105 protein-coding genes, 2 tRNA genes and 6 pseudogenes (1 of these 113 only partly in view) are annotated in these 112848 nt (G+C 60.2%); 61 read left to right on the top strand and 52 right to left on the bottom strand.

The features are described 5' to 3' along the window. A protein-coding gene (locus tag H097_RS05370; protein ID WP_032858071.1) for an EAL domain-containing protein crosses the window boundary here: on the bottom strand, positions 1-361 show its start. 1865 nt of this gene lie to the left of the window's left edge; 361 of the gene's 2226 nt are visible here — the first part of the coding sequence; the start codon lies at positions 359-361; the stop codon falls past the left edge of the window. Between the two features lie 143 nt (positions 362-504). Next, a complete protein-coding gene (locus tag H097_RS05365; protein WP_032858069.1) occupies positions 505-873 on the bottom strand; it encodes a YkgJ family cysteine cluster protein in 369 nt (122 codons plus the stop codon). Positions 874-1121: 248 nt separating this feature from the next. On the opposite strand from H097_RS05365, the gene H097_RS05360 reads away from it, so the two are divergent. Further along, the gene (locus H097_RS05360) at positions 1122-2462 is read left to right on the top strand and encodes an MFS transporter (protein ID WP_032858067.1); all 1341 of its coding nucleotides are present in this window, start codon (positions 1122-1124) and stop codon (positions 2460-2462) included. Between the two features lie 175 nt (positions 2463-2637). On the opposite strand, the gene rapA is transcribed toward H097_RS05360, so the two are convergent. Beyond that, positions 2638-5484 carry an RNA polymerase-associated protein RapA gene (gene rapA, locus H097_RS05355; RefSeq protein ID WP_032858064.1) on the bottom strand — a complete coding sequence of 949 codons (2847 nt, stop codon included), beginning with the start codon at positions 5482-5484 and terminating at the stop codon, positions 2638-2640. A gap of 218 nt (positions 5485-5702) precedes the next feature. On the opposite strand from rapA, the gene H097_RS05350 reads away from it, so the two are divergent. From H097_RS05350 to ccoM, 3 genes are all read left to right on the top strand, one after another. Next, positions 5703-6044: a hypothetical protein gene (locus H097_RS05350; RefSeq protein WP_029297088.1), complete on the top strand. Its 342-nt coding sequence runs from the start codon at positions 5703-5705 to the stop codon at positions 6042-6044. Between the two features lie 58 nt (positions 6045-6102). Continuing rightward, positions 6103-6261: a hypothetical protein gene (locus tag H097_RS28390; RefSeq protein WP_175403900.1), complete on the top strand. Its 159-nt coding sequence runs from the start codon at positions 6103-6105 to the stop codon at positions 6259-6261. Between the two features lie 143 nt (positions 6262-6404). After that, positions 6405-6521, top strand: a complete 117-nt coding sequence (gene ccoM / locus H097_RS28995) for a cytochrome c oxidase subunit CcoM (RefSeq protein ID WP_029297086.1) — start codon at positions 6405-6407, stop codon at positions 6519-6521. A 258-nt stretch (positions 6522-6779) separates the two neighbouring features. Here ccoM and H097_RS05340 read toward each other — a convergent pair whose 3' ends face one another. Both H097_RS05340 and H097_RS05335 read right to left on the bottom strand, forming a co-directional pair. Beyond that, complete coding sequence (locus H097_RS05340; RefSeq protein WP_032858061.1) at positions 6780-8255, bottom strand: inorganic phosphate transporter; 1476 nt, start codon at positions 8253-8255, stop codon at positions 6780-6782. Positions 8256-8586: 331 nt separating this feature from the next. Next, positions 8587-8787 (bottom strand): hypothetical protein, encoded by a 201-nt coding sequence (locus tag H097_RS05335; RefSeq protein ID WP_029297082.1) that lies wholly within the window; start codon positions 8785-8787, stop codon positions 8587-8589. 608 nt (positions 8788-9395) lie between these two features. Here H097_RS05335 and pcaR point away from each other — a divergent pair. From pcaR to pcaC, 11 genes are all read left to right on the top strand, one after another. Continuing rightward, entirely contained in the window at positions 9396-10238 is an 843-nt protein-coding gene (gene pcaR, locus H097_RS05330; RefSeq protein ID WP_032858059.1) for a pca regulon transcriptional regulator PcaR, read from the top strand. 178 nt (positions 10239-10416) lie between these two features. Further along, positions 10417-11763, top strand: a complete 1347-nt coding sequence (locus H097_RS05325; RefSeq protein ID WP_032858057.1) for an MFS transporter — start codon at positions 10417-10419, stop codon at positions 11761-11763. 216 nt (positions 11764-11979) lie between these two features. After that, positions 11980-12837: a CoA transferase subunit A gene (locus H097_RS05320; protein WP_029297076.1), complete on the top strand. Its 858-nt coding sequence runs from the start codon at positions 11980-11982 to the stop codon at positions 12835-12837. Further along, positions 12837-13616: a CoA-transferase subunit beta gene (locus tag H097_RS05315; protein WP_032858050.1), complete on the top strand. Its 780-nt coding sequence runs from the start codon at positions 12837-12839 to the stop codon at positions 13614-13616. Before H097_RS05320 ends, H097_RS05315 begins: the two co-directional genes overlap by 1 nt. Further along, positions 13613-14818, top strand: coding sequence for a 3-oxoadipyl-CoA thiolase (gene pcaF, locus H097_RS05310; RefSeq protein ID WP_175403902.1), 1206 nt, complete (start codon positions 13613-13615; stop codon positions 14816-14818). The genes H097_RS05315 and pcaF overlap by 4 nt, the downstream gene beginning before the upstream one ends. A 28-nt stretch (positions 14819-14846) precedes the next feature. Continuing rightward, complete coding sequence (gene pcaH / locus H097_RS05305; protein WP_032858047.1) at positions 14847-15551, top strand: protocatechuate 3,4-dioxygenase subunit beta; 705 nt, start codon at positions 14847-14849, stop codon at positions 15549-15551. A gap of 1 nt (position 15552) precedes the next feature. Beyond that, complete coding sequence (gene pcaG, locus H097_RS05300) at positions 15553-16119, top strand: protocatechuate 3,4-dioxygenase subunit alpha (protein ID WP_032858045.1); 567 nt, start codon at positions 15553-15555, stop codon at positions 16117-16119. Positions 16120-16319: 200 nt separating this feature from the next. Further along, positions 16320-17615 carry an MFS family transporter gene (locus H097_RS05295; protein ID WP_032858043.1) on the top strand — a complete coding sequence of 432 codons (1296 nt, stop codon included), beginning with the start codon at positions 16320-16322 and terminating at the stop codon, positions 17613-17615. 10 nt (positions 17616-17625) lie between these two features. Then, complete coding sequence (locus tag H097_RS05290; RefSeq protein WP_032858042.1) at positions 17626-18990, top strand: 3-carboxy-cis,cis-muconate cycloisomerase; 1365 nt, start codon at positions 17626-17628, stop codon at positions 18988-18990. Positions 18991-19000: 10 nt separating this feature from the next. After that, entirely contained in the window at positions 19001-19792 is a 792-nt protein-coding gene (gene pcaD, locus H097_RS05285; RefSeq protein WP_032858041.1) for a 3-oxoadipate enol-lactonase, read from the top strand. A gap of 10 nt (positions 19793-19802) precedes the next feature. After that, complete coding sequence (gene pcaC / locus H097_RS05280; protein WP_032858038.1) at positions 19803-20195, top strand: 4-carboxymuconolactone decarboxylase; 393 nt, start codon at positions 19803-19805, stop codon at positions 20193-20195. Positions 20196-20227: 32 nt separating this feature from the next. Here the strand turns inward: pcaC and H097_RS27545 are convergent. Continuing rightward, positions 20228-20440, bottom strand: a pseudogene (locus H097_RS27545) (M91 family zinc metallopeptidase); the annotation flags it as partial. Between the two features lie 24 nt (positions 20441-20464). Continuing rightward, positions 20465-21364 (bottom strand): polysaccharide deacetylase family protein, encoded by a 900-nt coding sequence (locus H097_RS05275; protein ID WP_032858036.1) that lies wholly within the window; start codon positions 21362-21364, stop codon positions 20465-20467. On the opposite strand from H097_RS05275, the pseudogene H097_RS29090 reads away from it, so the two are divergent. Beyond that, a pseudogene (locus tag H097_RS29090) lies at positions 21291-23156 on the top strand (M91 family zinc metallopeptidase). The gene H097_RS05275 and the pseudogene H097_RS29090 overlap by 74 nt on opposite strands. Positions 23157-23283: 127 nt before the next feature. Here the strand turns inward: H097_RS29090 and H097_RS05265 are convergent. The 4 genes from H097_RS05265 to H097_RS05250 all read right to left on the bottom strand — a co-directional run bounded on the left by H097_RS05265 (position 23284) and on the right by H097_RS05250 (position 30468). After that, the gene (locus H097_RS05265; RefSeq protein ID WP_032858034.1) at positions 23284-24534 is read right to left on the bottom strand and encodes an OprD family porin; all 1251 of its coding nucleotides are present in this window, start codon (positions 24532-24534) and stop codon (positions 23284-23286) included. A 166-nt stretch (positions 24535-24700) separates the two neighbouring features. Next, a complete protein-coding gene (gene adeC, locus H097_RS05260) occupies positions 24701-26158 on the bottom strand; it encodes an AdeC/AdeK/OprM family multidrug efflux complex outer membrane factor (protein ID WP_032858031.1) in 1458 nt (485 codons plus the stop codon). Beyond that, a complete protein-coding gene (locus tag H097_RS05255; RefSeq protein WP_032858028.1) occupies positions 26158-29325 on the bottom strand; it encodes an efflux RND transporter permease subunit in 3168 nt (1055 codons plus the stop codon). The genes adeC and H097_RS05255 overlap by 1 nt, the downstream gene beginning before the upstream one ends. Positions 29326-29328: 3 nt before the next feature. Continuing rightward, entirely contained in the window at positions 29329-30468 is a 1140-nt protein-coding gene (locus tag H097_RS05250) for an efflux RND transporter periplasmic adaptor subunit (protein WP_032858026.1), read from the bottom strand. Between the two features lie 265 nt (positions 30469-30733). On the opposite strand from H097_RS05250, the gene H097_RS05245 reads away from it, so the two are divergent. Then, positions 30734-31366, top strand: coding sequence for a TetR family transcriptional regulator (locus tag H097_RS05245; protein WP_032858025.1), 633 nt, complete (start codon positions 30734-30736; stop codon positions 31364-31366). A 262-nt stretch (positions 31367-31628) separates the two neighbouring features. Here the strand turns inward: H097_RS05245 and H097_RS28125 are convergent. From H097_RS28125 to H097_RS05230, 4 genes and pseudogenes are all read right to left on the bottom strand, one after another. Continuing rightward, positions 31629-31715, bottom strand: a pseudogene (locus tag H097_RS28125) (outer membrane lipoprotein carrier protein LolA); the annotation flags it as partial. Positions 31716-31737: 22 nt separating this feature from the next. After that, the gene (locus tag H097_RS05240) at positions 31738-32793 is read right to left on the bottom strand and encodes an alkene reductase (protein WP_032858335.1); all 1056 of its coding nucleotides are present in this window, start codon (positions 32791-32793) and stop codon (positions 31738-31740) included. A 26-nt stretch (positions 32794-32819) separates the two neighbouring features. After that, positions 32820-33986, bottom strand: coding sequence for an MFS transporter (locus H097_RS05235; RefSeq protein WP_032858023.1), 1167 nt, complete (start codon positions 33984-33986; stop codon positions 32820-32822). Positions 33987-33997: 11 nt separating this feature from the next. Then, entirely contained in the window at positions 33998-34312 is a 315-nt protein-coding gene (locus tag H097_RS05230) for a helix-turn-helix transcriptional regulator (protein ID WP_032858020.1), read from the bottom strand. 154 nt (positions 34313-34466) lie between these two features. Between H097_RS05230 and H097_RS05225 the strand changes: the two genes are divergently transcribed. Next, positions 34467-35048, top strand: a complete 582-nt coding sequence (locus tag H097_RS05225; RefSeq protein ID WP_032858018.1) for an ACP phosphodiesterase — start codon at positions 34467-34469, stop codon at positions 35046-35048. A gap of 132 nt (positions 35049-35180) precedes the next feature. Here H097_RS05225 and H097_RS05220 read toward each other — a convergent pair whose 3' ends face one another. Next, positions 35181-35975 (bottom strand): lysophospholipid acyltransferase family protein, encoded by a 795-nt coding sequence (locus H097_RS05220; protein ID WP_032858015.1) that lies wholly within the window; start codon positions 35973-35975, stop codon positions 35181-35183. Continuing rightward, positions 35975-36730 carry an L-ornithine N(alpha)-acyltransferase gene (gene olsB, locus H097_RS05215; RefSeq protein WP_032858013.1) on the bottom strand — a complete coding sequence of 252 codons (756 nt, stop codon included), beginning with the start codon at positions 36728-36730 and terminating at the stop codon, positions 35975-35977. Before olsB ends, H097_RS05220 begins: the two co-directional genes overlap by 1 nt. A gap of 130 nt (positions 36731-36860) precedes the next feature. On the opposite strand from olsB, the gene H097_RS05210 reads away from it, so the two are divergent. The 9 genes from H097_RS05210 to H097_RS05170 all read left to right on the top strand — a co-directional run bounded on the left by H097_RS05210 (position 36861) and on the right by H097_RS05170 (position 46067). Further along, positions 36861-37751: an acyl-CoA dehydrogenase family protein gene (locus tag H097_RS05210; RefSeq protein WP_032858012.1), complete on the top strand. Its 891-nt coding sequence runs from the start codon at positions 36861-36863 to the stop codon at positions 37749-37751. Positions 37752-37834: 83 nt separating this feature from the next. Then, positions 37835-38917, top strand: a complete 1083-nt coding sequence (locus tag H097_RS05205) for a serine hydrolase (RefSeq protein WP_032858009.1) — start codon at positions 37835-37837, stop codon at positions 38915-38917. Then, a complete protein-coding gene (locus tag H097_RS05200) occupies positions 38914-39228 on the top strand; it encodes a hypothetical protein (protein ID WP_032858007.1) in 315 nt (104 codons plus the stop codon). The genes H097_RS05205 and H097_RS05200 overlap by 4 nt, the downstream gene beginning before the upstream one ends. 108 nt (positions 39229-39336) lie before the next feature. Then, complete coding sequence (locus tag H097_RS05195; protein ID WP_032858004.1) at positions 39337-40512, top strand: M20 aminoacylase family protein; 1176 nt, start codon at positions 39337-39339, stop codon at positions 40510-40512. 58 nt (positions 40513-40570) lie between these two features. Next, the gene (locus tag H097_RS05190; protein WP_032858001.1) at positions 40571-41881 is read left to right on the top strand and encodes a citrate-proton symporter; all 1311 of its coding nucleotides are present in this window, start codon (positions 40571-40573) and stop codon (positions 41879-41881) included. Further along, a complete protein-coding gene (locus H097_RS05185) occupies positions 41878-43320 on the top strand; it encodes an amidase (protein ID WP_032857999.1) in 1443 nt (480 codons plus the stop codon). The genes H097_RS05190 and H097_RS05185 overlap by 4 nt, the downstream gene beginning before the upstream one ends. 63 nt (positions 43321-43383) lie before the next feature. Beyond that, a complete protein-coding gene (locus H097_RS05180; protein ID WP_032857997.1) occupies positions 43384-44154 on the top strand; it encodes an IclR family transcriptional regulator in 771 nt (256 codons plus the stop codon). 163 nt (positions 44155-44317) lie between these two features. Then, positions 44318-44908, top strand: coding sequence for a YceI family protein (locus H097_RS05175; RefSeq protein WP_032857995.1), 591 nt, complete (start codon positions 44318-44320; stop codon positions 44906-44908). A gap of 1 nt (position 44909) precedes the next feature. Then, positions 44910-46067 (top strand): phosphatidylserine/phosphatidylglycerophosphate/cardiolipin synthase family protein, encoded by a 1158-nt coding sequence (locus H097_RS05170; RefSeq protein ID WP_032857992.1) that lies wholly within the window; start codon positions 44910-44912, stop codon positions 46065-46067. Positions 46068-46186: 119 nt separating this feature from the next. Here H097_RS05170 and bglX read toward each other — a convergent pair whose 3' ends face one another. Then, positions 46187-48478: a beta-glucosidase BglX gene (gene bglX / locus H097_RS05165; protein WP_032857989.1), complete on the bottom strand. Its 2292-nt coding sequence runs from the start codon at positions 48476-48478 to the stop codon at positions 46187-46189. Positions 48479-48727: 249 nt separating this feature from the next. Here bglX and H097_RS05160 point away from each other — a divergent pair, with 249 nt between their 5' ends. From H097_RS05160 to H097_RS05145, 4 genes are all read left to right on the top strand, one after another. Then, positions 48728-49336 (top strand): LemA family protein, encoded by a 609-nt coding sequence (locus tag H097_RS05160; protein ID WP_032857987.1) that lies wholly within the window; start codon positions 48728-48730, stop codon positions 49334-49336. Beyond that, on the top strand, positions 49336-50064 hold the full coding sequence (locus H097_RS05155) for a TPM domain-containing protein (RefSeq protein ID WP_032857986.1): 729 nt from the start codon (positions 49336-49338) through the stop codon (positions 50062-50064). Before H097_RS05160 ends, H097_RS05155 begins: the two co-directional genes overlap by 1 nt. 28 nt (positions 50065-50092) lie before the next feature. Beyond that, a complete protein-coding gene (locus tag H097_RS05150; protein ID WP_032857984.1) occupies positions 50093-50710 on the top strand; it encodes a TPM domain-containing protein in 618 nt (205 codons plus the stop codon). A 159-nt stretch (positions 50711-50869) separates the two neighbouring features. Next, a complete protein-coding gene (locus H097_RS05145; RefSeq protein WP_032857981.1) occupies positions 50870-52087 on the top strand; it encodes an SAM-dependent methyltransferase in 1218 nt (405 codons plus the stop codon). A gap of 49 nt (positions 52088-52136) precedes the next feature. Here H097_RS05145 and H097_RS05140 read toward each other — a convergent pair whose 3' ends face one another. The 6 genes from H097_RS05140 to H097_RS05115 form a co-directional block, all read right to left on the bottom strand. Then, on the bottom strand, positions 52137-53036 hold the full coding sequence (locus tag H097_RS05140; protein ID WP_032857979.1) for a DMT family transporter: 900 nt from the start codon (positions 53034-53036) through the stop codon (positions 52137-52139). Between the two features lie 117 nt (positions 53037-53153). Then, positions 53154-55721, bottom strand: coding sequence for a TonB-dependent receptor (locus H097_RS05135; protein WP_032857976.1), 2568 nt, complete (start codon positions 55719-55721; stop codon positions 53154-53156). A 118-nt stretch (positions 55722-55839) separates the two neighbouring features. Next, positions 55840-56808 (bottom strand): FecR domain-containing protein, encoded by a 969-nt coding sequence (locus tag H097_RS05130; protein ID WP_032857974.1) that lies wholly within the window; start codon positions 56806-56808, stop codon positions 55840-55842. Then, entirely contained in the window at positions 56805-57344 is a 540-nt protein-coding gene (locus tag H097_RS05125) for an RNA polymerase sigma factor (protein WP_032857972.1), read from the bottom strand. Before H097_RS05125 ends, H097_RS05130 begins: the two co-directional genes overlap by 4 nt. Positions 57345-57524: 180 nt before the next feature. Then, on the bottom strand, positions 57525-58412 hold the full coding sequence (locus tag H097_RS05120; protein ID WP_032857970.1) for a dihydrodipicolinate synthase family protein: 888 nt from the start codon (positions 58410-58412) through the stop codon (positions 57525-57527). 25 nt (positions 58413-58437) lie between these two features. Continuing rightward, complete coding sequence (locus tag H097_RS05115; protein WP_032857967.1) at positions 58438-59220, bottom strand: aldolase; 783 nt, start codon at positions 59218-59220, stop codon at positions 58438-58440. A gap of 157 nt (positions 59221-59377) precedes the next feature. On the opposite strand from H097_RS05115, the gene H097_RS05110 reads away from it, so the two are divergent. Further along, a complete protein-coding gene (locus H097_RS05110) occupies positions 59378-59905 on the top strand; it encodes an XRE family transcriptional regulator (protein ID WP_032857965.1) in 528 nt (175 codons plus the stop codon). Positions 59906-59968: 63 nt separating this feature from the next. Here H097_RS05110 and H097_RS05105 read toward each other — a convergent pair whose 3' ends face one another. Continuing rightward, positions 59969-60985 (bottom strand): DUF4917 family protein, encoded by a 1017-nt coding sequence (locus tag H097_RS05105; protein ID WP_032857962.1) that lies wholly within the window; start codon positions 60983-60985, stop codon positions 59969-59971. Between the two features lie 126 nt (positions 60986-61111). On the opposite strand from H097_RS05105, the gene yiaY reads away from it, so the two are divergent. Next, complete coding sequence (yiaY, locus tag H097_RS05100; protein WP_032857960.1) at positions 61112-62260, top strand: L-threonine dehydrogenase; 1149 nt, start codon at positions 61112-61114, stop codon at positions 62258-62260. Here yiaY and H097_RS05095 read toward each other — a convergent pair. Next, positions 62257-63414: an MFS transporter gene (locus H097_RS05095; protein ID WP_032857957.1), complete on the bottom strand. Its 1158-nt coding sequence runs from the start codon at positions 63412-63414 to the stop codon at positions 62257-62259. The genes yiaY and H097_RS05095 overlap by 4 nt on opposite strands. A gap of 70 nt (positions 63415-63484) precedes the next feature. Next, positions 63485-64709 (bottom strand): annotated as a pseudogene (locus tag H097_RS05090) (aminotransferase class I/II-fold pyridoxal phosphate-dependent enzyme). 298 nt (positions 64710-65007) lie between these two features. On the opposite strand from H097_RS05090, the gene H097_RS05085 reads away from it, so the two are divergent. Then, positions 65008-65682 carry an NAD-dependent epimerase/dehydratase family protein gene (locus H097_RS05085; protein ID WP_032857955.1) on the top strand — a complete coding sequence of 225 codons (675 nt, stop codon included), beginning with the start codon at positions 65008-65010 and terminating at the stop codon, positions 65680-65682. A 10-nt stretch (positions 65683-65692) separates the two neighbouring features. On the opposite strand, the gene H097_RS05080 is transcribed toward H097_RS05085, so the two are convergent. After that, positions 65693-66181 carry a DMT family transporter gene (locus tag H097_RS05080; RefSeq protein WP_032857953.1) on the bottom strand — a complete coding sequence of 163 codons (489 nt, stop codon included), beginning with the start codon at positions 66179-66181 and terminating at the stop codon, positions 65693-65695. Positions 66182-66249: 68 nt separating this feature from the next. On the opposite strand from H097_RS05080, the gene H097_RS05075 reads away from it, so the two are divergent. From H097_RS05075 to H097_RS05060, 4 genes are all read left to right on the top strand, one after another. Beyond that, positions 66250-67176 carry a LysR family transcriptional regulator gene (locus tag H097_RS05075; protein WP_032857950.1) on the top strand — a complete coding sequence of 309 codons (927 nt, stop codon included), beginning with the start codon at positions 66250-66252 and terminating at the stop codon, positions 67174-67176. A gap of 69 nt (positions 67177-67245) precedes the next feature. Continuing rightward, entirely contained in the window at positions 67246-67887 is a 642-nt protein-coding gene (locus tag H097_RS05070; protein ID WP_032857947.1) for a LysE family translocator, read from the top strand. Positions 67888-68006: 119 nt separating this feature from the next. Beyond that, positions 68007-68534, top strand: coding sequence for a DUF4142 domain-containing protein (locus H097_RS05065; RefSeq protein WP_032857945.1), 528 nt, complete (start codon positions 68007-68009; stop codon positions 68532-68534). A 166-nt stretch (positions 68535-68700) separates the two neighbouring features. Next, positions 68701-69477: a GNAT family N-acetyltransferase gene (locus H097_RS05060; protein WP_032858334.1), complete on the top strand. Its 777-nt coding sequence runs from the start codon at positions 68701-68703 to the stop codon at positions 69475-69477. A gap of 24 nt (positions 69478-69501) precedes the next feature. Here the strand turns inward: H097_RS05060 and H097_RS05055 are convergent, their stop codons facing one another. The 9 genes from H097_RS05055 to H097_RS05015 form a co-directional block, all read right to left on the bottom strand. Then, complete coding sequence (locus tag H097_RS05055) at positions 69502-70002, bottom strand: methylated-DNA--[protein]-cysteine S-methyltransferase (RefSeq protein ID WP_032857942.1); 501 nt, start codon at positions 70000-70002, stop codon at positions 69502-69504. A 101-nt stretch (positions 70003-70103) separates the two neighbouring features. Beyond that, complete coding sequence (locus H097_RS05050) at positions 70104-70514, bottom strand: type II toxin-antitoxin system HicB family antitoxin (RefSeq protein ID WP_032857941.1); 411 nt, start codon at positions 70512-70514, stop codon at positions 70104-70106. A gap of 23 nt (positions 70515-70537) precedes the next feature. Beyond that, positions 70538-70720: a type II toxin-antitoxin system HicA family toxin gene (locus tag H097_RS05045; RefSeq protein ID WP_032857937.1), complete on the bottom strand. Its 183-nt coding sequence runs from the start codon at positions 70718-70720 to the stop codon at positions 70538-70540. A 358-nt stretch (positions 70721-71078) separates the two neighbouring features. Further along, positions 71079-71939 (bottom strand): DUF6216 family protein, encoded by an 861-nt coding sequence (locus tag H097_RS05040; protein WP_032857935.1) that lies wholly within the window; start codon positions 71937-71939, stop codon positions 71079-71081. 172 nt (positions 71940-72111) lie between these two features. Continuing rightward, entirely contained in the window at positions 72112-73698 is a 1587-nt protein-coding gene (locus tag H097_RS05035) for a DUF4041 domain-containing protein (RefSeq protein ID WP_032857932.1), read from the bottom strand. Between the two features lie 460 nt (positions 73699-74158). Further along, positions 74159-74232: transfer RNA gene (locus H097_RS05030), tRNA-Gly, on the bottom strand. A 140-nt stretch (positions 74233-74372) separates the two neighbouring features. Beyond that, on the bottom strand, positions 74373-75257 hold the full coding sequence (locus H097_RS05025) for an alpha/beta hydrolase (protein ID WP_032857929.1): 885 nt from the start codon (positions 75255-75257) through the stop codon (positions 74373-74375). Positions 75258-75556: 299 nt separating this feature from the next. Beyond that, positions 75557-76249, bottom strand: a complete 693-nt coding sequence (locus H097_RS05020; RefSeq protein ID WP_032857927.1) for a pseudouridine synthase — start codon at positions 76247-76249, stop codon at positions 75557-75559. Next, positions 76249-76458 (bottom strand): cysteine-rich CWC family protein, encoded by a 210-nt coding sequence (locus H097_RS05015; RefSeq protein WP_032857925.1) that lies wholly within the window; start codon positions 76456-76458, stop codon positions 76249-76251. The genes H097_RS05020 and H097_RS05015 overlap by 1 nt, the downstream gene beginning before the upstream one ends. Positions 76459-76676: 218 nt before the next feature. On the opposite strand from H097_RS05015, the gene H097_RS28615 reads away from it, so the two are divergent. Together H097_RS28615 and H097_RS05010 are read left to right on the top strand one after the other, a co-directional pair. Continuing rightward, positions 76677-77036, top strand: a complete 360-nt coding sequence (locus H097_RS28615) for a hypothetical protein (protein ID WP_082445528.1) — start codon at positions 76677-76679, stop codon at positions 77034-77036. Between the two features lie 157 nt (positions 77037-77193). Next, the gene (locus H097_RS05010; protein WP_162237633.1) at positions 77194-77622 is read left to right on the top strand and encodes a DUF3757 domain-containing protein; all 429 of its coding nucleotides are present in this window, start codon (positions 77194-77196) and stop codon (positions 77620-77622) included. A 10-nt stretch (positions 77623-77632) separates the two neighbouring features. Here H097_RS05010 and H097_RS05005 read toward each other — a convergent pair whose 3' ends face one another. Continuing rightward, positions 77633-78745 carry an enoyl-CoA hydratase/isomerase family protein gene (locus H097_RS05005; RefSeq protein ID WP_032857920.1) on the bottom strand — a complete coding sequence of 371 codons (1113 nt, stop codon included), beginning with the start codon at positions 78743-78745 and terminating at the stop codon, positions 77633-77635. A gap of 131 nt (positions 78746-78876) precedes the next feature. Here H097_RS05005 and ung point away from each other — a divergent pair, with 131 nt between their 5' ends. Beyond that, on the top strand, positions 78877-79572 hold the full coding sequence (ung, locus tag H097_RS05000) for a uracil-DNA glycosylase (RefSeq protein WP_167360827.1): 696 nt from the start codon (positions 78877-78879) through the stop codon (positions 79570-79572). Between the two features lie 58 nt (positions 79573-79630). On the opposite strand, the gene H097_RS04995 is transcribed toward ung, so the two are convergent. The 5 genes from H097_RS04995 to H097_RS04975 all read right to left on the bottom strand — a co-directional run bounded on the left by H097_RS04995 (position 79631) and on the right by H097_RS04975 (position 85102). After that, positions 79631-80668 (bottom strand): AbrB family transcriptional regulator, encoded by a 1038-nt coding sequence (locus tag H097_RS04995; protein ID WP_032857914.1) that lies wholly within the window; start codon positions 80666-80668, stop codon positions 79631-79633. Continuing rightward, a complete protein-coding gene (locus H097_RS04990; RefSeq protein ID WP_032857913.1) occupies positions 80661-82175 on the bottom strand; it encodes a tripartite tricarboxylate transporter permease in 1515 nt (504 codons plus the stop codon). Before H097_RS04990 ends, H097_RS04995 begins: the two co-directional genes overlap by 8 nt. Before the next feature lies 1 nt (position 82176). Continuing rightward, the gene (locus H097_RS04985) at positions 82177-82635 is read right to left on the bottom strand and encodes a tripartite tricarboxylate transporter TctB family protein (protein ID WP_032857911.1); all 459 of its coding nucleotides are present in this window, start codon (positions 82633-82635) and stop codon (positions 82177-82179) included. A gap of 145 nt (positions 82636-82780) precedes the next feature. Next, positions 82781-83722, bottom strand: coding sequence for a tripartite tricarboxylate transporter substrate binding protein (locus tag H097_RS04980; protein WP_223232742.1), 942 nt, complete (start codon positions 83720-83722; stop codon positions 82781-82783). 87 nt (positions 83723-83809) lie between these two features. Continuing rightward, entirely contained in the window at positions 83810-85102 is a 1293-nt protein-coding gene (locus tag H097_RS04975) for an OprD family porin (RefSeq protein ID WP_032857906.1), read from the bottom strand. A 246-nt stretch (positions 85103-85348) separates the two neighbouring features. Between H097_RS04975 and H097_RS04970 the strand changes: the two genes are divergently transcribed. Then, positions 85349-86020 carry a response regulator gene (locus tag H097_RS04970; RefSeq protein ID WP_029299087.1) on the top strand — a complete coding sequence of 224 codons (672 nt, stop codon included), beginning with the start codon at positions 85349-85351 and terminating at the stop codon, positions 86018-86020. After that, positions 86013-87398, top strand: a complete 1386-nt coding sequence (locus tag H097_RS04965; RefSeq protein WP_032857903.1) for a sensor histidine kinase — start codon at positions 86013-86015, stop codon at positions 87396-87398. The genes H097_RS04970 and H097_RS04965 overlap by 8 nt, the downstream gene beginning before the upstream one ends. 16 nt (positions 87399-87414) lie before the next feature. Here the strand turns inward: H097_RS04965 and H097_RS04960 are convergent, their stop codons facing one another. Continuing rightward, positions 87415-88236: an HDOD domain-containing protein gene (locus tag H097_RS04960; RefSeq protein ID WP_032857900.1), complete on the bottom strand. Its 822-nt coding sequence runs from the start codon at positions 88234-88236 to the stop codon at positions 87415-87417. 36 nt (positions 88237-88272) lie between these two features. After that, a complete protein-coding gene (locus H097_RS04955) occupies positions 88273-89214 on the bottom strand; it encodes a folate-binding protein YgfZ (protein ID WP_032857897.1) in 942 nt (313 codons plus the stop codon). 137 nt (positions 89215-89351) lie between these two features. Between H097_RS04955 and H097_RS04950 the strand changes: the two genes are divergently transcribed. Both H097_RS04950 and H097_RS04945 read left to right on the top strand, forming a co-directional pair. Beyond that, positions 89352-89606 (top strand): succinate dehydrogenase assembly factor 2, encoded by a 255-nt coding sequence (locus tag H097_RS04950; protein ID WP_017736358.1) that lies wholly within the window; start codon positions 89352-89354, stop codon positions 89604-89606. Beyond that, a complete protein-coding gene (locus H097_RS04945) occupies positions 89590-90042 on the top strand; it encodes a protein YgfX (protein WP_032857894.1) in 453 nt (150 codons plus the stop codon). The genes H097_RS04950 and H097_RS04945 overlap by 17 nt, the downstream gene beginning before the upstream one ends. Here the strand turns inward: H097_RS04945 and nadB are convergent. After that, a complete protein-coding gene (nadB, locus tag H097_RS04940; RefSeq protein ID WP_032857891.1) occupies positions 90011-91627 on the bottom strand; it encodes an L-aspartate oxidase in 1617 nt (538 codons plus the stop codon). The genes H097_RS04945 and nadB overlap by 32 nt on opposite strands. A gap of 471 nt (positions 91628-92098) precedes the next feature. Between nadB and rpoE the strand changes: the two genes are divergently transcribed. The 4 genes from rpoE to H097_RS04920 all read left to right on the top strand — a co-directional run bounded on the left by rpoE (position 92099) and on the right by H097_RS04920 (position 95957). Next, on the top strand, positions 92099-92680 hold the full coding sequence (gene rpoE, locus H097_RS04935) for an RNA polymerase sigma factor RpoE (RefSeq protein ID WP_003172477.1): 582 nt from the start codon (positions 92099-92101) through the stop codon (positions 92678-92680). Positions 92681-92712: 32 nt separating this feature from the next. After that, positions 92713-93300, top strand: coding sequence for an RseA family anti-sigma factor (locus H097_RS04930; protein ID WP_032857888.1), 588 nt, complete (start codon positions 92713-92715; stop codon positions 93298-93300). 16 nt (positions 93301-93316) lie between these two features. Beyond that, positions 93317-94273, top strand: a complete 957-nt coding sequence (locus H097_RS04925; RefSeq protein ID WP_032857886.1) for a MucB/RseB C-terminal domain-containing protein — start codon at positions 93317-93319, stop codon at positions 94271-94273. Positions 94274-94529: 256 nt separating this feature from the next. Further along, positions 94530-95957, top strand: coding sequence for a DegQ family serine endoprotease (locus H097_RS04920; protein ID WP_174553303.1), 1428 nt, complete (start codon positions 94530-94532; stop codon positions 95955-95957). A gap of 73 nt (positions 95958-96030) precedes the next feature. Here H097_RS04920 and H097_RS04915 read toward each other — a convergent pair whose 3' ends face one another. Further along, positions 96031-97464 carry a M48 family metalloprotease gene (locus H097_RS04915; protein WP_032857881.1) on the bottom strand — a complete coding sequence of 478 codons (1434 nt, stop codon included), beginning with the start codon at positions 97462-97464 and terminating at the stop codon, positions 96031-96033. A 95-nt stretch (positions 97465-97559) separates the two neighbouring features. Between H097_RS04915 and H097_RS04910 the strand changes: the two genes are divergently transcribed. Then, entirely contained in the window at positions 97560-97799 is a 240-nt protein-coding gene (locus H097_RS04910; RefSeq protein ID WP_029299077.1) for a sulfurtransferase TusA family protein, read from the top strand. A 143-nt stretch (positions 97800-97942) separates the two neighbouring features. Here H097_RS04910 and H097_RS04905 read toward each other — a convergent pair whose 3' ends face one another. Beyond that, positions 97943-98416 carry a peroxiredoxin gene (locus tag H097_RS04905; RefSeq protein ID WP_032857879.1) on the bottom strand — a complete coding sequence of 158 codons (474 nt, stop codon included), beginning with the start codon at positions 98414-98416 and terminating at the stop codon, positions 97943-97945. Between the two features lie 10 nt (positions 98417-98426). Continuing rightward, positions 98427-98987, bottom strand: coding sequence for a glycine cleavage system protein R (locus H097_RS04900; protein WP_032857877.1), 561 nt, complete (start codon positions 98985-98987; stop codon positions 98427-98429). Between the two features lie 260 nt (positions 98988-99247). Between H097_RS04900 and dapA the strand changes: the two genes are divergently transcribed. The 5 genes from dapA to H097_RS04875 all read left to right on the top strand — a co-directional run bounded on the left by dapA (position 99248) and on the right by H097_RS04875 (position 102937). After that, positions 99248-100126: a 4-hydroxy-tetrahydrodipicolinate synthase gene (gene dapA / locus H097_RS04895; RefSeq protein ID WP_032857876.1), complete on the top strand. Its 879-nt coding sequence runs from the start codon at positions 99248-99250 to the stop codon at positions 100124-100126. A 17-nt stretch (positions 100127-100143) separates the two neighbouring features. Continuing rightward, a complete protein-coding gene (gene bamC / locus H097_RS04890; protein ID WP_032857874.1) occupies positions 100144-101259 on the top strand; it encodes an outer membrane protein assembly factor BamC in 1116 nt (371 codons plus the stop codon). Between the two features lie 4 nt (positions 101260-101263). Further along, positions 101264-102022, top strand: a complete 759-nt coding sequence (locus H097_RS04885) for an MBL fold metallo-hydrolase (protein ID WP_032857872.1) — start codon at positions 101264-101266, stop codon at positions 102020-102022. Between the two features lie 28 nt (positions 102023-102050). Beyond that, on the top strand, positions 102051-102764 hold the full coding sequence (gene purC, locus H097_RS04880) for a phosphoribosylaminoimidazolesuccinocarboxamide synthase (protein ID WP_003211975.1): 714 nt from the start codon (positions 102051-102053) through the stop codon (positions 102762-102764). Positions 102765-102847: 83 nt separating this feature from the next. After that, positions 102848-102937: transfer RNA gene (locus H097_RS04875), tRNA-Ser, on the top strand. Positions 102938-103085: 148 nt separating this feature from the next. Here the strand turns inward: H097_RS04875 and H097_RS27525 are convergent. The 3 genes and pseudogenes from H097_RS27525 to H097_RS04865 form a co-directional block, all read right to left on the bottom strand. Further along, positions 103086-103808, bottom strand: a complete 723-nt coding sequence (locus H097_RS27525) for an HNH endonuclease signature motif containing protein (RefSeq protein ID WP_082445527.1) — start codon at positions 103806-103808, stop codon at positions 103086-103088. A gap of 101 nt (positions 103809-103909) precedes the next feature. Next, positions 103910-104058, bottom strand: a pseudogene (locus H097_RS28610) (integrase); the annotation flags it as partial. Between the two features lie 80 nt (positions 104059-104138). Further along, a complete protein-coding gene (locus tag H097_RS04865) occupies positions 104139-104588 on the bottom strand; it encodes a DUF2846 domain-containing protein (protein ID WP_050593312.1) in 450 nt (149 codons plus the stop codon). A gap of 644 nt (positions 104589-105232) precedes the next feature. Here H097_RS04865 and H097_RS04860 point away from each other — a divergent pair. From H097_RS04860 to H097_RS04835, 6 genes and pseudogenes are all read left to right on the top strand, one after another. Then, on the top strand, positions 105233-106498 hold the full coding sequence (locus H097_RS04860) for an OprD family porin (protein ID WP_050593308.1): 1266 nt from the start codon (positions 105233-105235) through the stop codon (positions 106496-106498). A 57-nt stretch (positions 106499-106555) separates the two neighbouring features. Then, a complete protein-coding gene (locus H097_RS04855) occupies positions 106556-107920 on the top strand; it encodes an MFS transporter (RefSeq protein WP_050593307.1) in 1365 nt (454 codons plus the stop codon). 171 nt (positions 107921-108091) lie between these two features. After that, positions 108092-110197, top strand: a complete 2106-nt coding sequence (locus H097_RS04850; protein ID WP_032857866.1) for a 3-hydroxyacyl-CoA dehydrogenase NAD-binding domain-containing protein — start codon at positions 108092-108094, stop codon at positions 110195-110197. Between the two features lie 40 nt (positions 110198-110237). Next, entirely contained in the window at positions 110238-111434 is a 1197-nt protein-coding gene (locus H097_RS04845) for an acyl-CoA dehydrogenase family protein (RefSeq protein WP_032857863.1), read from the top strand. Positions 111435-111446: 12 nt separating this feature from the next. Beyond that, the gene (locus tag H097_RS04840) at positions 111447-112586 is read left to right on the top strand and encodes an acyl-CoA dehydrogenase (RefSeq protein WP_032857860.1); all 1140 of its coding nucleotides are present in this window, start codon (positions 111447-111449) and stop codon (positions 112584-112586) included. Positions 112587-112617: 31 nt separating this feature from the next. Further along, a pseudogene (locus tag H097_RS04835) lies at positions 112618-112848 on the top strand (electron transfer flavoprotein subunit beta/FixA family protein); the annotation flags it as partial.

Genomic DNA, 112848 nt, shown 5'->3' with positions numbered 1-112848 from the left:
GTTGGGCATGACTGAGGGTTTGCATGGCAAACAACGACGCGATCATTGCGATCAGCAATGACGCAAAGGTCATGAACAGTTCGTAATGGATGGCGATGGGCGCCTGGAACGCCAGCATGCTGATGAAGTGAGTCGACCAGATTCCGCCAGCCAGGCAACCGGCGCCGATCCAGCGCCAGCGGCGTTGTGCTGTCAGGTTGTCAACGTGGCCGACACGCTCGGCCATGTCCAGGGTACCGAAGCCCGCAGCGCAGGCGACCAAGTAGGCCAGTAGCACCAGGAAAGGGTTATGGGTGCAATTGAGTATTAGCTGCCCGCTCTCGGGAAGGGGGGTAAAAAAATGCAGACCCAGCCATTCCATAGCATGTCCCGTTACAGAGTCATCTCGTGTCACTGCGCGCGGCGATGACCTATGGAATCGAGTATAGAAGGCTCAACGGAATCGCAAGCAGTAATGGCATTTTGATTGCTTCGATTTTGGCATGCCAATCATAGCCAATGGTGCTAAGCGCTGATGGGCAGCTCAAACTCGTAAGGCGGCTGCTCCAGTGGCGCCAGGCCAAACGCGGCGCGTGCGGCGTCGCAATCGACGTTCACTTCCCCCTGGCTCCACGACGACTCGAAGTCTCGGCACACGCTTGACCGTTGCTCGTAGATTGAACAGCGTGTGCCGCTGCCCACTTCACCTTCCAGGCTGCAGCAACGGGCGGGTTTTTGGTCGGTGCCGATCATCGCCACCCGACTGGGGTTGATCTGTACTACAAGGTCATCGGGCACGGTGCCGCCTGATGAAGCGCATTCGCCCCAAAAGAAAGACACGCGAAAGTATGAACAACAGGCACCGCAACTCAGACACGGACTGGCATCGGACATGGCACGTCATCAATAAGAGGTAAGGGGGGGAACTGCGGAAGGCTCGCTATTCTATTCCTGCCAAGGCGCTTGGGAAGGGGGGCCAGTGCTTATTTTTTTGTCGGCGCGAAACGCTGTTGTTGCAGATGGAATTACGCCCTATCAGCTTTACGAATCATTACAGACAACTGGGTCGCGCCTGACTAGATTGCAGGTTCCGGGCAGGATGCGTCGGCATCGAGCCTCTATAACAATAAAGAGACGGACCCATGCAGAACTCGACCCAAGCGGCGAATGCCTGGCGCATTCTGTTCCTGCTGTTCCTGGCCAACCTGTTCAACTTCTTTGATCGCACCATCCCGGCGATCATCATCGAACCGATCCGCATGGAATGGCACCTCAGTGACTTCCAGCTCGGCATCATCGGTACCGCGTTCACCATCGTCTATGCCATTGCCGGCTTGCCCCTGGGGCGCCTGGCCGATACCGGCTCGCGCAGCAAACTGATGGGCTGGGGCCTGGCGAGCTGGAGTGCGCTGACGGCGGTCAACGGCATGGTTGGCAGTTTCTGGACTTTCCTGCTGGTGCGCATGGGCATCGGCATTGGCGAAGCCAGTTATGCACCCGCCGCCAACTCGCTGATCGGCGACCTGTTCCCGGCACACCGCCGCGCCCGAGCCATGGGGATTTTCATGCTGGGCCTGCCCTTGGGCCTGTTGCTGGCGTTCTTTACCATCGGCGCGATGGTCCAGGCGTTCGACAGTTGGCGTGCACCGTTCTTTATCGCGGCCATCCCGGGGCTGATCCTCGCGGTGTTCATGTTCTACATCAAGGAGCCCAAGCGCGGCGCCGCCGAGACCGTGCAAGTCTCCCAGGAGAAAGTCGACCGGCCGATCCGGCGTGTGCTGGCGGTGCCGACTTTCCTGTGGTTGGTGCTTGCCGGGCTGTGTTTCAATTTTGCCACCTATGCCTGCAACTCGTTCCTGGTGCCGATGCTGCAACGCTACTTCCTGATGCCGCTGCAAGAAGCTGCGGTGGCAACCGGGGTGATTGTCGGTGTGACCGGCTTGTTTGGCCTGACCCTGGGCGGGCTGGTGGCCGACAAGATTCACCAACGTATCCCCAACGGCCGGCTGCTGTTTGCCGCGTTCAGCCTGATTATTTCCACGGTCTGCACCGCCTGGGCCCTGCACGCGGGGCGTATCGAGATTGGCGTGTTTGTCGCGGTGTTCAGTGTGGGCTGGCTGTTTGCCTATAACTTCTATACCTGTGTGTACACGGCGATTCAGGACGTGGTGGAGCCCCGCCTGCGGGCTACGGCCATGGCGTTGTTCTTTGCCGGCCTGTATCTGCTGGGTGGCGGTATGGGGCCAGTGGTGGTGGGGGCGTTGTCCGATCACTTTGCCCATGCGGCGATGTACGCGGCGGGTGCCGAACAAATGACCGAAGCGTTCAAGGCCGTGGGTTTGCATGACGCCATGTACCTGATTCCGGTAGCGCTGTTCCTGACCATGCTGTTTCTGTTCCAGGCTTCGCGGTGTTTTGTGCGCGATGCCAAGCGGATGAAGGATGGCTTGGGGGGGGGGTGGAGGTGCCGGGCCCAGCGGTGACTGCTTGAGGCTGAGGTGACTGCATCGCTGGCAAGCCAGCTCCCACATTTGAAATGCATTCCCCTGTGGGAGCGGGCTTGCTCGCGATGAGGCCCTGACTCACAGCACACATCCAACATGAATAAAAAAGGCCCGCATTGCGCGGGCCTTCTTGTTCAACAGGGCCGTGCGCGGATCAACCCGCGACCAACACCCGAATCGCTTCCAACCGCAGCGCCGCCTTGTCGAGCATGGCCAGGCCTTGCTCGCGTTGTTGGCGCAGGGCAACCAGTTCGCTGTCGCGTACGGTCGGGTTGACCGCTTGCAGGGCGGTCAGGCGTGCCAGCTCTTCGTCGGTGTCTGCCGCGAGGCGACGTTGTGCCTCGGCCACACGCTCGGCGTGGCGCGGGGCGATTTTCTCTTCGCCGGCGTTGATCCGTGGCGTCAGTTGGTCACGCTGGGCCTGCACGAATTTGTTGGCGCTGGCCCGTGGCACGCTTTCCAACTGATCGTTCAGGGTGGTGAACGACACTCGGCCCGACAAGTCATTGCCGTTGGCATCCAGCAGGCAGCGCAAGGCTGCCGGTGGCAGGTAGCGGCCCAGTTGCAGCGAGCGCGGCGCCACGACTTCACTGACGTAGAGCAGTTCGAGCAATACCGTGCCCGGCTTGAGCGCCTTGTTCTTGATCAGGGCCACGGCGGTGTTGCCCATGGAGCCGGACAGCACCAGGTCCATGCCGCCCTGGACCATCGGGTGCTCCCAGGTGATGAACTGCATGTCTTCGCGAGACAGCGCCTGGTTGCGGTCGTAAGTGATGGTCACGCCTTCGTCGTCGCCGAGGGGGAAGCTGGCATCGAGCATTTTTTCGCTGGGCTTGAGGATCAGCGCGTTTTCCGAATGGTCTTCGCTGTCGATGCCAAATGCATCGAACAGGGTTTCCATGTAGATCGGCAGGGTGAACTGATCGTCTTGCTCCAGGATGTCCTCGACCAGCGCATCACCTTCGCCAGCGCCGCCGGAGTTGAGTTCCAGCAAGCGGTCGCGGCCGGTGTGCAGCTCGGCTTCCAGGCGCTCGCGCTCGGCGCGGGCTTGGTCGATCAGGCCTTGCCATTCGCCATCGTCGGCGTTTTCCAGCAACGGCAGCAGGCGCGGGCCGAACTGATGCTGCAAGGCGTTGCCGGTCGGGCAGGTATTAAGGAAGGCGTTCAGCGCTTCGTGGTACCACTGGAACAGCCGCTCTTGCGGGCTGGTTTCCAGGTACGGCACGTGCAGCTCGATCACATGCTTCTGGCCGATCCGGTCCAGGCGGCCGATGCGCTGTTCCAGCAAGTCCGGGTGCGACGGCAGATCGAACAGCACCAGGTGGTGGGCGAACTGGAAGTTGCGGCCTTCACTGCCGATTTCCGAACAGATCAGCACCTGGGCGCCAAACTCTTCATCGGCGAAGTAGGCGGCGGCGCGGTCTCGCTCAAGGATGTTCATGCCCTCGTGGAACACCGTGGCCGGAATGCCGGAACGCACGCGCAGGGCGTCTTCCAGGTCCATGGCGGTTTCCGCGTGGGCACAGATCACCAGGACCTTGGTGCGCTTGAGCATTTTCAACTGGTCGATCAGCCACTCGACGCGCGGGTCGAAGCGCCACCAGCGGTTTTCTTCTTCGATGTCCGGCTGCGACTGGAAGCTGACTTCCGGGTACAACTCGGCGTGCTCGCCCAGCGGCAGCTCCAGGTACTCGTCCGGGCACGGCAGCGGGTAGGCGTGCAGCTTGCGCTCGGGGAAGCCTTGCACCGCGGCGCGGGTGTTACGGAACAGCACGCGGCCGGTGCCGTGGCGGTCCAGCAGCTCACGCACCAGGCGCGCGCTGGCTTCGGTGTCGCCATCGTTGACGGCGGCCAGCAGGGCTTCGCCTTCGTCGCCGAGGAACCCCAGGATGGTCTTGTGCGCGGCTGGCGAGAGGCGGCCCTTGTCCATCAGTTCCTGCACGGCTTCGGCTACCGGGCGATAGTTTTCGCTCTCGGCGCGGAAGGCTTTGACGTCGTGGAAACGGTTCGGGTCCAGCAGGCGCAGGCGCGCAAAGTGGCTGTCCTGGCCCAGTTGCTCCGGGGTTGCGGTCAGCAGCAGCACGCCGGGAATGGTCTCGGCCAATTGCTCAACCAACTGGTATTGCGCGCTGGCTTTTTCTTCGTGCCAGACCAGGTGGTGCGCTTCGTCGACCACCATCAAGTCCCAGCCGGCGGCGAACAGCGCATCCTGGGCTTTCTCGTCGTCCACCAGCCATTCCAGGGCCACCAGCGCAAGCTGGGTGTCTTCGAACGGGTTGCTGGCATCGCTTTCGATAAAACGTTCTTCGTCGAACAGCGCAACCTGCAGGTTGAAGCGCCGGCGCATCTCCACCAGCCATTGGTGCTGCAGGTTTTCCGGGACCAGGATCAACACGCGATTGGCGCGCCCGGACAGCAACTGGCGATGGATCACCAGGCCGGCTTCGATGGTCTTGCCCAGGCCTACTTCGTCGGCCAGCAGAACCCGTGGTGCGATACGGTCAGCCACTTCACGGGCGATGTGCAATTGGTGCGCAATTGGCTGCGCACGCACACCACCCAGGCCCCAGAGCGAGGACTGCAATTGGCGGCTGGTGTGTTCCAGGGTGTGGTAGCGCAGGGAGAACCAGGCCAGCGGGTCGATCTGCCCGGCGAACAGACGGTCGCTGGCGAGGCGGAACTGGATGAAATTCGACAGTTGGGTTTCCGGCAGGGTGACCTGCTCGTTCTGCCCATTGAGGCCGTGGTAGACCAGCAGGCCGTCGACATCGTCGACTTCGCGCACGGTCATTTTCCAGCCTTCGAAATGGGTGATGGTGTCACCCGGCGAGAACCTCACGCGAGTGAGGGGCGCATTCCGTAGCGCGTACTGGCGGGTGTCGCCAGTGGCCGGATAGAGCACGGTCAACAAGCGCCCGTCCTGTGCCAGAACGGTGCCTAACCCCAGCTCTGCTTCGCTGTCACTAATCCAGCGTTGCCCCGGTTGATACTGCTGCGCCATGCTGCCTGACTCCCGCCGTGAAAAAGCCGACTATTCTAACGGAACAAGGCCCCCAGCCAAAGGACTCTGACAAAAACTACTCCGCTTGCAGGGATGAAAGCGGACGATTCGACGGGTGGCAGGGCACGGCTGACTGACGACTGGGTCACAAGTTGGCGGCCCCAGCCTCAAGTCGTTGGTGCAGCAGCCGACAGCCTGCTGACAGGAGACCCATAATTATGCTGCCACCGATCTTGCCCTTGAGTGTTGTGCCGGTCACGTCGCAACTCGACCCCGTGCGCCCAAAACCCGATATTCCACCGGTGGTCCCCGCGCAACCGAGCTCCAACGAAAGCACCATCGACCTCAAGCACCGTGACGCCGAACAATCGACCTTAATGCTGCGCGAAGAACAACGGCGCCAACAGGAACAGCAGAAACGCCGGCGTGAGGCCGATGAAGATCCCGAGCAGCACTTGGCCATTCCCGGTGATGAGCTCAACGCCGATAACACGGTGCCTGTGGCGCCGCTGATCGAGGACGCGCCCCGCCAGGGGTTGTGGGTGGACGTCGAGGTTTGACCCTTGGGCGGGCCAGGCCGCATTATTGAGCCATTCCAGCCACCACGTAAGCCATGCCATGAGTGATGACAAGCTGATCGACCTGAATGCCGAACGGGCCAAACGGGTCCATGACCTCAATGACAAGCGCCTTAATGAAGTGCGCCAGGCGTTCGAGCAGGCCATGCCCTTGGGCAAAGCGAAGAAAAAGTCGAAAAACAAACCGAAAAAGCGCTGAACTGACCTGAATCTGTTGATTCAGGTCAGTTATTCCCCTTCTTTACGCCCCGTTGCGGGCGACATTGATCCCCGTCAATTTCTCCTTCCGACTTCTTGGTTAACTTAGCCCCATCGCAACAGGGCAAGAGCAGGAGGCCGGTCATGTTTTTCGATAATGTGGTTTTCGCCGGGGTGCTGACTGTCGGCCTCATGGTGCTGTTTTTTGTAGGGTTTGGTTTTTTTATCTGGAAAGACGCGAACAAGCGTAAAAAACCATAGGTTTTTCCAGGTTATATGAGCACGCAAGGCATTTTGGGCGACTTCGGTCGCCCTTTTTTTTTGCCCGGATTTTGAAGCCATTCCTGTAGGAGCCGGCTTGCCGGCGAAAATCGTCAACGATAACGCGGTGTGTCCGGTGGCCCGCGTTGCTTTCCAGTTTTTCGCCGGCAAGCCGGCTTCTACAAGGGGGGTCGATAAATCGGCGCATAAAAAAGGCGCGACCCTCGCAGGTCACGCCTTTTTCAATTGCGCGGGCTGTTAACTGCCCAGCGCCTTGGAGGCCAGCCAGAACAAGCCGGCCGACAGGCTCACCGTCGCAGGCAGGGTCAGTACCCAAGCCATCAGGATGGTTTTCACCGTACCGCCTTGCAGGCCGCTTTTGTTGGCAACCATGGTCCCCGCCACGCCCGAAGACAGAACGTGGGTGGTGGATACCGGCAGGGCGAAGATATTGGCAAAGCCAATCATGGTGGCCGTGGTGATTTGCGCCGACATGCCCTGGGCATAGGTCATGCCCTGTTTGCCGATCTTCTCACCGATGGTCAGTACCACACGTTTCCAACCCACCATGGTGCCCAGGCCAAGGGCCAGGGCCACGGCGAGGATCACCCAGAATGGAGCGTATTCGGTGGTGGCGGTCAGGTCTTTGCGCAGTTTTTCCAGGTCTGACTTCTCGCGGGCTTCAAGGCCGGGCAGCTTGCCGACTTTCTTCGCGGTGTCGTCCAGGCACAGCAGGTAGCGACGTACTTCAATACGCTGGTCGGAAGTCAGTGAACGGTAGTCGGAGACACCCTTCAATGTGCCGAGAAGGGCGTTGATGGTCGGCTCGGTCTGTTGCGGGTTGCAGCGGAACTTGCCAGGCAGGTCGTCTTTGACACTTTTGCCCAGGGCGAGGAATTCACCGAGGGTTTCGTGGTTGCGCTGGTAGAACTGGTTGAGGTGCAGGGTGGCGTCGCGGGTACGCTCGATCTGGTAGGTAGTGCTGCCCAGATCGAGTACGAACTGTGCGGGCACGATACCAATCAGCACCAGCATGATCAGGCCGATACCTTTCTGACCGTCGTTGGAGCCATGCACGAAACTCACGGCCATCGCGGAAATCACCAGTACCAGGCGGTTCCAGAATGGCGGGTGTTTCTTGTCGTCGAGCTTGCGGCGCTGGTCCGGCGTCTTGTGCATCTTGGACAGTGGACGCCACCATTTAAGGCCAATCAACACCAGGGCTGCGACCAGGAAGCCGGCCATGGGCGAGAACACCAACGAGGCGCCGATATCGATCGCCTTCTGCCAGTTGACCCCGTCAGCCAGTGGAATGTCGTTGATCAAGGCATTGGCCAGGCCGACACCGAGGATCGAACCGATCAGGGTGTGGGAGCTGGATGCCGGGATCCCGAAATACCAGGTGCCAAGGTTCCAGGTGATGGCGGCGGCTAATAATGAAAACACCATGGCCAGACCATGGCCGGTATTCACATTGATCAGCAACTCCACCGGCAGCAGATGCACGATGGCATAGGCAACGCCTACCCCGCCGAGCAACACGCCAAGGAAGTTGAACACCCCGGAAAAGAATACGGCCAGGTGCGGCGGCATCGCTTTGGTATAGATGACTGTGGCCACCGCGTTAGCGGTGTCATGAAAGCCATTGATGAACTCGAAGGCGAGGACAAAGGCGAGGGCGAGCAGCAGGCTCACAAGAACCCAAGCATCTAGTCCGCTGAATAAATCGATCATGAAGGTTTTATGACCCGGTCGTAAGGGGGCGCGATTATGCCAGAAAACCTCAGTAATCTATGCACTAGCTGCTCGCCGGTAACATTCTTCAACGAATTAGTTTGGAGGAGGGGTGTGGCTACCAGATATTTCGGTGGTTTGGCAACTCATTGATTTATAAAGAATAGGCGTGTCGATGGAGGGTGCGACAATTGGGAGGAGCGGTCTGAAACGGCTGTATGAAATTTCGTGATGGTACGAAAGGTGCCGATTGGCGGGCATAGCCAAGGCGCCCCTGCCAGGAGGTGCTGGCAGGGCGATGACTTGTCAGGAAGGCTCAGTCCGACAGCGCTTATGGCTCTTCGGCCTTGAGGTCCTTTTCGATCTTTTGGATTTCCTGGGCAAAAGCCTGGTCGAGCAGACTGGCCCGTTTGCGCCACGGTTTGCGCTCAGGTTCTGGTTGGGCGGCGTAGGTGGTGACTTCCCCGCCGTAAACATCCTTGTAACGTTGTTCCTGGCGCTCAAGTTCCGCGCGCAGTTCGTCTTTCGTCACATTGTTACCTAAATGAGTTGAGTTGATTGCAGTGAAACGCGATGCCACTTTGTTACCGCACACGGCCACGGTACGAGGCAAGAACAGCTGTCGTAGCAACAGTTTTCTGTTATTTCACAATAATGGGCTGACAGTGGAACTGAGCACCCTTTAATTGCGACCAAGGCCAGGACAAGGCAACAGCGAGGTTCGCTGGCGTCACGGATCGTTCTCGGTGCCGACTCGACCTTATCGTACGGTGCATTATAGCGGCGTATTTGAATAAGACTATCGCCAACAAGTTAAAAATCGTCAACTTTGTTTGTGTGTTGTGACCCAATAGTGTCGAGAACTTGACGCCACACTTGCCTAATAGTCTGTGTGTGACAGTTGAATGTAAATGGGCATTAATTAAATCAACGCCGTTGCGCCTAATACCCATCAGTTAATCGGGCACCTTGAAAACTCTGGAGGGCTGTCGATACCCGGCAGGGCTCAACAGCCCTACAGGAGTAAATTGCGATTATCGAATGACCGTCCGATAATCGCCCAATGTTGGCGGCCTTGCCTTGTGTATCCGTTGCCGGCCAGCTTGTAATGGTGATCGACAATAAGAGAAAGGACCTGAAATGAACGATCAATTGCGCAACTCTTTCGCCTCAGTGGCGCCGCCGATCGTTGCATCACCGGCCAAGCGTATCCAGGCATTTACCGGCGACCCCGACTTCATGACCTCCCTGGCCCGTGGGTTGGCTGTGGTGCAGGCGTTCCAGGAACGCAAGCGTCACCTGACCATCGCACAGATCAGCCATCGCACGGAAATCCCCCGCGCTGCCGTCAGGCGTTGCCTGCATACCTTGATCAAGCTCGGCTACGCCACCACGGACGGGCGCACCTACTCCCTGCTACCCAAGGTCCTGACCCTGGGGCACGCCTATCTGTCTTCCACGCCCCTGGCGGTTTCTGCCCAGCCCTATCTGGATCGCATGAGCGAGCAACTGCACGAAGCCTGCAACATGGCGACCCTGGAAGGCGACGACATTCTCTATATCGCCCGTTCCGCCACGACCCAGCGCCTGATCTCGGTGGACCTCTCGGTGGGTGGACGGCTGCCGGCCTATTGCACATCCATGGGCCGGATCCTGCTGGCCGCCCTGGATGATGCGTCGTTGCAGGACTACCTCGATCATGCCGAGCTGCAAACCAAGACCAGCCGCACCCTGACCACCCCCGCAGAATTGCTGGAGTGTCTGCAACAAGTGCGGCAACAGGGCTGGTGCATCGTCGATCAGGAGTTGGAGCAGGGCCTGCGCTCCATCGCCGTACCGGTGTACGACGCGTCGGGCCAGGTATTGGCCGCACTCAATGTCAGCACTCACGCCGGCCGGGTCAGTCGCAGCGAGTTGGAGCAGCGCTTCCTGCCGAGCATGTTGAGCGCCAGCCAGGAACTGAGCGCCCAGTTGTTTGCGTAAGCTGTTCGGTGACCGCACAGATCCCAGCCTGGGCAATTGACGGTGTTTCCCCTGGCTCATTAATGTCGCGGCAGCGTCATTGACCGCGACGACGCCTACCGTCGCGGCATCGGTTTCGCCCCAATAATAATGACGACTCGCCGTCGTTCGCCCGCCCATCGGTGTGGAAATAAAAATAATGAATCAGCCTTCACCTTCTGTTGGTACGTGTCTGGACGTGCAGTCCTTTATCAATGCACAACCGTTGTCCCGCTATCAGTGGCGGGTGGTGATCCTGTGCTTCCTGATTGTCTTCCTCGACGGGCTGGACACCGCGGCCATGGGCTTCATTGCGCCGGCGCTGTCCCAGGATTGGGGGATTGACCGTGCCAGCCTCGGCCCGGTGATGAGTGCCGCGCTGATCGGCATGGTGTTTGGCGCCCTGGGCTCCGGTCCCTTGGCTGACCGTTTTGGTCGTAAGATGGTGCTGGTGGGCGCCGTGCTGGTGTTCGGCGCCTTCAGCCTGGCCTCGGCCTACAGCACCAATGTTGATCAGTTATTGGTGTTGCGTTTCCTGACCGGCCTGGGCCTGGGTGCCGGTATGCCGAACGCCACGACATTGCTGTCCGAATACACGCCGGAGCGTCACAAGTCGTTGCTGGTGACCAGCATGTTCTGCGGTTTCAACCTGGGCATGGCCGGTGGCGGATTTATCTCGGCCAAGCTGATTCCGATGTTCGGCTGGCACAGCCTGCTGCTGATCGGCGGCATCCTGCCATTGATTCTGGTCGGCGTGCTGGTGCTGTGGTTGCCGGAGTCGGCGCGCTACCTGGTGGTGCGCAATCGCGGCACGGACAAGGTGCGCAAGGCCCTGGCGCCCATCGACCCGGCCATCGTCGCCCAGGCCTCAAGCTTCAGTGTCCCGGAACAGAAAACCGTCAAGGCGCGCAACGTGTTCGCGGTGATCTTTTCCGGCACCTACAGCGCCGGCACCCTGTTGCTGTGGCTGACGTACTTCATGGGCTTGGTGATTGTGTACCTGCTGACCAGTTGGCTGCCAACCCTGATGCGCGACAGCGGCGCCAGCATGGAGCAGGCGGCTTTCATTGGCGCGTTGTTCCAGTTCGGCGGCGTACTCAGTGCCGTGGGTGTGGGCTGGGCCATGGACCGGTTCAATCCGCACAAGGTCATCGGAGCGTTCTACCTATTGGCCGGGGTATTTGCCTACGCCGTGGGCCAGAGCCTGGGCAACATCACCCTCTTGGCGACCCTGGTGTTGATTGCCGGGATGTGCGTCAACGGTGCGCAATCGGCGATGCCTTCGTTGGCTGCGCGGTTTTACCCGACCCAGGGACGTGCCACAGGTGTCTCGTGGATGCTGGGGATCGGGCGCTTTGGCGCGATCCTCGGTGCGTGGATGGGCGCCACCTTGCTGGGGTTGGGCTGGAACTTCGAGCAGGTGCTGACGGCGCTGGTGATTCCGGCGGCACTCGCTACCACGGCGGTGGTGATCAAGGGCATCGTCAGCCACGCCGACGCTACCTGAGACTTAAAGCGGACACGGTTCAAAAATGTGGGAGCGAGCAAGCCCGCTCCCACATTTGACCGTGTTCGTCTTGAAAGATAGCTAGGCAACAATCTGTTCGATTATCGAACGGATAGTCGATTATCGGATTGTTTGGCCCATTGCCCCGGCTTACTCTTCAAGCACTTCGGCGCTGCCTCCAGCGTCTTTTTCGACCTATATCGGGAGCCCAACCCCATGGCTGAAATCCTTTCGCTGGCTGATGCGGTAAAGCAGTTCGTCAATGACGGCGATACCGTCGCGCTCGAAGGCTTTACCCACCTGATCCCTACAGCGGCAGGTCATGAAATCATTCGTCAGGGCAAGAAAGACCTGACGCTGGTACGCATGACGCCTGACCTGATCTACGACCAACTGATCGGGGCCGGCTGTGCGCGCAAGCTGATTTTCTCCTGGGGTGGCAACCCTGGCGTGGGCTCCCTGCATCGCCTGCGGGACGCGGTCGAGAAGCAATGGCCGCAACCGTTGGAGATCGAAGAACACAGCCATGCCGACCTGGCCAACGCCTACGTGGCCGGCGCTTCCGGCCTGCCGTTCGCGGTACTGCGGGCGTATGCCGGCTCCGACCTGCCCAAGGTCAACCCGTTGATCAAGACCGTGACCTGCCCCTTCACTGGTGAAGTGCTGGCGGCGGTACCGTCGGTGCGCCCGGACATTACGGTGATCCATGCACAAAAGGCCGACCGCAAGGGCAACGTGCTGTTGTGGGGGATTCTCGGGGTGCAGAAAGAGGCGGCGTTGGCGGCCAAGCGTTGCATCGTCACCGTCGAAGAAATCGTCGATGACCTTAACGCGCCAATGAACGCCTGCGTGCTACCGACCTGGGCCCTGACCGCCGTGTGCCATGTGCCGGGTGGTGCGCATCCGTCCTACGCCCACGGTTACACCGAACGCGACAATCGCTTCTATCAAGCCTGGGACCCGATCGCTCGGGATCGTGGGACATTTACCGCCTGGATCGATGAATACATCCACGGCACTGCTGACTTCAGTCAATTCCAGGCCAAACTGGCTGCCGCGCAGGAGGCCAAGTAATGGCTTACTCGACCAATGAAATGATGACCGTCGCCGCCGCGCGCCGCCTGAAGAACGGTTCGGTGTGCTTCGTCGGCATCGGCTTGCCGTCCAAGGCCGCCAACCTGGCACGCCTGACATCTTCCCCCGATGTGGTGCTGATCTACGAGTCCGGCCCGATTGGCGCCAAGCCGTCGGTATTGCCGTTGTCCATTGGTGACGGCGAGTTGGCGGAAACCGCCGACACCGTCGTACCCACCGGTGAGATTTTTCGCTACTGGTTGCAGGGCGGGCGCATTGACGTCGGTTTTCTTGGGGCGGCCCAGGTCGACCGTTTCGGCAATATCAACACCACCGTGGTCGGTGACTATCACCAACCCAAGGTCCGCTTGCCGGGCGCCGGTGGCGCGCCGGAAATAGCCGGCTCCGCCAAGAGCGTACTGATCATCCTCAAGCAGTCGTCCCGTTCGTTCGTCGACAAACTGGACTTCATCACCTCGGTAGGCCATGGCGAAGGCGGCGACTCGCGCAAGCGCCTCGGCCTGCCAGGCGCAGGCCCGGTGGGGATCATCACCGACCTGTGCATCATGGAGCCGGAGGAGGGCACCCATGAATTCGTGGTCACGGCTTTGCACCCTGGCGTGACCCGCGAACAAGTAATCGCCGCCACCGGTTGGGCGGTGCGTTTTGCCGATCAACTCGGTACCAGCGCCGAACCGACCGAGGTCGAACTGAACGCCTTGCGCGACCTTGAAGCCCGTACCGCCGCCGCCCATGGCCAAACCCCGGGAGAAGCCTGATGCGCGACGTGTTTATTTGTGATGCCATCCGCACCCCCATCGGCCGCTTCGGCGGTGGCCTGTCCACCGTGCGCGCCGATGACCTGGCGGCCTTGCCGATCAAGGCGCTGATGGCGCGCAACCCGTCGGTGGACTGGAACGCGGTGGACGAGGTGTTCCTCGGCTGTGCCAACCAGGCCGGCGAAGACAACCGCAACGTGGCCCGCATGGCTTCGCTGCTGGCCGGCTTGCCATCGAGCATCCCTGGCGTGACCCTCAACCGTCTGTGTGCCTCGGGCATGGACGCCATCGGCACCGCGTTCCGCGCCATCGCCAGTGGCGAAATGGAGCTGGCGATTGCCGGTGGCGTCGAGTCGATGTCCCGTGCGCCATTCGTGATGGGCAAGGCCGACGCTGCGTTCTCGCGCAATATGAAGCTGGAAGACACCACCATCGGCTGGCGTTTTATCAACCCGGTGATGAAGGCCCAGTACGGCGTCGATGCCATGCCGCAGACCGCCGACAACGTGGCGGATGACTATAAAGTCTCGCGCGCCGACCAGGACGCCTTCGCCTTGCGCAGCCAGCAACGCACGGCCGCTGCCCAGGCCGCCGGGTTCTTCGCTGAAGAAATCGTGCCGGTACGGGTCGCCCACAAAAAAGGCGAGACCCTGGTTGAACACGACGAGCATCCACGCGCCGACACCACCCTCGAAGCCCTGGCCAGGCTCAAGCCGGTCAATGGCCCGGACAAGACCGTCACCGCCGGCAACGCCTCCGGGGTCAACGATGGGGCTGCGGCCTTGATCCTGGCCAGCGCCGAAGCCGTGAAAAAGCATGGTTTGACTGCCCGCGCCCGCGTGCTGGGCATGGCCAGTGCCGGGGTCGAGCCCCGTGTGATGGGCATCGGCCCGGTGCCTGCGGTGCGCAAGTTGGTCGAGCGCCTGGGCCTGGCCGTCAGCGACTTTGATGTGATCGAGCTCAACGAAGCCTTTGCCAGCCAAGGCCTGGCGGTGCTGCGTGAGTTGGGCCTGGCGGACGACGCGGCGCAGGTCAACCCGAACGGTGGCGCGATTGCCTTGGGCCATCCGCTGGGCATGAGTGGTGCGCGCCTGGTCTTGACCGCGCTGCATCAACTGGAAAAAACCGGTGGCAGCAAAGGCTTGGCGACTATGTGTGTCGGTGTTGGCCAAGGCCTGGCCCTGGCGATCGAACGCGTTTGAGACTGACAAGAATAAAGAGGATTGCTCCATGAGTGACAAGCCCGGATATCGGCGCCCGCAAGCGGGTACTCAGCCTGATTACCTGCACCCGGCCTACCAGTCGACGAACCTGCGTTCGCCGTCCAAGCCGTTGGTGTTTCTGCCCCATTCGCTGTCGGAAATCACCGGCCCGACCATCGGCGCCGAACGCATTGCCGAGAAAGACAACGACCTGACCGCCCAGCACGATGGCGAGCCGCAAGGCGAGCGCATCATCATTCACGGTCGGGTCCTGGACGAAAACGGCCTGCCGGTGCCGGGCATCCTGGTCGAGATCTGGCAGGCCAACGCCGCCGGTCGCTACAACCACAAGCGCGATTTGCACGACGCGCCCCTGGACCCGAATTTTACCGGCACTGGCCGCACCGTCACCGATGCCGATGGCTGGTACCAGTTCCAGACCATCAAGCCCGGCGCTTATCCGTGGGGTAACCACCATAACGCCTGGCGCCCCGCGCACATCCACTTCTCGCTGTTCGGCCCCAGCGTGCTGACGCGCTTGGTGACCCAGATGTACTTCCCCGGCGACCCGCTGCTGGCCTATGACCCGATCTACAACTGCGTGCCGGACACCTCGGCCAAGGAACGCCTGATCGCCCGTTTCGACCTGGAAAAGACCGTGCCGCACTACGCCCTCGGCTACCGCTGGGACATCGTCCTGCGCGGCCGCGACGCCACGCCGATGGAGAAATGACATGACCCTTAATGCGACCACGTCCCACACCGTCGGGCCGTACTACCACATCGGCCTGACCTGGCTGAACCGCGAAGACCTGGCCAATGCGGGCACCCTCGGCGAGCGCGTGGCAATCACCGGGCAAGTGGTGGATGGCAATGGCGATGTGGTCAACGATGCCATGCTGGAAGTCTGGCAGGCCAACGCCGCCGGCAAATATGACCACCCCGAGGATGACCAGGACAAAGCCCTGGACCCCAATTTTGAAGGTTTTGGCCGGGTGCCGGTGGATGCGCAGGGGCGGTTTCGCTTCAGCACCATCAAGCCCGGTAGCGTGCCGGGCCTCAAGGGCACGACCCAGGCGCCGCATCTGGTGGTGCTGGTGTTTGCCCGTGGTTTGGTGAAGCACTTGCTGACGCGGATTTATTTCGACGGTGAGGCAGCGAATGGCGATGACCCGTTGCTGGCGTGTGTGCCGGCAGAGCGGCGGCATACATTGGTGGCCAAGACGGATGCGTCGGGGGTGTATCAGTGGAATGTGATTCTTCAAGGGACAGATGAAGAAACGGTGTTTTTCGATTACTGATGCCCCCGTGTAGGAGCGAGCTTGCTCGCGAAAATCTTCAACGATAACGCAGGTTTCCTGGATAAACGCGGTGTCCTTGGGTCTTTCGCGAGCAAGCTCGCTCCTACAGGGGCAACCCACCCCCCAAAGGTCTGCTTGCGGAACGAGGTTGTTGCAAAGTATGTCTAGACTCTAACCCGTTCCCCACGAGTGAAAACAACATGACAACAACTACCAGTCACTACACCGGAGAAGAGCGCAGCAAACGGATTTTTGCGATTGTCGGGGCCTCTTCCGGCAACCTGGTCGAATGGTTCGACTTCTACGTCTACGCGTTCTGTGCCATCTACTTCGCCCCAGCGTTTTTCCCCTCTGACGACCCCACGGTGCAACTGCTCAACACCGCTGGCGTGTTCGCCGCAGGCTTCCTGATGCGTCCCATCGGCGGCTGGCTGTTTGGCCGGGTCGCCGACAAGCACGGGCGCAAGAATTCGATGATGATCTCGGTGCTGATGATGTGCGCCGGCTCCCTGGTCATCGCTTTTCTGCCCACCTATAAAGACATTGGCGCCTGGGCCCCGGCCCTGCTGCTGATGGCGCGGCTGTTCCAGGGGCTGTCGGTGGGTGGCGAGTACGGCACCACGGCGACCTATATGAGTGAAGTCGCGCTCAAGGGCCAGCGCGGCTTCTTCGCTTCGTTCCAGTACGTGACCCTGATCGGCGGGCAACTGCTGGCGGTGTCGGTGGTGGTGATCCTGCAACAACTGCTCACCGAAGAAGAGCTACGGGCCTGGGGCTGGCGCATTCCGTTTGTGATCGGCGCTGTCGCGGCGGTGATCTCGCTGCTGCTGCGTCGCTCCCTGAAAGAAACCACCAGCCAGGAAATGCGTGAAAACAAAGACGCCGGCAGCATCAGGGCGCTGTTTCGCGATCACAAGGCCGCGTTTATCACCGTGCTCGGCTACACCGCTGGCGGCTCGCTGATTTTCTACACCTTTACCACCTACATGCAGAAGTACCTGGTGAACACCGCCGGGATGCACGCCAAGACCGCCAGCTACATCATGACCGGCGCGCTGTTCCTCTACATGTGCATGCAACCGCTGTTCGGCATGCTCTCGGACAAGATCGGCCGGCGTAACTCGATGCTCTGGTTCGGCGCCCTCGGCACCCTGTGCACGGTGCCGATCCTGATGACCCTGAAAACCGTAACCAGCCCGTTCCTGGCCTTTGTGCTGATTACCCTGGCGCTGGTGATTGTCAGTTTCTACACCTCCATCAGCGGCCTGGTGAAAGCGGAAATGTTCCCGCCACAAGTGCGCGCCCTCGGTGTGGGCCTGGCCTATGCGGTGGCCAACGCGATCTTCGGTGGTTCGGCGGAATACGTGGCACTGGGCCTGAAGTCCATCGGCCTGGAAAACACCTTCTACTGGTACGTGACTGGCATGATGGCTATTGCGTTCCTGTTCAGCCTGCGCCTGCCGAAACAGGCTGAGTACTTGCACCACGATCTGTAAGGGAAGAGTTATGACGCTGCGCACGAGCAACCAATTGTTCGACGCTTATTTCACCGCTGACAGCATGGCCGAGGTGTTCTGTGACCAGGGACGCTTGCAGGGCATGCTGGATTTCGAAGCCGGATTGGCCCGGGCCCAGGCCCGGGTTGGGCTGATCCCGACGGCCGCTGTCGCACCGATTGCCCAGGCGTGCCTGGCCTCGTTGTACGACGTGGATGCCCTCGGTGTAGCGATTGCCACTGCGGGTAATTCGGCGATTCCATTGGTGAAAGCGCTGGGCAAGTTGATTGCCAGTGAAGACGCCGGCGCCGAACGCTATGTGCATCTGGGTGCGACCAGCCAGGATGTGATGGATACGGGCCTGGTGCTGCAACTGCGGCGGGCGCTGGAGTTGATCGAGACAGACCTGGCCCGGCTGGGCGCGGTGCTCGCCGCCCAGGCGCAGCGCTATGCCGATGTGCCATTGGCCGGGCGCACCTGGTTACAGCACGCCACGCCGGTGACCCTGGGGATGAAAATCGCCGGTTGGCTGGGGGCGGTGACGCGCAGTCGCCAACGGCTGGTGGAGTTGAAGCCGCGCCTGCTGGTCCTGCAATTCGGCGGGGCGTCCGGTACCTTGGCGGCGTTGGGCGAACAGGCAATACCGGTGGCGCAAGTCCTGGCGACGGAGTTGCAACTGGCGCTGCCGGAACAACCCTGGCACACCCAGCGTGATCGTCTGGTGGAGTTCGCCAGCGTTCTTGGCCTGATCGCTGGCAGCCTCGGCAAGCTCGGTCGGGATATCAGCCTGCTGATGCAGACCGAAGCGGCGGAAGTGTTCGAACCCTCGGCACCGGGCAAGGGCGGTTCTTCCACCATGCCGCACAAACGCAACCCGGTGGGCGCCGCTGTACTGATCAGTGCTGCCACCCGTGTACCTGGCCTGGTGTCGACGATGTTCAGCGCCATGCCCCAGGAGCACGAACGCAGCCTGGGCCTGTGGCATGCCGAGTGGGAGACCTTGCCTGAAATCTGCCGCCTGGTGTCCGGTGCCTTGCATCAGGCGTTGCTAGTGAGCGAGGGCCTGGAAGTCGACGCGCAACGCATGGGCAACAATCTTGACCTGACCCAGGGGCTGGTGCTGGCCGAAGCCGTCAGTATCGTGCTCGCCCAGCGCCTGGGCCGCGAAACCGCCCATCACTTATTGGAGCAATGCTGCAAACGCGCCGTCGCCGAGCAGCGCCATTTGCGCGCCGTACTGGCCGATGAGGCACAAGTCACGGCTCAGCTGTCGGCGGCTGAACTGGATCGTCTGCTCGACCCGGCCCACTACCTGGGGCAGGCCCAAACCTGGGTCAGCCGCGCAGTGACCGAACACGTTGCATTTTCTGCCTGAGGAGGCTGCTGTGGGATCTGTACAACTCGCCGATGGCGAACTGAATTACCAACTGGAAGGCCCCGAAGGTGCACCGGTATTGGTGTTGTCCAACTCACTGGGCACTGACCTGCGGATGTGGGACACACAGATGCCGGCGTTCACCGAACATTTTCGGGTGTTGCGCCTGGACACCCGTGGCCACGGCAAATCCCTGGTCACCGCAGGCCCCTACAGCATCGAACAGCTGGGGCGGGATGTGCTGGCGCTGCTGGATGCGCTGAACATCGAACGCGCGCATTTCTGCGGCTTGTCCATGGGTGGCCTGATTGGCCAGTGGCTGGGCATCAATGCGGGCGAACGCTTGCTCAAACTGGTGGTGTGCAACACCGCAGCGAAAATCGGCACCCCGGACATCTGGAACCCTCGCATCGAAATGGTCTTGCGCGATGGCCCTGCGGCCATGGTGGCATTGCGTGATGCGTCGATTGCGCGCTGGTTCACGGCTGATTTTGCCCAGGCTCATCCCGAACAGGCCAAGCGGATTACCGACATGCTCGCCGCGACAGATCCGGCAGGTTATGCCGCCAACTGTGGCGCGGTGCGCGATGCTGATTTGCGTGAGCAAGTATCGTCGATCACCGTGCCGACCCTGGTGATTGCCGGAACCGAAGATGCGGTAACGCCGCCGTCTGGCAGCCGTTTTATCCAGGAACAGGTGAGCGGCGCCGAATACGCCGAGTTCCACGCAGCGCACCTGTCCAACGTACAAGCCGGTGCTGCGTTCAGCGATCGGGTACTGACTTTCCTGCTGGCTCGCTGAGGACGCTCTTGTGGACGAAAAACAACGTTACGCCGATGGCCTCAAGGTGCGTCGTGAAGTGCTGGGCGATGCGCATGTCGACCGCAGCCTCAATGCCTTGACCGAGTTCAACAGCGAGTTCCAGGAAATGATCACCCGCCATGCCTGGGGGGATATCTGGACTCGGCCGGGCTTGCCACGGCACACCCGCAGCCTGATCACCATCGCCATGCTGATCGGCATGAACCGCAATGAAGAGCTCAAGTTGCACCTGCGCGCCGCCGCCAGTAATGGCGTGAGCCGCGCCGAGATCAAGGAAGTGCTGATGCAGAGCGCGATCTACTGTGGGATCCCGGCGGCTAACGCGACGTTTCACCTGGCGGAGTCGGTGTGGGATGAACTGGGTGTCGAGTCCCGCAGCTAATCTTCTGTTCTAAAGCAGGCCATGGGTGAGCGTCAGCTATAGCTATTGCGCTGGACAAGCCCCATTTCTTTACGCAAAGCGTTCTCTGTGAACGGTTCGGGATTGGTTGAGGTCGGCGGGGTGAGGGGGTCATCGTTAAAGTCGAACGGCTCGGCATCGGTCGGCAGACCGACAGCCTGCCGTTCGAAATAGGGTGTGTCTGTGTCATCGGCAGGTTCGCCAGCGACCGGCTCTTTAGTCGTCCCAGGCAGCACGGGGAAGTATCACTATCAGTGGGCGTCGGCGTCCCACACCCAGCTCCACACTCCCGGCAGGTACACCCTCTCGCTGGCATCTTTTACCGTCCGCGCCAGGGCGCCGCGCTCCAGTGCTGCACGGTCGGTGTAGAACGGCTCGGTCGCCGTCTTCAGGCCATTGGCCTGGGCGCTCTCCATCAGGATTTGCAGGTACTCCTGCAGGTGCCGGGCGGTGTAGCGGTTGATGTCGTGAAAGGTCACCACCACGGGGATCACCCCGTCTACGGTCGGCAACTCGCCCAGGGCAATGCGCTCGCGCACCAGTGACAGCTGCCGCAGCAGGTTGGCCCGTCGCCGGGGGCTGGCGTTGAACCCCCAGATTTTGCCGTCATTGGCGCTCAAGTCGGTCAACAAGATGTGCATGCCGTGGCGCTGATAGGCGGCGAAGGTGCGCTTGTCGTAATTCCAGAAGGGCGGGCGCACCAGGCTGGGCGCGACGCCGGTGACCGAGGCAATGCTGGCAGCGCCCAGATTCAGGGTGCGCTCCAACTCCTGATCGTTCAGCAGACGATGATTACTATGCCAGCGCGTGGCGGTGTGAAAGGCCAGGATGTGCCCAGCGGCATGCTCGCGTTGCATGGTTTTGCGCCCACGCGGGCTGCCGCCGGCGCGCCAGGCGTCGGTCTGCAAAAAGAAAATCGCTTTGATCCCTGGCTGCACTGGGTTGTGGGCCAGGTCCTGGATCACCGAGCGGCTCGGATTGGCATAACCCGAGGCGCTGGGGCCGTCATCGAAGGTCAGCAGAAAGCGAATCGGCGCCTGTGCGATCAGGCGTTGCTCGGTGCGCTCGGTCAGGGCGATGGGCGCGCTGATGCAACCGCTGAGGCTCAGGGTCGTCAGCAAACTCGATAAGACGATGGTGATGAGTTTCATGAAGGCCGGGTTCCAGGGATGTCGTCCTTGCCATCGTGATACGAGCAGTGGCGCTGAGTCGGTGCAACATACAGCAAAAAGCCCACGACTCAATGGGCACGGGGCTTGCGTAGGCGAGGAACTCAATGCTTCGTTGCAGTTAGGGGGGGGCTGGCAGGAACCTTTTCACACGGGAGACCAAAGAAACAACACCTCTGCGAGGGTGCGAAAACCGTCAGGAACAGCGCTGCCAACAGGGGCAATCGACGACCCACTCTCCCGGAGAAACTCCATGATACAGCCCTTTACATTGCCTCCCTTTACGGGGAATACCTCGACTCAGCCCGAGACACCAGTGTTTCAGGCCAGCGCCTATGAACCCGAGACTGAACCTCATCTTAAATACGGTCCAGACAATCGCTTCGAGACCCGTATCCAGCCGTTTTTCAATGATGGCAATCTCAAAGCAAGTTCACGGCTGACGTGGGAGTTGGACCCTGTGTCCAACCCATACCGACTCGGCAGTAGCCTGGTCCTGGAAACCGCTGATGCGGCAGATAATGTGCATGTACGCCAGGGTGCCGATGGTCAATTGAGTATTCGGGTCAATGGCCGGGATTACCTCTTCGCCAGCCATGACAAACACGGCAACGCCATGGAATTACTGATCCGGACAAACGGTGGCGATGACAAGGTGCTGATTGATGCCAATGTCACCCAGGCCGTGCGCATCGAAGCCGGTGATGGCGATGATCGAGTCCAGGCCGGAGGTGGCAGCACCCGGTTGTTCGGCGGCAAGGGCAATGACACCTTGAACCTTTGCAGCGCAAATGGTTACGTCGAAGGTAATGAAGGGGATGACATACTCATCGGCGGTACGGGTAACAACGTCATGTATGGTGGCCCGGGCCGCGACCGGTTGTACGCCGGCGCCGGCAGTAAGCGCAGCTATCTGGATGGCGGCAGCGGGGATGACCATCTGTATGCGGGTAATGGTCATACGGTCTTGAGCGGTGGGGCCGGGGATGACGTCATGGTGGGGCACGATCGCAGCACGTTTTATACGGGCGCGGGCCGCGATAGCATTCGGCGCAATGGTCTGGGAGATCTTGTCTATGGCAAGCACAGTGATTTGATCAATCCTTCACGCGGCTCGGTTTTCTGCGCCGTGACGTCTAAGGATGTTGGCTCACAAGCCTTTGCTGTGCGTGGTTCTGTCGAGTTCAAACAGCGGGTCGAGGATGACCTGGAGTTATTGCGCAGTTCTCCCCAAGGCCAGGCCATGCTCGCGCACATGGATGCCATGGCGAGAAGCAATGGTGCCCCGGTCACGCTCATCGAAGATATCCACGATGAGGGCAGTCACTACCTCTTTGGTAGCCAGGAGCTCAAGCAGCTCTTTAACAACGAAAGGGCGCCTGTCATCGGTGACGATCCGAGATGGGGCTTCATGAAGGATGGCCTTGCGGGTTCCCGTGCAGATCGTGCCGTCATCGCCTATAACCGAGCGCAAATAGCTGAGTTAAACGGGGTGGCCTACTCGCCGATTGTCAGCCTTTACCATGAGATGGCTCACGCCTGGAACGGTGCCAATGGCACGTTTATTCCCGGTTTTACGCTGGAGTTCCCTCGTGGACGCTCAGCAATGATCCCCAACAGTGAGCGGTAGGCGATGGGGCTCGAAAACACGGGACGCCCCTTTGATTTTGATGGTGACCCTTCGACCGAACCTACGACCAGCAACCCCAAGCCATTGACTGAAAATACGCTGAACGAAGAAATGGGTGTCCCGTTGCGCATGACCTATTCCTGAGCCTGAAAGTGTATGCCTGGCTGCTGCTCAGCAACGGCCTTGTTTCTGCTCTTTGGCGCAATGTCAGCAACAGCGGGACCGTAAGGGGCGGCCCATTTCTTCGTGCAAGGCAGGCAGCGTGCAGGTTCTACAACAGGGTTAATGGATAGCTGACAATCAATCGATTCTCATCGAACTCATTGTTGCTGTAGTCCCGGCGCATGCTGGAATTGCGCCAGCGCAGGGTCAGGTTTTTCAGGCTGCCGCTTTGCACGGTGTAGCCCACTTCGCTTTCCCGACCCCATTCCTTGCCGTCACTGACGGTGGCAGTGTGCACGTTGCTGCCGCTGATGTAGCGGTTCATCAGGGTCAGGCCCGGTACGCCTAGCGCGGCGAAGTTGTAGTCGTGGCGCAGTTGCCAGGATTTTTCCTCGGCGTTGTCATAGCTGGCGTTGTAGCTGTCGTTGGCCAGGGTGCCGCCACTGGTGCCGTTGACCCGCATCCAGGCGCTGTTGCCGGTGAGTTTTTGCAGGCCGACGTAGAAGGTGTGGCCGCCGTATTTGGCTGAGAACAGGCCGGACCAGGTCTTGTTGTCCAGGTTGCCTGCGCGGGCGCTGCCGTCGTCCTTGCCGTAGAAAAAGCCCAGGTTGGCGCCCAGGGTCCAGTCGCCAATCGGCTGGCTGTGGATCAGGTTGAGGTACTGCTGGCGGTAGATGTCCTTGAGCTGGGCATTCCATACACCGACTTGGGTGCGCTTGTCGTTGAACGCATATTCGGCGCCCTGGAAGTTGAAGCGATCCGAGGTGAAGGCGGTTTTACCGAACATCGACAGGTCCGTCATGCTGCTGTCGTCACGTGGGCTGTTGGCGCGGAACTGGCCGCCATACAGGGTCAGGCCGTCGATCTCTTTGGAGGTGATCTGCCCGCCGCGCAAGGTTTGCGGCAGGGAGCGGCCGTCGTCCGAGCGCAGGATCGGCAATACCGGCATCCATTCCCCGACTTTCAATTCGGTCTTGGAGAGCCGCGCCTTGAACGCGACACCCAGGCGCCCGAAATTGTCGGCCGGCTTGCCATCATAGTCCAGCGGTAGCAACTGAGTGCCGCCGGAACCGCCGCCGCCATCGAGTTTCTGCGAGTACATGCCCAGTACATCCAGGCCAAAACCGACGGTGCCCTGGGTGAAGCCGGACTTGGCATCGAGAATGAAACTCTGCGTCCACTCCTGCGCGCCGCCCTGGGCCTTGGTCGGGTTGGTGAAGTTGCGGTTGATGAAGAAGTTGCGCAGGTTGAGGCTGGCGCTGGCGTCTTCGAGAAAGCCGTGTTCTTGGGCGATGGCTGGCAAGGCAAGGCTGGCAACAGCGGTAGCCAGCAATAGCCGGCAAGGATGAAAAGTGCTCATGGCGTGGGACCTGTTGTTATTGGGGTTATGCAGGTGCGGGCCATGGTGCGGGGCGTTGCGGGGGCGGTTCAATCGGGGGAGGGCGGGTTCTGGGCGGTGATCGAACGGAACTGTATGCCCATGAAAAAGCCCACCAAAAGGTGGGCTTCCTGTGTCGCTACGCCGATCAGAACAACTTGAGCTTCGGCGCTTCTTCTTTCAGCGGTTCATTCTTCGCCGTTTGCTCATTCCAACCGCCGCCAAGGGCCTTGTACAAGGTCACTTCGCTGGTCAGTTGGGCCAGGCGGTCGGTGATCAGCGTTTGCTGGGCACTGAACAACTGGCGCTGGGCATCGAGGAAGGTCAGGTTGCTGTCGACCCCGATACGGTAGCGACGCTCGGCCAGGCGGTAGTAGTCCTGGTTGGCCGCGACGAAATCACGTTGGGCCTGCAACTGTTGGTTGTAGGTCGCACGTGCTGCCAGGCCGTCGGAGACTTCCTGGAATGCCGTCTGGATCGACTTCTCGTAGGTCGCGACGTTGATCTCTTTCTGGATCTTCGAGTAGTCCAGGCTTGCGCGCAGGCTACCGGCGTTGAAGATCGGGATGTTGATCTGCGGGGCGAACGACCAGGTGCCCGAACCACCCTTGAACAGACCACCGAGGTCCGGGCTCAGGGTGCCGGCATTGGCTGTCAGGCTGATGCTCGGGAAGAACGCAGCCCGTGCCGCGCCGATGTTGGCGTTGGCAGCCTTGAGGTTGTACTCGGCCTGCAGGATGTCGGGACGGCGTTGCAGCAGGTCAGATGGCAGGCCTGGTGGAACTTCGCTCAACAGGTCATCGGACAGCGGCTGGGTGGCGAGATTCGCCGGCAGGCCGGTGCCCAGCAGCAGGGTCAGGTTGTTCTCGTCCTGGGCCACCTGGCGGGTGTAGCGGGCCAGTTGGACGCGGGCGCTTTCAACCGAGGTCCGCGCCTGGCTCAAGTCCAGGGCCGAGGCCACGCCGACTTCGTTGCTGCGCGAGGTGAGCTTGAAGCTCTGCTCGTAGGCCGCCAGGGTGTCCTGGGTCAGCTTGAGCAGCTCTTTGTCGGCCTGCCAGGTCAGGTAGGCATTGGCCACGCTGGCCACCAGGCTGATCTGTGTGCTGCGGCGTGCTTCTTCGGTCGCGAAGTACTTTTGCAGCGCTTCTTCACTCAGGCTGCGCACCCGGCCGAACAGGTCCAGCTCATACGAGCTGACCCCGAGGGTGGCCGAGTAGGAGCTGGAAATGTTCGATTCGCCGGTTTGCGAAGCCCGTGCCGGAGTGCGCTGGCGGCTGCCGCTGCCATTGGCCGAGACGGCCGGGAACAGGTCGGCGCGCTGGATGCGGTACTGCGCGGCAAAGGCGTCGATGTTCAGCGCCGCGACACGCAGGTCGCGGTTGTTCTCCAGTGCAACCTGGATCAGCTGTTGCAGGGCCGGGTCGTGGAAAAACTGCTTCCAGCCTTGCTCGGCAGCGGCCTGGCTCGGCGCCTGGGCCGCCGAATACGCCGGCCCCTGTGGGAACTGGGCGGCAACCGGCGCTTCAGGCTGCTGATAATCAGGAATCAGCGAGCAGCCACTGAGCACGAATGCCGTGACTGCCAGGGAAAGTAGCGACTTGCGCATTAGCCAGCCTCTTTAGATGTGTGCGGTGTATCGGACTTGTCAGTTTTTTTGCGGCTGCCAATGGCAGACACGGTCACAAAGAACAGTGGCACCCAGAAGATCGCCAGGACGGTGGCGGTGATCATACCGCCAATTACCCCGGTACCGATTGCGTGCTGGCTGCCTGAACCTGCGCCCGAGGAGATCGCCAGCGGCAGTACGCCGAGGATGAACGCCATGGACGTCATGATGATCGGTCGCAGACGCATGCGGGAGGCCTCCACGGCCGCCTCGACGAGGCCCTTGCCCTGTTCATGCAGTTCTTTGGCGAACTCCACGATCAGGATCGCGTTCTTCGAGGCCAGGCCCACGGTCACCAACAAGCCCACCTGGAAGAACACGTCGTTGGACAAACCTCGCAGGCTGGTAGCCATCAATGCCCCGATGACACCCAGCGGTACAACCAGTACCACCGCAATCGGGATCGACCAGCTTTCGTACAGTGCTGCCAGGCAGAGGAACACGACCAGCAACGACAGGGCATACAGCGCAGGTGCCTGGGAGCCGGACAAGCGTTCTTCATATGACAGGCCGGTCCAGGCATAGCCCACACCTGCAGGCAGTTGCTTGGCGATGCGCTCGACTTCCGCCATCGCATCACCGGTGCTGTAGCCCGGCGCCGGCGTACCGAGGATTTCCATCGCCGGTACACCGTTGTACCGCGACAGTTTCGGCGAGCCGTAGATCCAGTTACCAGAGGCAATTGCTGATAGTGGCACCATTTTTCCGTCGTCGGCGCGCACGAACCATTTGTTCAGGTCTTCAGGGGACATACGGCTTGAGGCGTCGCCCTGGATATAGACCTTCTTCACCCGACCACGGTCGATGAAGTCGTTGATGTAGCTACCCCCCAGGGCAATTGCCAGGGTCTGGTTGATGCTCGACAGGCTGATGCCCTGGGCACTGGCCTTCTCGTCATCGATGGTCAGTTCGTACTGCGGCTCGTCGTTCACGCCGTTGGGACGAACGCCAGCCAGGATCTTGCTTTGCGCGGCCATACCGAGGAACTGGTTACGTGCGTTCATCAACGCTTCGTGACCTACACCGCCCTGGTCCTGCAGGAACACGTCGAAGCCGGTGGCGTTACCCAGCTCCAGTACCGAAGGCGGCACGATGGCAAATACCATGGCGTCCTTGAAGGTCTGGAAGAAGTAACCCTGGGCGCGCTTGGCCACCTCGAATACCGACGTCGAGGCATCGCGCTCATCCCATGGCTTGAGCATGACGAACGCCAGGCCCGAGCTTTGGCCACGACCGGCGAAGTTGAAGCCGTTCACGGTAAATACCGACTTCACAGCCTTGCCTTCGCCTGGCTCGCCTTCCTTGTCGTTCAACAGGAACGCGCGCATGTCGTCGATGACCACCTGGGTGCGTTCTGCCGAAGAACCGACCGGCGTCTGCACCTGGGCGAAGATCACACCCTGGTCTTCCTCGGGCAGGAATGCACTTGGAATACGGGTGAACAGCCAGATCATGCCGGCGAAGATGATCAGGTACACCAGGAACGAAGGCGCCTTGTGCTTGATCATGTTGCCCACGCCGCGCTCGTAGCTCAGTACGCCACGGTCGAAGGTGCGGTTGAACCAGCCGAAGAAACCACGCTTGGGTTGGCCGTGCTTCTCAGGGTCGATCGGCTTGAGCATGGTGGCGCACAAGGCCGGGGTGAAGATCAGGGCAACCAGTACCGAGAGGGCCATCGCTGACACAATGGTGATGGAGAACTGTTTATAGATCACCCCCGTGGAGCCGCCGAAGAATGCCATTGGCAGCAGTACCGCCGACAGAACCAGGGCAATACCTACCAGGGCGCCCTGGATCTGGTCCATGGACTTGATCGTCGCCTCTTTGGGCGACAGGTGCTCCTCGGCCATCACCCGTTCGACGTTCTCCACCACCACGATCGCATCGTCCACCAGCAAGCCGATGGCCAGGATCATGCCGAACATGGTCAGGGTGTTGATGGTGAAACCGAAGGCCGCAAGAATGCCGAACGTACCCAGCAATACCACCGGTACGGTCATGGTGGTGATGATGGTGGCGCGGAAGTTCTGCAAGAACAGGTACATCACCAGGAACACCAGGATGATCGCCTCGACGAGGGTATCGACTACCCCGGAAATCGATTCGGTCACCACCGGGGTGGTGTCATACGGAACCACGGCTTTCATGCCAGGCGGGAAGAACGGCTCCAGGGACGCGACCGTGGCGCGAATCGCCTTGGCAGTGTCCAGGGCGTTGGCGCCCGATGCCAGCTTGATCGCCATGCCGGAAGCCGGCTTGCCGTTGAACTGCGCGCTGATGCTGTAGTTCTGGCCGCCCAACTCGACACGGGCGACATCGCCCAGGCGCACCTGGGAGCCGTCGGTGTTCACGCGCAGCAGGATATTTTCAAACTGCTCGGCGGTTTGCAGACGGGTCTTGCCGATGATCGTGGCGTTCAGCTGAGTGCCGGGCAGGGCTGGCAGGCCACCCAGTTGGCCAGTGGCCACTTGGACGTTCTGAGCCTGCACGGCGGTGCTGACATCCACCGGGGTCATTTTGAAGTTGTTCAACTTGGCCGGGTCCAGCCAGATACGCATAGCGTACTGGGAACCGAAGACCTGGAAGTCGCCCACGCCAGCCGTCCGCGAGATCGGGTCCTGGATGTTGGAGGCGATGTAGTTGGACAGGTCATCCTTGGTCATGGTGCCGTCTTCGGACACCAGGCCGATCACCATCAGGAAGTTCTTCACCGACTTGGTCACACGGATCCCTTGTTGCTGCACTTCTTGCGGCAGCAATGGGGTCGCCAGGTTCAGCTTGTTCTGCACCTGCACCTGGGCGATGTCCGGGTTGGTACCCTGGTTGAACGTCGCGGTGATGGTCATGCTGCCGTCGGAGTTACTGTCCGAGGCGGTATAACGCAGGTTGTCGATACCGTTGAGCTGTTGCTCGATGACCTGCACCACGGTGTCCTGCACGGTTTGTGCGGACGCGCCTGGGTAGGTCACCTGGATATCAATGGCGGTGGGTGCGATCGCCGGGTATTGGTTGATGGGCAACTTCAGGATCGACAAGGCCCCGACCAGCATGATCACCAGGGCAATTACCCAGGCGAAAATGGGGCGGTTGATAAAAAACTTCGACATGAATTACTCCCCTTTGCCAGCGGCGGCAGGAGCAGTACCGGCAGGCTTGGCGTTGCTGGCCTCAACCGCTTTGACCTCAATGCCCGGCTTGATGAACTGCAAGCCTTCGGTGATCACGCGGTCACCGGCATTCAGACCCTTTTCCACCAGCCAGTAGGCGCCGGCGGTACGGTTGGCGACCAGCACGCGCTGTTCGACCTTGTTATCGGCGGTGACAACCAGCGCAGTCGGGATGCCCTTGATGTCGCGGGTCACGCCTTGCTGAGGTGCGAGGATCGCCTTGCTGTTCACACCGGCCTGCAATTGGGCGTGGACAAACATGCCTGGCAGCAGGGTGTGATCAGGGTTGGGGAACACGGCGCGCAGGGTGACCGAACCGGTGGTCTGGTCGACCGACACTTCGGAGAACTCCAGGCGGCCTTGCTGGGTGTACTCGCTGCCGTCTTCCAGGGTCAGCTTGACCATGGCTGCGTTTTCGCCGGCTTTCTGCAGTTGGCCGCTTTCCAGGTCGCGACGCAGTTTCAGCATCTCGGCGGAGGATTGCGTAACGTCGACGTAGATCGGGTCCAGTTGCTGGATCACCGCCATGGCGTCGGTCTGGCCGTTGCTGACCAGTGCGCCTTCGGTGACCGAAGAACGACCGATACGCCCGGAGATCGGCGCGAACACCTTGGTGTAGCGCACGTTGATCTGGGCGGTCTGCAGGTTGGCTTCCGAGGTCATGCGGTTGGAGACGGCGGTGTCGTATTCCTGGCGGCTGACCGCCTGCTCGTTGACCAACTGCTTGTAGCGGTCGGCAATCGACTTGGTCTGTTGCAGGTTGGCCTGGGCGCTTTTCAGGGTGGCGTCATAGACCGACGGGTCGATCTGGTAGAGCTGCTGGCCTTCCTTGACGTCGCCGCCTTCCTTGAACAGGCGCTTGAGAATGATGCCATTGACCTGGGGACGTACTTCCGCGATGCGGAATGCAGTGGTGCGGCCCGGCAAGTCGGAGGTCAGGGTATAGGCTTGGGGTTGAAGGGTGACCACGCCGACCTGAGGGGTTTGAGCGGGCGGCGCCGCTTCTTCCTTTTTACATCCGCTGAGCAGCGATGCCAGGGCGACGGCAGTGACCAGAGCGGTAACAGCTGGCTTAAGTTGCATGAAGATCCTCGGGTCAGGCGCGCTCAATGCGCACAAGAAGTGTGGAAGGGTAAAAAACAGGCATTGAGTAGATAAGTAGCTTGCTAGGCAATATACTTACGTTCATGGTTGTTTGTAAACTCTTGACAGGCTTCGCGGATTCCTTACAAAGCAACGCTGTAAGCCTCGATTCTAGTACGTTCGATGCCCATGAAGGCGTCGTCCCATAATTATTCAGATGGTGGTTATCAACCACCGCTCGTGTCCTGATTGAGGTGTTACTGCCATGGTTCGTCGTACCAAAGAGGAAGCTCAGGAGACGCGTAGCCAGATCCTTGAAGCTGCCGAGCAAGCCTTTTATGAGCGCGGCGTTGCGCGCACTACGCTGGCGGATATCGCGGCGCGGGCGGGTGTGACGCGGGGCGCGATCTATTGGCACTTCAGCAACAAATCGGACCTGTTGCAGGCACTGCTCGACACGCTGCACGAACCCCTGGACGAATTGGCCAGGGCCAGTGAAAGCGAGGATGAGGTAGATCCGCTGGGCTGCATGCGCAAGCTGCTGATCCATCTTTTTCATCAGGTGGCCCTGGACCCGAAAACTCGGCGCATCAATGAGATCCTGTTTCATAAGTGCGAATTTACTGACGAAATGTGCGACATGCGCCGTCAGCGCCAGACCCACAGCCTTGAGTGCAACCTGCGTATCGGCCTGACACTGCGCAATGCAGTCCACCGCGGGCAACTCCCGGAAAACCTCGACACCGCGCGCGGGGCGGTGTGCATTCATGCCTACATCAACGGGCTTGTTGGCCAGTGGCTACTGGTGCCTGACAGCTTTGAGCTGTATCAGCAGGCCGAGCGTCTGGTTGATATAGGGCTGGACATGCTGCGTTTGAGCCCCAGCCTGCGCAATTGATACAAAATGCGTAATTGTGCCCGCTTGTGTCAACAGTAAAGCCCAATGACGGTCAATCGTCCTTGCGGCTTATTTGTGGGGTGACTTTATATACGCGCTGGCGCTGGGTTGAAAGGTAGCCGGCTAAGTATTTTGTAGCAATATTGTTGCATTGCTGTGAAGGAATGTTTCCCACAGGACCGCACGCATAAAAAAGCCCCGGCTCTCGCGAGCCGGGGCTTTTGCTTTTCTGCTTTTCTGCTTTTCTGCTTTTCTGCTTTTCTGTAGGAGCGAGCTTGCTCGCGAAGAACCTGAGAGCGCCGCAATTAACCAGATGCACGGCGTTATCGTTTACGTTCTTCGCGAGCAAGCTCGCTCCTACAGGGGCTGGGTCAGAGCGCCAGGGTCGGGTAGTCGATGTAACCGACCGGGCCTTTACCGTAGAACGTCTGCGGGTTGGCTTCATTCAGCGGCGCATCGGCCTTCAGGCGCGCCGGCAAGTCCGGGTTGGCGATAAACGGCACGCCAAAGGCCACTGCATCGGCCTTGCCCGAGGCCAGCCAGGTATTGGCGCTGTCCTTGGTGAAGCGTTCGTTGGCGATGTACGGTCCACCGAACGCGGCTTTCAATTGCGGGCCAAGGCTGTCACCGGCTTCTTTCTCGCGTGCGCAGATAAACGCGATGCCACGCTTGCCCAGTTCGCTGGCCACGTAGGTGAACGTTTCTGCCAGGTTGTCATCGCCCATGTCATGGGCGTCAGCCCGGGGTGACAAGTGCACACCGACACGACCGGCGCCCCAGACTTCGATCGCGGCGTCAGTCACTTCCAGCAACAGTCGTGCACGGTTTTCCAGGGAACCGCCGTACTGGTCGGTGCGCTGGTTGGTGCTGCTTTGCAGGAACTGGTCGAGCAGGTAGCCGTTGGCACCATGCACTTCCACGCCGTCAAAACCGGCAGCCTTGGCGTTCTCGGCGCCCACGCGGTAGGCGTCGACGATATCGGCGATTTCCGCCGTTTCCAGGGCGCGCGGGGTCGGGTATTCGGCCAACGGACGCACCAGGCTGACATGGCCTGCCGGCTGGATGGCGCTCGGTGCCACCGGGCTCTCGCCATCGAGGTAGGACGTGTGGGAGACACGCCCCACATGCCACAGTTGCAGGAAAATCTTGCCGCCTGCGCCATGCACGGCCTTGGTGATGTTGGCCCAGCCGCGCACCTGGTCGTTGGACCAGATGCCCGGTGTGTCCGGGTAACCCACGCCCATCGGCGTCACCGAGGTGGCTTCGCTGAGGATCAGCCCGGCTGACGCCCGCTGCACATAGTATTCAGCCATCAGCGCATTGGGCACGCGGCCGGCGTCGGCACGGCAGCGGGTCAGCGGGGCCATGATGATGCGGTTCGACAGCTGCACATCACCCAGTTTGATCGGATCGAAAATAGTCGTCATCGCAAACACTCGTCTGTTCTAAGTGATTAGTTAGTGGCCGGGGCCAGGTCGGCATCGCCGCTCTGGCGGAACGTGATCAGCGTGACCACCAGCGCCAGGATCGCCAGGGCCGCAGCCGCCAACGGCACGCTGGTCAGGCCGAAGCCGTGGGCAATCACGCTGCCGCCGACCCAGGCGCCCAGGGCATTGCCGATGTTGAAAGCGCCGATATTCAGGGTCGACACCAGGTTGGGCGCGGCCTTGCCGAAGGTCACCACGTTGATCTGCAATGCCGGGACGGCAGCAAACGAAGCGGTGGCCCAGAGGAACAGGGTGATTTCGGTGGGGATAATGGCGACGCTGGTCCAGGTCAAGGCAGTGGACACCACGGCCATGCTGATGAATACGCCGATCAGGGTGGCCGCCAGGCGTTTGTCCGCCAGCTTGCCGCCGATGATGTTGCCCACGGTCAGGCCCAGGCCGATCAGCAGCAGGGTCCAGGTCACGCCTTTGGGCGAGATGCCGGTGACATCGCCCAGCAGCGGCGCGACGTAGGTGAAGAGGGTGAACATCGACGCGGCAAACAGTGCGGTCATGCTCAACGACAACCAGATCCCGGCACCCTTGAGGGCCGCCAGTTCGGCGCGCATGTCGAGTTTTTCTTCATCGCGCTTGGCCGGCAGGAAGCGGATCAGGCCGATCAACGCAATCACGCCAATCACCGTCACGGCCCAGAAGGTCGAACGCCAACCGGCTTCCTGGCCCAGTGCGGTGCCCAAGGGCACACCGAGCACATTGGCCAGGGTCAATCCGGTAAACATCAGAGCCACCGCCGAGGCGCGCTTGTTGGCCGGCACCAGGTTGGCGGCCACCACCGAACCGATCCCGAAGAACGCACCGTGGCACAACGCGGTGACTACCCGGGCAAACATCAGCACGTTGTAGTCACTGGCCAGGGCGCAGAGCAGGTTGCCGATGATGAAAATGCCCATCAACGCTACCAGGGCCGCCTTGCGCGGCAGCTTGGCGGTGGCCAGTGCCATGAAGGGGGCACCAATGGCCACGCCCAGGGCGTAGCCGGTCACCAGCCAGCCAGCGCCAGGGATCGACACACCGAGGTCGGCCGCCACATCGGGCAACAGGCCCATGATGACGAATTCGGTGGTGCCGATGGCGAAGGCGCTTAAGGCCAGTATGAGTAGCGAGAGAGGCATTGTGGGATCCTTTACTGCGGTGGGCTGAGTTCTTGGGTGATGGCTTGGATAACGTCGTGGATCACATCTTCATTGCGCCGGAAAAAGTGCCACTGGCCAACTTTCTGGCTGCTGATCAATCCCGCCCGTTGCAGGGTGGCCAGGTGCGCCGACACGGTGGACTGCGACAGGCCGCAGCGCTGGTCGATCTGGCCGGCGCAGATGCCGTACTCGTGGTTGTGGACTTGCTCGGGGAACTGCACTTTCGGGTCTTTCAGCCAGTTGAGAATGTCTCGCCGTACTGGGTGTGCCAGGGCTTTTATTATTTCGTCGAGGTCAATGGACATGGCAGGGCTCGGTGTGGGTAAAACGTTATATCGCGATGAGGCGAACTTTAAATCGCTATATCCCGATATACCAATACGATTTTGATCTTGTTACCAGATAAATCGGTATATCGGGTTATAACGATACGATGTGGGCAGTGCTAGACTGCGCACTATGAATTATCTCGCACATCTGCACCTCGGCGGCCAACTTCCTGCACAACTGCTGGGTAGCCTCTATGGCGATTTCGTCAAAGGCCGCCTGCAGGGCCAGTACCGCCCGCAAATCGAGGCGGCCATTCAACTGCATCGCTCAATCGACCGATTTACCGACAGCCATCCACGGGTCGGGCAGGCGTTGTCGCGCTTTAGCCTGACGCGGCGGCGTTACGCGGGGATCGTTCTCGACGTGTTTTTTGACCATTGCCTGGCGCGGGATTGGGCGCTGTATGCCGATCAACCGCTGGAGCGCTTTACTTCCCAGGTTTATCAGGTACTGGCGGCCGAACCGCAGCTGCCGGGGCGCCTGGCGCAGATTGCGCCGTACATGGCGGCTGATGACTGGCTGGGCTCCTACCGCGAGTTTGCGGTGATGGAGCAAGTGCTGCGGGGGATTTCCCGGCGCCTGAGCCAACCCGAGGAACTGGGCCAGGCGATGCAGGAATTGCGGGTGCTGTATGAGCCGTTGAGCGAGGATTTCCGGGTGTTCTACCCCCAGTTGCAGGTATTTGCCGCCCAACACACTGCCTCTATGTAGGAGCGAGCTTGGCTCCGGGCGGCGTTCCGACGAAGAACGTCAACGATAACGCAGCACATCTGGTTTATCGCGGCGCTCTCAGGTTCTTCGTCGGAACGCCGCCCGGAGCCAAGCTCGCTCCTACAGGGAGGCTCATGCAGCTGCCAATGTTCCTATTTGCCTTGGTTCTGCTGGCAGGGCCACCTCGCCGAACAACGCCTTCTGCACCGCCTGCTGCGCCTGATACGCCAGCGCCGCACGCTCCTGCCCGGCGCAGGCAATCGGCTTGAGCAGGTGAATCTCCACATCGCCCTGATCATTGGCAAACAGGCGCATCAGGTGCGAGAGCAAATCATCGTCGCCAATAAACGGCGCCAGCGGGTCAACCTGCCCAGCGCGCAAATAACGGATAGCCACCGGTTGCAGGGCTACGTCGGCATCTATCGCACTGGCCAGCAGCCGGCCATGGAAAGTACGCAGGCTGCGGCCATCCGTGGTGGTGCCTTCCGGGAACATCAGCAGCGGATGTTTTTGCAGCAGGTGACGGGTCATCTGCTTGCGGATCAATTGGCTGTCACCCGAGCCGCGACGGATAAACAGGCTACCGGCCTTGGCCGCCAGCCAACCGGCCACCGGCCAGGTGCGCACTTCGGCCTTGGACAGGAAGGACAGCGGCGCGACCATACCCAGCAACGGGATATCGGTCCACGACACATGGTTGCTGACCCACAGCATCGGCTGTTGCGGCAGTTCACCGTGCACCGTGACGCGAAAGGGCAGGGCATTGCCAAGGCGCGCCATGAAAAACCGCGACCAGCGCTGGCGCCGCACCATGGAATTGGCCACGCCCAGGCGTTCGAACAGGCCAAACACACCGGCCATGCTCAAGCCCAGGCCGACCACCAGCAGCACGCGGGCGATCCGCCCGTAGACCCGCAGGCGGCCCATCACATGGCCGCCTTGAAGTGGCGGGCATAACGCGGGCACAACTCGTCGCGCTTGAGCAGGATGAACACGTCGGCCACCTGGAAGTCCTCGTCCCAGCATGGCTCGCCGCAGATCTTCGCGCCCAGGCGCATATAAGCCTTGAGCAGCGGCGGCATTTCGGCGATGACGTTGGACGGCAGGTCCAGGTACGGCAGGGGTTTTTTCGGCTCGGCACGCAAGTGTTCGTTGCACAGATAGCGTTCGCGCAGGCGCTGCATGATCGCGTGGGCCTGGATGCCACCGTCGTGCATCGGGATGCTCGCGCAGCCCATCAGGTAGCTGTAGCCACCCTGATTGAGGACTTCAGCCAACTCGCCCCACAACACGGCGATGGTGCCGCCGTTGCGGTAGGCCGGGTCGACGCAGGTACGGCCAATCTCCAGGATCGGCCCCTGCAGGTGCAGCAGGCCATGCAGGCTGAACTCTTCTTCGCTATAGAACCGGCCCAAGGTGCTGGCCGCCTGGTGATCCAGCAGCCGGGTGGTGGCAACCAGTCGCCCAGTGTTCAAGTCCCGTACGCCAATGTGGCTGCAGTGAACATCATAGTCATCCATGTCCAGGCCCAGCTCCGCACCTTTCAGCTTGGCATTGAACTCGCCACTGAAAACGGTGAAACGCAGGGCCTGGGCTTCCTGCAAGGCCTGGGCGCCGATCAGGCGTTCGGCTTGCAGACGGCGTTCATTGCCGGTGTCACTGATGCGGGCGATCTGAGTCATGGCGAGTCTCCAGGTGCCGGCCAGGGTTGCGGCCAGTCGACTTTGTTGTGCAAAGTCAGGCTATGTACCCCCGGTGTCATCTCCATGAATCTACGGTGACGCTTAGATGACAGCCCCCAAGGAGCCTTCCATGCCCTGGCACGCTTTGCTCGATCGACCTGCCCGACTGCCCGTCCACGCCAACCTGGCCGAGGGCTACAGCGTTTTATTACAGCGTCTGGGGCCGGTGGCGCCCTTTGAGCTGGCAACACAGGGCGCGCGCCTGATGGCCACGCCTGGCCTGGCGTTTCTGGTGGGCTATCAAGCCGCTTTGCGCGCGTTATGGCCCAGCGCGCCCCACAGCCTGGGTGCTTTATGTGCGACCGAACAGCGCAGCCTGCGCCCGCTGGACATGCAGACACGCCTGGACGACCTGCGCCTGAGTGGGCGCAAGGACTTCGTCACCGCCGGCGATGCGGCCGACTGGCTGCTGATCGCCGCGCGCTGCGAGGCCGCTGGTGAAAAACCGCGCCTGAGCCTGGCGGTGGTCCTGGCCGGTGAGCCCGGCGTACGTGTGGAGCCCTTGCCTGCGATCCCGTTGATGCCCGACATCAGTCACGGGCGCGTCCACCTCGACCATGCCGCCTGCGAGCGTTTGCCGGGGGATGGTTGGGACGATTACGTCAAACCCTTCCGCACGCTGGAGGACACCTATGTATTGAGCGCGATGACCGCCTGGCTGCATGGCATCGGCCAGGAGTGTGATTGGCCCCAGGCCCTGCGCTTGCAACTGTTGGCGTTGCTGGCCAGCTGCGCCGAGGTCATTCGCCAGCCCACGGCCTCGGCGGCGGGGCATGTGTTGCTGGGGGGCTTGTTTGCACAGTTCGAGGCGCTGAAGCCGCAGGTTAATGACGCGATGGCTGCTGGGCAGTGGGCCGCTATGTGGCAGCGCGACCAGGCCGTGCTGGACCTCGCCGCCAGCGCCCGGGCCAAACGCCTGGAAAAAGCCCTGAACCCACCCCCCCCGCTGACTGTGGGATGAGCGTGTGTGGGAGCGGGCTTGTCGCCAAACCGTCATTTATCTGCATTAGGCTCGCCGGTTTGAATGCCCCCGAGTGCTTGCCCATGGTCAAAGGCCTGCTGTGCGTCGCCTTACTGCTGTTCACTGCTAACGCACATGCCCAGGCCTGGCCGGCGAAGGATTGGCCCCAGGGCGCGCAATTGGCCGGCCCTGCCGTCAAGGCGCTGGAGGACTATGCGTTCCCGGCACGCAATGACATCACCCGCGCAGGCATCCGCACCGACGCGCTGTTGGTGATTCGGGACGGCGAAGTCATTTATGAACACTACGCCGCCCCCACTACCGCCACCACGCCGCACTTGACCTGGTCCATCAGCAAAAGCCTGATGGCCACGGTGTTGGGCGTTGCCTACGGCGAGAACCGCTTCAAACTGAGCGACCCTGCCGCGCGTTTTTATCCGCCGATGAAACAGCACCCGAACATCACCCTGGCACACCTGCTGAACTGGACCTCAGGCCTGGACTGGCAGGAAGACTACGAATACGCACCGCTGAAATCCTCGGTAGTGGCCATGCTCTACACCCGTGGCCGCGCCGATATGGCGCAGTTTGCCGCTGATACCACCCCCTTCGCCGCGCCGGGCCAGGCGTTTCGCTACTCCAGCGGTGACAGCAACCTGCTGTCCGCCGCCCTCAAGGGCATGCTCGGGCACAAGGCCTATGTCGATTACCCGTGGACCGCGCTGTTCACGCCCCTGGGGATTCGCAGTGCGACCTGGGAAAGTGACGCCAATGAAACCTTTGTCGCCTCGTCCTATGCCTATATGACCGCCCGCGACTTGGCGCGGATTGGCTTGTTGATGGCACGGGATGGGCGGTGGGGCGAGCGGCAGTTGCTGCCCAAGGACTGGGTCGCGTTCAACCGGCAACCTGTCGCGCAATACCAGGCCGGGCAGGACAGTGCTGTGCCGGGTGGCCATTGGTGGCTCAACCGCGAGGCACAAGGCACCCCACGGCCCTGGCCAGATGCGCCCGACGATACCTTCGCGGCGCTGGGGCATTGGGGCCAGGCGTTATATGTGTTGCCCGAGGCAAAGCTGGTGATCGTGCGCTACGGCGATGACCGTGACGGCAGCTATCGCCACAACGAACTGCTCAAGCGCGTGCTCGCGGCGGTGCAACCATGATCCGTCGGCGTCCGTTTATCAGCCTGTTTCTCTTGCTGTTGCTCGCCTTGCTGGGGTGGATCTGGCATGAGCGCGTCAACCTGCAAGCCTTCCCCGACATCATCGCTGCCTACACCGCCAAGGAGTATTGCTCCTGCCGTTACGTGGCGGGCAACCCGGCGGACTATTGCCTGGGCTACGTGAAGCAATATGTCCCCACCAGCGCCTTTGCCGATCATCCGGATTCGCGCCTGGTCACCGCCAGCGGACTGGGCCGCACCCACAGCGCCCAATGGCTGGGCGAACGCCAGGGCTGTCGCCTGTTGCCCTGAGGTTCCACAGGGTGGAACCACCTTTGATTGTCCTCGCACGCCCATCGCGGTTATCTGTGGCAATGCCACAAAAAAGAACGGGAATACCCGCCTGCGAGGAGAATCACCATGAGCCCACACCAGCACATCCTGGATTGGCTGAGCGATGTCGCCAGCGACCTGCACGCCGTGCGCCAGGATATCCACGCCCACCCCGAACTGGGGTTTGAAGAAAACCGCACCTCGGCCCTGGTCGCCCAATCCCTGCGCAGTTGGGGTTATGAAGTGCATACCGGCATCGGCCACACCGGCGTGGTCGGCGTGCTGCGCAATGGCAGCAGCTCGCGCACCTTGGGGATTCGGGCCGACATGGACGCCTTGCCGATCATCGAAAACACCGGCGTCGCCTACAGCAGCCAACACGCCGGCTGCATGCATGCCTGCGGTCACGACGGTCACACCACCATGTTGCTGGGCGCCGCGCGTTACCTGGCGGCGACGCGTCAGTTCGACGGCACCCTCAACCTGATTTTCCAGCCGGCCGAAGAAGGCCAGGGTGGCGCCGAAGCGATGCTCGCCGATGGCTTACTGGAGCGCTTCCCCTGTGACGCGCTGTTCGGCATGCACAACATGCCCGGCTTGCCCGCCGGCCACCTGGGCCTGCGGACCGGGCCGATGATGGCTTCCCAGGACCTGCTCACCGTAACCCTCGAAGGCGTCGGTGGCCATGGCTCCATGCCGCACCTGACCGTCGACCCGCTGGTAGCCGCCGCCAGTACGGTGATGGCCTTGCAGACGGTGGTGGCGCGCAACATCAATGCCCAGGAAGCGGCGGTGGTCACTGTCGGCGCCCTGCAAGCGGGGCAAGCGGCCAACGTGATCCCCCAGCAAGCGGTGTTGCGCCTGAGCCTGCGCGCCCTCAACGCACCGGTGCGCGAGCAGATGCTGGAGCGGGTCAAGGCGATCATCCTGACCCAGGCCGAGAGCTTTGGCTGTAGCGCGCAGATCGAACATCGCCCGGCCTATCCGGTGCTGGTCAACCATGCCGCAGAAACCGAGTTCGCCCGTCAGGTCGGCATTGCCTTGCTCGGCGAAGCGGCGGTCGACGCCAATACGCCCAAGTTGATGGGCAGCGAAGACTTCGCCTGGATGCTCCAGCGCTGCCCCGGTAGCTACCTGTTTATCGGCAACGGTGTTTCGCGGCCGATGGTCCACAACCCCGCCTATGACTTCAACGACGACATCCTGCTGACCGGTGCCGCCTACTGGGGCGCCATGACCGAGAGCTGGCTCAAACCGGCCTGACTCCCTGCCTTTTTCCTGCCGCTGGACCTTTCCTCAACAGGTTGAATGGAGTGTTCTCATGCAGACTTCAATAAAAGGTGTGTCCCGCACCCGGCAAGTGGTTGCGGCGGTGGTGGGTAACGCGTTGGAGTGGTACGACTTCATCGTCTACGGTTTTCTGGCCAGCATCATCGCCCGGCAGTTTTTCCCTTCGGACGATGAGTATTCGTCGCTGCTGATGGCCCTGGCCACCTTCGGCGTCGGCTTCTTCATGCGCCCGGTGGGCGGCATTCTGCTCGGCATGTACGCCGACCGCAAAGGCCGCAAGGCGGCGATGCAGTTGATTATTCGCTTGATGACCGTGTCCATCGCGCTGATCGTGTTTGCCCCCAACTACGCCGCCATCGGCATGGGCGCGCCGCTGTTGATCGTGGTGGCGCGCATGCTCCAAGGCTTTGCCACGGGCGGTGAATATGCCAGCGCCACGGCCTTCCTGGTAGAAAGCGCACCGGCCCACCGCAAGGGTTTGTACGGCTCCTGGCAATTGGTCGGGCAGTGCCTGGCAGTGTTTGGCGGCGCGGCGATGGTGGCATTGGTCACGCACTTCTTTACCCCCGAAACCCTCGACCTGTGGGGCTGGCGCCTGCCGTTTGTGTTCGGCCTGTTGATCGGCCCGGTGGGCTTGTGGATTCGCCGGCACATGGAAGACCCGGAGGAGTTTATCGAAGCGCGCAAACAGGCCACCGGCCCGGCGCCAAGCCTGATGGATGTATTGCGCAACCATCGGCGCAGCATCCTGGTGAGCATGGGCCTGGCCTGCGGGGCGACGGTGTCGTTCTACGTGGTGCTGGTGAATATGCCGACCTTCGCCCACAAGAACCTCGGCCTGCCCCTGGACCAGGTATTGATGGTGCAGATGTTCGCCGTGGCGCTGATGACCGTGGTGATTCCGCTGTCTGGCCTGTTGTCCGACCGCCTGGGACGGCGGCCGGTGTTGATGGGTTTCACCCTGGCGTTTTTCGTGATGGTTTACCCGTTGTACGTGTGGGTCGCGGCGGCGCCGTCCATCGAGCGGCTGCTGGTGATGCAAGTGATGTTGTGCATCGCCATCGGCGGCTTCTTTGGCCCGGCGCCGACGGCCCTGGCCGAGCAGTTTCCCATCGAGGTGCGCTCCACCGGGGTGTCGGTGGCCTACAACGTGGCGGTGATGGTGTTCGGCGGCTTTGCCCCGCTGATCGTCACCTGGCTGAGCAAGGAGCTGGGTACACCAGTGGCTCCGGCGTTTTATGTGCTGTTCGCTTGCGTCCTGACGCTGCTGGGCACTTACTGCATGCATGAAGCGCCGAGGGCTGCAGCGCCGGCGCGCTTTACCAAGGGAGTGAAGCCTTGAAGATTGTTGAGCTCGATGCAATTGCGTTGTCCCAGGCGATCCACGCCCGGCAGGTGTCCTGCCATGAGGTGATGCAGGCCTATCTGGCGCAGATCGCGCGTTTCAACCCGTCGGTCAATGCCCTGGTGTCATTGCGCGACGAAGAGCACGTGCTGGCCGAGGCCCGGGCCTGTGACCGGGAGCTGGATCAGGGCCGCTCTCGTGGCTGGATGCATGGCATGCCCCAGGCGATCAAGGATCTGGCGGCGACCAAGGGGTTGCGCACGACCATGGGCTCGCCGCTGTTCGCCGAACAGATTCCCGCTGAAGACGCCATCGCCGTGGCGCGGGTGCGGACCAGTGGCGCGATTATCATCGGCAAGAGCAACGTGCCCGAATTCGGCCTGGGCTCGCAGACCTACAACAGCGTGTTCGGCACCACTGGCAATGCCTATGATCCGGCCTTGGTGGCCGGCGGCAGCAGCGGCGGGGCGGCGGTGGCGCTGGCGTTGCGCATGCTGCCGGTGGCCGATGGCAGCGATATGATGGGTTCGCTGCGCAACCCGGCGGCGTTCAACAACGTGTTCGGCCTGCGCCCGTCCCAGGGCCGCGTGCCCCATGGGCCGGCGCCGGAGGTGTTTGTCCAGCAACTGGCCACCGAAGGCCCGATGGGCCGCAGCGTAGCGGATGTGGCGCGGTTATTGAGCATCCAGGCGGGCTTTGACGCACGGGTGCCGTTGTCGCTCAAGGATGATCCCAGCGTATTCGGCGCGCCGTTGGCCCGTGACTTCAAGGGCGCGCGCCTGGGGTGGCTGGGAGACTACAACGGCTATCTGCCAATGGACGACGGCGTGCTGGGCCTGTGTGAATCAGCCCTCGGCGATTTCAGCGCGTTGGGCTGCGCAGTGGAAAGCTGCCAGCCGGACTTTTCCATGGCGCGCCTGTGGCACACCTGGCTGGTGCATCGCCATTGGCTGGTGCAGGGCGCGCTGGGGGCGGCGTATGCCGACCCGCAAAAACGTGGGTTGCTCAAGCCTGAAGCGCAGTGGGAAGTGGAGGGCGGCCTGGACCTGAGTGCGGCGGATGTGTATCAAGCCTCCTTGGCGCGCAGCGATTGGTACCGCGCCTTGGCCAAGTTGTTCGAACGTTACGATTTTCTGCTATTGCCCAGTGCCCAAGTGTTCCCTTTCGATGCACAGCAGCCCTGGCCGCGCGTCGTTGGAGGGCAAACCATGGACACCTATCACCGCTGGATGGAGGTGGTCATCGGCCCGACATTGGCGGGGCTGCCGAGCATGAGTGTGCCGGTGGGCTTCAACCCCCGGGGACTGCCCATGGGCCTGCAAATCATTGGCCCGGTCCAGGCCGATCGCGCCGTGCTGCAACTGGCGTATGCCCATGAACAACTGACGCACTGGGTGCAGCGCCGGCCTCCAGAATGCTTGAAGGCGAACGCCTGAGCGGGCACGGCCTGTATCTTGCTGTGAAATTCGATCATCCATCAGCCACCGGGAGATCAAGCCATGGGCAGCAACGCCGACACAGGGACTGTACGTTCAGTGGAGCGGGCACTGGCGATCATCGAGCTGCTGGGTGAACACCAGGCGCTGGGGCTGGAGGAGCTGCATTACCTGACCTGCCTGCCCAAGGCCACGGTGTCGCGGATGTTGCTGACCTTGCAGGAGCAGGGCTGGATCTATCGCGGCCTGAGTGACCGGCGTTATCGCATCAGCGCCCAGCGCTTGTTCGGCGATACCCAGCAACGCTTCAAGCGCCGCCTGGTGGAATGCGCGGCGCCCTGGTTGCTGGAACTCAGCGAGCGCACGGGGCTAGTGGCGGACTTGTCGAACTTCGACGGCGAGCGCCTGGAAGTCATGGAAAGTGCAATCCCCACGGTGCTGCGCAAGCTGTACCCGAACAACTGCCAGATCGTCGGCCAGCACGCCAGCCTGTTCCACTCGGCCATGGGCAAGGCGTGCCTGGCCGAGCTGGCGCCCGACGAAGTGCAGCGCCTGGCCAGTCGCGAGCACGTGGCGGCCGACGATCAGTACCGTGCTTGCGAACAATCCCAGCACCAGGGGTTTGGCCAGCGTACCGAAGGGTATTGGGAGTATCCGGTGCGCTTGCCGTTCCTGATCCGCGCGGTGGCGCTGCCGATACGGGCCAATGGACGATTGGTGGGGAGCATGGCGTTGCATTGGCCGATGCACCAGGCGCCGGTGGAGCGGGTGTTGAATTTGCACCTGGCGAGCCTGGAGGCGACCGTGCAAGGCGTGCAGCATGCACTGGCCTGAAGCGGCACCCTCCTTGTAGGAGCGAGCGTGCTCGCGAAAAACCTGAGCACACCGCGAGCATCCAGGATGCACGCGTTAGCGTTGACGATTTTCGCGAGCACGCTCGCTCCTACAAAGGGTCTTTGCTACTGTTCGAGCAGGTTTTTCTCCGCGCGAGTGTTTAATGTTCAACGTATCCGTCTTCAAACCCCTGGCCTTCCTGCTACTGGCCGCCATCGCCGTGCCTGCGCAGGCCGCCTGGTACCTGGATAACGAATCCTCACGGCTGTCGTTCGTCACCACTAAAAACACCGACCTGTCCGAAGTCCATCGCTTCCTGGTGCTGCACGGCAAGGTCGATGACAAAGGCGCGGCGCAATTGGAAGTCGAGCTGGAGTCGGTCAACAGCGGCATCCCGCTGCGCGATGAACGCATGCGCAACGACCTGTTCCAGATCAAGACCCATCCCGATGCGCTGATCAACGCGCAAATCAACCTGCAACCAATCAATGACCTGGCCACCGGCGCACAGCTGGAGTTGCGCCTGCCGCTGTCGGTCACCCTGCACGGCAAGACCCAGGTCTACAACGCCGAATTGCTCGCCACGCGCCTGGATGACCGACGTTTCCAGGTGGTGACCCTGGAGCCGCTGGTGCTGCATGCCAAGGATTTTGATTTGCTTGCCGGTGTGGAAACCCTGCGCAAAGTCGCCGGCCTTGACGCGATCAGCCTGTCGGTGCCGGTGGGTGCGGTGCTGATTTTCACGGCGCGCTGACATGGGCGGCGCGGTGTTCCCCTGGCGCAGCGCGAACCGCTTCGAATTACTCATCGACGGGCCGAACTTCTTCCCGCAGATGCTGGTGGGCATTGCCCGCGCCGAACAGCAGGTGGAACTTGAGCTGTATCTGGTGGAGGCGGGCGCCTGTGCCGAGGCGATGGTCCAGGCGCTGGTGCAAGCGGCCGAGCGCGGGGTCCGGGTGCGTTGCCTGTTCGATGACTACGGCAGCCTGGCCTTTACCCTGGGCCTGCGCCGACGCTTGACCGATGCCGGCGTCGAGTTGCGTTTCTACAATCGCCTGCGCTGGCGGCGCTGGATGCGCAACCTCTACCGTGACCACCGCAAGTTGCTGTTGATCGATCAGAACGTTGCCGTTGTCGGTGGCACCGGTGTCACCGATGAGTTCTGGACCCCAGGCCAGGACACCTGCGATTGGCACGAGGTCATGGTGCAAATCAGCGGCCCGCTGGTGCAGGACTGGCAAGCCCTGTTCGACCGCCAATGGCTGGTCAACGATCACCGCCGCGCCTGGAAACCGGCCCGGCACTTTGGCCTGCCGCGCCTGCCCAAAGTGCCGGCGACCGGGCCGGGCCTGGGCCGGGTGGCCTATGCCGACGCCGGCCAGCACCGCGATATCTTGCAGTCACTGATCCGCGCCTTGAACAACAGCCAGCAACGTATCTGGCTGGCCACGCCGTATTTCCTGCCGACCTGGGGCGTGCGCCGAGCCCTGCGCCGGGCGGCCGGGCGCGGTGTGGATGTGCGCCTGCTACTGACCGGGCCGCGCACCGACCATCCTTCGGTGCGCTATGCCGGGCATCGTTACTACCCGCGCCTGCTCAAGTCCGGGGTGCAGATCTTCGAATACCAGCCGTGCTTCCTGCACCTGAAGATGGTACTGGTGGACGATTGGGTCAGCGTCGGCTCGTGCAATTTCGATCACTGGAACCTGCGCTTCAACCTGGAGGCCAACCTGGAAGCTTTGGACCCTGAGTTGACGCTGGCGGTGGCGGGCAGTTTCGAGCGCGATTTTGCCCAGAGCCAGGCGGTCAGCCTGCAGGCATGGAAGGCTCGGCCATTGTGGCGTCGGGTGAAGCAGCGGGTGTGGGGCTGGATTGATCGGTTGGTAGTTAACCTGCTGGATCGAAGAGGTTAGGGAGCACACCACCAATCCAATGTGGGAGCTGGCTTGCCCGCGCTTGCAGCACCTCGGTGTAACTGATAGACCGAGGTGTCTGCATCGCAGGCAAGCCAACTCCTACATACAGCTTCGAATCAGAGCAGTTCAAAGCTCTGCTGCTGCACATCCTGGGAATCCAACCCGATCTGCACATTGAACTCACCCGGTTCGGCGGCGAACTTGAGCTGGGTGTTGTAGAACTTCAAGTCATCCTCGCTAATGCTGAAGTGCACCACCTTTGATTCGCCGGCCTTGAGCAGGATCTTCTGGAAGTTCTTCAACTCCTTGATCGGGCGGATCATCGAGCCGGCCACGTCCTGGATATACAACTGCACCACGGTTTCGCCATCCACCTTGCCGGTGTTTTTCAGGGTGACACTGGCGTCGAGCTTGCCGGTCTTGTTCAGGGTGGTGGACGACAGCGCCATGTCCGACAGGCTGAACGTGGTGTAGCTCAGGCCATAACCGAACGGGTACAGGGGGCCTGTGGTGTCGTCGAAGTACTGCGAGGTGTAGTTGCCCGGTTTGCCCGGCGTGAACGGCCGGCCAATGGTCAGGTGGTTGTAGTAGGTCGGAATCTGCCCCACCGAGCGTGGGAAGGTGATCGGCAGCTTGCCCGACGGGTTGTAGTCACCGAACAGCACGTCGGCAATCGCGTTGCCGCCTTCGGTACCGGAGAACCAGGTTTCGAGGATCGCATCGGCCTGCTGGTTCTCTTCGAGAATCGACAATGGTCGACCGTTCATCAGCACCAGCACCAGCGGCTTGCCCGTGGCCTTGAGGGCCTTGATCAGGTCACGCTGGCTTTGCGGGATGTTCAGGTCGGTACGGCTGGAGGACTCGTGGGACATGCCACGGGACTCGCCTACGGCAGCCACCACCACATCGGCATTTTTCGCGGCCTTGACCGCTTCGTCGATCAGCACCTGGGCTGGACGTGGGTCATCCACCACTTCCGGGGCATCGAAGTTGAGGAAGTTGAGGTAATCGAGCACGGCTTTGTCGCTGGTGATGTTGGCGCCACGGGCATAGATCACTTTGCCTTTTTCGCCGATCACCGCGTTCATGCCATCGAGCAGGGTCACCGATTGCGCGGGTTTGCCGGCGGCGGCCCAACTGCCCATCATGTCGATGGGGGCCTTGGCCAACGGGCCGACCAGGGCGATGGTCGCGGATTTCTTCAGCGGCAGGGTATCGTTCTGGTTCTTCAACAACACCTGGCTGCGCCGCGCGATATCGCGGGCTTCGCTGCGGTGCAGGCGGCTGTCGGCATAGGTGTCGACCGGATCATCCTCGGCCTTGCCGATACGCAGGTACGGGTCGGCGAACAGGCCCATGTCGTACTTGGCGCCGAGCACTTCACGTACGGCGTTGTCGATATCTTTTTGCTCGATCTCGCCGGACTTCAGCAGCCCCGGCAGTTCCTTGTCGTAGAGCTGGTCGTTCATGCTCATGTCGATGCCGGCCTTGATCGCCAGCTTGGCCGCTTCACGCCCGTCCTTGGCCACGCCGTGCTTGATCAGCTCGAAGATCGCGCCGTGGTCGCTCACGGTCAGGCCCTTGAAGCCCCACTCCTTGCGCAGCAGGTCGTTCATCAGCCAGGTGTTGGCGGTGGCCGGTATGCCATTGATCGAGTTCAACGCCACCATCACGCCGCCGGCGCCGGCCTTGATTGCCGCGTGGTACGGTGGCAGGTAGTCCTGGTACATCTTGACCGGGCTCATGTCGACCACGTTGTAGTCGCGGCCGCCTTCCACCGCGCCGTACAGGGCGAAGTGTTTGACGCTGGCCATGATGCTGTCGGCCTGGGCCGGGCTTGGGCCCTGGAAGGCCTTGACCATCACTTCGCTGATCCGTGACACCAGGTAGGTGTCTTCACCGAAACCTTCGGAGGTACGGCCCCAACGGGCATCGCGGGAAATATCGACCATCGGTGCGAAGGTGATGTCGAGGCTGTCTGCCGCCGCTTCCTTGGCGGCAATGCGCCCGGAGCGGCCGATGGCGTCCATGTCCCAGCTAGAGGCCAGGGCGAGGCTGATCGGGAAAATGGTGCGGTGGCCGTGGATCACGTCATAGGCGAAGAACATCGGGATCTTCAGGCGGCTGCGCATGGCCGCGTCCTGCATCGGACGGTTTTCCGGGCGGGTGATGGAGTTGAAGGTACCGCCAATGCGGCCGGCGGCGATTTCCTTGCGGATCATCTCGCGCGGCATTTCCGGGCCGATGCTGATCAGGCGCAACTGGCCGATCTTTTCATCCAGGGTCATCTGCTTGAGCAGGTCGCTGACGAAGGCGTCCTTGTCCTTAAGCGCAGCGGGCTTGGTCTCGGCAACGACAGGGTGACTGGCCAGAGTGGCAACAAGGCCCAGCAAACACAGCTTTTTCATGAATATCCTTTTTCGGCTCACTGCACCGTGTTCAAGGTAAACGCGGTTCGGCCAAAATGTGGGGAACGTCTATTGTTGTTCGGGTGTTGTTCAGATAAATAACGCACACTTCTGAACTCTGATTCGCGTTGGGCATCTTTTTAGCTGATTGATTCGATGCAATCCAGTTACGGTGGCCGATTATGCCCCAAGCGCGTGATGTATAGGGTGAGTCGTCACATTCCATTAAGGTTGGCCAGGAGAAACACCATGCAAGCAGCACAAACTATTCGATGGGGCTGGAAAGCCGCGGCCCTGCTACTGATCAGCAGCGTGCTGAGCGGTTGCGGCATCAACAAGATCCCGACCCTGGACGAACAGGTCAAGGCGGCCTGGGCCCAGGTGCAGAACCAATATCAACGGCGCGCCGACCTGATCCCCAACCTGGTGGAAGTGGTCAAAGGCTACGCGGCCCATGAGCAGGACACCCTCACCGCCGTGATCGAAGCGCGCGCCAAGGCAACCTCGATCCAGGTCGATGCCAGCACCCTCGACAACCCGGAAAAACTCAAGCAGTTCCAGCAGGCCCAGGAAGGCTTGAGTGGTGCCCTCAGCCGCCTGATGGTGGTGTCCGAGCGCTATCCGGACCTGAAGGCCAACCAGAACTTCCTGGCCCTGCAATCGCAGCTGGAAGGCACTGAAAACCGTATCAGCGTGGCCCGTCGCGACTTTATCGCCGCCGTGCAGGCCTTCAACACCGAGATCCGTACCTTCCCAGGCCGCCTGTGGCACAGCGTGATGTACAGCGACTTGCCAATGCGCGCCAACTTCGAGGCCACCAGTGCCGATGCCGATAAAGCGCCGCAAGTGAAGTTCTGATGGGCCAGCGCGTTTGGTGGCTGGCGGCGTGGCTGCTGTCTTTTTGCCTGACGGCCCAGGCAGCACCGGACTTTCCGGCGCTGACCGGGCGGGTGGTCGATAACGCACAAATGATCGACCCGCCGGTGCGTGCGCAACTGAGCCAGCAATTGCAGACGCTGGAGCAGACCACCGGCGCCCAGGTCGTGGTGGTCACCGTGCCCGACCTGCAAGGCCTGCCCATTGAAGACTTCGGTTTTCAACTGGGCCGGCACTGGGGCATCGGGCAAAAGGGCAAGGACAACGGCGCGCTGCTGATCGTCGCCCGGGACGAGCGCCAGTTGCGCATCGAAGTGGGTTATGGCCTGGAAGGCGTGCTCACCGATGCGCAGTCGTGGGTGATCATCAACCAGGTGATTGCGCCGGCGTTCAAGGCCGGCAACTTCACCAAGGGCATCAGCGACGGCGTGGCGGCGATGGTGCAAGTGGTTGGCGGTGAACCGCTGGCGGTGCCGGCCCATGTGGCCGACCCCAACTTTGCCAAGGACAACCCGGCGTTCTCCATCGGTCTGTTTATTTTGCTGCTGGTGGTGTTGTGGCTGTGCAACCGCATGGGGCTGCCGGTAGGCGCCATTCTGCTGGCCATTCTCAGCAGCAGTGGGCGTGGCGGCGGTGGAGGCGGGGGCGGCGGCGGTTTCAGGGGCGGCGGCGGTGGTTTTGGCGGCGGCGGGGCTTCAGGTGGCTGGTAATGACAATAACTAAAGAGCATCTACAACCATGGCTTTACTGACTGAACACGAGCAGCGCCAGGTCGCCGAAGCGATCGCCAGGGTCGAGCAACAGACCGACGCTGAACTGGTGACCGTACTTGCCGCCCGCGCCGATGACTACGCCTACATCCCGCTGTTGTGGGCCAGTGTGGTGGCATTGGTGGTGCCGGGGATCGTGCATTACCTGTCGGGTTGGCTGACCATGCACACCTTGCTGCTGGCGCAGTGGGCGACGTTTGTCGTGCTGTGCCTGGTGTTCCGCCTGCCAAAGATCACCACCCATTTGATCCCGCGTTCGGTGCGGCATTGGCGTGCGTCGAACCTGGCGCGCCGGCAGTTCCTGGAACAGAACCTGCACCACACGCTGGGCAGCACCGGGGTGCTGATTTTTGTCAGCGAAGCCGAGCGTTACGTGGAGATCCTGGTGGATGACGGGATTTCCCAGCGCCTGGATGACAGCAGTTGGGATGCCATCGTCAAGACGTTTACCCAGCAGGTGAAACAGGGGCAGACGTTGGCTGGGTTTATCGCCTGCATCGAGGCCTGTGGCGAGTTGTTGAAAGTGCATGTGCCGGTGACGCACACGCGTAATGAACTGCCCAATCGCCTGATCGTCCTCAAATAGTCCAGCTCACACAGATCCCAATGTGGGAGGGAGCAAGCCCCTTCCCACATTGGGATCTGCGGTGGCCGTCTAATCCTACCGTTGGGCAAATAACTCCGTGCCCTGGCGCCCCATCCCCCCTAAAATGCCCGGCATTCCCTGCCCGAGGCGTTTTTGTTCATGTCTGTCACCGCTAAACCCGCCAGCCCTGCGCCGGATCATCACGCCCAGTTCATCGAACTGTTGGGCGCAAGCCTTGGGCAAAACGCCTTTATCAAGCTGGTGCTGGCCAAGTACGTGGGTGAAGAAGCCGAGTTGCAACGGCTGATCATCAAGCCGGTGACGGTCAAGGAGCAGCCATGCCTGTCCTTCGTCTATCGCTACAAGACCCGTGACATCACCAAGAACTTCTCCGTGGACGACGGGGTGGCGGCGATTGCCGCGCTGCTGCCTGCCTCGTTCAAGAACGCGCACCTGCTGTCGTTGACCGACGAGGCGCAGCTCGAATACAGCAAGAAGAACAAAAGCTCGCTGTTCAAGAGCAAACCCCAGCAACTGCGGGAAGCGCCGTCGGCCGAGCACAACCGCGAGAAGCATCGCTTCCTCGACCTGAATCGGCCGTTCCTCGCCGACCTGGGCGTGACCAACGCCAGGCACGAGCTGATCCCGGCGATGTCGCGTAAGTGGAAGCAGATCAACAAGTTCATCGAAGTGTTCAGCCATGCGCTGACCTCGTCCCCCTTGCAACTGGACCGGCCAGTGCGGGTCGCGGATTTTGGTTCGGGCAAGGGCTACCTGACATTCGCCATCCACGACTACCTGCGCAACACCCTCAAGGCCGAAGGCCAGGTGACGGGTGTCGAGTTGCGCGAAGACATGGTGACCCTGTGCAACAACGCCGCCGCCCGCCTGGAGCATCCGGGGCTGGTGTTCAAGTGCGGTGACGTGCGCAGCGTGGCGCCCAGCGAGCTGGACGTGATGATCGCCCTGCATGCCTGCGACATCGCCACCGACTATGCGATCCACACTGGCATCCGTTCCGGCGCGTCGATCATCATGTGCTCGCCGTGCTGCCACAAACAGATCCGCTTGCAGATCCAGAGCCCGGCGCTGCTCAAGCCGATGCTGCAATACGGCCTGCACCTGGGCCAGCAGGCGGAAATGGTCACCGACAGCTTGCGCGCGTTGTTCCTGGAGGCTTGTGGGTATGAAACCAAGGTGTTCGAGTTCATCTCGCTGGACCACACCAACAAGAACAAGATGATTTTGGCGGTCAAGCGTGCCGAGCCTTCGGATAATGCGCAGTTGCTGGAGAAGATCCGCGAGTTGAAGGCGTTCTACCAGATCAGCGAGCACTGCCTGGAAACCCTGCTGCGCGCCGATAACTACCTGCCCTGAGCCGCACGCAGAACCAAAAATGTGGGAGCGAGCAAGCCCGCTCCCACAATTAGATTGTATGCGGCTTGGGAGCGGGCGCAGGCTGCACGGCCGTCTTGCGCCCCAGCATCACCGTCACAATCACCCCGCAGGCAAACAGCCAGGTAATCGGCTCGATGTGCTCGCCAAAAAACAACGCGGAAAAGGCGATGGTGAAAAAGATCTGCAGCAGTTGGATCTGGCTGACCCGGGCGATCCCACCCATGGCCAACCCGGCGTACCAGGCAAAGAACCCCAGGAACTGCGAGAACAGCGAGACGTAGCCAAACGCCCACCAGGTGCGGGCCGAAATCGCGCCTTCGTGTTGCAGCGCCAGGTACGCCACCGGCCCGATCAACAGTGGCGTCGACAGCACCAGTGCCCAGCAGATCACTTGCCAGCCCCCCATTTCCTTGGCCAGCCGGCCGCCTTCGGCATAGCCCAGGCCACCCACGGCAATCGCTCCGAGCATCAGCAAGTCCCCGGCCTGGATGCTACCGGCGCCGCTGATCAGCGCATAACCAAGCACCAACGCACTGCCCAACGCCGCGCAGGCCCAGAAGGCTTTTGACGGTCGTTCATGGGACAACCACGCCGCATACAGCGCCACGCACAGGGGTTGCAGGCCGTTGACCAGGGCGCCGTGGGAGGCGGGCAGGGTTTGCATGGCCCAGGCCGACAGCACCGGGAAACCGAGGATCACTCCGGCAATCACCAGGCTCAGGCCGCGTACCTGGCGCCAGGTCGGCCAGGCTTCGCGACGCCACAGCAACAGCAAGGCTGCCGGCACCGCCGCGAACAACGCGCGGCCCAGGCCATTGAGCAACGGATGGATTTCCTGCACCACGATGCGGGTGAAGGGCAGGGTCAGGCTGAAGATAATCACGCCGAGCAGGCCGAGGGCCATGCCGGTGTTTTCGCGCGAATTCATGGGAGAACCGGATCGAATGGGCTGGAAGAGATTGCCCATCTAGCCACAAAGCCCGCAGGACGCGGGCTTACAGCTGGGTGCAGATTGAACCGTACAGTTTCTGAAGGTGTGGGTGGGTTAGAAGAAGCGGGTCACGCTGATCTTGGCATTGCGTCCGACGCTGGTGGCGCTGTCGCCACTCAAGGCCGGCATGTAGCTGCGGTTGAACAGGTTGTCGACGGTGAAGTTGACTTCGGTGCCCTTGAGGTACGCCTGTTGCGGGGTCCATTTGGCAAACAGGCCCTGGGTGTCGTAGCTGTCGTTGGCGTACTGGTCATAAAAACTGTCGCCAAAACCGCTGTTCAGGCCACTTGAATATTTGTCGCTGGGCAGGCGGTCGGTCTTGCGCACGAACTGGCCTTGCCAGCCCACTTGTGCGTCCCAGGCAGGAATCTTGGTGCCCAGCATCGCGACCCATTTGGCCGGTGGAATGTCACGGGCCCAGACGTGGATGTCGGTCGCCCATGGGTTGGTGTAAGGGTTTTCGCGTTTGCCGGTGGCCCACGAGTAGCTTAGGGAGCCGAACAGGTAGGTCGAGTCGTAGTAGCCTTCGAGTTCGAAGCCCTTGATGGTCATGCTGCCGATGTTGCGGTAGTTGGTCTTCGACGCCATGTCGGTGCAGACCTTGGCGATGGAGCCTTCCATGTAGTTCTGTTGCTGGCAGCCGAGGCCAGTGGCCTTGAAAATCTCGTCTTCGATCGTGTTGTGGAACAGCGTCGTGCGCAGTTGCAGGCTGTCGCCGCTGGCAATCACGTTGGCGAAGCTGGTGACATTACCCACGGTAATGGCGGTGATGCGCTCCGGATCGAGGTTGCGGCTGGTGGAGGTGCGGCTGCCCAGGCCCTGGACTTCGTACTGTTCGTCGATCACCGGCGCGCGCCAGGTGCGGCTCCAGTTGGCAAACAGCGCCACGTCCGGGGTGACCTTCCAGAACGCCGCCAGGCGCGGCGACCAGCCGGCATAGGTGCGGTCGCCGTAATCGTGGCCGTAGGCCGGGTCGGGGTTGCTGTAGTACGGCGCGTCGTTGGCTTTGCCACGGTTGACCACATGGTCATAACGCAGGGACGGGGTGATGGTCACGTCGCCCAGGGTTACCGCGTCCTGGATGTAGAACGCGTTGGTGTCGACCTTGCCGTGGGGCATGAACGCCGGCTGGAAATGCCCGTAGTTGTACTCAGGCGTGTCGTACTTTGCGCCGGGCATCCAGCTTTCGGTGTCGCGGATGTGCTTGCGGATCTGCACGCCTGTGGTCAGGGCATGGTCCAGCGGTCCGGTGTTGAAGCGGCTGATGTTGCGCAGCTCAAGAATCTTGTCGGTGTAGGCGGTGTCCATCTTGCGCCCGCCGGTGGACAAACCGATGACGGCAGTGGCGTCGCGTTCGTCGGTCTGGTCGGTGTTGGACTCCGAGTAGCTGAGCTTCATGTCGATCAGCGGGTTGTCCAGGGGTTGGTATTGGTACTTGCCCGACCACGTGGTATCGACGGTGTGGCGATTGGCCAGGAACCGTCTGACGGCCGCATCGTAGCCATAGCGGTCGATATCGCTCTTGCGCGGTGGCGATGGATAGCTTCTGGCCGAGAAGGGCGTCCAACGTTCGCTGTTGGCCCGGGAGTAAGAGAAACCGAGGCTGTGCTCATCGGTGAGGTACATGTTCAGTTTGAACAGCTGACCGTCCACATCCTGGGCGCTGTTGGGCAGGCGCTGCGGGTTGATCGGGTAGTCCTTGCTGTCGTAGTCGCGCTTGTCGGCCAGCTTCATGTCGCCGCCGTCGCGCTTGGTCAGGTAGGCCAGGGCGTCGATGCGGCCGTCGTCGGTGCGGCCATACACGGCACCGCTGTAGACCTGCTCGTGGTCATTGCTGGAGTAGCCGTACTTGAGCATCGCACCGCTGTTGCGTCCGTCCTTGAGCAGGTCCGGTGCATCCTTGGTGACCATGTTGACCGTACCACCGAACCCACCGTTACCGGTGAAAGCCGAGTGCGGGCCTTTTTCCACCTCGACGCTCTTGATCATCTCGGGCTCGATAAACACGGTGCCCTGTTGATAACGCTCGAAACCGCTTTTGGTCGCGCCATCGACAGTCATCGGCACGTCTTCAGCTTCGCCCATCCCGCGAATGTTGATGATCTGCCCACCCGGTTTCATCGAGCCGCCCATGGTCACGCCCGGCAGCGTCTGTACCAGGCTGGCGATGTTGTTGGGCTGCAGGCGGTCGATATCGGCCTGGGACAGGGTCGAGCGGCCGACGGTGCTGGCATCGACTTGGTTGCCGGTGCCGATCACGCTCAAGGCGTCCAACTGGACGCTGGCGCTGTTGGTGGTGCGGCTTTCTTCGGGGCGCACGACATAGGTGCTGCCCACTTTGATCAGGGTGAATTCGCCGGTCTTGAGCAGGGTGCGGATCGCCACTTCGGGGGTGAAATCGCCGTTGATCGCTGGCGCCTGGATATTCTTCAGCAGGTCCTCATCGAACAGCAGCTGGATTTTTGCCTGTTGCGCCACCTGGCTCAGGGACGTGGCCAACGGTTGGGCCGGCAGTTGCAGTTTGAGCGACTCGGCCTGGGCGGTCAGGCTGACGGTCAGGCAGGCGGCGATCAGGGTCGGTCGAAGAAACAGGTGCTGGGCAAGGCAAGGCGCGCGAAACATGAAATCCCCCAAGGCGGCTAAATAGCCAAAAAAGGCATGCGTATCAAACGCAGACCGGAGGAAGACGCGGCAGGAAAAAAAATCCTCACATGCGAATGCAAAATATTCTCATATGGTGTTACTTGCGGGCCTCGATACGGATATTGCCGTCACCCAGGGCCACGGTTTTCACCGGCAACAGAGCCGGCAGGGCATTGAGCAGCGCATCCGGGTCATTCACGTCGAGATTGCCGGAAACTTTCAGGTGCGCCACCGGGCCATCGGCCAAGACCACGGCCTTGGGCCGGTACAGGCTCAACTCATCGAGCAGGCTGGCCAGTTCGCGGTTGCGAAAGGACAAGTGGCCACTGCGCCAGTCGGCGACTTCGCCAGCGGCCAGGTTTTGTTGCTGCACGGAGCCCTTGGCATAGCTGTAGGTCGCCCGTTGCTGGGCGCCGAGCATCACGGCGCTGGCTTTCGGGTCGGGGGCGAAGGCGACCATTCCGTGGGCCACGCTGACCACCAGTTGCTGCTGGCTGCGGCGCACATCAAAAGCGGTGCCTACCACCCGCACGTCGGCTTCGCCGGCACGTACGAACAGTGGTCGTTCCTTGTCGGGCGCCACCTCCAGGTACAACTGGCCCTGGTCCAGGTGGATCACGCGGCGCTGGGCATCGAAGTCCACCCGCAATCGTGTGCTGGCGTTGACGTACAAGGTGCTGCCATCCGGCAGGTCCAGGGTGCGCATGCCTTTGTCCTGCGCCGCGACCTCGGTGTGATAGAGCCCGCGCGGGGCGCCGAGGTTGCTCGCGAGCAAGGCGCAGACCAGCGCGGCAGCCACGGCCAGCGCCGGGCGCCAAGGCGCTGGTTTGCGTGTGGGCAAGGGCACGGGTTTGTTCAGTTGCTGCAGCTCGCCAAGGTCGGCCCACAGTTGTTCGAATTCGGCGTAGGCACGCGCATGGGCCGGCACGGCCTGCCAGGCGACGAAGGCCTTGCGATCGAGGCTGCCGCCTTCGTTGCGATTGCGCGCAAACCAACTGGCAGCCTGTGCATCGATGTTGTCGTGCTCATCAATTGCGTGGCCGTCGCGGTTGCTCAAGCGGGTCATTCTGGCTGCTCCTTGCCCGGATCTTTTTGAAGTCGCTGCTTGCAGTGCAGCAGGGCAAAGGCGATGTGCTTTTCCACCATGCTGATCGAAATACCCATGCGCTCGGCGATCTGCGCCTGGCTCAAGCCTTCGAAGCGGTGCAGCATAAGGGCTTCTCGCCTGCGGGGCGAGAGTTCGGCGAGGACTTCTTTCAACTGTTCCAGGCGTTGGGTGCGTTGAGCGGCAGCCATGGGGTCGTTTTGCTCGTCGGTGACAGGCTCGGCATCCCATTCGGCCTGCTCGTTGTGGACGATGTGCCGCACCTTCTGTTTGCGCCAGTGATCACGCAACAGATTGCGTGCCATCTGAAACAGAAAGGCCCGTGGCTGCTCGACCTTGGCCCGGTCGCGGTAGTCCAGCCATTGGGTAAAGACATCCTGGGTCATGTCCGCCGCGTCGCTGGCGTTGTCCGTGCGTTTGCGCAGGTAATGCAGGATATCTGCATAAAACCCGCGAAAGGCGTCGGCCGACAACGGGTCGGGCTTGAAACGAGACATGGATATCCTTCTTGACGCAGCACGCTGCAGAAAAGTCGCGAATGATATCGAGAATTATTGCTATTTGTCTCCGTAAATTTAAAGGACCATGCGATCCAATGTGGGAGCGGGCTTGCCCGCGATTGCGGTGTGTCTGACCCACCGCTATCGCGGGCAAGCCCGCTCCCACAGGGTTGTGTTTTAGCTCAACGAGGTCAGCAGCTTCTGCAACTGCGCCTGGCCCGCCATGTCCAGCGGGAACACCGGCAATCGTGGATCACCGACTTCCAGCCCGGTCATGCGCAAGCCAGCCTTGATCGTCGCCGGCAAGCCACCCTTGAGGATGAAGTCGAGCAACGGCAACTGTCGATAGAACAGTGCGCGTGCCTGGTTCAGGTCGTTGGCCAATACGGCCTGGTACAGGTCCAGGTTGAGTTGCGGGATCAGGTTCGCCGCAGCGGTGCACCAACCCTTGGCTCCGGCGGCGAAGGCTTCCAGGGCCAGTGGGTTGCAGCCGTTGTAGAACGGCACCTGGCCTTCGCTTTGGCGGTACAACTGGTGCATGCGCTGGATATCGCCGGTGCTCTCCTTGACCATCGTCACGTTATCGACGCTGTTGACGATGCGCAGGATCAACTCCACCGACATGTCCGTGCCGCTGGTGGCCGGGTTGTTGTAGAGCATGATCGGCACGCCGACGCTGTCGCCGATGGCCGCGTAGTGCGCAAGGATCTGCGCCTCGCTGAGCTTCCAGTAGGAGGTCGGCAGCACCATCACCACATCGGCGCCCTCGGCTTCGGCAAAGCGCGCGCGGCGCACGGCCTTGGCGGTGGTCAGGTCGGACACGCTGACGATGGTCGGGACGCGTTTGGCGACTTTTCGGATGCTGTAGGCGCTGACTTCATCCCACTCTGCATCGCTCAGGTACGCGCCTTCACCGGTGCTGCCCAACGGCGAGATGGCGTGGACGCCGCTGTCGATCAAGCGGTCGATGGACTGGCCCAGGGCGTCGAGGTCTAGGCGGCTGCCGTCGGCGCTGAACGGGGTGATGGTGTAGCCGATGATGCCGTGAATAGTAGGGCTGGACATGGAATATCTCCGGTCGAAAAAGGCTTCAGTTCAGGCAATCGGCGTGTTGGCGCAGGTTCTGCCGAGCGTAGTAGTTGAACGCGGCGCCGTGGCGCTTGGGCTTGGAGATCCAGTCATGGGCCTCGCGTCCCAGGGCCGGCAGAATCGGCTTGACGGTACCGGCACTCATGGCCAGCAGTTGCAGTTTGGCCGCCCGTTCGATCAATTGCGCGATCACGCAGGCTTCTTCGATGGTGCCGCCAGTGGACAGCTGACCGTGGTGGGACAGCAGGATTGCGCGCTTGTCGCCCAGGGCCTGGGTGATGATTTCGCCTTCTTCGTTACCCACTGGCACACCCGGCCAGGCTTCGAGGAATGCACAGTCTTCATACAGCGGGCACAGGTCCATGTGTGACACCTCCAACGGCACTTCCAGCATCGACAGGGCGGCGATGTGCGTCGGGTGGGTGTGGATGATGCAGTTCACATCCGGCCGGCCACGATAGACCCAGCTGTGAAAGCGGTTGGCCGGGTTGGGCATGCCGTGACCTTCCAACACTTCCAGGTCTTCGTTGACCAGCAGCAGGTTGCTGGCGGTGATTTCATCGAAACCCAGGCCCAGTTGCTGGGTGTAGTAGGTGCCAGGCGTCGGGCCACGGGCAGTGATCTGCCCGGCCAGGCCGGAGTCGTGGCCGTTCTCGAACAGAATCCGGCAGGTCAGGGCCAGCTTTTGCCGGTCGGTCCACGTATTATCTGCCAGGCTGCTTTGCATCTGGGTCAGCGCTTGCTTGACCAGTTGGTCTTTGGGGAGTGCTAATGTCTTGGCCATATCGGTGTCCTTTGGGTGGTTCAATGGACGTCGATTTGCTGGTTCCCGCAGCTCGCAAGGTCGTTGGGTTCTGCAAATGACACTAAAGAGGCTATATGACACAATGTGTCATTGGCAAGTAAAAATCATCATCCTCTGGCTGGATTAATCGCTGCGCATGTCTATCCGTTTGAAATTATTGAGAAAAAAACTCGGTGTTACCTTGGAGGCACTGGCCGAGAAATCCGGGATGACCAAGAGTTATCTGTCGAAAGTCGAGCGCGGGCTGAACACGCCGTCGATTGCCGCCGCGCTGAAACTGGCCAAGGCGTTGAACGTCAAGGTCGAAGAACTGTTCAGCGAAGACAACGTCAGCCTCGACAGCTACAGCCTGGTGCGCAGCCATGAGCGGCCCGACACGTCGCCGGGTTATGCGGTGCTGGCCCATCAGGTCAGCGAGCGCAGCCTGCTGCCGTTCATCATCTATCCGCCAGCGGAGTTCAGCGACAAGACCTTCAAGGAGCACTTGGGGGAGGAGTTTCTGTTTGTGCATGAAGGCCGGGTGGAAGTGGACTTCATGAACGAACGAGTGCTGCTGGAGCGCGGCGACGCATTGCACTTCAATGCGCAAAAACCGCACCGCATTCGTTCGGTGGGAGAAGTGCAGGCGCAGTTACTGGTGGTGGTACACAGCGCCGAAGAATGACAGAGATCTAATGTGGGAGCGGGCTTGTGTGGGAGCAAGCCCGGGTCTCCAGTGAGGCTGGGATCAGTGCTCGACCGGCACCGACAGTGCCGCTTTGCCCAGGGCATGGCTGCGTGCCGCAAAGAACCGCAGCTCCACCTCCATCCCTTCAAACAGCCCCGCATACCGCCGCTTCTGCTGCTGGATAAATCCTTCGCTGCGGCCAAATACCGAAATCGCCAGGGTCTTGATCTTCGAGCGGCGAATCGCCTCCACCAAGTGTTGATCCTGCTCGCCCAGGTGATGGCCGAAGATACACAGCGCACCTTCCTGGCCCAGCAACTGTTCATAGCAGAACGACAGATAATCCGAACTGCGGATGGTCTTGAGCTTTTCGCCGGTGGGCCCTTCGTTGATGAACAGCGGCACATCGTCGAGGGTCTTGATGGTGTTGTTGATCGCAAAACTGCTGAGTAACGTACTGTCGGTGGACGGCAATTTACGCGCCGAGCCATCCAGGTTACGCACCAGGTGCAGGCCGCCGTGCAGGTACAGAATGCGCGTCGCGGCGGTGGCGGTATCGCGCAGGTCAAAGCGTGATTCGGCACCGCGAAACAGGTCGTCAATGCCTGGCGTGTGCAGGATCGACCAGTAGTTGAGCAGGTCGTAATTGCTGGTGAACACCGTCTTGTAGCTCGCCAGTTCCTGATTGATCGTCACTAGCGTCGAAGGCTGCACCAGGCGCCAGGGGATGTGCACGGCGTGGATGGTGTTGATCAGCGCTTCCTTGATCGCGTAGTAGCGATTGCGCGGCGCAGCGGAGCTGACGGCCAGGGCCTTGTTGACGCGGCTGGTGGTTTTCAGGGCACCCAGCACTTGTTCGAAACTGCGGGTCTGCATCGCATCAAACACGCTCAGTTCGGAAGCGCTCAAGGGCTTTTCTTCCACGGTGCGTGCGTTTTCAAACAGTGAGTCGTAGGCAAAGTCTTCCCACACCGCGCGACTGGCACCGTTGCCGATCAGGATCGCGGCGAAGGCGGTGCTGCTGCGCAGTGCGCTCCAGTCTTCAAGGGCGGCGTCGATATCCTGGAAATCCTTCATTGCGGCGGGTCTACTCAAAAACGGCTGGGTGGTGACTTTATCACGGGCGGGCGTTGATCTTGGTCAAGATGCCGCAGCCCGCTGCGGTCGATGCTGTAGGCATCAACGTATCCCCGAGGGTTCACCATGAGCAGCACGTTCTTCATTCCCGCCGTCAACATCATGGGCATCGACTGCCTCGACGAAGCCATGAGCGCGATCCGCAACTACGGTTTTCGCAAGGCGCTGATTGTCACCGACGCCGGCCTGGCCAAGGCGGGCGTGGCCAGCATGATTGCCGAGAAACTGGCGATGCAGGACATCGACTCGGTGCTCTACGATGGCGCCAAACCCAACCCCAACGTGGAGAATGTCGAGAACGGCCTGGCGTTGCTTCAGGCCAGTGGCTGCGATTTTGTGGTGTCGCTGGGCGGTGGTTCGCCCCATGACTGCGCCAAGGGTATCGCCCTGTGTGCCACCAATGGCGGGCATATCGGCGACTACGAAGGGGTCGACCAATCGAGCAAGCCGCAGTTGCCGCTGGTGGCGATCAACACCACCGCCGGTACCGCCAGCGAAATGACGCGTTTTTGCATCATCACCGACGAAACCCGTCACGTGAAAATGGCCATCGTCGACCGCAACGTCACACCGTTGCTGTCGGTCAACGACCCGGCGCTGATGGTCGCCATGCCCAAGGGCCTGACCGCCGCCACCGGCATGGACGCACTGACCCACGCTATCGAAGCCTATGTTTCCACCGCCGCCAACCCGATCACCGATGCATGCGCGATCAAGGCGATCGAACTGATCAGCGCCAACCTGCGCCTGGCCGTGCGCGACGGCAGCGATATGGCGGCCCGGGAAAACATGGCCTATGCGCAATTTCTTGCGGGCATGGCCTTCAACAACGCCTCCCTGGGTTTTGTCCACGCCATGGCCCACCAGTTGGGCGGCCTCTACGACTTGCCCCACGGCGTGTGCAACGCGGTGCTGCTGCCCCACGTGCAAAGCTTCAACGCCAGCGTCAGCGCCGCGCGCCTGAGCGACGTCGGCCGCGCCCTGGGCGTGACCGATAAACACCTCAGCCCCGAAGAAGGCGCACAAGCGGCCATCGCGGCGATTCGCTGCCTGTCCCAGGATGTCGACATCCCGGCCGGCCTGCGTGAGTTGGGTGCCAAGCTGCAAGACATCCCGCTGCTGGCAAGCAATGCCCTCAAGGATGCGTGCGGCCTGACCAACCCACGGCGGGCGGATCAGCGGCAGATCGAGGAAATTTTCCGCAGCGCGTTTTAGTCTGTCCTGGCCCGGACGACGCACCACAGTGCGCCGCTCGCCAGCGCTACACATAACGCCGCCAACGGCCAGACCTGCTGACTGACCAGCAAGCTGGCCATGCCACCAATCAGCGCCGCCATCAACTGGTGCAAAAAGCCACTTAGGGCCATGGCGTAGGAGCCGCCTACCGGAGAGTGGTCGTTGGCCAGGGACAGGCTGATGGGGTAACTCATCGACTGCCCGAACACCGCCACGCAATAAGGCAACCACAGCAGCAAGGCCCAATCACTGGCGAACCAGCCAGCGAGCAACATCACCGAACTGCCGCCCACTACCAATGTCACTCCCCATGTCATCATCGACAGGCGCCCGCTGCGGGCAACCCAACGATTGACCGTCAATGCCCCCGCCAGATAGGCCGCGCTGATCGGCCAACCCAGCAGCCCATACTGCGTGGCAGTCCACTCGAAGCGGCCCTGCAGAATCAGCGGAGCGCAGGTATTGAACGCGATGATCACGCCATACCCCAACCCGCCCGCCAACGCTGCCCGTAGAAACGCCGGGTGTTGCAAAATCATGCTGTAGATACGCCATGCAGAAACTTGCCCATCGGCTTTCACCCGTGCCGGGAACGCCACCGCTTGCAGTACGCAAATCAGCCCGATTGCCGCCAATGCCAAGCCGTAGAAGATCGCCTCCCAACCCAACGCTACCTGCAATACCGAGCCAATGAACTGGCCGATACCCAGGGCGATCACGAAGGTCATGCCCAGCCACGACAGGCCTTTGGCCAACAATGCACCGCTGAAACTATCGCGCACCAACACCCGTGCCATCACCGAAACGCCACCAGCCCCCAGGCCCTGGACGAACCGTAGCGAGAGAAACGTCTCGATGTTGTGAGCCATGGGGATGGCCGCGCTGGCCAGGGCATACAGGGCCAATGCCGCCAGCAGCACCGGTTTCCTGCCCAGGCGTTCACCCAGGCTGCCCCATAGCAGCATGGGCAACGCCATGCCCACCAGATACACCGCCAAGGCCAGCGAGGCCTGGGACTCGGCGGCCTGCAGTGCCTGGGAAATGGCCGGCACTGCGGGCAGGTAAATGCTGATGCCGACTTGGGACAGGAAGGCGGTGCAGCAGGCTATGGCAAGGGTTGTGGTGTTTTTCAAAGGGTAAGGATTTTCTTTTTTGGGCGGTGGCGTCGCGTTGGCGAGAGTTGTGTTGTGTCAACGCAGACCATTAAAGCTTTCCGTGCTCCTTTAGCAAGTCTTTGAGATGTTCACAAAAAGAATGGATCAAGGCAGGTGGCATGTCCGCACGAAGTGTAATACGTATGGCTGCTTTGTTTTGCGGTACAACTGGGAAGAACACCGCAGATGTAAAAAAACCAATGTCAGCAAGTCTTCGTGAAATTTGAGTGGCCAGTGTTGCTTCGCCACAAGCTACTAAGCGTATCGCGGAGAATGATCTCTTTTGCTCTGTTTCTACTAAACTATCGAATAATCGAATATTTTTCTGAAGCTTTTCCTGAAGGACAGTTAATTCATCTGAAAGGTGGATTTTGATTGATGCCAAGCCCGCGCCGATGGCAGCTGAATTCAGGCTTTGGGACCAGTTGCTAGGGCCGCCGTAGCGATGCACTAAACTCTTTTGGCGTTCGCTCCCAAACATTACCAAACCACCACCTGCCGCGAATGACTTTCCGAGGGAAGCCACCAGCAGAATTTGGTCGTCTAATGCCGATAAGTGCGGGCGTACAAATCCTGCTCCATTCTTCCCTACTGCGGACAGCGCGTGAGAATCATCCAAGTAGAGAAAAAGTCCGTAGCGTGCCTTCAAATATAATAAGCTTTCTATGTCGGCAATGCCTCCCATGCTGTAAACGCCATCAGCGACATAAGCAACTTTTTTATGTTTTTTGCATAGATCTTCTATAAAGGAAATGTCGTTGTGGGGGGGCTGTGATTACCTCTGTTTCGTCAGCGCACGCAGCTTTCAGATGATTCATTGAATAGTGGGATAACTTGTCGAAGATCATGACGGGAGGCGTGTCATTTGTAAAAGCACCGCTGGCGAGCAAAGGTAATATTCCAGAGCTGGCGGCACTACACGAAAGTGTACTCAGGCAGTTTGCACCGAATAACTCGGATAGCGCGGTTTCAAATTGCTCTAGTAATACCAGTTTGCAGCGGTTTTTTGAATTGGCTATACGCAGTGTTCCCGCATCTTTTAATCCATCAATAGCTCCATTAAGGATGCTGGGGTGGTAGTCGAGGCCTAAATAAGACGTGGTGCAGAAGTGATGGATGTTTCGGTTATACTGATCGGTTAGGAAGTTGTTGCTGTTTACCGTTACATTTAATTCACTGATTCGTCCGGCTTTTGCACTTTGCCAGTCTGGGTCAGCGAGTGCTATGAGCTTTTTGTAGTTTGAATAGTTATTGATGTTGACGTTTGTAGTCATGGTTTACTGTCCTTGTAAAAGTGGTCCTGACTTTCGGAGTCGTAAGCTATCGGAATGAAATCTCTATGAAAAGTCAGCTGTTTCCTATGCCCATGGTTCTAAGTTGAGTTTTTGTCGTGGGTAATCGGCTACAGATTTTTAGTGCAAGGTTTGGGATGAGTTACACTATCCCTGTGTTCGACATTTTCGCCTCTGCGATTCGCTCGTCGCGTCTGATGACAAGCTGTTAATCTGGGCACCTCGTACTGCTCTTAACTTGAAGCTTGCAGCTAAAAGCTTGCCACTGAGGCCCCCCCTTATGAGAGTTCTGCTATTCGGCGCCACCGGCATGGTCGGCCAGGGCGTGTTGCGTGAGTGTCTGCTGGCCGCTGATGTGCAGGAAGTGGTGGCGGTGGGGCGCACGGCGTTGACCCAGGAGCACGGCAAGCTGCATCAGGTGTTGCACGCGGATATGTTCGACTTCCAACCCCTGGAGCATTTGCTGCAAGGGTTTGATGCCTGCTTGTTTTGTCTGGGGGTGTCGTCGGTGGGGATGGATGAGGCGACTTACACCCGTCAGACCTATGACCTGACGCTGGTCGCTGCCAGTACCCTGGCGCGGCTCAACCCGCAGATGACGTTTGTCTATGTGTCCGGCACGGGCACCGACAGTTCCGAGCAGGGCAAGGTGATGTGGGCACGGGTCAAGGGCAAGACCGAGAATGCCTTGCTGCGCCTGCCGTTCAAGGCGGTTTACCTGTTCCGTCCGGGGATCATCCAGCCGCTGCATGGCGTGCGTTCGAAAACCCGGCTCTACCAGGCGTTCTACACCTTGCTCGGCCCATTGCTGTCATTGGTTCGCCGTGTACGGCCGGCCTGGATCGTGAGTACCGAGAGCGTGGGTCGGGCGATGCTGGCGGTGGTCCGGCAAGGCGCCCCGCAAGCGGTGATCGAACCCGCCGACATCCACCGTCTGGCCGCCGAACGTATGTGATAGCAACGGATCAGCCCGCAGCAGCCAATGCCTTGGCTGGCGCGGCACTGAACTGAATCAACGCCACACCGCCGATCAACATCAGTACTCCGAGTAAACGGGGGGCGGTGAGGTGCCGTTCCACCAGGCCGAACAGGCCAAAGTGGTCGAGCAGCAACGAGGCGAGAATCTGTCCAGTCATGGCCAGGGCGATAAATCCCGAAGCCCCCAACTTCGGCAGCAAGATCAGGGCCAAGGCAATAAAGCACACCCCAAATGCGCCACCCGCCCACATCCACATTGGGGCCTGGGTGATAAAGGCCATGCTTGGCAGCGGCAGTCGCAACGCCAGAATGACAGGCAATAACACCAGGATGCTCACCGTTAGCGAAGCCAGGGTCGCCCACAGGGGATGCCCCAGGCCACGCCCGAGGTTGGCGTTAATCGCGCTTTGAAACGGCACCACCGCACCGGCAAACACCGCTAACAGCAACAAGCCCAGCCAATGCCACGTCGTCATATTCGTTCTCCCAAAGGTTTTACTGGACTCTACGGTATTCGTCGCGCAGATTTAAATTCCAAGTTCTTATGCTGAATATGCACGCTATGAATGATTTGCGGCGCATCGACCTCAACCTGCTGGTGATCCTTGACGCACTGCTCAGCGAGCAACACGTCACCCGCGCCGCCGAGCGCCTGCACCTGAGCCAACCGGCGGTGAGCCATGCGCTGGCGCGGTTGCGAGATCTGCTCGGCGACCCGTTGCTGGTGCGCCAGGGCGGGGGGCTGGTCGCTACCGCCCGCGCGCTGGAGTTGGCGGCACCACTGGCCGATGCGCTGGCCCAGGTGCAGTCATTGTTGGCGCCGAACCGTTTCGACCCGGCATCGGCCAGGCGGACCTTTCGCCTGGCCATGTCCGATTACGGCGCGGCGCTGCTGTTGCCTGGGTTGGTGCGGGCACTGCGTGAGCAGGCACCGGGGATTGATCTGGCCATCACCCATGCCAGTCGCGAAGGCATGCAAGAAGGGGTGCTCAGTGGCGAGATCGACCTGGCGGCCGGCGTGTTTCCCGACCTGCCGGGCGAATTGCGCAGCACGCCGTTGTTTGAAGAGCACTACGCTTGCCTGGTCGACCGCGACAGCTTGCCTGCCGGTGGTGCGCTCGACTTGCCCACTTACCTGGCGCGGCCCCATGTGCTACTGGAAATGCGCGGCAGTGGTACCCCGGAAATCGAACGGGCGCTGACCGCGATCCGTGAGCGGCGCCATGTGGCAATCAGCCTGCCGCATTGGGGGATTGCCCCGCAGCTGATCCAGGGCACCGATCTGATTCTTACTGTTTCTTCGCAGGGGTTGCTGAACATCGATCCCCGGCACCTGCTGGTGGTGCCACCGCCGTTTCATATCCCGTCTTTCGGTTTTGTACTGGCCTGGCATAAACGCCGTGGTGGGGATGGCGCCTTGCACTGGCTGATCGCTCAAGTGCAGGACGTGCTGGCCAAACGCGCGGCCTAGCATTGCAGTGCCGAGTGGATTGTGCACAATCGACGCGGCCCTCCTATTTTCTGTCAGAGCGTGTAACCCATGACTTCATCATTGCTGTTTGCCGTCATTGCCTCGGGCTTTATTTATGGCATCACGCCGGGCCCCGGTGTGCTGGCGGTATTTGGCATTGGTGCGGCCCGTGGCCGCCGGGCCGGCGCAGGTTTTCTGTGCGGGCACCTGTTGGGCGATGTGGTGTGGTGCAGCACCGCCCTGGTCGCGATTGTCGGCGCGCGGGAGATCGGCAGCAGCGCATTTGATGTGCTGGGTGTGCTCAGTGCTCTCTACCTGTTTTGGCTGGGCATCCGTGCAATCCGCACCCGCAACCGCAGCAGTGAAGCGCCCCAGGGCGCGGCGCGCCAGCCGTTCTGGCATGGCATCCTGTTTGGCCTGACCAATCCCAAGGCGTATCCGGTGGCTGTGGCCACTTTCACGGCGTTGCTGTCCAGCCGTGCCGAATTGCTGACCTGGGCCATGCTGCCGTGGTTGATTGTCTTGAGCTTTATCGGTGGTCTGGTGGCCTATGCCATCCTGATCGGCATCGTTGGTGCCCGGCAAGTGCGTACGGTGTATCAGCGTCATGAAGTGTTGATCACCAAACTGTGCGGCGTGATGTTTATCGGCTTCGCCATCAATGCCCTGGCGCATGCGTTGCCGGGCTTGATGGGCAGTAAAACGTCATGAGTCTGTGACGACCGTTCGTCGCGCCAACAAGTTTTTTCTAAACCTTTGCCGCCCTGAAAATTCAGATTCAGGGCGGGGTTCTTTCCCCGGCATGTATTTATTACCTGGAGGAACCCATCATGAGCCGCATGGCTAGCCGGTTACGCACCGCCACTTTCGCGATGCTGCTGGGCCTCGGCGCCAGCAATGCCTTGGCCCAAGGGCCTGCCGAGTTTATCGAGCAAGCCTCGGCCAAAGGCATGGCCGATATCGAAACCAGCCGCATGGCCCACGCCAAGACCTCGTCCCAGGAAATCAAGGACTACACCATCGAGGTCATCAACGAACGCACCCTGGCCAATCAACATTTGGCGGCCATTGCGAAAAAACTCGACTTGCCAGTGGCACCTCGCGAGCAGATCGCCGACAAGGCCGAAACCCTGATGCCTGAACTGACTGATGGCGACTCCTTTGACGCCGCCTACACGGCCCAGCAGGTCAAGGCCAACGAAGATGCCATCGCGCTGTTCAAGCAGGAAGGCGCGGCGTCGCAGATTCCCGAAATAAAGGCACTGGTCGACGAAACCCTGCCCAAACTGGAAACCCGTCTGGAAAAAGCCCGGGCGCTGGCTTCGTCCTATGGCAAGAGCCGTAACGGCGACGGTTGATTGCGAGGGCTGTGGTATTGAAACGGTGGTTGGACTACTCCAGCCGCCGTTTTTTTGCGTCGTAATTCCCATCACCCGTGGCAGCTTTCTACTGTCGCTTTCGGAAACAGCCGACAGTGACCCTCAGACGTTGAAGCAAGACTGGCTTTTTTGCCTGGACTTGCCGATGCCTACGACCGTCAATTCGCTTTACCACCGGACCGAAGCCCATTTTTTTTCCGCGACCTGCCCGTTGCACCGCAGCTTCAACGCCTGTGTGAGCGCCTATTTTGCTGACGAAGTCGTCAATGAATGGAACCTGTTGTTTGTCCGGGTCGGCAGTGAGCCGTTGGGTGTTGGGATGGCCGCCTGTGAGCAATTGATCCGCAGCGTGGTTTTGCCCGTACGGATAGTGATTCATCAGGAAAAGGTCGAGGAGTTGGCGCAAAGCCTACAGGCGATGGGCTTTATCTTCGTGCAAAAGACCAGCGCAATGGTCCTTGACCTGAAGAGCTTCACCGCTGCCGTCCGAACACCTGTCAGCGATACCATCAGTTTGACCCAGAGCCTCGACGATTGGGCGGCTCCCCTGGGCAGTGCGTTTGGCCTGACAGCCGAGGGCGTTGCGCGTTATCAGGCCAGGCATCAGGTTGCAATTGATCGCGGCGAAGGCTTTTATCATTTTGCGCTGTCAGTGGAGGGGCGGCCGGTGAGTGCCATAACCTTGTCCATGTGTGACGGGCTGGCGCGGCTCAATGATATGGGCACTCACATTGAGTTTCGCGGTAGAGGCTACGCAACTCGGTTGATCCAGGTCGCGTTGGCGCACGCCGTGAGCCTGGGTGCGCAAACGTGTTTTCTTGAGGCATCGAACGATGGGTTCTTACTTTATCGCTCGTTTGGCTTTCAAGCGCTGTTCGATTATCAGGCATTTGTACGTGGCCCATTGGTGAACGGGCGGTAGCTTCAGCCTGTTGCGCAATAGCCATCAAAACAGCGACCTTGTGGCCTCGCCATCCTCCAATGTCAGCAAGTACTGTTTGGCTACAAGCCCACCGGCAAACCCGGTCAGCCCGCCCGACGCACCAATTACCCGATGGCAGGGTGCGACGATCGAAATGGGATTGCGCCCGTTGGCCGCACCCACCGCCCGTACGGCTTTCGGGTTGCCGATCTGCTGGGCGATCTGGCTATAGCTGCGGGTTTCACCGAAGGGAATGGTCAATAGCGCGCCCCAGACTTTTTTCTGGAACTCGGTGCCATCAAAGTCCAGCTCCAGCTCGAAACGGTCGCGGGTGCCGGCAAAATACTCTTTCAACTGCCGCTCGGCTTCCAGCAGCACCGGGCTGTGGTTGACCTCCACCAACTCGCCCAGGCGCACGCGGTTGGCGCGCTCGGTTTCCCACAGGATCGCGGCGAGCTTGCCGTTGCGGGCTACCAGGGTCAACTGGCCGACGGGAGAGGGCATGAGTTTGTATTCACATGGCATGAGCGGGCTCCTTGTTGAGTGGGTCATTGACCGACAGGCCTGCACTTTAACGCTCATCGCTGATGGCCGAACTACGTTTCTTGCGGTCAAATTCGGTGGTGTTATCGCTCTTGTTGCAGCACCTTCAGCGCTGCCGAAGCGAGAAACCCCGAGCGGCTTTTTTCTTCCGGGTGATGCAGCACGTATTCATCAATACGGTTGAGCAAATAGCCAGGCAGCGTGATGTTGAGTTTCTGCGCCTTGCCCAGGTACTTGGTGACATCGATATCGACCACGGCCCAGGTGCAGCCGGCGTACTGCGGGTTGGCCGCATGCAGGGTGACCTTTTGCGCACTGGGAATCGGTGCTCCGTCTTCTGCCAGCAGCTCAAAATGACCCTCTATGGCTTCCCGTGCCATGGCCATGGCGTCGTCCAGATCATCACCAGCAGAGAAACAGCCAGGGATGTCAGGGACTTCTACACCCCAGGCGTGGTTGTCGTCACCGGTTGAAATTGCAATCGGATACAGCATGTTCGTTGTCCTCCAGGGACGGTTTAACCGAGCAGGGCCTGTTTCAAAATGCTTTTGGCGGTCTTGTCCAGCAGGTCTTTCTTGGGATGGGGAATAGTCACCAGCCCAGGCTTGGTTGGGTGCTTGAAATGATGATGGCTGCCCCTGACGCGCGCCAGGTACCAGCCATCTGCAACGATATGGCCTATTAAATATCGGCTATCCACATCACCTCCTTGTGGTGTGTTGGTGGTGACTATAACCACTAAATAAAAATTATCAACACTCTACCCACCAATAAAAACGGCAGGGGTGCAAGAAGTGTATGGGCGTGGGGCGCGGCTGCAGAACGGAGGTATTACGGAGTTTTACTGGCAAATCCCAGGCATAAAAAAACCGGCCTCATGAGCCTAATGCCGATCAGTTAAGCGAACGCAATGCTCAAAGCAGGGGATCTGCGCTTAACTGATATGAACCTACTCGTAGTCTAGAAAAGGCATTAGATAGGTTTTGTGGTGTGATCAATCAGGTGAAACGACTCTAACGGTGTAATGTTAGAGTCGCAAAGCTATTCAGTTGGATGGGTTATTTTTTGAAAATTTTTCTTTTGGGTGGATGAATTTTTTCATGGAGTTTTTTTGCAATACTTGATCTGGATATTCGCACTAATATACAGAATACGGAGAAAATCGAAGTTGCGATGATCGTCAGAAGAAGCCCTCGTTGCCCCTTGAGCCCATTGTTTACATGCTCGCGGTATTTCTTGTCGTCAAAGAGCGAGCAGATGATGTTGATGTTTTTTTCTGTAAATTTTTTATTGAAAATTTCTTTAAGTGATTCCGGTGACTGGCACTCTTTTTCTGTCAGCGTTGGAGTGGATCTGAAAAAGCTAAATTTAGCATCACCCTCGGATAGGTAAAATGATGGCGCTTCCGGAGCGTCTCTCAATGAAACCATCAGGTATTTTGCGTTCGTAAGTGGTGCTGAGATGCTGATAATTAAGAAGAAAATGAAGAGTAGCCCAAAAAACATATATTGAGCATATTTAGAAAATAGAGCTTCTTTAAATGTGAGGCTGTTAAAGTCTTTCCAGTCTATATATTTTCTTACCCTTGCAACATCTCTATGACAGAAGCCATTTTTCTTGATCCATTCCTCAGCGAGTTTGGTGTCAGCCAAGTTCTGTGCAGGTATGTTGAACTCGAATCGGTAGTATTCAACTTCTCTCAGATTTTTTCGTATGTTTTCGTAGTCTTCGGTTTCAAATTTTGTGGAACCTCCGAAAAAGCGCCACATTAAATCGCGTAGAAATATCAGTGAGCCGGAGCGTGAATAAATGTAAAAAACTAACAAGCAGATAGCGATGCCGCTAACCAAGCTTGCCAGTGTTGCGTAGTTTTCAAATGTCCAGTTTACGATGTTGTCGTTGAAATTTTGCTGTGACACAAAGTCATCCTTGGTTTAATTCTAATGGAGGGTTTTATTGGTTCTTTAGCTTCGTTAGCCATTAAGAAATAGGCATTTTTGACTCATTCTTGACCTGGCGACTATGCAATTCAAGGTGCTGAGCATTATGTGCGAGCAACAAGCTATGCCCACGACATACCTGACAGTGTTGCTATACCGCCTCTTGCGCCTCCTCAAGTTCTTCCTGAGGTTCAAACTCAAGCTGATGCCGCGTCCACTGCTGCGCAATGACCGGGTTTTCTAGAATCTGCTGTTCAAGTCGGATAGTTTCCCGGAACTCATGTGCATCGGCTGCCATGGTCCAATGGGTTTCGACACCCAGGCTTTCCAATTCGGCGCGAATTTCTGTGAGCACCAAGCGGAAAAACTCTTTCCGTGGATTAACCTTGTTCATCTGGCGACGCAGGAAGTGGCGATGTAAGGTCTTTTCAAGGCCTGGAGCATCGTCACTGAAGATCATTGCATGCACGTCAAACTCAAACGGTACGCTGGCATCGCCGAGTTCGCGGATGCGGTCCTTGGGTTCCAAGCGTCGGGTCATGCCAATTTTGAACACCTCCTCACCGAAAGATCCAATATTAGAAATCACATACACATGGCCTGCTCTCGTCTGCTGAGCCATGGATAGCGCACGCTGGTTCTTTTCCTCGGCAACTTGGAGTTTGGCTTCAAGTTCTCGAAGTTTTACCTCGTACTCGGCACGTTGAGCATCGTTGGCGGTAGCGACTTGCTGGAGAACTTTATCCATCGCCTTTTTGATGGTTTCTTCTTCTTTCGCGGCGTCTTTTATTGCGCGTTCAAATTCTCGACGCGCTTTTTCTTCTTCTCGAATTTGTTCGCGCAGCTGTCGTTGTTCTTCTCGTTCCTGGTCTTTCAGTGCTTGTGCAGTGGCTGCCCACTTGAGTTCTTCAAGCCGGGAGGCAAGGTATTCGTCAGTAATTCGAGCGTTTCTGAAGGCTGTACCGTTATGGTTGACCAGCGCGAACGCATCCCGGATTTCCTGTTCCAGTTTGCCGTGGTTGTCAGCTTTGTTTCTTGAGAGGATCGAGTCGACTTTGCCGTTGAAGGCATCGATAACAAAACGGATCGCGGTTCCCTTTCGATTGGCTTCAGCATAATCACAGGTTGCAGCTCTGCCTGATTTGACCATCGAGCGAGTTGCATCGCGGGCAGCTTTAAGCCTTTTCCCGGCGTCAGTAAAGGCGAACTCTTCAGCCAGGTCATCCAGCAGGTTATAGGTCGGTACGATATACGCATCACCATAACCCTCGACGATGTTTTTCATTGCTTTGGCGGTTTCTGCAAACTCCTTGGCACGGTTCATCGCTGCATAGGCTTCGCCTGCAATTTCTTCGGCTCGCTTGTTGGCCAACTCGATAATACGTTCAGCAGCCAACCTAGCTTGCTCCAGCTTTTCTTCGGACTGCTCGATTCTGGTTTTTGCAGAGAGATTGGCGCTTTGGCGTTCCAGGGCGGCGTCTTGTTTGGCTTTTGCCAATTCGAGCTCTGCTTCGGAAATGAGTTTCTTGGCCCATTCTTCGGCATCGATAATAGTTTGATACTTTGACAGGGCTGCGACTCGACTTAGCAGATCGAGGTTTTCCTGCTGCTGCCGGGCGATCACTTCTTCCCGTTGACGCAGGTCTCCTGTCAGCTTGGCAATAATCTTTGCGGCTTTGAATCGAAGAATCAAAAGCGCAAGGATGCAAGCGGCAGCAATGATGAGCAGTAGCTCCATGTGATCCCTCACAGATGGTCTGATTGAATATCGGAGCTGGACGCTATCCTTTAGCCAGTACGGTGTCCACACTCATTCTGATTCGGATTTTTTCTGTGGTGGGATTTGTACCTTCGAGAGATGGGTACGAAATGTAAGGAGAGCGGTTAGCCCGGATGTAGCAACATCCCGACTGACCGCCAAACCCGCAGACTGCCCCATTTCCCATTGGGCTTCTTGTACCGCAGCACCGTATCGGCCAAGGGCAGGCACTTGATATCGGAGCGTTTCATGGCATTTGTATAGCGTGGTTCGATCTAACTCCACTATACAAACCGCTATACAAGAAATTCCAGGCTGAAAAAACAAACGGCGGAATGCGAGGGAACGTGTTGGGTCGCTGAAAGCCCCGTTTTTACTGGGCTGGTCGCTGATGTTGAAACGTGGGGGATGATACGGAAAAACGAGGGAAAAGCAGAAGTGGAGCGGGTAGAGGGAATCGAACCCTCAACTAAAGCTTGGGAAGCTTTCGTTTTGCCACTAAACTATACCCGCTCAAAGCGGCTGACTTTGTACCAGATGTGCGCGGCAATTTGAAGTTTTTCTTTGGAAAATGTGCAAGTTGCGAGCGTCAGCCGAATTTTTCAGGCAACCCTGGGCAGTCTTTGTGCATCGTGCCCACCCAGGGTTCGCTTTCAAATCGCAAGTGCGTGCAGGGTCTGCCCCTGCTGATACCGCAGTCGACTCACTGACTGTTCCGGTTTCAAAAAGCTCATCAATGCCTGCCGACTGTCATTGCACGCGGCCTTGTGCTCCATGTCCAGGAAGTGCCCGGTGGCCTGGATGGTGCCAAAGCTGCTGTTTGCCACATGTTGCCCAAATATCCGGGCATCCTCGGCGCTGGTGTATTCGTCCCACTCGCCATTCAAGAACAGTACTGGAATGGCGATCTGCCGTGCGGCCTTGAGGTAGCACTGGCGGTCGCTATTGAGGACCTGGCTGATGTGGTAGTGCATCTGCCCGTATTCATGTTCGGCCAAAGTGCTGACATGCCGATAGTTGAAGCGCTTGAACAGCGGCGGCAGGTGTTTGCCGATGGTGCTGTTGACCAGATTCCCAACGCTGTGGCGGTCGAGGTTGCCGAGGTAGTCAACACCGCGTTCCAGGTAGTCGCGCATGGGCGTATTGATCACTGGGGAGAATGAGCTGATCACGGCTTTCTCCACGCGCCGCGGCCGCTGGGACAAGGCGACGAGGGTGGCGACGCCGCCCCAGGAAAAGGACAGCACATGCTCGGCGGCGAAGTGGTCGATGAGTTCCAGGAGGATCTGGCCTTCAATGTCCTTCGTCAGCATTTGTTCATGGCGGTTGTGGGCTTTGGAGCGACCGGCGTAGGGCTGGTCGTACAAAACCACATTGAATTGCGGGTACAGGCTTTTCACGGTCTGGGCGAAAGACGCAGTGGTGGCCATGGAGCCGTTGACCAGGATGATGGTCTTTTGAGCAGCGTCCGCGCGATAGAACTCCGTGTAAACCCGATACTGACCCTGTATATCCAGCACAGCGATTTCTGGCCTCATGTCATAAGACTCCTGGCAAGCGGGTGGTGCGCGCAGATCACTCTGCACGAGCTTTGTGACAGGTAGGCATACGCCTGGAAGGGAGGCCCATGTCGGTCCGTTGAAGCTGGCCGACGGGTGTTGTTATGGCGGGCAACTTGCCTGTAAGGCCCACACGTCAAGCAGTGCGGGCAGGCAATGTGTTTCTTGGAAGGTTGGGTGACTCACCAGTCAGATTGCGGCTGGCGTTTTGATTCAAGCAGGAGGCGGGCCAGGTCGCAAGTTTCACCCAAAAGTTTTGCTGGTCATCGGCTGAACGGTCATATCTGACGGATTTCAGCCTCGGTCAGCGGTCGATATTGGCCGGGCGCCAGGTGTTCATCCAGCGCCAGCGGCCCCATGCGTTCGCGATGCAGGCGCGTCACTTTGTTATCGAAGTGCCCGAACATGCGCTTGACCTGGTGATAACGCCCTTCAATGATGCCCAGGCGCGCCGTTCTGGGGCCAAGGACTACCAGCTCTGCCGGTTGCGTGGTGAGGTTTTCGAAAGCGAAATACAGACCTTGCGCAAAAGTTGTCGCGTACTGCGGGCCGATCTCCTGCTCGGTCTCGACATAGTAGACCTTGGGCAGTTTGGTCAGGGGCTGGGTCAGGCGCCGCGACCACTGACCGTCATTGGTGATCAGCAGCAGGCCGGTGGTGTTGAAGTCCAGGCGGCCGGCGATATGCAGGTCGCCCTTGTCCGGTTCATCCAGCAGGTCAAGGACGGTACGGTGCTGCGGGTCCGAGGTGGCGCTGACACAGCCCTGAGGCTTGTGCAGCATAAAGTAGCGTGCCGGTTTCCCTGCTTGCAGGACGTCGTTGTCCACCATGACGTGGCTGAATTCGCGCACCTCATGATGCGGGTCGCTGACCACTTGGCCGTCGACCTTGACCCGCCGTTCCACCAGCAGCAGGCGCACTTGCTGGCGATTGAAGCGGGGCAGGTTGCTGAGGAAGCGGTCGACGCGCATTACGGCTGGGCCCTGCGCAATTGTTCATCGACCTGGGCACAGCGTGGGCACAGGCAAGCCTTGTTGCGCAGTGCCTCGGGCAACGCTTCAAGCACCGCCGGGTCGATACTGACGCTGTAGCACCAGCAGGCCTGGTCGACGGTACGTGGGTCGGCCAGGGTGCAGTCGTTGCGGGCGCCACAGGCCGGGCAAAGTGTGGGAGTGGTCATCGGTCGGTTCAGGCGTCATTCAGTCGAGGTTCCGGTGAAAACCGGTGTTCCTGGCACGATACAGACCTGGGCGATTTATTGCGCCACAGATGTATCAATCTATGTCGGGGTCGCACCAGATTCGGTTTTTGAGGTCTGATCCTTTGTCAGTCAGTGAAAGCTGTCTGGCGCCTCCCAGCGTCGCTGGTGTGTGCTCTTCCGCGGTCCAGGAGGCCGCCATGTATCGTCGATTGCTCATCACAGCTGTGCTCGGCTTGACCCTTTCTGCCTGCGTGCCTTATTACGGTGGAGGCTCCAGCTACTATCGATCCGAAGTCTATACCACGCCCGCGCCGGTCTATTACTACGGTGGCGGCCCGTCTTACCAGTACCGGCGCGGCTATTACGCACCGCCACCACGGTATTACCCGGCGCCGCGTTATTACCAGCCGGCACCCCGTTACTATCAGGCCGGGCCAAGGGCAGGCTACCGGCCATATCCCAATCAGGGCTGGGGTGATCACCGGGGCTATAGGGGACATGGCCGGGGAGACGGCCGGGGTGGCGATCATGGCTCAGGTCGTGGCGGGCACCGTTAAATCAGCTTTTCCTTGAAACGGCGCGTAATGCGCCGTTTTTTTGTGGGAGACCGTCTGTCCAGGCTGTCATATTTAACAGCTATATTAAGTGCCTTTCTAGGACTCTACTGAGTGGCAATTGCTCAGTAGCTCAACGGAATGACACATGATTAGCCGGATGCTTATCGTTTTTATCTTCGGGCTTTTCCCACTCGCTCACGCCAGCGTAGAGTTCGGTTGCCCATACCCCTCGGCGATCAAGCGCAAGGCCGACCATTTTCAAAGTGACAATGGCTATTGGAAAAGCCCCAAGGTCGAGTTTCCAGGCTTTTTGGACACGTTTGTCGGCGCGGTCTTCATCCCTGCCGAGGACGGGGAGCGCAAGCGAGGCCATTTGGAGTACTGCACCTACAAGGCAGCCAACAACCAGTGGGTCAACCTCAGGTTCCAGGCACCCGAGCCCCTGGCCAGCATGTCACTGACCGACTCCACCCATTGGGTGCTGGCCCACGGGCCTTTTGACCAGGAAATCTACGTGTGTACGGACAGCCAGCCCGACAACTGTTCGTTCACCCTCGTCCCCCCAAAATCCTGGCCCGCCGGTTGACTCACGTCTGTCATAAATCAGAGAGATCTGCCAGCGGATGCCGTCCTTCCCAAGCCTTGTGAAAGTGCGCCTCGACCACGGCTTCGGGAATGCGGTTGATATCCGGCCAATGCCAGTGCGGCTGCTGATCCTTGTCGATCAGGCGTGCCCGAACCCCTTCACTGAACTCCGGATGCCGACAGCAATTGAGGCTCAAGGTGTACTCCATCTGGAAAACCTGCGACAGAGACAGGTGCCGTGCCCGTCGGATCTGTTCCCACACCAGGTGCGCGGTCAGCGGGCAGCCCTCGCTCAGGGTCCTGCCAGCCCGGCTGAACAGCGGGTCGCTATGCTCACGCAGTTGGCTCAAGGCGCGCCAGGCGCAGCGCACATCGCCCACATCCAGCCATTCGTCGATTGGCTGGCGTCGCGGTAGCCATTGTGCTTCGGGTTGCTGGCTGGCGGCTTCCTGGGCCAGGGCCTTGAACAGACTGTTGAGCTGCATCGCCGTCTGTTCCTGCCAATTGAGTTGCAGCAGGCCTTCGAGCATTTCGTCCTGTTGTTCATCCAGCAGGAAACGGTCGGCCAGGCCCAGGTCCAGGGCGTCGCGACCATTCATATGGGCGCCGGTAAGGCCGAGGAACAGGCCGAGCTTGCCGGGCAGGCGCGAGAGGAACCAACTGGCGCCGACATCCGGGTACAAGCCGATGCTGATCTCCGGCATGGCCAGGCGGCTGCTCGGTGTGACGATGCGGATGGCGGCGCTCTGCAGCAACCCCATGCCACCGCCCAGCACATAGCCATGACCCCAGCAAATCAGCGGCTTGGGGTAGGTGTGCAGGTGGTAGTCCAGGCGGTACTCGGCGGCAAAAAATTGCGCGGCCAGGGCGGGCACTTCGCCCGGGTGCTCACGGCACGCCTGGGCCAGGCTGCGCACTTCACCGCCGGCGCAAAACGCCTTGGTGCCGTTACCACGCAGCAGCACGCAGACGATTTGCGGATCCCTGGCCCAACTGTCCAGGCGTTCGCTCAGGGCCAGGATCATCGGGAGAGAGAGGGCATTGAGGGACTTTTCCGCGTCCAGGCTGGCGATGCCGATACGGGCGCCGTCTGTGCCAGTGAGCTCTTCGAAGTGCAGATTCATCATGACCTCAATCGGTAAATTGAACGTTGAGTATGATCCCTTCGTGGGAAAGTGCCGGTTATGCGTCAGATCAATTGACAAGTGGGGTGGGCTTTCCTAGGGTTCGCCCATTCTTTTTACATGATGTGTTTCTGATGACTTCCGACGACCGTATCAAACTCGAACCGAGCTGGAAACACGCCCTGCGCGAGGAGTTCGAGCAGCCGTACATGACCGCGCTGCGCGAGTTCCTGCGCCAGGAGCATGCGGCGGGCAAGGAAATCTACCCGCCGGGCCCGTTGATCTTCAATGCGCTCAACTCCACGCCGCTGGACAAGGTCAAGGTGGTGATCCTCGGCCAGGACCCCTACCACGGCCCGGGCCAGGCCCACGGCCTGTGTTTCTCGGTGCAGCCGGGCGTGCCGGCGCCGCCGTCGTTGGTCAACATCTATAAAGAGCTCAAGCGCGACCTCAATATCGACATCCCCAGCCACGGCTGCCTGCAAAGCTGGGCTGACCAGGGCGTGTTGATGCTCAACACCACCATGACTGTGGAGCGCGCCAATGCCAATGCCCATGCGGGCAAGGGCTGGCAGTTCTTCACTGACCGGGTGATCGAGGTGGTCAGCGAGCATCAGCCACACCTGGTGTTCCTGCTGTGGGGCGCCCATGCCCAGGGCAAGCAGAAGCTGATCGATGCGACCAAGCACCTGGTGCTGACCTCGGTGCATCCGTCGCCATTGTCGGCGTATCGCGGGTTTTTGGGCTGCGGGCACTTCAGCCGGACCAATAAGTTTCTTGAGCAGAATGGCGAGACGCCGATCGAGTGGCGGTTGCCGCCCATCTAAGGCCCAACACAAAAAATGTGGGAGCAAGCCCGCTCCCACATTAGAGTTGTGCCAGGTTTTAGACGGTGTCCGGCTGGCGGTTCCAGTGGCGAAACAACGGCTCCGCCAGGAACAACACAAACAGCAACCGCATCACCTGCATCGCCGTCACCAACGGCACCGACAGTTGCAGGGTCTCCGCCGTCAAACTCATCTCGGCAATCCCTCCGGGCATCATGCCCAGCGTCAGCGAACGCAGATCCAACTGCGTCAACGCACTCAAGCCCACCGCCGCCAGGGTGGCGATCAACATGGTCAGCACTGTGCCGATCAAGGTGCGGGCCATGAAGGCTGGCGCCCGGCGGAAGAACTGCCGGTTGAAGTGGCAACCCAGGCCACTGCCGATCAGCCACTGGCCAATCTGGCTGCCGCCGTCAGGTAAACCGATGTGCAAGTCCCAGGTGATGCTGGCAATGGCACTGACCAGCAGCGGCCCGAACAGCCAGGGGTTGGGTTGACGCAGGCGCTGCCAGCCCCAGGCGACTAGCGCACCGACGGGAAACAACAAGGCCAGCCAGGCCCAATTGACGGGTGCCGGATGAAACTGCGGTGCGCCACCACCCAGCAAGTACTTGAAGATCGCTGGCACGCACAGCACCACCAGCAACACCCGCAGACTCTGACCCGCCGCCACGCGGCTGAGCACCGCGCCATTGCGCGCGCCCAGGTTGACCATCTCCCCGGACCCGCCCGGCATGCTTGAGAAAAACGCGGTGGCGCGGTCTTCACCGCTGCGGCGCATCAACCACACACCGACAATGCTCGACAGGCTGGTCACCAGCGCGCCGAAGAAGATCAGGCCAAAGTGGCTCATCACCTGCTCGATCACCACTGGGGTGAAGTGCAGGCCAATGCCGATGCCCACTACCCACTGGCCGCATTTGCGCCCGCCGGGAATCTCAGCCAACTGCCAAGGCGTTAGACAGCGCACCAGGATGATCGCCAGCAACGAGCCGACCATATACGGCAAAGGCCAGCCGACGAGGCTGGCCAGGTAACCGCCGGCCAGGCCGACCAGCGGTGTTGCCCACCAATGTCTAAGGGTGACCTCAGACATCGGCTACGGCACGACGCTGCAGGGAGCGCTTGCGCCAGATGCGCAGCAATGGCACGAGCAGCATGATGGCGGTCAGTACCCAGACGCCGAAGGTGATCGGGCTGGACCACAGGATTTCCAGTGCACCATTGGAAATCGACAACGCACGACGCAGGTTCTGCTCCATCAAGCCACCGAGGATAAAGCCCAGCAGCAGTGGCGACAGCGGGAAGTCCAACTTGCGCAGGATGTAGCCGAAGATGCCGATGGCGATCATCAGGAACAGATCGAAGGTGGTGGCGTGTACGGCGTAGACGCCAATCGCAGTGATGATTGCGATCACCGGCACCAGTGCCCAGTTCGGCACCGCGAGGATGCGGGTGAAGATGCGGATCATCGGGATGTTGAGGATCACCAGCATGATGTTGGCGATAAACAACGAAGCGATCAGGCCCCAGACGATGTCCGGTTGCTGTTGGAACAGCAGCGGGCCTGGCGTGATGTTGTACAGCGACAGTGCGCCGATCATCACCGCCGTGGTGCCCGAACCTGGAACGCCGAGGGTCAGCATCGGCACCATGGCGCCGCAGACGGAAGCGCCGATGGCGGTTTCCGGGGCGGCCAGGCCGCGCATGTCACCCTGGCCGAATTTGCCGCTGGCGCCTGCGATACGTTTTTCGGTCATGTAGGCCACGGCCGAGGCCATGGTCGCACCGGCACCTGGCAGTACGCCGATGATGAAGCCCGACACACCGCACCGCAGGTTCACGGTCAACACCGACAGGGCTTCCTTGACGTTGAACATCATGCGCCCGGTGGCTTTCACTGCTTCCTGGCCACGGTGGGTTTTTTCCAGGAGCAGGAGGATCTCACTGATGGAGAACAGGCCCAGCACCAGGACCACGAACTGGATGCCGTCGGTCAGGTGAATATTGTCGCCGGTAAAACGGTATACACCGCTGTTGGCATCGATGCCCACGCAGGCAAGGAACAGGCCGATCAACGCCGAGACAAAGGTTTTCAGCGGCTTGTCACCGGCCATGCCGCCCAGGCAGACAATCGCAAACACCATCAGTACGAAATATTCCGCCGGGCCGAAGGCAATTGCCCATTTGGCCAGCAGTGGAGCGAACAGCACCATGCCGCAGGTGGCGATAAACGCACCGATGAACGAGCTCCAGGCAGACAGCGACAACGCCACGCCGGCCATGCCTTTGCGGGCCATCGGGTAGCCGTCGAGGGTGGTCATCACGGTGGAGGCTTCGCCCGGGATGTTCAGCAGGATCGAGCTGATCCGGCCGCCGTATTCGCAGCCCAGGTACACGGCTGCCAGCAGGATCAGCGCCGATTCCGGCGGCAGGCCCAGGGCAAATGCAATGGGGATCAACAGGGCCACGCCGTTGATCGGGCCCAGGCCCGGCAACAGGCCGACCACGGTGCCGATCAGGGTGCCGCACAGTGCGGTCACCAGGTTATAGGGGCTCAGCGCGACGCCGAAACCCTGGCCCAAATAGCCAAAAGTATCCATATCAGTTCTCCAGAACGTCGAGCAGACCGAGGGGCAGTGGCACGTCCATGGTTTTATCGAACAGCAGATAAAGACCGATGCTCATCAAGGTGATGATCACCGCGCTGGGCAACCAGCGGCCGCCATACAGCCGAGCCATCGGTATACCAATCAGAATGCTGCTGAGAATGAAGCCCAGGGGTTCGAAAGTGCCGGCAAACACCAGCAGCAGGGCCACGCAGATCCCGATCTTGATCAGGGTCGGGCGGTCCAGCGCCGGCTCATCGTCGGTGTGTTTGGTCGGTTGTGGGCGAATCAGCATGTAGAGCAGTGCCAGCCCCATCAGCCCGATCAACAACAGCGGGAAGGCCCGAGGCCCTACGGGCTCGTAGGAAAAGGCCGCCTGATACGGCCAGGCCATCAGCGCCAGGCCGATACAGGCCAGTAACATCACGGCAGCGAAAATGCGTTGTAAGAGCATGGAAAACTCCAGGGCCACCTTTGTAGGAGCGAGCTTGCTCGCGAAAAACGTCAACGAAAACGCGGCTCATCTGGTTTGACGCGGCGCTCTCACGTTCTTTGCGAGCAAGCTCGCTCCTACAGCGGCATTACATGACAGGGGGCGATTACTGGATCAGGCCGAACTCTTTGGCCAGCACTTTGTAGTCAGCCACCTGTTTTTTCACGTAGGTGTCCAGCTCCTGGCCGGTCATGGCAAACGGGAACAGCTCGCGCTGGTCACGCAGCTTGGCGAACTCTTCGGAGGCCAGCAGTTTGTCGAAGGCAGCTTTCCACCAGGCGTAGTCTTCATCGCTGACTTTTGGCCCGAGGTAGAAACCGCGCACCACTGGCCACACGATGTCGTAGCCTTGTTCCTTGGCGGTCGGAATGTCTTTCATTTCCGGTTCGTCGAGGCGGTTTTCCGCGAACACGGCCAGCAGGCGCATATCGCCGCTCTGGATGTGCGGCATGGAGTCGGAGATGTCGGTACTGCCCACCTGGATGTGGCCGCCGAGCAGCGCCGTGGCGATTTCGCCGCCACCTTCGAGCGCCACATAACGCAGGTCACGCGGGTTGATCCCGGCGGCCTTGGCGATCAGCGCGGTTTGCATCCAGTCCTGGCTGCCGACGGTGCCGCCGGAACCAATCACGACCTTGCTCGGATCTTTCTTCAGTGCCTGGACCAGATCGTCGAGGGTCTTGTAGGGCGAATCGGTTTTCACCGCGATGGCGCCATAGCTGGTGCCAACCGCCGCCAGCCAGCGCACGTTGGTTTCATCGAAACGACCAAATTTGCCTTGGGCCAGGTTCAGCAGCGAGCCACTGGACCAGGCCACCAACGTACCGGCATCCGCCGGGCGCTGGGCCACCACTGCGTTGTAGGCCACCGCGCCCACGCCGCCCGGCATGTAGGTCACACGCATGGGCTTGGTCAAAAGCTTTTCGTTGACCAGCGCGCTTTGCGCCAGCTTGCAAGTCAGGTCAAAACCGCCGCCAGGGGAGGCGGGGGCAATGCATTCCGGGCGCTTGGGTTCGCCGGCGGCCAGCAATTGGCCGGCAAACAGCATGCAGCCGGCGGCCAGGGCAAATTTACGCAGTGATGAGGACATGGGGTACTCCGTCATTGTTGTTATTGGGGGAAGTGACGTTCAGGTTTACCAAAGTGCGACGCTGTAGCTGACCAGTACGCGCATTTCATCTGCGTCCCGGGCCGAGTAATTGGAGCGGTAGGTGGCGTTACGCAGGCGCACGGCCACGTCCTTGAACGTACCGCTTTGCACTACGTACTTGATTTCAGTGTTGCGTTCCCACTCTTTGCCGGTGTCGCCGTTCTTGAGTTTGATATTGTCGCCGGACAGGTAGCGGCTCATGAAACTCAGGCCGGGAATCCCCAGTTTGGCGAAGTCGTAATCGTAGCGGGCCTGCCAGGAGCGTTCTTCGGCGCCGGCAAAGTCATTGATCTGTACGAAGTTGACCAGGTACGGGTCGCTGCCATCCACATACGGGAACGCGCTGTCGCCGGACATGTGCTGGTAGCCGGCGCTCAGTTTATGGCCGTTGAGGGCGTAGCTGAAAATGCCGTTGAGGGATTTGTTATCAATGCTGCCACCGCGCGCGCTACCGGTGTCATCGCTGATCGCCAGGCGCAGGTCGGTGGCGAAGGTGCCAGGGCCCATCGGGCGGGAGGCGACCAGGCCAAGGAAGTGCTGGCGATACACATCATCGAGCTGGGCGAAGTGGTAGCTGCCAGTGATCTTGTCGGCAAACTTGTAGTCCACACCACCGAAGTTGAAGTGCTTGCCGGTGGCCCCGCCGACGAAGCGACCATTTTTGTTGTTGAGGGCGATGTCCTCGTAGTTGCTGTCGTCGCGGTCCTTGGCCTGGTCCAGGCGACCGCCGGTGAACGTCAGGTTCTTGAACTCACTGGAGGTCAGCAGGCCACCGTTGAAAGTCTGCGGCAGGATGCGCCCGTCGTTGGCCTTGAGGATTGGCAACTCAGGGATCAGCGAACCGATTTTCAACTCGGTGGCAGAGATTTTCACTTTGCCGGTCAGGCCCAGCTTGGAGTACTCGTCGGCGGCGCGCCCGTCATCGTGGGTTGGCAGCAGGCCGCTGCCGGTGCGGTCTGGGCTGGAGTCGAGCTTGACCCCGAGCATACCCAGCGCGTCAACGCCAAAGCCGACGGTGCCGTCGGTATAACCCGATTGCAGATTGAGCATGAAGCCCTGGGCCCATTCGTCGCGCTTGGATTGCTGGGCGCTGGTGCCGTCGCGAAAGTCGCGGTTGAAGTACATGTTGCGGGTTTCCAGGGTCGCGCTACTGTCTTCAAAGAAGGCAGCCTGGCTAAGCGGCGAAAAGCCGGCAAGGGCTGCGGCACTGGCGAGGGCGGTCTGGGTCAGGCGGGAAAAACGAACAGGCGGGCAAGCGTGGGGCTGTGTCGACAGCATCGTGGTGCACTCCGTTATTGTTCTTATTTGGCGAAAACGCATCGAGGCGTTTTTCGGGCGCTATCGGTGAAATAGCTCGGAGGGTGTAACCATCCGTTTCTGGATGCTAATCGGCGAACCTTTCACTAACCTTTCAGCGCCCTTTCAATGTTTTCGGGCTTCACAGCACAGGCAGCGGCTGTAAACTGCGCCGCGAGTTGGTAAACACAGGGCGGTATCGACCACCCCTTAACGAGGTACAAAACCATGCGTGTCCTGCTCGTCGAAGACCATCTGCAACTGGCCGAAAGTGTTGCCCAGGCGCTCAAGAGCACCGGGTTGACGGTCGATGTGTTGCACGATGGCGTGGCTGCGGACCTGGCCTTGAGCAGCGAGGAGTACGCCGTGGCGATCCTCGATGTGGGCTTGCCGCGCATGGATGGCTTCGAGGTGCTGGCGCGCTTGCGGGCCCGTGGGAAAAATCTTCCGGTGTTGATGCTCACTGCCCGCAGTGATGTAAAGGATCGGGTGCATGGCCTGAACCTGGGCGCCGATGACTACCTGGCCAAACCCTTTGAATTGACCGAGCTGGAGGCCAGGGTCAAGGCCCTGCTGCGGCGCAGCGTGCTGGGCGGTGAGCGCCAGCAGACTTGTGGTGTGCTGGTGTATGACGTGGAAACCCGGCGCTTCACCCTCGGCGGTGAACTGCTGACGTTGACCTCTCGCGAACAGGCGGTGCTCGAAGCACTGATCGCCCGGCCTGGCCGGGTCATGAGCAAGGAGCAACTGGCGTCCCAGGTGTTTGGCCTGGATGAAGAAGCCAGCCCCGATGCCATCGAAATCTATGTGCACCGCTTGCGTAAGAAACTCGACGGCCAGCCGGTCGCCATCGTTACCTTCCGCGGCCTTGGCTACCTGCTGGAAGCCCGCGATGCGTAAGCACAGCAGCCTGCGTTGGCGCCTGCTGTGGAACCTGGCGCTGCTGTTGGTGGTGCTGATGCTGGCCAGCGGCCTGAGCGCGTACTGGAATGGTCGCGAGGCGGCAGACACCGCCTACGATCGCACCTTGTTGGCTTCGGCGCGGACCATCGCCGCCGGGCTGTCCCAGCGCGACGGCACCTTGAGCGCCGATGTGCCCTACGTGGCCTTGGACACATTCGCCTATGACAGCGCCGGGCGGATCTACTATCAGGTCAATGATATTCACCAGAAGCTGATTTCTGGCTACGAACACCTGCCAGGCCCGCCGCCGGGCACGCCGCGCACCGACGATTACCCGGCCCTGGCGCGTTTTTATAACGCCAAGTACCAGGGGCAGAATGTGCGGGTGGTGAGCTTGCTCAAGGCGGTGTCGGAGCCGAACATGAATGGCATGGCAGAAATCCGCGTCGCAGAGACCGACGAGGCCCGTGTCAGCATGGCTCGCAGCCTGATGGCCGACACCCTGTTGCGTCTGGGCATGCTGGCCATCGGCGCCTTGCTGCTGGTGTGGTTTGCGGTGAGCGCGGCGCTGCGTCCGCTGGAACGTTTGCGCACGGCGGTGGAAGAACGCCAGCCGGACGATTTGCGGCCGCTGCCGCTGGTTGAAGTGCAGCACGAACTCGGGCCGTTGGTACGGGCGTTGAACCACTTTACCGAACGCCTGCGCGGGCAGTTCGAGCGCCAGGCCCAGTTTATTGCCGATGCATCCCACGAGTTGCGCACCCCGCTGGCGGCGCTCAAGGCCCGCCTGGAACTGGGCCTGCGCGCCGAAGAACCGGCCATCTGGCGCAGCACCCTGGAAACGGCGGCGCAAGGTACGGATCGCCTGACCCACCTGGCCAATCAGTTGCTGTCCCTGGCACGTATCGAAAACGGCGCGCGGGCGATTGCCGAGGGTGGCGCGCAGTTGCTCGACCTCAGTCAATTGGCCCGTGAACTGGGCATGGCCATGGCGCCCCTGGCGCATGCGCGGGGTGTGGCGCTGGCGTTGGAGGCGGATCAGCCGGTGTGGTTGCGCGGTGAGCCGACCCTGCTGAACGAGCTGTTGAGCAACCTGGTGGATAATGCCCTGGCGCACACGCCATCAGGTGGCAATGTGATTTTGCGGGTCACGGCGCCGGCGGTATTGGAAGTGGAAGATGATGGCCCGGGCATCCCGCTGGACGAGCGCGACCGGGTGTTCGAGCGCTTCTATCGGCGTAACCAGCAGGGCGCGGGTTCGGGGCTGGGGTTGGCGATTGTCGGGGAAATCTGCCGTGCGCACCTGGCCCAGATCAGCCTGCATGATGGTGCGCTGAAAGGGCTCAAGGTGCGGGTAAGCTTTATTGCCGGTTAACAGCGTTGGCGCTGGGTCAGTAGAACATCGAACGTGCTTCGTCCAGCTCGCTGCGCACCGCTTCATTGAGCGGGTCGATACGCAGCTTCTTGAGCGCCGGTAGGTTCGACAGGGCAGCGTTGGCCAGCGGGTGATCAGTGTTTTTGTGGCAATACAGCACGGCCACCTGTACCAGGTCGATATAGTCCAGGCTGGCCGAGTCGCGCTCCAGGTCCTGATAATGGCCGGGCACATTCACCAGCATTTCCGGAAAGTCCCAACCCCGCAGCAGCTTGTCCCCCAGCAACGGGTGAATGTTATCAATCACATGATTGAGGCTGACCGGGTCGGACAGCAACTCGTAGTGGTCTTCGGCGTAGGTCAGGATCGGCAGCACGCCGATCTGATGCACCAGCCCGCCGAGCGCCGCCTGGTCCGGTTTGAGCTGGCTGTGGTTGCGGCACAAGGCATAGCACACGCCCGCGACTTCGAGGCTGCGACGCCAGACGTCGCGCATCTTTTGTTCGACGACGTCGGAGCGGGCATGGAATATCTGTTCCATCACCAGGCCAATCGCCAGGTTGCTGCTGTAGTTGGTGCCCAGGCGGGTGATGGCGGTGTGCAGGTCGGTGACTTCCTGGGATGCGCGCAACAATGGGCTGTTGACTACCTTGATCAGCCGCGCCGTCAGGGCGGTATCGCGGCCGATGACCTTGCTCAGGTGGCTGATGCTGATTTCTGGGTCTTCGGCGGCCTGACGAATTTTCAGGGCCACTTCCGGTAACGTGGGCAGAACCAGGTCATCGTTATCGATGGCCATCACCAACGCCTGTTGGACTTTTTCCGCCAGTTTGTTCATTCATGCTCTCTAGGGTGCTGCAAAAGGGTATGGCGATTAACGCTGGATCTCGCGATCACGGTCCAGTGGGTAGGGCAGGTCGAGCAACTTGAGGCCTGGGCCTTCCAACGCACCTAAATGCACATCGCCACTGTCGGCTGCTTCGGCTTGCAGCACCGCCAGAAGTTCAATCCCTTCGTCGGCCCGGGCGGCAATCACCACCTCGCCGATGGCACTGTTATGGCTGGGGGCAAACAGGGGTGTGCCAGGCTCGGGCAGTTCGGTGCCTTCCAGGCTCAGGCGGTACAGGCGCCGCTTGAGTTTGCCCAGGTATTGCATGCGGGCGACGATTTCCTGGCCGGTGTAGCAGCCTTTCTTGAAGCTCACGCCACCGACCGCTTGCAGGTTGAGCATCTGCGGGATGAACATCTCGCGGGTCTGGGCCATGACTTGGCCGATGCCGGCGCGGACCTGCCCCAGCAGCCAGGCATTGAGATCGCCTGCGGCCATTTGTGCGGCCAGTTGGCTGCGCAGGGTGTCGGCTTGTGCCGCAGGTGCCCAGAGTTCGGCGCGGCCAGGGGACACGCGAATGGCGATCAGATCATCTGTACGGGCCACGCTGTCGGTGTCGGCTGGCAGTTCCAGGCCCAGGCCGATGAGTGCCTGATCGGCGTTCACCAGGCCAAAGCGTGCCCAGGCAGCGCTTTCGTCAGTCAGCTTGGACTTGGAAAACACCGCGTACTTCTTCAGGTCTGCCAGTTGTGCTTCCAGCAGTTCGCTGGCCATGGCCAGCAGCACGCCGTCACCTTGCAGCACGATACGGAAGCTCGACTGCATGCGTCCCTTTTGGGTGCAACGCGCGCCGAGGCTGGCATGGGTGTCGTTGAGGTAGTTGAGGTTGCAGGTCAGTTGCCCCTGGAGGAACTTGGCCGCGTCAGCGCCGCGAACGGCCAGGACGCCTTCGTGGGACAGGGGGCAGAAGAAAGCAGAGTCAGCCATGGGTCATCGCAGTTGGAAAGTCATGGGTGCATCATAGAGGGGCGCCCGGCAAATGGGTAGTTTCATCAGCCCGACCAAAGCCGACTGTTCCGAGGGGCGTGGGCCTGTATACTTGCGCCCTATTTGAGGAGCGCTCCATGGTCGAAGATGTAGAAATCAATCGCCTGTACTGGCACAGCCGTCGCGGCATGCTGGAGTTGGATGTGTTGTTGGTGCCGTTCACCAAAGAGGTGTACGCGACCCTCGATAAGGTAGACCGCGACCTCTACGTCAGGCTGCTGACCTGCGAAGACCAGGACATGTTCGGTTGGTTCATGGAACGTGCCGAGTCAGAAGACCCGGAGCTGCAACGCATGGTCCGGATGATCCTGGATCGTGTCCAGCCCAAGTAATGCCTTCGAATGCCGCTGGCAGGCCTCGGGGCTGTTGCTGGCGGCGTATCTCTTTGCCCTGTGCCTTGCGCTGCTTGCGCTGTGCTTTCTCGATGTACCTCTGCTGATTGCCGTCCTCGGTGCCGTGGCGTGCCTGGCTCATGCCGTGTGGACGCTGCCGCGCTCTATTCGCCTGACTCACCCTTCGTCGGTTCGTGGCCTGCGCCGTACTGCTGATGGCTGGCAGTTGTGGAGCGTGGCACGGGGCTGGCACCGTGTGCAGTTGCGTCCCGACAGCCTGGCATTGCCGTTGATCGTGGTGCTGCGCTACCGGTTGCCGGGTGATTGGCGAGTGCGCTCGATCTGTGTGCCGCGCGATTCGCAGGTCGCCGATGTGCATCGGCGCCTGCGGGTGCGCTTGAAGTTCAGTCGCCGTAGGTGGTTGGCACCAGGATAGTGTCGAGGGCCTCTGGCAGCATCTGCGGATAGTCGAGGGTGTAATGCAGGCCCCGGCTTTCCTTGCGCGCCATGGCCGAGCGGATCATCAGCTCGGCGACCTGGGCCAGGTTGCGCAACTCGATCAGGTCGCGACTGACCTTGTAGTTACTGTAGAACTCATCGATCTCATCGAGCAGCAACCGCACCCGATGCTGTGCCCGCGCCAAGCGCTTGTTGGTGCGCACGATCCCCACGTAGTCCCACATGAAGCGCCGCAGCTCGTCCCAGTTGTGGGCGATGATCACGTCCTCGTCCGAGTCGGTGACCTGGCTGGCGTCCCAGCGGGGCAGGGCGGCCGGCACCGGGATGCGCGGCAGTTGTTCGAGGATATCGGCAGCAGCGGAGCGGGCGTAGACGAAGCATTCGAGCAGCGAGTTGCTGGCCATGCGGTTGGCGCCGTGCAGGCCGGTGAAGCTGGTTTCGCCAATCGCATACAGGCCGGGGACGTCGGTGCGGCCTTGCTGGTCGACCATCACCCCGCCACAGGTGTAGTGCGCCGCCGGGACCACCGGGATCGGCCCTTTGGTGATATCGATATTGAAGGTCAGGCAGCGTTCGTAGACCGTCGGGAAGTGGGTCTTGATGAAGTCGGCGGGCTTGTGGCTGATGTCCAGGTAGACGCAGTCGATGCCCAGGCGCTTCATTTCGTGGTCGATGGCGCGGGCCACGATATCCCGGGGTGCCAGCTCGGCCCGCGGGTCGAAGCGCTGCATGAAGCGCTCGCCATTGGGCAGCTTCAAGTGCGCGCCTTCACCCCGCAGGGCTTCGGTGATCAGGAAACTCTTGGCCTGGGGGTGATACAGGCAGGTGGGGTGAAACTGGTTGAATTCCAGGTTCGCCACCCGGCAGCCGGAGCGCCAGGCCATGGCGATGCCATCCCCGCAGGCGCCATCGGGGTTGCTGGTATAGAGGTAGACTTTGGCGGCGCCACCTGACGCGAGGATGGTGAAACGCGCGCCGTAGGTATCGACTTCACCACTGGCGCGATTGAGGACGTAGGCGCCCAGGCAGCGCTCGCCGGCCAGACCCAGGCGTTTTTCGGTGATCAGGTCGACCGCAACCCGTTGCTCCAGCAGTTCGATATTCGGCCGCAGCCGAGCCTGGGCGAGCAGGGTCTTGAAGATCGCGGCGCCGGTCGCATCGGCGGCATGAATGATGCGTCGATGGCTGTGGCCGCCTTCGCGGGTCAGGTGGAACTCGAAACCTCCGTCATCACTGCCGGCATGCTCGTCGCGGGTAAACGGCACACCCTGGTCGATCAGCCACTGGATGGCTTCGCGGCTGTGCTCGACGGTGAAACGCACCGCGTCTTCATTGCACAGGCCGCCGCCGGCGTTGAGGGTGTCTTCAACGTGGGATTGCACCGTGTCGGTGTCATCCAGCACGGCGGCAACCCCGCCCTGCGCCCAGAACGTCGAGCCGTTGGCCAGGTCGCCCTTGCTCAGTACGGCTATGCGCAGATGGCTCGGCAGGGTCAGCGCAAGGCTCAGGCCTGCGGCGCCGCTGCCAATCACCAGGACATCGTGTTGAAACTGTTGGCTCATTTATGGGATTCCGCAAAAAGCGATCCGAAGGGTTGGCGCAAACAGGACGCCTGGATCGGCGAATCAAAGGGTCACACGGCCCACTAGTATATAGAGGGGGGGATCGGCACAATAGTCGGGCATTCGTGGCATTGTGAGACTACGGTGAACGAACTGCACGGCTTTTGATGAGGCGTTCTGGTATCGAAACGGGAACTTTTACACTCGTTCCGACTCTATAACAGGATGCCCGAAAGCTGGGAATGCGTTGGTTTTATTGAGCGGCCTGGAGCATGAGGCGTGTCAGCAAACCGGCGACAAGATTATTCACGCAGCCGGCTATGCCCGCGCTGCGTTTTTCGTGTGTGCCAAAACAGAGCCCACCGGAAACTTGCTTGAAGGGGGAGAACTTTTGCGAAAAGTCCTAGTCTATGTTTGCAAGCCTGATCGTTTAGTGATGCAAGCCTCCTTCAAGTTCAACGAGGAGTGTTCATGCTAACCCAGGAAGAGGATCAGCAGCTGGTCGAGCGCGTTCAGCGCGGCGACAAGCGCGCATTTGATCTGCTAGTGCTGAAATACCAGCACAAAATTCTCGGGTTGATCGTGCGGTTTGTGCACGACACCCATGAAGCGCAGGACGTTGCACAGGAGGCCTTTATCAAGGCTTACCGTGCACTCGGTAATTTTCGCGGTGACAGTGCGTTCTACACGTGGCTGTACCGCATCGCCATCAACACGGCGAAGAACTATCTGGTGTCTCGCGGACGCCGCCCGCCAGATAGTGATGTGAGTTCGGAAGATGCAGAATTTTACGATGGTGATCACGGCCTCAAGGATTTGGAGTCGCCGGAGCGTGCATTGCTGCGCGACGAGATTGAAGGCACCGTCCATCGCACTATTCAGCAACTGCCAGAAGATTTGCGTACGGCGTTAACTTTACGTGAATTCGATGGTCTGAGTTACGAGGACATTGCGAGCGTCATGCAATGTCCGGTGGGGACCGTACGCTCCCGGATTTTCCGGGCTCGGGAAGCCATCGATAAAGCCCTGCAACCGTTGTTGCAGGAAAACTAAAGACAGCGGCGACAGCCAAGAGAGGAACCGCCATGAGTCGTGATGCCCTGCAGGAATCGCTGTCCGCAGTGATGGATAACGAAGCGGATGAATTGGAACTTCGTCGAGTGCTCAACGCATTTGATGACGCCGAAACCCGTGATACCTGGTCTCGTTACCAAGTCGCTCGGGCGGTGATGCACAAGGATCTACTAATCCCTCGTCTGGATATTGCTGCGGCCGTTTCTGCTGCGCTGGCCGATGAAGCCGTTCCGGCAAAAGTTGCGCGTGGTCCTTGGCGTAGCCTGGGTCGCCTGGCAGTCGCTGCTTCGGTAACTGTGGCCGTACTGGCCGGTGTGCGCCTGTACAACCAGGACGAGATCGCCGGTGCAGAACTGGCCCAGCAAACCCAGCAGCCGGTCATGGCCGGTCCGCAGGTCAAAGGCCCAGCCGTACTGGCCGGCTACAAGGAAAGCGCTGAAACACCTGGCCCGATGGCCAATGGCGTGCTTCAGGGGCAATCCGGCTGGCAGGACCAGCGTCTGCCAGGTTACCTGCGTCAGCACGCTCAGGAGTCGGCAGTAAAAGGCACTGAAAGCGCATTGCCTTACGCTCGCGCTGCAAACCTGGAAAACCGCTAGACCGCTAAGGAGCCTTATGCGTGCCATACCGCTCCTTGCGCTTTTGCTCAGTGGCTGGTTTGCAGCTCCTGCCCAAGCGGATGAAGGCCAGGATTGGCTGAAACGCCTTGGGCGGGCAGGGCAGCAAAACTACCAGGGCACGTTCATCTACGAGCGTAACGGTAGTTTTTCTACCCATGAGATCTGGCATCGCGTCCAGAATGGCCAGGTTCATGAGCGCTTGTTGCAGCTCGATGGATCGGCTCAGGAACTTGTCCGTATCGATGGACGCATCCAATGCGTTACCGGCAGCTTGGTGGCCGGCGTCGATAACTCCCCGGGCGCTCCCGCCCACGTATTCGATCCACAAAAGCTCAATACGTTTTACGAGATTGCCGTCAGCGGAAAATCGCTTGTGGCCGGGCGTAAAGCGGTGATCGTATCGTTGACCCCGCGTGACCAGTACCGCTATGGGTTTGAGCTGCACCTGGACCGTGAAACCGCACTGCCTCTCAAGTCGCTGTTGATTAACGACAAGGGGCAATTGCTGGAGCGGTTCCAGTTCACTCAACTTGAGACAACACTCCCTGATGAGCGTGATCTGCAGCCTGGCAGCGACTGCAAGCCATTGACGTCGTCCAGCAGCAAGACTTCAGCGGTGACGGGCCAGCCCCAGGCTTGGCATACGCAATGGTTGCCGCCAGGGTTCGAGTTGACCCGCAGTGACGCGCGCAAGGATCCCAAGACCCAGGTAGTTGTAAGCAGTCTGATGTATGAGGATGGGCTCGCGCGATTTTCACTGTTTCTTGAACCTGTAACGGGCGAGGTCGCCCCCGAAAGTCGTGTTCAGCTTGGGCCTACGGTTGCCGTATCCCGCCGCATGAGTACGCCTCAAGGCGAGATTGTCGCGACGGTTGTCGGTGAAATCCCGATGGGCACCGCTGAACGGATTGCCCTCTCTGTTCGCAGCGGTCCGGCGCCCGAAAAGCCGTGAACCGTTAATCCTGTGCTCATCCAGATCGTTCACAGTGCGGCAGGAGACAGGCGATGGCTGCCTTGCTCTTGTGCCGAGAACATGAAATGTCTGGAGAGTATTTTCACTTGCAAAATCTCCTTATGTTTTTTATAGGTCAACTCCTCGGCTCTGGCCTTGCGTTGTTCACGCAATATTGACGTCGGTAGTAGTAGTCTTCGGCGTTTATTGAACCCTGTCGCCCAACCCTGCTCGTCGTAACGGGAGCTGTATGTCGATACCACGTTTGAAATCTTACCTATCCATAGTCGCCACGGTGCTGGTGCTGGGTCAGGCCATTTCCGCGCAAGCGGCGGAGTTGCCTGACTTCACCCAACTGGTGGAGCAGGCTTCGCCTGCCGTGGTGAACATCAGTACCACCCAGAAGCTGCCGGATCGTAAAGTCTCGAACCAGCAGATGCCCGACCTTGAAGGCTTGCCGCCAATGCTGCGCGAATTCTTCGAGCGCGGCATGCCCCAGCCGCGTTCGCCACGCGGCGGCGGCGGTGGTCAGCGTGAGGCCCAATCCCTGGGCTCGGGCTTTATCATTTCGCCAGACGGCTACATCCTGACCAACAATCACGTGATTGCCGACGCTGACGAAATCCTCGTGCGCCTGGCTGACCGCAGTGAACTCAAGGCCAAGCTGGTCGGCACCGATCCGCGTTCGGACGTTGCCTTGCTGAAGATCGAAGGCAAAGACCTGCCGGTGTTGAAGCTGGGCAAATCCCAGGACCTCAAGGCCGGGCAATGGGTGGTGGCCATCGGTTCGCCGTTTGGCTTTGACCATACGGTGACCCAAGGCATCGTCAGTGCCATCGGCCGCAGCCTGCCGAACGAAAACTATGTACCGTTCATCCAGACCGACGTGCCGATCAACCCGGGTAACTCCGGTGGCCCGCTGTTCAACCTGGCGGGCGAAGTGGTGGGGATCAACTCGCAGATCTACACCCGTTCCGGTGGATTCATGGGCGTCTCCTTCGCTATCCCGATTGATGTGGCCCTGGACGTTTCCAACCAACTCAAGGACGGTGGCAAGGTCAGCCGTGGCTGGTTGGGCGTGGTGATCCAGGAAGTGAACAAAGACCTGGCTGAGTCCTTTGGCCTGGACAAGCCGGCCGGTGCCCTGGTCGCGCAGATTCAGGATGATGGCCCGGCTGCCAAAGGCGGCTTGAAGGTTGGCGATGTGATTCTGAGCATGAATGGCCAGCCGATTGTCATGTCCGCTGACCTGCCGCATCTGGTGGGCGCACTCAAGGCGGGTGGCAAGGCCAAGCTTGAAGTGATCCGTGAAGGCAAGCGCCAGAACGTTGAGTTGACTGTCGGAGCCATTCCGGAGGAAGGCCAGGAGCTCGCTCTGGGTGGTAAATCCGGCGCCGAGCGTAGCAGCAACCGCCTGGGTATCGCCGTGGTCGAGTTGACCGATGAGCAGAAGAAAAGCTTCGACCTCAAGAGCGGTGTGGTGATCAAGGAAGTCCAGGACGGCCCAGCCGCCCTGATCGGCCTGCAACCCGGCGACGTGATTACCCACTTGAACAACCAGGCCATCAACTCCACCAAGGAATTCACCGACATCGCCAAGGCGCTGCCGAAGAATCGCTCGGTGTCGATGCGGGTCCTGCGTCAAGGGCGTGCCAGCTTCATCACCTTCAAGCTGGCTGAGTAATCCGCTAGCTGTTGGTCAATAAAAAGCCCCGCTTTCGAGAGTCGAGAGCGGGGCTTTTTTGTGGGCGCCGGCTTTAGCTCATCATGCCTTTGACGATGCGTTCCTGTTCGATCAGTTCACGTTGGCGCGCGTCGATGCGTGACGACAGGGGGAAGTTGCTGCCGGCTCGGCGCTTGGCAAAGTCCAATTGCTGGATCGCCTGCTGGAAGTCGCCGACCAGTGCGAAGTACTCGGCGCGGGCTTGATGCAAGCCGATGATATTGCCTGACAGGCCACGGGTCTCGGCGACCTGATACCACACATCCGGATCGTCGGAGCGTGACTTGAGCAGACCTTCCAGGGCTTTTTCCGCGTCAGCGGTGCGGTTCTGCTTGAGTAGTAGATCCACGCGCACCTGGTTCAACGGGTAGTTGCTGGGATACTGGGCAAGCATGCGGTCGGTGCGTTGCTGTGCGTCGGGCATGCGATTGTTGGTGATATCCAACTCGATCTGCGCCAGGTTGTAGGTGATGTCATTGGGCGCCTTGGCCAGCAGCGGCTTGAGGGTTTCCCGCGCTTCATTGAGCTGGGTGCCCTTGATCTGGGCGATGGCCAGGCCGTAGCGCGCCACATCGCTTTTCGGGTTCTCATCCAGTTGGGCGCGGAAGCGCTTGGCGGCCAGTCCGGGTGTGTCTTCGTAATACAGCTGTACCCGGGCGCGTATCAGTTGATAGCGCAGGCTGTCTTCCGTACCGCCGACCTTGGCCTGTTCGGCGCGGTTGCGGGTGTCGGCAATCCGCGATTCGGTGACCGGGTGCGTCAGCAGGAATTCTGGTGGCTTGGCATCGAAGCGGTACTGACGCATCAAGCGCTCGAACATGGTCGGCATCGAGCGCGGGTCGTAGCCGGCCTTGACCATGTTGAGGATGCCGATGCGGTCGGCTTCCTGTTCATTTTGCCGGGAGAAGCGCCGCTGCTCCTGGATGGCGGCGGCCTGGCTGCCGGCAATCGCGGCAATCCCGGCATCCCCGGCGCCGGCGGCCGCAGCGATAATCCCACCGAGCAGCGCGGCCATCATCGGGATCTGCATCCGTTGCTGGGCCTCCACGCCACGGGCGAAGTGGCGTTGCGACAGGTGCGCCAATTCGTGGGCCATGACCGAGGCGTATTCGCCTTCGGTCTGGGCATTGAGGAACAGGCCGCCGTTGACCCCGACAATCCCGCCCGGCGCGGCAAATGCGTTGAGTTGCGGGCTGTTGATCAGGATGAACTCCAGGCGCCGGTCGTTGACCTGGCTGGTCTCCACCAACTTGTAGACGCTGGTCTCGACGTAATCCTTGAGTTGCGGGTCATTGAGAACCGAGACCTGGCCGCGCAGGAACGCCAGCCAAGCCCGGCCCAGTTGGTGTTCCTGTTGTGGCGAGACAATGGCAGAACTGGCGTCGCCAAGTGACGGCAGATCGTCGGCGAAGCCTGGAGAGGCAAGCAGGCAAGCTAGCGTCAGCAGGGTAGGGCGCAAAAAAGTCATGCACAAAGCCTTTCGACAAAGACCTTACTGTAGCCGGACACTGAGCCTGGGACCAGATATTCTAAGCACCCTCTGAAGCCGCCTGGAGCAAAACCATGACCGATGCTGTAAACCACGACGCCGAGCTTGATGCCAGTGGCCTCAACTGCCCGTTGCCACTGCTCAAGGCCAAGATGGAGCTCAATCGGCTGGCCAGCGGTGCGGTGCTCAAGGTGATCGCCACGGATGCGGGTTCCCAGCGCGACTTCCGCACGTTTGCCAAGCTGGCGGGGCATGCGCTGTTGCACGAAGAGGCCGATAACGGCGTGTATCGTTACTGGTTGCGCAAGGCCTGAGCAGGCTTGGAGGAGGGTGCTGTTTGCTTTGATTGTGGGTGTTGCCAAGGGCCCCGTCGCGAGCAACCCCGGCTCCCACATTGACCGGGTTGTCGTGCCGAGCACCGATCCAATGTGGGAGCTGGCTTGCCTGCGATAGCTATTTAGGCCTTGTCCAGCGCCTGCGCCGCCGCCAAAACAGCATCCACATGCCCCGGCACCTTCACGCCGCGCCATTCCTGGCGCAGCACGCCATTTTTGTCGATCAGGAAGGTGCTGCGATCCACCCCCATGTATTCCTTGCCGTACAGTTTCTTCAGCTTGATCACATCAAACAGCTGGCAAACTGCTTCATCCTTGTCGCTGATCAGCTCGAAGGGGAAGGCCTGCTTGGCCTTGAAGTTCTCATGGGACTTCACGCCGTCCCGAGACACGCCAAACACTTCGGTGTTGGCCGCCTGGAAGGCTGCGTACTGGTCACGAAAACCCTGGCCTTCAGTGGTGCAGCCTGGCGTGCTGTCTTTCGGGTAGAAATACAGCACCACTTGCTTGCCCTTGAGCCCGGCGAGGCTGAACGTCTGCCCGCTGGTCGCCTGGGCTTCGAAGTCGGCGACCGGTGTGTCGATGGCTACAGCCATGAAAACTTCCTTACATTGGGTTCTGTGGGCGCCACGGTTCAATCAGTGCGTCCAGGTTCAGCGCATCGGCGAAATCCAGGAACTGGTCACGCAACCAACTGATCTGCACACCGGCCGGCAACGTCACGGTAAAGGTGGCATTGAGCATGGTGCCGCCGGTCTGTGGCGCCTGGTAGGTATCGCAGGTCAGGTTTTCCAGCTCCACGTTATGGTCGATAAAGAACTGGCACAGTTCATTGACGATGTCCGAACGGTAGGCCGAACTGACATAGGCCACGTACGGCAGCGCCTGGGGACGGTTCTCCAGGGCCGCACTGCGCACCACATTGACGGTGAAGTCGTGCTTCTTGGCCAGGGTCGGCAAGCCGGCTTCCAGGCGTGCCAGGGCGTCCCAGCTTCCGGAAATCTGCAGGACCAGCGCACTGCACTCGCCATGGCGAGTCAGGCGTGAGGTCACGACGGCGCAGCGATTCTCATGGCTGGCGCGGCACAGGACGTTAGTCAGCTCCATGGGGTTGGCGCCAAGGGCACTGATAACAAGGAATTGTTCGCGGACTGTGGGGGTGGACATGCAGCATTCCTAAAGCGATGAGCGGTCGATACGAACGTGCGGTACCGATCAAAGGATCAAGGGTAGCGAAAAGTGCCGCCAAGGGCTAGGACGTGGCGTTTTCATTGCATATTCAGTGGCCGTTGGCCGTGCTTTGGCCCAATGATGGCATTGCCGGCAACTAAGTTGATCCAGAACGCATCCTCAGAGGGTACTTCGCTTGTGCAAGCATCTTGGCGCCAGTACCATTACGGCTCTCTTTTTCCGGCAGGAGCGGTTGCATGATTGCGGGCAGTATGGTGGCACTGGTCACACCCATGGATGCACAAGGTAATCTCGACTGGGACAGCCTGGGCAAACTGGTGGACTTTCACCTGCAAGAAGGCACCAACGCCATTGTGGCCGTCGGCACCACGGGTGAATCGGCCACGCTTGATGTGGAAGAACACATCGAGGTGATCGAGTTTGTGGTCAAGCGCGTTGCAGGGCGTATCGCGGTTATTGCCGGTACGGGCGCCAACTCGACGCGCGAAGCGATCGAGCTGACCAAGAACGCCAAGAAAGCCGGTGCCGATGCCTGCCTGCTGGTGACGCCGTACTACAACAAGCCGACCCAGGAAGGCTTGTACCAGCACTTCAAGACCATCGCCGAAGCCGTCGACATCCCGCAGATCCTCTACAACGTGCCAGGTCGCACAGCGTGCGACATGCAAGCTGCGACCGTGATCCGCCTGTCGACCGTGCCGAACATCATCGGTATCAAGGAAGCCACGGGCGACCTGCAGCGCGCCAAGGACATCCTGGCCGGCGTGAGCAGCGACTTCCTGCTGTACTCCGGCGACGACGCCACGGCGGTGGAGCTGATCCTGCTGGGTGGCAAGGGCAATATCTCGGTGACCGCCAACGTTGCCCCGCGTGCCATGAGCGAGCTGTGCGCCGCCGCCATCGCCGGTGACGCCGTGACCGCTCGCGCGATTCACGAGAAGCTGATGCCGCTCAACAAGACACTGTTTATCGAATCCAACCCTATTCCCGTGAAATGGGCGCTGCATGAAATGGGCCTGATGCCGGACGGTATCCGTCTGCCGCTCACCCAACTCAGCCCAGCCTGTCACGAACCGCTGCGACAGGCCCTGCGCCAGTCCGGCGTCCTGGTTTAATTGAGGAAGCATTACGCATGAAGCGATTGGCCGGACTTTCCGCACTTGCCTTGATTATCTCCAGCACCAGTGGCTGCGGTTGGATCTGGGGCCCGGAAGGCTACTTCCGTGACCGCGGCAGCGATTACCTGGAAGCACAACAAACCGCACCGATGCAATTACCGCCGGACGTCAACGTCGCCAAGCGCCTTGACCCGTTGCTGCCGATCCCGCGCAACGTGGCCGACGACACCGTCAAGGGCGAGTACGAAGTGCCGCGTCCACAGCCGATTTCGGCCCTGGCCGATGCCAGCGACTACAGCCTGCAGAAAAGCGGCGATTCACGCTGGATCATGGCCCAGCGCCCACCAGCCGAAGTCTGGCCGGTGGCGGTGCAGTTTTTCCAGGACAATGGCTTCCGTATTGACGAGCAACGTCCGCAGACCGGTGAGTTCACCACTGCGTGGCAGCAGCCGAACGAATTGTCGGCCAACATGGCCAAGCGCTTGCAGTCCGGTGGTGTCGCCGCCGGTAGCGAAAGCCGCATCCGTGTGCGCATCGAGCCAGGCGTGCAGCGCAATACCAGTGAAGTCTACGTGGTCAGCGCCGAGCGTCCTGCCGGCAGCACCGCCAACGTCGAGTTCACCAATCGCTCGGTCAACAGCGGTGTTGATGCTGCGCTGGTCGACGAGATGCTTGCCAGCATGAGCCGCATCTCCGAGAAGGGTGGTTCCGTTTCCCTGCTCGCCGCCCGTGACTACGACACCCCTAGCCGTGTCAGCCTCACCGAAGACGGCAGCGGCAACGTTGTGCTCAACCTGGGTGAAGACCTGGACCGTGCCTGGGCCAGCGTCGGTCGTGCCCTGGAGCAAGGGCCATGGCGTGTCGAAGACATCAACCGCAGCCTGGGCCTGTACTACATCAACGTGGCTGAAAAGGCCGAGAAGAAAGACGACGAGCGTGGTTTCTTCAGCAAGTTGTTCGGCAGCGAGCCGACCAAGGAAGAGATCGAGACCCGCGCCGAGCGCTATCAAGTACGCTTGAGCAAGGTCGGCGACAACGTGCAAGTCACCGTCGAGAAAAACATCAACACCGTGGCACCAGCAGAAACGGCGCGCAAAGTGTTGGGCGTGATTCAGGACAACCTGGGCTGATCCGATGCGTTTTGCTGTTCTCGGCAGCGGTAGCCAAGGGAACGGCACGCTTGTAGCCCATGACGATACGTACGTCCTGGTGGATTGTGGTTTCTCCCTGCGGGAAACCGAGCGACGCCTGCTGCGCCTGGGGGTTCACCCCGCGCAGCTGAGCGCGATTCTAGTGACCCACGAACATGCCGACCACGTGCATGGCGTGGGTTTGCTGTCTCGGCGCTACAATCTTCCGGTGTACCTGAGTCGCGGCACCTTGCGCGGGATGCGCAAACCCATTGAGCCCGCAGGTTTCCTGGCCGGTGGCGAGCAACTGCAGATCGGAGCCTTGAGCATCGACGTGATTGCCGTGGCGCATGATGCCCACGAGCCCACGCAATATGTATTCAGTGATGGCGAGCGCCGCTTTGGCCTGCTTACCGACCTGGGTTCCTACTGCGCCAAGGTGCTGGAAGGCTATCGTGACCTCGATGCGTTGATGATCGAGTCCAACCATTGCCGTGACCTGCTGGCGCGCGGTCACTACCCGTACTTTCTCAAGCAGCGGGTCGGTGGCGAACTGGGACATTTGAACAACCACCAGGCGGCGTACCTGGTGTATGAGTTGGGCTGGCAAGACCTGCAACACCTGGTCCTGGCCCACCTGAGCAGCAAGAACAACCTGCCGCAGCTTGCCCGGCAATGTTTTGTCGACACCCTCGGGTGCGACCCGGACTGGCTGCAACTGGCCGATCAAGATTCAGGGCTCGACTGGCGACATATCGCCTAGCCCACCTACTTACCAAGCGGAGCCCATCATGGAAAAACGTGAAGAACTCTACCGCGGCAAAGCCAAGTCGGTGTACAAGACCGACGACGCCAACCGCTTGATCCTGCTGTTTCGCAACGACACCTCGGCGTTCGACGGCAAGCGCATCGAACAGCTCGACCGCAAGGGCATGGTGAACAACAAGTTCAACGCCTTCATCATGCAGAAACTCGAAGCGGCCGGCATCCCGACCCAATTCGACAAACTGCTGGGCGACAACGAATGCCTGGTGAAAAAACTCGACATGATCCCGGTCGAGTGCGTCGTGCGTAACTACGCCGCCGGCAGCCTGGTCAAGCGCCTGGGCGTGGAAGAGGGCCTCAAGCTCAACCCTTACACGTTCGAACTGTTCCTCAAGGACGACGCCAAGGGCGACCCGTTCATCAACGAATCCCACGTCGTGGCATTCGGCTGGGGCACCGCTGAGCAACTGGCGCGAATGAAAGAACTGTCGCTCAAGGTCAACGACGTCCTGAGCAAACTGTTCGACGACGCCGGCCTGCTGCTGGTGGACTTCAAACTGGAATTCGGCGTATTCCACGACGGCTCCATCGTCCTGGGCGACGAATTCAGCCCGGACGGCTGCCGCCTGTGGGACAAAGACACCCGCAAGAAGATGGACAAAGACCGCTTCCGCCAGGGCCTCGGTGACGTTATCGAAGCCTACGAAGAAGTCGCCAACCGTCTCGGCGTACCGCTGTAATCGACGCAAGCATCTGATAGCACGGAAAAAAATTGCTTCGGCGCTTTGCTTCCACGAAACAGGCTGTTATGATGCGCGCCGTTGGAGAGATGCCAGAGTGGCCGAATGGGACGGATTCGAAATCCGTTGTACCTTCACCGGTACCTAGGGTTCGAATCCCTATCTCTCCGCCATTATTGAACAAGACAAAGCCCCCGTAATTGTTATTGATTACGGGGGCTTTTTCGTTTCTGGCGTTCAAGTTAGGGCATTTTTAGGGCAAGCGCCGATTAAATACTCCCTGCACTTCGATCAAACACCTGTTCGCTCTCAACGTTCTGATCATCCAAAATGCATGCGCCTGTGACAGTTCGGACAGAGGGCAATTGCGTTCTCTACCGAGTCATCGCCGTTATCTGCCAAGCGAATTAAATGATGCACCTCAAGGTATGCGGTGCCATTTGATCGCCGGTGAAAGGGCGCTGGCTCACCGCAGTCTTCACAAACACCTTGAGCTCGGTCAAGAACCTCTACGACGACGTCAGCGTTGCGATAGTAGTCGTGGACGATACGTACGGAACGTTTTGGTTTTTTTGTGGCGAGCGCCAACCGCTGGCGTCGAAGTGCGGGATCATCCAAAGACGATGCACGTACTCGACTCTCAAGATCAAGTTCGGACTGAAGAACTTGAGCCGTATGTGCGAGCTGCAACTGGAACTCTTGGAGTAGGGCTTGTAGAGCGATAAGTGTTTTGCCACGACCAGCAAAGTATTCCAAGTGACCTTTTACGGACTGAAGGGCAGTGAGCAAATCATTTGCTCCACCAGTAGCGATAGTTTCGAGCATCACTCGGACAGCGTTCACAGATACCGTTGCTTTCCAAGGTGTACCGCGACGTAGGTGTGGGTAGCAATTCAAGTAAGCGTTGGCGGTGTGTGGTGCGAACTGGTACGTAGTCGTTAGGAGATTGAATGCAGCAGCGCGTCGTAAGTGACCGCTTTCTACGCGTAGCGCAAGGTCCAGCGCAATCGCAGCATCTGCTTCTGAAACAAAGTTGCGAGACATGAAATACTCTTTGGGAATGGGGGCGTATCGTCATGTAAAGAAACAGGGTCGTTGCTCTCATGAAATGACGAATTAGAGAGATTGTGACTGCACGGCGAAGTCTAGTTTCGAAATCCCAACATGTTCGACATGATCCCCGCCATGATCTTCGTATCATTGGGGGCCACCGTCCATAGTGCTTTCTCACCATCGTCGTATCGTCATGGCCAAGTTGTCTGGCGACCTATTCAATGGGGACATAGTTTGAAAGCATCAGCTATACAGGCTGTGAATCAGAGGTAAGGCGTCCTGTGAGCTCTGCGAATGTGCCCACAGGATTATCTCGCGACGTTACTGCGAAGCTGCCAGCTCGCATTTTTGCAGGTGTGCTTGACCTACAGCTTCAGGGACGACAGTGAGGCTGGCACCACCTACGAACACCCCCATCTTTATTGACTGACGTATGTAGTAGTTCTTTCCACCTACAGCGACTAGGTTGATCAGGTTATCGCTGAACTCTGATTCTGTACCAATCGTATGGCTACCAGCGTTTACAAGTCGGTAGAAGTAAACGCGGTTAGCTGTCTCTCCAATCGCCTTGCCATCCACAGTCACAGTCTTCTTCAAGCCCTGTCCTGCGAAGCTATCCCGATAAATGTACAGTCCGGCTTGGTCCTGTGGGGGGGCTGAGAAGGTCTTGAGCTTGGCGTCCGCATCAGGGGCGCCCATTGGCACGGATGCGCAGCCGGTGAGGAAAGCGAAGCCAATACTACCTACAAACATCTTAATGCGAGAGTGCATCGTAAGTCCTTTATCGGTCTGGGCTTTATCAGGTTTCAGGCGACTCCAAGTCGCCATAGATATCATTATGCCATGATCGAGTGGCCGCATCAGATACTAAAGAGGTTCAGGAGCGGGTTGCCTGTCTGCTGGGTATCGACGACGCCCTGAAATGTACAGCGGTAAGCCAGCGGTCACCTTACCCAGCCTGCTGAAACGCCCGTTCGATGTCGTAGAACCCAACAAAGTTTGGGGCACCGACATCATCCAACGTCGAAACCTGACCATCAATCAAAGCACGATCTCCACTTGACGCTTAGAAAGACGTCGGCAGCAGCCGCCATCTTCTAAAGCCTTCTTTCCAGGTTTGGCTGCCGTGTTCTGATGATTTGCGGTGGGTGTTTTGCCTGGCGAAATGCTCGATCAAATGACGACCAGGCTTTTATTAAAAATAATAAATATAAAACAATCACTTACCCATTAAGCGATTTTGTTTTCCTGGCAGCACTTTACTTAAATTTCGCGAAATGCTTATATTTTGTCGTTAATTCAAAATACGATTTCGCACAGCGAAACTTATTGGATTATAAAAGCTGTAGCGCGCCTTTGCCCCTGGCAAGGCGCCGCAGGAGCTTCACACATAACAACAAAAATAGGGCTGCATCATGGAGCGCCATTCCCGCGTTATTGCCACGTGTCTGCTGTTTTCCATTGGGCAAATTGGCCTGTCAGCATCGGCGCAGGCTGGTTTTTTCGAGGACAGCAAGGCCAGCGTCGAGCTGCGCAATTTCTACATCAATCGCGACTACAGCCAGGCCAGCACCACTCAATCCAAGCAGGAAGAGTGGGCCCAGGGCTTTTTGCTGCGCTACGCATCAGGGTTCACTGCAGGCTCTGTCGGCTTTGGGCTGGATGCGATCGGTTTGGCCGGTTTGAAGCTCGACTCCAGCCATGATCGCGCCGGTTCCGGTTTGTTGCCTCGTCAACGAGATGGCCGTTCAGTCGATGAAAGTGGCGCCCTTGGCCTGACTGCCAAGGTGCGGGCGTCCAAGAGCCTGCTCAGGATCGGTACGCTGCATCCGCGTTTGCCGGTGGTGCAATTCAATGACACGCGTTTGTTGCCGCAAACGTTCGAGGGGGTGCATTTGAATTCCCAGGAGTTCGCCAATGTGACCGTCGATGCGGGCCAGATCCGCCAGGTGACCCAGCGCGATTCGACCAACCGGGAAGACCTGACGCCGTCAGTGGCCAACGCCAAGGGCATTCGTGTGACCAAGGGCGCGACCACCGATGAGTTCAACTTTGCCGGTGTCGGTTACAAGTGGAGCAACCAGTTAAGCGGCAATTACTTCTACGGTGAGCTCGACAGTTTTTATCGCCAGCACAATTTCAGCCTGTTGCATCTATTGCCACTGGGCGAAGGGCAGTCGCTCAAGAGTGACGTGCGCTACGCAAGGTCGACTAACCAGGGCAACAGCAATATCGACAACACGGCCCTGGCGGCGATGCTCACCTACACCCTGGGCGGTCATGCCTTTGGCCTGGCCTATCAGAAAATGAGTGGCGACACCGGCTACGCCTATATCCATGGCGCCGATGCCTTCCTGCCCAACTTTGTTTCCAATAACGACTTTGCCAATCGGGACGAGCAGTCCTGGCAGGCCCGCTACGACTTCAACTTCACCGCTATCGGTATCCCGGGCCTGACCTTCATGACCCGCTACCTCTATGGCAGCGGGATTGAGCTGGGTGCTGGCAAGCCGACCGGTTCGGAATGGGAGCGCGATACCGATATCGCCTACGTATTCCAGAGCGGCACGTTGAAAAACCTGGGGGTTAAGTGGCGTAACTCGTCCCTGCGCATGAATCACTTTGGCAGTGACCTGGACGATAACCGCCTGATCGTCAGTTACACCTTGCCACTCCTGTAGTCGAGTCGATGACAGCCTTCCGGGCGGGTCCATAACAACAATGAGGTCGTAGCGGCTATGAAGAACACACTTTATCCATCACGTGTACGCGCCTGGTTCACCGTCAGTGTGCTGATGCTGGCCTACGTTTTATCGTTCGTGGACCGGCAGATTCTCAACCTGCTGGTGGGGCCCATTCGTCAAGACATGGACATCAGCGACACCCAGATGAGCCTGCTGATGGGCCTGTCGTTTGCGATCTTCTATACCTTCTGTGGCATTCCCCTGGGGCGGATTGCCGACAGCAAGAGCCGGCGCAATCTGCTGATGTGCGGGATTTTGGTGTGGAGTGGCATGACCGCCGCGTGCGGGATGGCCAAGGGTTACTGGCAGTTTCTCTTTTGCCGCATCGGTGTGGCGGCGGGCGAGGCATCGTTGGCGCCTTGTGCCTACTCGATGATTTCCGACAGCTTCACCCCTGAGCGTCGCGGCACGGCCTTCAGCGTGTACTCGACGGCGATTTATCTGGGGTCGGGCGTGGCGCTGTTGCTCGGCGGCGTCGCGGTGCATTTCGCAACCAGCCAGGGCGATATGACGTTGCCGCTGATTGGCATCGTGCGCCCGTGGCAGATGGTGTTTTTGATTCTTGGCGCCATTGGCGTGGTCTTCTCATTGTGCCTGCTGTTGCTGCGCGAGCCGGTGCGCCAAGGGGTCGGTGCGGGGCTGCAATTGCCGTTCTCGGAGTTTGTCGACTACCTGCGTAAAAACCGTCGGACCATGCTCTGCCACAACCTCGGGTTTGCCTGCCTGACCTTCACGGCCTACGGCAGCAGTGCCTGGATCCCGACTTTCTTTGTGCGTTCGTTCGATATGAGCGTGCCGCAAGTCGGGGTGATTTACGGCAGCATGCTGGCGATCTGCGGCTCCCTTGGCCTGCTGCTGGGTGGACGCCTGTGTGACTGGCTGGTCAAGCGCGGTCATCGGGACGCCCCCCTGCGCATCGCGATCCTTGCCGCAGTGCTGACTTTGCCGTCGAACCTGGGCTACTTGGTTGACGACAAGAACCTGGCCTTGGTGCTGATGGCGTTTCACGTGTTTACCGTGAGCATGCCGTTCGGTGTTGGCCCCCTGGCGGTCCAGGAAGTCGTGCCCAGCCCGATGCGCGGGCAGGCATCGGCGCTCTATCAGTTTGCCGTGACCCTGATCGGCCTGGGTATCGGCCCGACCGCCGTAGCCTTGGGCACGGATTACGTGTTTGGCAGTGATTCGGCGCTGGGTTACTCGTTGGCCGTGGTTACTGGCATCTCCCTGGTGCTGGCGGTGGTGATTTTGATGGCCGGCCTGCGCTCCTACCGCGAGAGCTTGGAGCGCCTGAAAAGCTGGGCACCCAAGGATCCTGCCGTGGTGGTGCCTGGCCGGCAGGTGCCAGCGGCTGACGCCTGAGCCTTCAAGTTCTCCCGCTGACCAAGCTGACACCCTCCAAGGTGTCAGCTTTTTTTTAATCGGAGATCTTTCCATAAACCGTTTGCCAAAACATGTCTCTTTGATAATATCGATCCGCATGTTCCGCAGCGCGGAATATAATTCCAATAAAAACAATGTGTCGAGGCTCAGATGAATTCCAGCGTCAACTACGAGCGCCAAGGCGAGGTTGCACTGATCACCCTCAACAACCCGCCGGTCAACGCCCTTGGCCAGGCCCAGCGTGAAGGCTTGCTGCGGGCCTTGCACCAGGCCCAGATCGACACGCAGGCCAAGGTGCTGGTGTTGCTGTGCAGCGGCCGCACGTTCATTGCCGGGGCGGATATCAAGGAGTTCGGCAAACCACCTCAGGCGCCGAGCCTGCCGGAAGTGGTCAACGCCTACGAACAAAGCGACAAGCCCTGCGTTGCGGTGATCCATGGCACGGCCCTGGGCGGTGGCCTGGAAATGGCCCTGGGTTGTCACTATCGAATCGCGCGCCGCGATGCCAAGGTTGGGCTGCCGGAGGTCAAGCTTGGGTTGCTGCCGGGGGCGGGTGGCACGCAGCGCTTGCCCCGTTTGGCGGGGGTGGCCAAGGCGCTGGAGATGATTGTCTCAGGCCAGCCCATCAATGCCCTTCAAGCCCGGGAGCATCAGATTGTCGATGAGCTGTTTGACGGAGATCCCTGCGCCGCCGGAATCGCTTTTGCTCAACGGGTATTGGACAGCGGCCTGGGCGTACGGCGTACCGGCGAGCAGGCTGCGGCACTCAAGGGCGTCGACAACGGCGCATTGATCGCCGCCAAGCGCGCTGACGTCGCCAAGCGTTTGCCGGGGTTCTTTTCACCACCCCGTTGTGTCGCCGCCGTAGAAGCGGCGACCTTGTTGCCGCTGGCCGAAGGTTTGCAACGCGAGCGCGCACTGTTCCAGGAATGCCTGGCTTCCGAGCAGCGTGCGGCCCTGGTACATGGTTTTTTTGCCGAGCGCCAATGCGCTCATATCGACGACTTGCCCAAGGACACACCCGTGCGTGCCATTGAACGCGTCGGGGTGATCGGTGGCGGCACCATGGGCGTGGGCATCGCCTTGAGTTTTGTCAGCGCCGGTATTGCCGTGATGTTGATGGAAGTCGACGAGCCCGCCCTGCAGCGGGCATTACAACGCGCCCGAGAAACCTGCGAAGCCAGCGTCGCCCGTGGCAGCTTGAGCCCTGCCGTGATGGAGCAGCGCCTGGCACTGCTGCATGGAGGGGTGGACTACAGCGAACTGGCCACTGCCGACCTGGTGATCGAGGCGGTGTTTGAGAGCCTGGAGGTCAAGCGCCAGGTATTCGAACGCCTGGATCAGGTGTGCAAGCCCGGCGCGATCCTTGCCAGCAACACCTCGTCGCTGGATCTGGATGTTATCGCCCGCTTCACGTCACGGGCTGAAGACGTGGTGGGCCTGCACTTTTTCAGCCCGGCCAACGTCATGCGTCTGCTTGAAGTCGTGCGCGGTCGGCACACCGGTCTTGAGGTGTTGGCCACGGTCATGCAACTGAGTAAGAGGCTGAACAAGATTGCCGTGGTGGTGGGCGTCTGTGATGGCTTTGTCGGCAACCGGATGATCTTCCAGTATGGCCGCGAGGCCGAGTTCTTGCTGGAGGAGGGCGCTACCCCGGAGCAGGTTGATGGTGCCTTGCGCAACTTCGGCCTGGCCATGGGCCCGAATGCCATGCGCGATCTGTCCGGGCTGGATATTGGCTGGAGCATTCGCCAACGCCAGCGCGCCACGCTGCCATCGAACTACCCGCTGCCCGATGTCCTCGACACGTTGTACGCGGCCGGCATGCTCGGCCAGAAGACCGGCCAGGGCTTCTACTGCTACGCCCCCGGCTCCCGCCGTCCCGAGCCCAACCCTGAACTGTTGCCATTGCTGGAGGCCGTCTCCCGCGAGAAAGGCATCGAGCGCCGCGCCTTGAGCGATGAGTACATCGTCGAGTGCTGCGTGTTCGCCTTGATCAACGAGGGCGCAAAAATTCTTCAGGAAGGCATCGCCCGGCGCAGCAGCGACATCGATGTGATCTACCTCAACGGCTACGGTTTTGCCGCCTGGCGAGGCGGCCCGATGTTTTATGCCGACAGCCTCGGGCTGGACAAGGTGCTGGCCCGTATTCGCGAGTTCCACCAACGCTTCGGCGCCTGGTGGGAGCCGGCGCCACTGCTGGAACAGCTGGCGGCAGAAGGGCGGCGTTTCGCCGACTGGAAACTGGAGTCATAACGGCCTGCTTCACGGTCTATCAACGGCTTGGAGAAACAACATGGATATTCATTTTACCGCTGAAGAACTGGCGTTTCGCGATCAAGTCAGGGCCTTCTTGAACAACAAACTACCCCAGGACCTGGCCGACAAGGTGCGCCTGGGCAAGCCCTTGTCCAAGGATGACCACCTGCGCTGGCAGGCAATCCAGAACGCGCAGGGTTGGTACGCCACCCATTGGCCAGTAGCCTTTGGCGGCACTGGCTGGGGCGCGGTAGAGAAGCACATTTACGAAGAGGAATGTGCGCTGGTGGGTGCGCCGCGCAGCATTCCGTTTGGGGTCAACATGGTAGCCCCGGTGCTGATCAAGTTCGGCACGCCACAGCAACAAGACCACTACCTGCCGCGCATCCTCAGCGGCGAGGACTGGTGGTGCCAGGGCTACTCGGAGCCCGGCGCCGGTTCTGACCTGGCCTCGCTGAAAACCCGTGCGGTGCGCGAGGGTGACGTTTACATCGTCAATGGCCAGAAGACCTGGACCACCCTGGGCCAGCACGCCAACATGATTTTCTGCCTGGTGCGTACCGACCCGCAGGCGCAGAAGCAGCGGGGTATTTCCTTCCTGCTGATCGATATGACCAGCCCTGGCATCAGCGTGCGGCCGATCATCACCCTGGATGGCGAGCACGAAGTCAACGAGGTGTTCTTCGACAACGTCAAGGTGCCGGTGCAGAACCTGGTTGGCGAAGAAAACCACGGCTGGACGTGTGCCAAATACCTGCTCACCTATGAGCGCACGGGCCTGGCGGGGATCGGCGCGTCAAAGGCCGCGCTGGCCCACCTCAAGCGCATTGCCCGCAAGCAGATGAGCGAAGGCCGGCCGATATTCGACGACCCGCTGTTTCGCGCCCAGGTCGCGGAGGTGGAGATGCAACTCATGGCCACCGAAATGAGCACGCTGCGTACCCTGGCTGCGGCCAAGGACGGCGGGGTGCCGGGGGCAGAAAGTTCGATCCTCAAGGTCAAGGGCACTGAAGTCCGCCAGGCGATCAGCCACTTGCTGCGCAAGGTGATCGGGCCGTACGCGTTGCCGTTTCTGGAAGAAGAGTTGGACCTGGATTACCCAGGCGAACCCCTGCACGCCGACTACAGCGTGGCGTTGGCCAGCCAGTATTTCAACCTGCGCAAGCTGTCGATTTTCGGCGGCTCCAACGAAATTCAGAAAAACATCGTCTCCAAGATGATTCTCGAACTGTAAGGGGCTCTGACCATGGACTTCAAACTGACCGAAGAGCAGCAAATGCTGCAAGACACGGCGACACGCCTGGTACGCGATGCCTACAGCTTCGAGGCGCGAGAGCAGTATGCCCAGAGCGATGCGGGCTTCAGCCTTGCCTTCTGGCAGCAACTGGGTGAGTTGGGGCTGACGGCAGTGCCGTTTCCCGAGGCCCTGGGTGGTTTTGGCGGGGGCGGCGTCGACACGATGCTGTTGATGACTGAGTTCGGCCGAGGCTTGTGCCTGGAACCTTATGTGGAGTCGGTGATTTATGCGGGAGGGTTACTGATGCAACTCGGCAGCCCGGCCCAGCAAGACCTGTTGCAACAAGTGGCCAGCGGACAATTGCTGCTGGCCACGGCCTTTGCCGAACCACAGAGTCACTACCACCTGAACGATGTGCAGACCCGTGCCGAACAGACGGCCGAGGGCTGGACGCTGACCGGTAGGAAAGCCGTGGTGATCGGCGGGCATCAGGCCGGCTTGATGCTGGTCAGCGCACGGGTCAGCGGTGAGAGTCGTGATGAGCAGGGCATTGGCCTGTTCTTGATTGATCCCCAGGCCGTCGGTGTCGAGCGCCGCACTTATCCTACGGTCGATGGTCGCAAAGCCTGCGACCTGTACCTGGACAAGGTGCAGGTCTCTGCTGATCAGGTACTGGGTGAACCAGGCCAGGCCTTGGCAGCGTTGCGTTATCAACAAGGGCGGGCGATTGCCGCACAGTGCGCGGATGCCCTGGGCAGCATGCAGGAAGCTTGTCGCCTGACCCTGGAATACCTGAAGACCCGTCAGCAGTTTGGTGTGGCCATTGGTCAGTTCCAGGTGCTGCAGCACCGTATGGTCGACATGCGCACCGAACTGGAACAGGCCACCAGCATGGCCATCCTGGCCGCGTGCTGCTGCGACGAAGCGCACAGCCTTGAACGCACCCGGACCCTGGCCGCCGCCAAGTTCATCGTCACCCGCGCCGCGCGCAGCATTGCCGAACAGGCAATCCAGCTGCACGGTGGGATCGGCATGACGTGGGAGTATTCCCTGGCGCACCACGCCAAACGTCTGGTGATGCTCAGCCATCAATTCGGTGACGATGACTATCACCTCAAGGCCTATGCCGCCTTGCTTGATGCCGCTTGAATGCCGTTTTTTTCACACTGAGAGATCCATTATGAAAGTCCTCGTCGCAGTCAAACGAGTGGTCGATTACAACGTGAAAGTTCGCGTCAAGGCGGACAATTGCGGCGTCGATCTGGCTAACGTCAAAATGTCGATGAACCCCTTCTGCGAAATCGCTGTGGAAGAAGCCGTACGCCTGAAAGAAAAGGGCATCGCGACTGAAATCGTCGTCATTTGCGTAGGGCCATCCACTGCTCAAGAGCAGCTGCGTACCGCTCTGGCG

Source organism: Pseudomonas sp. FH4, assembly GCF_000510915.2.
In the GTDB taxonomy this organism is placed as follows: Bacteria; Pseudomonadota; Gammaproteobacteria; order Pseudomonadales; family Pseudomonadaceae; genus Aquipseudomonas; species Aquipseudomonas brenneri.
This window is presented reverse-complemented; position numbering and strand designations above follow the sequence as displayed.

What these genes read in the sequence shown, in the direction of transcription:
- H097_RS05365 (WP_032858069.1), bottom strand. Translation starts at nt 873, where the DNA reads ATGTCCGATGCCAGTCCGTGTCTGAGTTGCGGTGCCTGTTGTTCATAC.
- H097_RS05360 (WP_032858067.1), top strand. Translation starts at nt 1,122, where the DNA reads ATGCAGAACTCGACCCAAGCGGCGAATGCCTGGCGCATTCTGTTCCTG.
- rapA (WP_032858064.1), bottom strand. Translation starts at nt 5,484, where the DNA reads ATGGCGCAGCAGTATCAACCGGGGCAACGCTGGATTAGTGACAGCGAA.
- H097_RS05350 (WP_029297088.1), top strand. Translation starts at nt 5,703, where the DNA reads ATGCTGCCACCGATCTTGCCCTTGAGTGTTGTGCCGGTCACGTCGCAA.
- H097_RS28390 (WP_175403900.1), top strand. Translation starts at nt 6,103, where the DNA reads ATGAGTGATGACAAGCTGATCGACCTGAATGCCGAACGGGCCAAACGG.
- ccoM (WP_029297086.1), top strand. Translation starts at nt 6,405, where the DNA reads ATGTTTTTCGATAATGTGGTTTTCGCCGGGGTGCTGACTGTCGGCCTC.
- H097_RS05340 (WP_032858061.1), bottom strand. Translation starts at nt 8,255, where the DNA reads ATGATCGATTTATTCAGCGGACTAGATGCTTGGGTTCTTGTGAGCCTG.
- pcaR (WP_032858059.1), top strand. Translation starts at nt 9,396, where the DNA reads ATGAACGATCAATTGCGCAACTCTTTCGCCTCAGTGGCGCCGCCGATC.
- H097_RS05325 (WP_032858057.1), top strand. Translation starts at nt 10,417, where the DNA reads ATGAATCAGCCTTCACCTTCTGTTGGTACGTGTCTGGACGTGCAGTCC.
- H097_RS05320 (WP_029297076.1), top strand. Translation starts at nt 11,980, where the DNA reads ATGGCTGAAATCCTTTCGCTGGCTGATGCGGTAAAGCAGTTCGTCAAT.
- H097_RS05315 (WP_032858050.1), top strand. Translation starts at nt 12,837, where the DNA reads ATGGCTTACTCGACCAATGAAATGATGACCGTCGCCGCCGCGCGCCGC.
- pcaH (WP_032858047.1), top strand. Translation starts at nt 14,847, where the DNA reads ATGAGTGACAAGCCCGGATATCGGCGCCCGCAAGCGGGTACTCAGCCT.
- pcaG (WP_032858045.1), top strand. Translation starts at nt 15,553, where the DNA reads ATGACCCTTAATGCGACCACGTCCCACACCGTCGGGCCGTACTACCAC.
- H097_RS05295 (WP_032858043.1), top strand. Translation starts at nt 16,320, where the DNA reads ATGACAACAACTACCAGTCACTACACCGGAGAAGAGCGCAGCAAACGG.
- H097_RS05290 (WP_032858042.1), top strand. Translation starts at nt 17,626, where the DNA reads ATGACGCTGCGCACGAGCAACCAATTGTTCGACGCTTATTTCACCGCT.
- H097_RS05275 (WP_032858036.1), bottom strand. Translation starts at nt 21,364, where the DNA reads ATGAAACTCATCACCATCGTCTTATCGAGTTTGCTGACGACCCTGAGC.
- H097_RS05265 (WP_032858034.1), bottom strand. Translation starts at nt 24,534, where the DNA reads ATGAGCACTTTTCATCCTTGCCGGCTATTGCTGGCTACCGCTGTTGCC.
- adeC (WP_032858031.1), bottom strand. Translation starts at nt 26,158, where the DNA reads ATGCGCAAGTCGCTACTTTCCCTGGCAGTCACGGCATTCGTGCTCAGT.
- H097_RS05255 (WP_032858028.1), bottom strand. Translation starts at nt 29,325, where the DNA reads ATGTCGAAGTTTTTTATCAACCGCCCCATTTTCGCCTGGGTAATTGCC.
- H097_RS05250 (WP_032858026.1), bottom strand. Translation starts at nt 30,468, where the DNA reads ATGCAACTTAAGCCAGCTGTTACCGCTCTGGTCACTGCCGTCGCCCTG.
- H097_RS05245 (WP_032858025.1), top strand. Translation starts at nt 30,734, where the DNA reads ATGGTTCGTCGTACCAAAGAGGAAGCTCAGGAGACGCGTAGCCAGATC.
- H097_RS05240 (WP_032858335.1), bottom strand. Translation starts at nt 32,793, where the DNA reads ATGACGACTATTTTCGATCCGATCAAACTGGGTGATGTGCAGCTGTCG.
- H097_RS05235 (WP_032858023.1), bottom strand. Translation starts at nt 33,986, where the DNA reads ATGCCTCTCTCGCTACTCATACTGGCCTTAAGCGCCTTCGCCATCGGC.
- H097_RS05230 (WP_032858020.1), bottom strand. Translation starts at nt 34,312, where the DNA reads ATGTCCATTGACCTCGACGAAATAATAAAAGCCCTGGCACACCCAGTA.
- H097_RS05225 (WP_032858018.1), top strand. Translation starts at nt 34,467, where the DNA reads ATGAATTATCTCGCACATCTGCACCTCGGCGGCCAACTTCCTGCACAA.
- H097_RS05220 (WP_032858015.1), bottom strand. Translation starts at nt 35,975, where the DNA reads ATGGGCCGCCTGCGGGTCTACGGGCGGATCGCCCGCGTGCTGCTGGTG.
- olsB (WP_032858013.1), bottom strand. Translation starts at nt 36,730, where the DNA reads ATGACTCAGATCGCCCGCATCAGTGACACCGGCAATGAACGCCGTCTG.
- H097_RS05210 (WP_032858012.1), top strand. Translation starts at nt 36,861, where the DNA reads ATGCCCTGGCACGCTTTGCTCGATCGACCTGCCCGACTGCCCGTCCAC.
- H097_RS05205 (WP_032858009.1), top strand. Translation starts at nt 37,835, where the DNA reads ATGGTCAAAGGCCTGCTGTGCGTCGCCTTACTGCTGTTCACTGCTAAC.
- H097_RS05200 (WP_032858007.1), top strand. Translation starts at nt 38,914, where the DNA reads ATGATCCGTCGGCGTCCGTTTATCAGCCTGTTTCTCTTGCTGTTGCTC.
- H097_RS05195 (WP_032858004.1), top strand. Translation starts at nt 39,337, where the DNA reads ATGAGCCCACACCAGCACATCCTGGATTGGCTGAGCGATGTCGCCAGC.
- H097_RS05190 (WP_032858001.1), top strand. Translation starts at nt 40,571, where the DNA reads ATGCAGACTTCAATAAAAGGTGTGTCCCGCACCCGGCAAGTGGTTGCG.
- H097_RS05180 (WP_032857997.1), top strand. Translation starts at nt 43,384, where the DNA reads ATGGGCAGCAACGCCGACACAGGGACTGTACGTTCAGTGGAGCGGGCA.
- H097_RS05175 (WP_032857995.1), top strand. Translation starts at nt 44,318, where the DNA reads ATGTTCAACGTATCCGTCTTCAAACCCCTGGCCTTCCTGCTACTGGCC.
- H097_RS05170 (WP_032857992.1), top strand. Translation starts at nt 44,910, where the DNA reads ATGGGCGGCGCGGTGTTCCCCTGGCGCAGCGCGAACCGCTTCGAATTA.
- bglX (WP_032857989.1), bottom strand. Translation starts at nt 48,478, where the DNA reads ATGAAAAAGCTGTGTTTGCTGGGCCTTGTTGCCACTCTGGCCAGTCAC.
- H097_RS05160 (WP_032857987.1), top strand. Translation starts at nt 48,728, where the DNA reads ATGCAAGCAGCACAAACTATTCGATGGGGCTGGAAAGCCGCGGCCCTG.
- H097_RS05155 (WP_032857986.1), top strand. Translation starts at nt 49,336, where the DNA reads ATGGGCCAGCGCGTTTGGTGGCTGGCGGCGTGGCTGCTGTCTTTTTGC.
- H097_RS05150 (WP_032857984.1), top strand. Translation starts at nt 50,093, where the DNA reads ATGGCTTTACTGACTGAACACGAGCAGCGCCAGGTCGCCGAAGCGATC.
- H097_RS05145 (WP_032857981.1), top strand. Translation starts at nt 50,870, where the DNA reads ATGTCTGTCACCGCTAAACCCGCCAGCCCTGCGCCGGATCATCACGCC.
- H097_RS05140 (WP_032857979.1), bottom strand. Translation starts at nt 53,036, where the DNA reads ATGAATTCGCGCGAAAACACCGGCATGGCCCTCGGCCTGCTCGGCGTG.
- H097_RS05135 (WP_032857976.1), bottom strand. Translation starts at nt 55,721, where the DNA reads ATGTTTCGCGCGCCTTGCCTTGCCCAGCACCTGTTTCTTCGACCGACC.
- H097_RS05130 (WP_032857974.1), bottom strand. Translation starts at nt 56,808, where the DNA reads ATGACCCGCTTGAGCAACCGCGACGGCCACGCAATTGATGAGCACGAC.
- H097_RS05125 (WP_032857972.1), bottom strand. Translation starts at nt 57,344, where the DNA reads ATGTCTCGTTTCAAGCCCGACCCGTTGTCGGCCGACGCCTTTCGCGGG.
- H097_RS05120 (WP_032857970.1), bottom strand. Translation starts at nt 58,412, where the DNA reads ATGTCCAGCCCTACTATTCACGGCATCATCGGCTACACCATCACCCCG.
- H097_RS05115 (WP_032857967.1), bottom strand. Translation starts at nt 59,220, where the DNA reads ATGGCCAAGACATTAGCACTCCCCAAAGACCAACTGGTCAAGCAAGCG.
- H097_RS05110 (WP_032857965.1), top strand. Translation starts at nt 59,378, where the DNA reads ATGTCTATCCGTTTGAAATTATTGAGAAAAAAACTCGGTGTTACCTTG.
- H097_RS05105 (WP_032857962.1), bottom strand. Translation starts at nt 60,985, where the DNA reads ATGAAGGATTTCCAGGATATCGACGCCGCCCTTGAAGACTGGAGCGCA.
- yiaY (WP_032857960.1), top strand. Translation starts at nt 61,112, where the DNA reads ATGAGCAGCACGTTCTTCATTCCCGCCGTCAACATCATGGGCATCGAC.
- H097_RS05085 (WP_032857955.1), top strand. Translation starts at nt 65,008, where the DNA reads ATGAGAGTTCTGCTATTCGGCGCCACCGGCATGGTCGGCCAGGGCGTG.
- H097_RS05080 (WP_032857953.1), bottom strand. Translation starts at nt 66,181, where the DNA reads ATGACGACGTGGCATTGGCTGGGCTTGTTGCTGTTAGCGGTGTTTGCC.
- H097_RS05075 (WP_032857950.1), top strand. Translation starts at nt 66,250, where the DNA reads ATGCTGAATATGCACGCTATGAATGATTTGCGGCGCATCGACCTCAAC.
- H097_RS05070 (WP_032857947.1), top strand. Translation starts at nt 67,246, where the DNA reads ATGACTTCATCATTGCTGTTTGCCGTCATTGCCTCGGGCTTTATTTAT.
- H097_RS05065 (WP_032857945.1), top strand. Translation starts at nt 68,007, where the DNA reads ATGAGCCGCATGGCTAGCCGGTTACGCACCGCCACTTTCGCGATGCTG.
- H097_RS05060 (WP_032858334.1), top strand. Translation starts at nt 68,701, where the DNA reads ATGCCTACGACCGTCAATTCGCTTTACCACCGGACCGAAGCCCATTTT.
- H097_RS05055 (WP_032857942.1), bottom strand. Translation starts at nt 70,002, where the DNA reads ATGCCATGTGAATACAAACTCATGCCCTCTCCCGTCGGCCAGTTGACC.
- H097_RS05050 (WP_032857941.1), bottom strand. Translation starts at nt 70,514, where the DNA reads ATGCTGTATCCGATTGCAATTTCAACCGGTGACGACAACCACGCCTGG.
- H097_RS05035 (WP_032857932.1), bottom strand. Translation starts at nt 73,698, where the DNA reads ATGGAGCTACTGCTCATCATTGCTGCCGCTTGCATCCTTGCGCTTTTG.
- H097_RS05025 (WP_032857929.1), bottom strand. Translation starts at nt 75,257, where the DNA reads ATGAGGCCAGAAATCGCTGTGCTGGATATACAGGGTCAGTATCGGGTT.
- H097_RS05020 (WP_032857927.1), bottom strand. Translation starts at nt 76,249, where the DNA reads ATGCGCGTCGACCGCTTCCTCAGCAACCTGCCCCGCTTCAATCGCCAG.
- H097_RS05015 (WP_032857925.1), bottom strand. Translation starts at nt 76,458, where the DNA reads ATGACCACTCCCACACTTTGCCCGGCCTGTGGCGCCCGCAACGACTGC.
- H097_RS28615 (WP_082445528.1), top strand. Translation starts at nt 76,677, where the DNA reads ATGTATCGTCGATTGCTCATCACAGCTGTGCTCGGCTTGACCCTTTCT.
- H097_RS05010 (WP_162237633.1), top strand. Translation starts at nt 77,194, where the DNA reads ATGCTTATCGTTTTTATCTTCGGGCTTTTCCCACTCGCTCACGCCAGC.
- H097_RS05005 (WP_032857920.1), bottom strand. Translation starts at nt 78,745, where the DNA reads ATGAATCTGCACTTCGAAGAGCTCACTGGCACAGACGGCGCCCGTATC.
- H097_RS04995 (WP_032857914.1), bottom strand. Translation starts at nt 80,668, where the DNA reads ATGTCTGAGGTCACCCTTAGACATTGGTGGGCAACACCGCTGGTCGGC.
- H097_RS04990 (WP_032857913.1), bottom strand. Translation starts at nt 82,175, where the DNA reads ATGGATACTTTTGGCTATTTGGGCCAGGGTTTCGGCGTCGCGCTGAGC.
- H097_RS04985 (WP_032857911.1), bottom strand. Translation starts at nt 82,635, where the DNA reads ATGCTCTTACAACGCATTTTCGCTGCCGTGATGTTACTGGCCTGTATC.
- H097_RS04980 (WP_223232742.1), bottom strand. Translation starts at nt 83,722, where the DNA reads ATGCTGTTTGCCGGCCAATTGCTGGCCGCCGGCGAACCCAAGCGCCCG.
- H097_RS04975 (WP_032857906.1), bottom strand. Translation starts at nt 85,102, where the DNA reads ATGCTGTCGACACAGCCCCACGCTTGCCCGCCTGTTCGTTTTTCCCGC.
- H097_RS04970 (WP_029299087.1), top strand. Translation starts at nt 85,349, where the DNA reads ATGCGTGTCCTGCTCGTCGAAGACCATCTGCAACTGGCCGAAAGTGTT.
- H097_RS04965 (WP_032857903.1), top strand. Translation starts at nt 86,013, where the DNA reads ATGCGTAAGCACAGCAGCCTGCGTTGGCGCCTGCTGTGGAACCTGGCG.
- H097_RS04960 (WP_032857900.1), bottom strand. Translation starts at nt 88,236, where the DNA reads ATGAACAAACTGGCGGAAAAAGTCCAACAGGCGTTGGTGATGGCCATC.
- H097_RS04955 (WP_032857897.1), bottom strand. Translation starts at nt 89,214, where the DNA reads ATGGCTGACTCTGCTTTCTTCTGCCCCCTGTCCCACGAAGGCGTCCTG.
- H097_RS04950 (WP_017736358.1), top strand. Translation starts at nt 89,352, where the DNA reads ATGGTCGAAGATGTAGAAATCAATCGCCTGTACTGGCACAGCCGTCGC.
- nadB (WP_032857891.1), bottom strand. Translation starts at nt 91,627, where the DNA reads ATGAGCCAACAGTTTCAACACGATGTCCTGGTGATTGGCAGCGGCGCC.
- rpoE (WP_003172477.1), top strand. Translation starts at nt 92,099, where the DNA reads ATGCTAACCCAGGAAGAGGATCAGCAGCTGGTCGAGCGCGTTCAGCGC.
- H097_RS04930 (WP_032857888.1), top strand. Translation starts at nt 92,713, where the DNA reads ATGAGTCGTGATGCCCTGCAGGAATCGCTGTCCGCAGTGATGGATAAC.
- H097_RS04925 (WP_032857886.1), top strand. Translation starts at nt 93,317, where the DNA reads ATGCGTGCCATACCGCTCCTTGCGCTTTTGCTCAGTGGCTGGTTTGCA.
- H097_RS04915 (WP_032857881.1), bottom strand. Translation starts at nt 97,464, where the DNA reads ATGACTTTTTTGCGCCCTACCCTGCTGACGCTAGCTTGCCTGCTTGCC.
- H097_RS04910 (WP_029299077.1), top strand. Translation starts at nt 97,560, where the DNA reads ATGACCGATGCTGTAAACCACGACGCCGAGCTTGATGCCAGTGGCCTC.
- H097_RS04905 (WP_032857879.1), bottom strand. Translation starts at nt 98,416, where the DNA reads ATGGCTGTAGCCATCGACACACCGGTCGCCGACTTCGAAGCCCAGGCG.
- H097_RS04900 (WP_032857877.1), bottom strand. Translation starts at nt 98,987, where the DNA reads ATGTCCACCCCCACAGTCCGCGAACAATTCCTTGTTATCAGTGCCCTT.
- dapA (WP_032857876.1), top strand. Translation starts at nt 99,248, where the DNA reads ATGATTGCGGGCAGTATGGTGGCACTGGTCACACCCATGGATGCACAA.
- bamC (WP_032857874.1), top strand. Translation starts at nt 100,144, where the DNA reads ATGAAGCGATTGGCCGGACTTTCCGCACTTGCCTTGATTATCTCCAGC.
- H097_RS04885 (WP_032857872.1), top strand. Translation starts at nt 101,264, where the DNA reads ATGCGTTTTGCTGTTCTCGGCAGCGGTAGCCAAGGGAACGGCACGCTT.
- purC (WP_003211975.1), top strand. Translation starts at nt 102,051, where the DNA reads ATGGAAAAACGTGAAGAACTCTACCGCGGCAAAGCCAAGTCGGTGTAC.
- H097_RS27525 (WP_082445527.1), bottom strand. Translation starts at nt 103,808, where the DNA reads ATGTCTCGCAACTTTGTTTCAGAAGCAGATGCTGCGATTGCGCTGGAC.
- H097_RS04865 (WP_050593312.1), bottom strand. Translation starts at nt 104,588, where the DNA reads ATGCACTCTCGCATTAAGATGTTTGTAGGTAGTATTGGCTTCGCTTTC.
- H097_RS04860 (WP_050593308.1), top strand. Translation starts at nt 105,233, where the DNA reads ATGGAGCGCCATTCCCGCGTTATTGCCACGTGTCTGCTGTTTTCCATT.
- H097_RS04855 (WP_050593307.1), top strand. Translation starts at nt 106,556, where the DNA reads ATGAAGAACACACTTTATCCATCACGTGTACGCGCCTGGTTCACCGTC.
- H097_RS04850 (WP_032857866.1), top strand. Translation starts at nt 108,092, where the DNA reads ATGAATTCCAGCGTCAACTACGAGCGCCAAGGCGAGGTTGCACTGATC.
- H097_RS04845 (WP_032857863.1), top strand. Translation starts at nt 110,238, where the DNA reads ATGGATATTCATTTTACCGCTGAAGAACTGGCGTTTCGCGATCAAGTC.
- H097_RS04840 (WP_032857860.1), top strand. Translation starts at nt 111,447, where the DNA reads ATGGACTTCAAACTGACCGAAGAGCAGCAAATGCTGCAAGACACGGCG.